Origin of the sequence: Paenirhodobacter populi, from assembly GCF_004022215.1 — a bacterium.
Taxonomy (GTDB): Bacteria; Pseudomonadota; Alphaproteobacteria; order Rhodobacterales; family Rhodobacteraceae; genus Rhodobacter; species Rhodobacter populi.
On the sequence record NZ_SAUZ01000014.1, the window covers coordinates 56,106 to 157,645 of the forward strand.

General features: G+C 67.3%; 92 protein-coding genes, 1 tRNA gene and 1 pseudogene (1 of these 94 only partly in view). 46 read left to right on the top strand and 48 right to left on the bottom strand.

What is annotated here, in order from left to right:
- Both modB and modC read left to right on the top strand, forming a co-directional pair.
- Positions 1–304: the 3' end of a molybdate ABC transporter permease subunit gene (gene modB / locus D2T30_RS12715; RefSeq protein WP_128180563.1), read on the top strand. 395 nt of this gene lie to the left of the window's left edge; 304 of the gene's 699 nt are visible here — the last part of the coding sequence; its start codon lies off the left edge, out of view; it ends in the stop codon at positions 302–304.
- Positions 304–1,380 (top strand): molybdenum ABC transporter ATP-binding protein, encoded by a 1,077-nt coding sequence (modC, locus tag D2T30_RS12720; protein WP_128209167.1) that lies wholly within the window; start codon positions 304–306, stop codon positions 1,378–1,380. Before modB ends, modC begins: the two co-directional genes overlap by 1 nt.
- A gap of 56 nt (positions 1,381–1,436) precedes the next feature.
- Here the strand turns inward: modC and D2T30_RS12725 are convergent, their stop codons facing one another.
- On the bottom strand, positions 1,437–1,940 hold the full coding sequence (locus D2T30_RS12725) for an Hsp20 family protein (RefSeq protein ID WP_128180559.1): 504 nt from the start codon (positions 1,938–1,940) through the stop codon (positions 1,437–1,439).
- Between the two features lie 224 nt (positions 1,941–2,164).
- Between D2T30_RS12725 and D2T30_RS12730 the strand changes: the two genes are divergently transcribed.
- Positions 2,165–2,872: a DUF599 domain-containing protein gene (locus tag D2T30_RS12730; protein ID WP_128209168.1), complete on the top strand. Its 708-nt coding sequence runs from the start codon at positions 2,165–2,167 to the stop codon at positions 2,870–2,872.
- A 155-nt stretch (positions 2,873–3,027) separates the two neighbouring features.
- Here the strand turns inward: D2T30_RS12730 and D2T30_RS12735 are convergent, their stop codons facing one another.
- The 4 genes from D2T30_RS12735 to D2T30_RS12750 are packed head-to-tail and all read right to left on the bottom strand — an operon-like array spanning position 3,028 to position 9,759.
- Positions 3,028–5,121, bottom strand: a complete 2,094-nt coding sequence (locus D2T30_RS12735) for a hypothetical protein (RefSeq protein ID WP_128209169.1) — start codon at positions 5,119–5,121, stop codon at positions 3,028–3,030.
- Positions 5,118–7,856: a DUF4159 domain-containing protein gene (locus D2T30_RS12740; RefSeq protein WP_128209170.1), complete on the bottom strand. Its 2,739-nt coding sequence runs from the start codon at positions 7,854–7,856 to the stop codon at positions 5,118–5,120. Before D2T30_RS12740 ends, D2T30_RS12735 begins: the two co-directional genes overlap by 4 nt.
- Positions 7,856–8,749 carry a DUF58 domain-containing protein gene (locus tag D2T30_RS12745; RefSeq protein WP_241651265.1) on the bottom strand — a complete coding sequence of 298 codons (894 nt, stop codon included), beginning with the start codon at positions 8,747–8,749 and terminating at the stop codon, positions 7,856–7,858. The genes D2T30_RS12740 and D2T30_RS12745 overlap by 1 nt, the downstream gene beginning before the upstream one ends.
- The gene (locus tag D2T30_RS12750; protein WP_128180551.1) at positions 8,746–9,759 is read right to left on the bottom strand and encodes an AAA family ATPase; all 1,014 of its coding nucleotides are present in this window, start codon (positions 9,757–9,759) and stop codon (positions 8,746–8,748) included. Before D2T30_RS12750 ends, D2T30_RS12745 begins: the two co-directional genes overlap by 4 nt.
- 71 nt (positions 9,760–9,830) lie before the next feature.
- On the opposite strand from D2T30_RS12750, the gene D2T30_RS12755 reads away from it, so the two are divergent.
- Positions 9,831–10,427, top strand: a complete 597-nt coding sequence (locus D2T30_RS12755) for a DUF1285 domain-containing protein (RefSeq protein ID WP_128209171.1) — start codon at positions 9,831–9,833, stop codon at positions 10,425–10,427.
- A gap of 167 nt (positions 10,428–10,594) precedes the next feature.
- Complete coding sequence (locus D2T30_RS12760; protein WP_128209172.1) at positions 10,595–11,398, top strand: glycosyl transferase; 804 nt, start codon at positions 10,595–10,597, stop codon at positions 11,396–11,398.
- Between the two features lie 84 nt (positions 11,399–11,482).
- Here the strand turns inward: D2T30_RS12760 and polA are convergent, their stop codons facing one another.
- The 4 genes from polA to D2T30_RS12780 all read right to left on the bottom strand — a co-directional run bounded on the left by polA (position 11,483) and on the right by D2T30_RS12780 (position 16,816).
- Positions 11,483–14,344, bottom strand: coding sequence for a DNA polymerase I (gene polA / locus D2T30_RS12765; protein ID WP_128209173.1), 2,862 nt, complete (start codon positions 14,342–14,344; stop codon positions 11,483–11,485).
- Positions 14,345–14,612: 268 nt separating this feature from the next.
- Positions 14,613–14,807, bottom strand: a complete 195-nt coding sequence (locus D2T30_RS12770; protein ID WP_128180543.1) for a zinc-finger domain-containing protein — start codon at positions 14,805–14,807, stop codon at positions 14,613–14,615.
- Positions 14,808–14,853: 46 nt separating this feature from the next.
- Positions 14,854–15,231: an HIT domain-containing protein gene (locus D2T30_RS12775; protein ID WP_128209174.1), complete on the bottom strand. Its 378-nt coding sequence runs from the start codon at positions 15,229–15,231 to the stop codon at positions 14,854–14,856.
- Between the two features lie 10 nt (positions 15,232–15,241).
- Complete coding sequence (locus D2T30_RS12780; RefSeq protein ID WP_128209175.1) at positions 15,242–16,816, bottom strand: DUF5928 domain-containing protein; 1,575 nt, start codon at positions 16,814–16,816, stop codon at positions 15,242–15,244.
- Between the two features lie 133 nt (positions 16,817–16,949).
- On the opposite strand from D2T30_RS12780, the gene D2T30_RS12785 reads away from it, so the two are divergent.
- Positions 16,950–17,768: a sulfotransferase family protein gene (locus D2T30_RS12785; protein WP_128209176.1), complete on the top strand. Its 819-nt coding sequence runs from the start codon at positions 16,950–16,952 to the stop codon at positions 17,766–17,768.
- A gap of 174 nt (positions 17,769–17,942) precedes the next feature.
- Here D2T30_RS12785 and D2T30_RS12790 read toward each other — a convergent pair whose 3' ends face one another.
- Both D2T30_RS12790 and D2T30_RS12795 read right to left on the bottom strand, forming a co-directional pair.
- A complete protein-coding gene (locus D2T30_RS12790) occupies positions 17,943–18,602 on the bottom strand; it encodes an OmpA family protein (protein ID WP_128209177.1) in 660 nt (219 codons plus the stop codon).
- A gap of 107 nt (positions 18,603–18,709) precedes the next feature.
- Entirely contained in the window at positions 18,710–19,633 is a 924-nt protein-coding gene (locus tag D2T30_RS12795) for a methylated-DNA--[protein]-cysteine S-methyltransferase (protein WP_164884301.1), read from the bottom strand.
- A gap of 240 nt (positions 19,634–19,873) precedes the next feature.
- Between D2T30_RS12795 and nth the strand changes: the two genes are divergently transcribed.
- Both nth and D2T30_RS12805 read left to right on the top strand, forming a co-directional pair.
- Complete coding sequence (nth, locus tag D2T30_RS12800) at positions 19,874–20,518, top strand: endonuclease III (RefSeq protein WP_128180531.1); 645 nt, start codon at positions 19,874–19,876, stop codon at positions 20,516–20,518.
- Entirely contained in the window at positions 20,515–21,501 is a 987-nt protein-coding gene (locus D2T30_RS12805; RefSeq protein WP_128209179.1) for an adenosine kinase, read from the top strand. The genes nth and D2T30_RS12805 overlap by 4 nt, the downstream gene beginning before the upstream one ends.
- Before the next feature lie 112 nt (positions 21,502–21,613).
- Here D2T30_RS12805 and D2T30_RS12810 read toward each other — a convergent pair whose 3' ends face one another.
- From D2T30_RS12810 to D2T30_RS12825, 4 genes are all read right to left on the bottom strand, one after another.
- Positions 21,614–22,546 carry a class I SAM-dependent DNA methyltransferase gene (locus D2T30_RS12810; protein ID WP_128209180.1) on the bottom strand — a complete coding sequence of 311 codons (933 nt, stop codon included), beginning with the start codon at positions 22,544–22,546 and terminating at the stop codon, positions 21,614–21,616.
- Positions 22,547–22,661: 115 nt separating this feature from the next.
- Entirely contained in the window at positions 22,662–24,503 is a 1,842-nt protein-coding gene (locus D2T30_RS12815) for an acyl-CoA synthetase (RefSeq protein ID WP_128209181.1), read from the bottom strand.
- A 103-nt stretch (positions 24,504–24,606) separates the two neighbouring features.
- Positions 24,607–25,050 carry a peptidoglycan-binding protein LysM gene (lysM, locus tag D2T30_RS12820; protein WP_128180523.1) on the bottom strand — a complete coding sequence of 148 codons (444 nt, stop codon included), beginning with the start codon at positions 25,048–25,050 and terminating at the stop codon, positions 24,607–24,609.
- A 186-nt stretch (positions 25,051–25,236) separates the two neighbouring features.
- Positions 25,237–27,021: an ABC transporter transmembrane domain-containing protein gene (locus D2T30_RS12825; protein ID WP_128209182.1), complete on the bottom strand. Its 1,785-nt coding sequence runs from the start codon at positions 27,019–27,021 to the stop codon at positions 25,237–25,239.
- Positions 27,022–27,155: 134 nt separating this feature from the next.
- On the opposite strand from D2T30_RS12825, the gene D2T30_RS12830 reads away from it, so the two are divergent.
- The gene (locus D2T30_RS12830) at positions 27,156–27,659 is read left to right on the top strand and encodes a GNAT family N-acetyltransferase (protein WP_128209183.1); all 504 of its coding nucleotides are present in this window, start codon (positions 27,156–27,158) and stop codon (positions 27,657–27,659) included.
- Positions 27,660–27,797: 138 nt separating this feature from the next.
- Here the strand turns inward: D2T30_RS12830 and recO are convergent, their stop codons facing one another.
- The 11 genes and pseudogenes from recO to folK form a co-directional block, all read right to left on the bottom strand.
- Positions 27,798–28,517: a DNA repair protein RecO gene (gene recO / locus D2T30_RS12835; protein ID WP_128209184.1), complete on the bottom strand. Its 720-nt coding sequence runs from the start codon at positions 28,515–28,517 to the stop codon at positions 27,798–27,800.
- 76 nt (positions 28,518–28,593) lie between these two features.
- The gene (locus D2T30_RS12840; protein WP_128209185.1) at positions 28,594–28,929 is read right to left on the bottom strand and encodes a DUF1491 family protein; all 336 of its coding nucleotides are present in this window, start codon (positions 28,927–28,929) and stop codon (positions 28,594–28,596) included.
- Positions 28,929–29,858 carry a GTPase Era gene (gene era / locus D2T30_RS12845; protein WP_128209186.1) on the bottom strand — a complete coding sequence of 310 codons (930 nt, stop codon included), beginning with the start codon at positions 29,856–29,858 and terminating at the stop codon, positions 28,929–28,931. The genes D2T30_RS12840 and era overlap by 1 nt, the downstream gene beginning before the upstream one ends.
- A pseudogene (gene rnc, locus D2T30_RS12850) lies at positions 29,854–30,541 on the bottom strand (ribonuclease III); the annotation flags it as partial. The pseudogene rnc and the gene era, both read right to left, overlap by 5 nt.
- 10 nt (positions 30,542–30,551) lie before the next feature.
- Positions 30,552–31,379 (bottom strand): signal peptidase I, encoded by an 828-nt coding sequence (gene lepB / locus D2T30_RS12855; protein ID WP_128180509.1) that lies wholly within the window; start codon positions 31,377–31,379, stop codon positions 30,552–30,554.
- A gap of 52 nt (positions 31,380–31,431) precedes the next feature.
- Positions 31,432–31,833 carry a holo-ACP synthase gene (gene acpS, locus D2T30_RS12860; protein ID WP_128180507.1) on the bottom strand — a complete coding sequence of 134 codons (402 nt, stop codon included), beginning with the start codon at positions 31,831–31,833 and terminating at the stop codon, positions 31,432–31,434.
- Complete coding sequence (locus tag D2T30_RS12865; protein WP_128209187.1) at positions 31,833–32,579, bottom strand: pyridoxine 5'-phosphate synthase; 747 nt, start codon at positions 32,577–32,579, stop codon at positions 31,833–31,835. Before D2T30_RS12865 ends, acpS begins: the two co-directional genes overlap by 1 nt.
- Positions 32,580–32,600: 21 nt before the next feature.
- Positions 32,601–33,257 carry a DUF2062 domain-containing protein gene (locus D2T30_RS12870; RefSeq protein WP_128209188.1) on the bottom strand — a complete coding sequence of 219 codons (657 nt, stop codon included), beginning with the start codon at positions 33,255–33,257 and terminating at the stop codon, positions 32,601–32,603.
- An 81-nt stretch (positions 33,258–33,338) separates the two neighbouring features.
- Positions 33,339–35,462, bottom strand: coding sequence for a RelA/SpoT family protein (locus D2T30_RS12875; protein ID WP_128180501.1), 2,124 nt, complete (start codon positions 35,460–35,462; stop codon positions 33,339–33,341).
- 25 nt (positions 35,463–35,487) lie between these two features.
- Positions 35,488–35,844, bottom strand: coding sequence for a DNA-directed RNA polymerase subunit omega (gene rpoZ, locus D2T30_RS12880; RefSeq protein ID WP_128180499.1), 357 nt, complete (start codon positions 35,842–35,844; stop codon positions 35,488–35,490).
- Positions 35,845–35,912: 68 nt separating this feature from the next.
- Complete coding sequence (folK, locus tag D2T30_RS12885; protein WP_241651266.1) at positions 35,913–36,491, bottom strand: 2-amino-4-hydroxy-6-hydroxymethyldihydropteridine diphosphokinase; 579 nt, start codon at positions 36,489–36,491, stop codon at positions 35,913–35,915.
- 166 nt (positions 36,492–36,657) lie between these two features.
- Between folK and D2T30_RS12890 the strand changes: the two genes are divergently transcribed.
- The 8 genes from D2T30_RS12890 (at position 36,658) to D2T30_RS12925 (ending at position 44,051) form a co-directional block, all read left to right on the top strand.
- Complete coding sequence (locus tag D2T30_RS12890; protein WP_128209190.1) at positions 36,658–37,224, top strand: LabA-like NYN domain-containing protein; 567 nt, start codon at positions 36,658–36,660, stop codon at positions 37,222–37,224.
- A gap of 110 nt (positions 37,225–37,334) precedes the next feature.
- Positions 37,335–38,474, top strand: coding sequence for a succinyl-diaminopimelate desuccinylase (gene dapE, locus D2T30_RS12895; protein ID WP_128209191.1), 1,140 nt, complete (start codon positions 37,335–37,337; stop codon positions 38,472–38,474).
- Positions 38,471–38,884: a GNAT family N-acetyltransferase gene (locus D2T30_RS12900; RefSeq protein ID WP_128209192.1), complete on the top strand. Its 414-nt coding sequence runs from the start codon at positions 38,471–38,473 to the stop codon at positions 38,882–38,884. The genes dapE and D2T30_RS12900 overlap by 4 nt, the downstream gene beginning before the upstream one ends.
- Before the next feature lie 19 nt (positions 38,885–38,903).
- On the top strand, positions 38,904–41,174 hold the full coding sequence (gene rnr / locus D2T30_RS12905) for a ribonuclease R (RefSeq protein WP_128209193.1): 2,271 nt from the start codon (positions 38,904–38,906) through the stop codon (positions 41,172–41,174).
- 207 nt (positions 41,175–41,381) lie between these two features.
- Positions 41,382–42,329, top strand: coding sequence for a 4-hydroxy-3-methylbut-2-enyl diphosphate reductase (gene ispH / locus D2T30_RS12910; RefSeq protein ID WP_128180487.1), 948 nt, complete (start codon positions 41,382–41,384; stop codon positions 42,327–42,329).
- A 6-nt stretch (positions 42,330–42,335) separates the two neighbouring features.
- Entirely contained in the window at positions 42,336–42,941 is a 606-nt protein-coding gene (locus tag D2T30_RS12915) for a glutathione S-transferase family protein (protein WP_128209194.1), read from the top strand.
- Positions 42,934–43,395: a ribonuclease HI gene (gene rnhA / locus D2T30_RS12920; protein ID WP_128180483.1), complete on the top strand. Its 462-nt coding sequence runs from the start codon at positions 42,934–42,936 to the stop codon at positions 43,393–43,395. The genes D2T30_RS12915 and rnhA overlap by 8 nt, the downstream gene beginning before the upstream one ends.
- Before the next feature lie 23 nt (positions 43,396–43,418).
- Entirely contained in the window at positions 43,419–44,051 is a 633-nt protein-coding gene (locus D2T30_RS12925; protein WP_128209232.1) for a trimeric intracellular cation channel family protein, read from the top strand.
- Between the two features lie 259 nt (positions 44,052–44,310).
- On the opposite strand, the gene D2T30_RS12930 is transcribed toward D2T30_RS12925, so the two are convergent.
- Both D2T30_RS12930 and D2T30_RS12935 read right to left on the bottom strand, forming a co-directional pair.
- On the bottom strand, positions 44,311–45,039 hold the full coding sequence (locus D2T30_RS12930) for an LrgB family protein (RefSeq protein ID WP_241565154.1): 729 nt from the start codon (positions 45,037–45,039) through the stop codon (positions 44,311–44,313).
- On the bottom strand, positions 45,032–45,391 hold the full coding sequence (locus tag D2T30_RS12935; protein WP_128209195.1) for a CidA/LrgA family protein: 360 nt from the start codon (positions 45,389–45,391) through the stop codon (positions 45,032–45,034). Before D2T30_RS12935 ends, D2T30_RS12930 begins: the two co-directional genes overlap by 8 nt.
- A gap of 188 nt (positions 45,392–45,579) precedes the next feature.
- Here D2T30_RS12935 and D2T30_RS12940 point away from each other — a divergent pair, with 188 nt between their 5' ends.
- From D2T30_RS12940 to D2T30_RS12955, 4 genes are read left to right on the top strand one after another with little or no spacing between them, the layout of a single operon-like run.
- Positions 45,580–49,032: a chromosome segregation SMC family protein gene (locus D2T30_RS12940; RefSeq protein WP_128209196.1), complete on the top strand. Its 3,453-nt coding sequence runs from the start codon at positions 45,580–45,582 to the stop codon at positions 49,030–49,032.
- Positions 49,033–49,090: 58 nt separating this feature from the next.
- Positions 49,091–49,549 carry a RidA family protein gene (locus tag D2T30_RS12945; RefSeq protein WP_128209197.1) on the top strand — a complete coding sequence of 153 codons (459 nt, stop codon included), beginning with the start codon at positions 49,091–49,093 and terminating at the stop codon, positions 49,547–49,549.
- A complete protein-coding gene (locus D2T30_RS12950) occupies positions 49,546–50,301 on the top strand; it encodes a glycerophosphodiester phosphodiesterase family protein (protein ID WP_128209198.1) in 756 nt (251 codons plus the stop codon). Before D2T30_RS12945 ends, D2T30_RS12950 begins: the two co-directional genes overlap by 4 nt.
- A gap of 43 nt (positions 50,302–50,344) precedes the next feature.
- Entirely contained in the window at positions 50,345–51,514 is a 1,170-nt protein-coding gene (locus tag D2T30_RS12955; protein ID WP_128209199.1) for a GNAT family N-acetyltransferase, read from the top strand.
- A gap of 220 nt (positions 51,515–51,734) precedes the next feature.
- Here the strand turns inward: D2T30_RS12955 and D2T30_RS12960 are convergent, their stop codons facing one another.
- On the bottom strand, positions 51,735–52,223 hold the full coding sequence (locus tag D2T30_RS12960; RefSeq protein WP_128180471.1) for a peroxiredoxin: 489 nt from the start codon (positions 52,221–52,223) through the stop codon (positions 51,735–51,737).
- 74 nt (positions 52,224–52,297) lie between these two features.
- Here D2T30_RS12960 and D2T30_RS12965 point away from each other — a divergent pair, with 74 nt between their 5' ends.
- From D2T30_RS12965 to D2T30_RS12975, 3 genes are read left to right on the top strand one after another with little or no spacing between them, the layout of a single operon-like run.
- Positions 52,298–53,509, top strand: coding sequence for an NAD(P)/FAD-dependent oxidoreductase (locus tag D2T30_RS12965; protein ID WP_128209200.1), 1,212 nt, complete (start codon positions 52,298–52,300; stop codon positions 53,507–53,509).
- Complete coding sequence (gene rsmD, locus D2T30_RS12970; RefSeq protein ID WP_128209201.1) at positions 53,506–54,069, top strand: 16S rRNA (guanine(966)-N(2))-methyltransferase RsmD; 564 nt, start codon at positions 53,506–53,508, stop codon at positions 54,067–54,069. The genes D2T30_RS12965 and rsmD overlap by 4 nt, the downstream gene beginning before the upstream one ends.
- A complete protein-coding gene (locus tag D2T30_RS12975) occupies positions 54,066–54,713 on the top strand; it encodes an HAD family hydrolase (protein ID WP_128209202.1) in 648 nt (215 codons plus the stop codon). Before rsmD ends, D2T30_RS12975 begins: the two co-directional genes overlap by 4 nt.
- Before the next feature lie 149 nt (positions 54,714–54,862).
- Here the strand turns inward: D2T30_RS12975 and map are convergent, their stop codons facing one another.
- Positions 54,863–55,675, bottom strand: a complete 813-nt coding sequence (gene map / locus D2T30_RS12980) for a type I methionyl aminopeptidase (protein ID WP_128209203.1) — start codon at positions 55,673–55,675, stop codon at positions 54,863–54,865.
- A 115-nt stretch (positions 55,676–55,790) separates the two neighbouring features.
- Between map and D2T30_RS12985 the strand changes: the two genes are divergently transcribed.
- The 4 genes from D2T30_RS12985 (at position 55,791) to D2T30_RS13000 (ending at position 59,187) form a co-directional block, all read left to right on the top strand.
- On the top strand, positions 55,791–56,519 hold the full coding sequence (locus D2T30_RS12985; protein ID WP_128209204.1) for a competence/damage-inducible protein A: 729 nt from the start codon (positions 55,791–55,793) through the stop codon (positions 56,517–56,519).
- Positions 56,516–57,244 (top strand): GNAT family N-acetyltransferase, encoded by a 729-nt coding sequence (locus D2T30_RS12990; protein WP_128209205.1) that lies wholly within the window; start codon positions 56,516–56,518, stop codon positions 57,242–57,244. Before D2T30_RS12985 ends, D2T30_RS12990 begins: the two co-directional genes overlap by 4 nt.
- Positions 57,241–58,164, top strand: coding sequence for an OmpA family protein (locus tag D2T30_RS12995; RefSeq protein WP_128209206.1), 924 nt, complete (start codon positions 57,241–57,243; stop codon positions 58,162–58,164). Before D2T30_RS12990 ends, D2T30_RS12995 begins: the two co-directional genes overlap by 4 nt.
- A gap of 108 nt (positions 58,165–58,272) precedes the next feature.
- A complete protein-coding gene (locus D2T30_RS13000; protein ID WP_128209207.1) occupies positions 58,273–59,187 on the top strand; it encodes a LysR family transcriptional regulator in 915 nt (304 codons plus the stop codon).
- Positions 59,188–59,338: 151 nt separating this feature from the next.
- Here D2T30_RS13000 and D2T30_RS13005 read toward each other — a convergent pair whose 3' ends face one another.
- On the bottom strand, positions 59,339–59,803 hold the full coding sequence (locus D2T30_RS13005) for a hypothetical protein (protein ID WP_128209208.1): 465 nt from the start codon (positions 59,801–59,803) through the stop codon (positions 59,339–59,341).
- 563 nt (positions 59,804–60,366) lie between these two features.
- Positions 60,367–60,451: transfer RNA gene (locus D2T30_RS13010), tRNA-Leu, on the bottom strand.
- A gap of 247 nt (positions 60,452–60,698) precedes the next feature.
- Between D2T30_RS13010 and D2T30_RS13015 the strand changes: the two genes are divergently transcribed.
- From D2T30_RS13015 to mtgA, 6 genes are all read left to right on the top strand, one after another.
- Positions 60,699–61,685, top strand: coding sequence for a complex I NDUFA9 subunit family protein (locus D2T30_RS13015; protein WP_128209209.1), 987 nt, complete (start codon positions 60,699–60,701; stop codon positions 61,683–61,685).
- 2 nt (positions 61,686–61,687) lie between these two features.
- Positions 61,688–62,488 carry an undecaprenyl-diphosphate phosphatase gene (locus D2T30_RS13020; RefSeq protein WP_128180449.1) on the top strand — a complete coding sequence of 267 codons (801 nt, stop codon included), beginning with the start codon at positions 61,688–61,690 and terminating at the stop codon, positions 62,486–62,488.
- Between the two features lie 162 nt (positions 62,489–62,650).
- A complete protein-coding gene (locus D2T30_RS13025; RefSeq protein ID WP_128180447.1) occupies positions 62,651–64,084 on the top strand; it encodes an NAD(P)-dependent oxidoreductase in 1,434 nt (477 codons plus the stop codon).
- 106 nt (positions 64,085–64,190) lie between these two features.
- Positions 64,191–64,913: a hypothetical protein gene (locus D2T30_RS13030; protein WP_241560673.1), complete on the top strand. Its 723-nt coding sequence runs from the start codon at positions 64,191–64,193 to the stop codon at positions 64,911–64,913.
- A 12-nt stretch (positions 64,914–64,925) separates the two neighbouring features.
- Positions 64,926–69,464, top strand: coding sequence for a glutamate synthase large subunit (gltB, locus tag D2T30_RS13035; RefSeq protein WP_128180445.1), 4,539 nt, complete (start codon positions 64,926–64,928; stop codon positions 69,462–69,464).
- A 240-nt stretch (positions 69,465–69,704) separates the two neighbouring features.
- Entirely contained in the window at positions 69,705–70,466 is a 762-nt protein-coding gene (gene mtgA / locus D2T30_RS13040) for a monofunctional biosynthetic peptidoglycan transglycosylase (RefSeq protein WP_128209210.1), read from the top strand.
- A 3-nt stretch (positions 70,467–70,469) separates the two neighbouring features.
- On the opposite strand, the gene D2T30_RS23930 is transcribed toward mtgA, so the two are convergent.
- Positions 70,470–73,568 carry a calcium-binding protein gene (locus D2T30_RS23930; protein WP_128209211.1) on the bottom strand — a complete coding sequence of 1,033 codons (3,099 nt, stop codon included), beginning with the start codon at positions 73,566–73,568 and terminating at the stop codon, positions 70,470–70,472.
- 114 nt (positions 73,569–73,682) lie between these two features.
- Positions 73,683–74,411: a lipase family alpha/beta hydrolase gene (locus tag D2T30_RS13050; RefSeq protein WP_380729615.1), complete on the bottom strand. Its 729-nt coding sequence runs from the start codon at positions 74,409–74,411 to the stop codon at positions 73,683–73,685.
- Between the two features lie 372 nt (positions 74,412–74,783).
- Between D2T30_RS13050 and D2T30_RS13055 the strand changes: the two genes are divergently transcribed.
- From D2T30_RS13055 to D2T30_RS13075, 5 genes are read left to right on the top strand one after another with little or no spacing between them, the layout of a single operon-like run.
- Positions 74,784–76,082: an ABC transporter substrate-binding protein gene (locus D2T30_RS13055; RefSeq protein WP_128209212.1), complete on the top strand. Its 1,299-nt coding sequence runs from the start codon at positions 74,784–74,786 to the stop codon at positions 76,080–76,082.
- A 3-nt stretch (positions 76,083–76,085) separates the two neighbouring features.
- Positions 76,086–76,970, top strand: coding sequence for a branched-chain amino acid ABC transporter permease (locus D2T30_RS13060; RefSeq protein WP_128180437.1), 885 nt, complete (start codon positions 76,086–76,088; stop codon positions 76,968–76,970).
- On the top strand, positions 76,967–77,920 hold the full coding sequence (locus tag D2T30_RS13065) for a branched-chain amino acid ABC transporter permease (RefSeq protein ID WP_128209213.1): 954 nt from the start codon (positions 76,967–76,969) through the stop codon (positions 77,918–77,920). The genes D2T30_RS13060 and D2T30_RS13065 overlap by 4 nt, the downstream gene beginning before the upstream one ends.
- Entirely contained in the window at positions 77,917–78,630 is a 714-nt protein-coding gene (locus D2T30_RS13070; RefSeq protein WP_206612951.1) for an ABC transporter ATP-binding protein, read from the top strand. Before D2T30_RS13065 ends, D2T30_RS13070 begins: the two co-directional genes overlap by 4 nt.
- A gap of 2 nt (positions 78,631–78,632) precedes the next feature.
- The gene (locus tag D2T30_RS13075; protein ID WP_206612953.1) at positions 78,633–79,325 is read left to right on the top strand and encodes an ABC transporter ATP-binding protein; all 693 of its coding nucleotides are present in this window, start codon (positions 78,633–78,635) and stop codon (positions 79,323–79,325) included.
- Position 79,326: 1 nt separating this feature from the next.
- Here D2T30_RS13075 and D2T30_RS13080 read toward each other — a convergent pair whose 3' ends face one another.
- The 4 genes from D2T30_RS13080 to D2T30_RS13095 form a co-directional block, all read right to left on the bottom strand.
- Complete coding sequence (locus D2T30_RS13080) at positions 79,327–80,538, bottom strand: hypothetical protein (protein ID WP_128209216.1); 1,212 nt, start codon at positions 80,536–80,538, stop codon at positions 79,327–79,329.
- A gap of 69 nt (positions 80,539–80,607) precedes the next feature.
- A complete protein-coding gene (locus D2T30_RS13085) occupies positions 80,608–82,383 on the bottom strand; it encodes a sensor histidine kinase (protein WP_128209217.1) in 1,776 nt (591 codons plus the stop codon).
- On the bottom strand, positions 82,380–82,982 hold the full coding sequence (locus D2T30_RS13090; protein WP_128180425.1) for an RNA polymerase sigma factor: 603 nt from the start codon (positions 82,980–82,982) through the stop codon (positions 82,380–82,382). The genes D2T30_RS13085 and D2T30_RS13090 overlap by 4 nt, the downstream gene beginning before the upstream one ends.
- The gene (locus D2T30_RS13095) at positions 82,979–83,137 is read right to left on the bottom strand and encodes a NepR family anti-sigma factor (protein ID WP_128180423.1); all 159 of its coding nucleotides are present in this window, start codon (positions 83,135–83,137) and stop codon (positions 82,979–82,981) included. The genes D2T30_RS13090 and D2T30_RS13095 overlap by 4 nt, the downstream gene beginning before the upstream one ends.
- 114 nt (positions 83,138–83,251) lie before the next feature.
- Here D2T30_RS13095 and D2T30_RS13100 point away from each other — a divergent pair, with 114 nt between their 5' ends.
- Positions 83,252–84,064, top strand: coding sequence for a response regulator (locus D2T30_RS13100; RefSeq protein ID WP_128209236.1), 813 nt, complete (start codon positions 83,252–83,254; stop codon positions 84,062–84,064).
- Positions 84,065–84,237: 173 nt separating this feature from the next.
- On the top strand, positions 84,238–84,729 hold the full coding sequence (locus tag D2T30_RS13105) for a hypothetical protein (RefSeq protein ID WP_128209218.1): 492 nt from the start codon (positions 84,238–84,240) through the stop codon (positions 84,727–84,729).
- A gap of 42 nt (positions 84,730–84,771) precedes the next feature.
- Here the strand turns inward: D2T30_RS13105 and D2T30_RS13110 are convergent, their stop codons facing one another.
- Positions 84,772–85,608 carry a universal stress protein gene (locus D2T30_RS13110; RefSeq protein ID WP_128209219.1) on the bottom strand — a complete coding sequence of 279 codons (837 nt, stop codon included), beginning with the start codon at positions 85,606–85,608 and terminating at the stop codon, positions 84,772–84,774.
- Between the two features lie 160 nt (positions 85,609–85,768).
- Here D2T30_RS13110 and D2T30_RS13115 point away from each other — a divergent pair, with 160 nt between their 5' ends.
- Positions 85,769–86,593 carry a YihY/virulence factor BrkB family protein gene (locus D2T30_RS13115; protein ID WP_164881704.1) on the top strand — a complete coding sequence of 275 codons (825 nt, stop codon included), beginning with the start codon at positions 85,769–85,771 and terminating at the stop codon, positions 86,591–86,593.
- On the opposite strand, the gene D2T30_RS13120 is transcribed toward D2T30_RS13115, so the two are convergent.
- From D2T30_RS13120 to D2T30_RS13145, 6 genes are all read right to left on the bottom strand, one after another.
- Positions 86,578–87,789, bottom strand: coding sequence for an acyl-CoA dehydrogenase (locus D2T30_RS13120; protein ID WP_128209220.1), 1,212 nt, complete (start codon positions 87,787–87,789; stop codon positions 86,578–86,580). The genes D2T30_RS13115 and D2T30_RS13120 overlap by 16 nt on opposite strands.
- A gap of 42 nt (positions 87,790–87,831) precedes the next feature.
- Positions 87,832–91,416: a translocation/assembly module TamB domain-containing protein gene (locus tag D2T30_RS13125; RefSeq protein ID WP_128209221.1), complete on the bottom strand. Its 3,585-nt coding sequence runs from the start codon at positions 91,414–91,416 to the stop codon at positions 87,832–87,834.
- Positions 91,416–93,122: an autotransporter assembly complex protein TamA gene (locus tag D2T30_RS13130; RefSeq protein ID WP_241651267.1), complete on the bottom strand. Its 1,707-nt coding sequence runs from the start codon at positions 93,120–93,122 to the stop codon at positions 91,416–91,418. The genes D2T30_RS13125 and D2T30_RS13130 overlap by 1 nt, the downstream gene beginning before the upstream one ends.
- 395 nt (positions 93,123–93,517) lie before the next feature.
- Positions 93,518–94,051 (bottom strand): isopentenyl-diphosphate Delta-isomerase, encoded by a 534-nt coding sequence (gene idi, locus D2T30_RS13135; protein WP_128209223.1) that lies wholly within the window; start codon positions 94,049–94,051, stop codon positions 93,518–93,520.
- A 107-nt stretch (positions 94,052–94,158) separates the two neighbouring features.
- Entirely contained in the window at positions 94,159–94,665 is a 507-nt protein-coding gene (gene secB, locus D2T30_RS13140; protein ID WP_128180407.1) for a protein-export chaperone SecB, read from the bottom strand.
- A 73-nt stretch (positions 94,666–94,738) separates the two neighbouring features.
- A complete protein-coding gene (locus D2T30_RS13145) occupies positions 94,739–95,227 on the bottom strand; it encodes an FxsA family protein (RefSeq protein WP_128209224.1) in 489 nt (162 codons plus the stop codon).
- 105 nt (positions 95,228–95,332) lie between these two features.
- On the opposite strand from D2T30_RS13145, the gene D2T30_RS13150 reads away from it, so the two are divergent.
- From D2T30_RS13150 to D2T30_RS13160, 3 genes are all read left to right on the top strand, one after another.
- Positions 95,333–95,989, top strand: a complete 657-nt coding sequence (locus D2T30_RS13150; RefSeq protein WP_128209225.1) for a Tim44/TimA family putative adaptor protein — start codon at positions 95,333–95,335, stop codon at positions 95,987–95,989.
- Positions 95,990–96,103: 114 nt separating this feature from the next.
- Positions 96,104–96,862: a murein transglycosylase A gene (gene mltA / locus D2T30_RS13155; RefSeq protein WP_128209226.1), complete on the top strand. Its 759-nt coding sequence runs from the start codon at positions 96,104–96,106 to the stop codon at positions 96,860–96,862.
- Positions 96,859–97,449, top strand: coding sequence for a Smr/MutS family protein (locus D2T30_RS13160; protein WP_128209227.1), 591 nt, complete (start codon positions 96,859–96,861; stop codon positions 97,447–97,449). Before mltA ends, D2T30_RS13160 begins: the two co-directional genes overlap by 4 nt.
- On the opposite strand, the gene D2T30_RS13165 is transcribed toward D2T30_RS13160, so the two are convergent.
- The 3 genes from D2T30_RS13165 to hslV are packed head-to-tail and all read right to left on the bottom strand — an operon-like array spanning position 97,450 to position 100,447.
- The gene (locus D2T30_RS13165; RefSeq protein ID WP_128209228.1) at positions 97,450–98,550 is read right to left on the bottom strand and encodes an alpha/beta hydrolase; all 1,101 of its coding nucleotides are present in this window, start codon (positions 98,548–98,550) and stop codon (positions 97,450–97,452) included.
- Positions 98,551–98,591: 41 nt separating this feature from the next.
- The gene (gene hslU, locus D2T30_RS13170) at positions 98,592–99,893 is read right to left on the bottom strand and encodes an ATP-dependent protease ATPase subunit HslU (RefSeq protein ID WP_128180395.1); all 1,302 of its coding nucleotides are present in this window, start codon (positions 99,891–99,893) and stop codon (positions 98,592–98,594) included.
- Positions 99,890–100,447 carry an ATP-dependent protease subunit HslV gene (gene hslV / locus D2T30_RS13175; RefSeq protein WP_128180393.1) on the bottom strand — a complete coding sequence of 186 codons (558 nt, stop codon included), beginning with the start codon at positions 100,445–100,447 and terminating at the stop codon, positions 99,890–99,892. The genes hslU and hslV overlap by 4 nt, the downstream gene beginning before the upstream one ends.
- A 96-nt stretch (positions 100,448–100,543) precedes the next feature.
- Here hslV and D2T30_RS13180 point away from each other — a divergent pair, with 96 nt between their 5' ends.
- Positions 100,544–101,446 carry a hypothetical protein gene (locus tag D2T30_RS13180; RefSeq protein WP_128209229.1) on the top strand — a complete coding sequence of 301 codons (903 nt, stop codon included), beginning with the start codon at positions 100,544–100,546 and terminating at the stop codon, positions 101,444–101,446.
- Positions 101,447–101,540 lie beyond the last annotated feature (94 nt).

The window sequence follows — 101,540 nt, forward strand, 5'->3', positions numbered from 1 at the left end:
CGCCTCGCGGATCGAGGTGTTCTTCACCGTGACGCTACCCCTGATCCTGCCCGGGGTCATCGCCGGGATGATCCTTGCCTTCGCCAAGGCGATGGGGGAATTCGGCGCGACGATCACCTTCGTCTCGAACATCCCGGGGCGGACGCAGACGCTGCCCTCCGCGATCTATTCGTTCCTGCAGGTGCCGGGGGCCGAGCTGCAGGCCGCCCGCCTTGCCGGGATTTCCGTCGTGGTGGCGGTGGGGGCGCTTGTCATCTCGGAATTCGTCGCACGGCGGGTGGCGAAGCGGATCGGGGGCGCGTGATGCTCGAAGTCTCGCTGCGCCACGATTTCGGCAGCTTTTCCGTCGATGTCGATTTCACCGCGCCCAAGGGGGTGACGGCACTGTTCGGCGCCTCGGGCGCGGGGAAGACCACGGTCGTCAACGCCGTCGCCGGGCTGTTCCGCCCCGCGCAAGGCCGCATCACCGCCGAGGGTGTCACGCTGTTCGACACCGACAAACACATCAACCTGCCGCCGCGCAAGCGCCGCGTGGGCTATGTGTTTCAGGAGCCCCGGTTGTTTCCGCATATGTCGGTGCGGTCGAACCTGCTCTATGGCGCGCGGTTCGCGCCGCGCGATGCGACGGGGCCGGATTTCGACGCGGTGATCGGCATGCTGGGCATCGGCGCGCTGCTCGACCGACGGCCGGGGGCGCTGTCGGGCGGGGAAAAGTCGCGCGTCTCGCTTGGCCGGGCGCTGCTGTCGAAACCGCGGATGCTCTTGATGGACGAACCGCTTGCGGCGCTCGATGCGCCGCGGCGGGAGGAGATCCTGCCCTTCCTCGAATCCCTGCGCGATGCCGGAATGCCGGTGCTGCTGGTCAGCCATTCGATCGCCGAGGTGGCGCGGCTCGCCTCGACCGTGGTGCTGCTGTCGAAGGGGCGCGTCATCGCCTCGGGTCCGACGGGGGAAATCCTGTCCGATCCGGCGCTGGCGCCGCGCTTCGGCGCGGGCGAGGCGGGGGCGATCATCACCGCGCACACCGCCGGGCGCGATGCCGACGGGCTCATCCGGTTGGAAACGGCGGGCGGTCCGGTCTGGGTGACCGACGCGCCCGAGGCGGCCCATCTGCGCCTGCGGATCCAGGCCTCGGACGTGATCCTGTCGCGCGAGGCGCCGGCGGGCCTTTCCGCGCTGAACGTGCTCACCGGCACCATCCGCCGGATCGAGGAAGAGGCCGACGGCCGGGCCTTCGTCCAGATCGCCATCGGCGATGAGGCGATCCTGTCGCGCGTCACCCTGCGATCCGTGCGGGCGCTTGGCCTTGCGCCGGGCGTCGCCTGCCATGCCATCGTGAAATCGGTGGCGGTCAGCCGCGACGATCTGGCGGAAATCTGACACGAAAAAGGGCGCGGGAAATCCCGCGCCCGGCACCATTTACTTCAGACCAACACTCAGGCCTGAACAGGTTCGGCGGCCTCGGCCGGCTTCGCCTCGACGGATTTGGCCTCGACGGGTTGGGCTTCGACAGCCTTGCCCCCGGAGATCTCGATCCGGCGCGGTTTCAGCGCCTCGGGCACTTCGCGGACAAGGTCGATATTCAGCATACCGTCCTCATGCGAGGCCCCCGTGACCTTCATGTGATCGGCGAGCGCGAACCGGCGTTCAAACGCACGGGTGGCGATGCCGCGATGCAGGAAGGTCTTGTCCTCGACCTCTTCGGTCTTGCGACCTGTCACGATCAGCGCACCGTCCTTCAGATCGACCGACAGTTCATCCGAGCCGAAGCCCGCAACGGCGATCGAAATGCGATAGCCGTTTTCCGCTGTCTTCTCGATGTTGTAGGGCGGATAGGTGGGTTGCGCGAGGTCCGCGGACAGGGCACGATCCATCAGGTCGGCGACACGGTCAAAGCCGACGGTAGCGCGATAAAGCGGCGAGAAATCAAAAGTACGCATGGTTTTCATCCTCTTGGAGCGATGACATTGCGCCCTCCCCATCCGGGGCAGGGCATGGTTTCCACCGGGACCCGTAGCGGCATCCCGATGACTGGAATCTGGGAAGCACCGGGCCTGCTTTCAAGATATTCGCAAGGGAGGATGCGAAATTTCGGATCTTCTCGCAGCCGGTTCCCGGCTGTATCAGGGGCGAAACCGCCGCCCTCCCCCAATCCGGTTCCGTGATGACCTATCTGACCTCTTTCCACCTCGGCCCGCTGGGGCCTGCCGATCTTGGGGCGCTCATCGCGCTCGTCTCCGCCTGGCTCTGGATCGGCTGGCTGACGGAGCATCCGCCCAAGCACCGCAACTCCGTCGGCAAGCTGATGGAGGCCTATCGCCGCGAATGGATGCGCCAATTGGTCACCCGGCAGCCGCGGCTGTTCGACGGGCAGATGGTGGACGGGTTGCGGCAGTCGACGACCTTCTTCGCCTCGACCGCGCTGATCGCCATCGGCGGCGGGCTGGCGCTGATCGGCAATCCCGAGCAGATCACCGATCTGGCGCAGGAATTCGCCATCGCCTCGGGGCCGAAGCTGTTGTGGGAAACGCGGATCCTGACGGCGGTGATGTTCGGCGCCAACGCCTTCCTGAAATTCGTCTGGTCGCACCGGCTGTTCAGCTATGCGGCGATCGTCATGGCTTCGGTGCCGAACGATGCGTCGGACCCGCTGGCCTATCCGCGCGCTGCCCAGGCCGCGCGGGTCAACATCAACGCCGCGAAAAGTTTCAACCGCGGGCTCCGGTCGGTCTATTTCGCGCTGGCCTCGCTCGCCTGGCTTCTGGGGCCGGAAATGCTGTTCGCGGCGACGGTCTTTACCACCGGGATGCTGTGGCGGCGCGAATTCGCCTCGGTCGCGCGGAGGGCGCTGCTGGACAATCCGCCGAAGTAGGGCCGGGCGGAGAGGGCGGCAGGGGGCCAGCCCCCTCGCCCGTTCCGGGCTCACCCCCGGGATATTTATGGAAACACGAAAGGGAGGGGCGTCGCGGGACGGCATGCGTTCCGCGCAAGAACAGACGCCGCAAAGCGATGTGTGTCGGTCCCCGGTCAGGCGCGGCGGCGGCCGCGCCCCTCGACCAGCCAGGCGCCGAGCGTCAGCCCCGCCGCAAGGATCAGCCAGGCCCAGGCCGGCAGCACCGGCACCACCCGCAGGTCGGTCACCGAGCTTGCGCCGCGCGGGGTGACGCCGATCCAGCCCGAGCCGGCGGCAAGGCGCCCCTCGCTCACCCGGCGCACGGCGGGGACGCCGTCTTCCAGATGCGCCACCCCGCCGTGCGAGGCCTGTATCGCCGCCCGCATCGGTTCGTCGCTGGCGATGGTGCGTTCGAATTCCCGCGGGCTTGCCGGGCCGAGCGCCACCACTCGTTCCAGATCGCCCTGCTTCAGCCGGTAGAGCCCGGCCTCGGGCGCCTGCCAATGGGCGGCAAACCGCCCCGGACCGGCGGGGGTGAGCGTGACCTCCTGCGTCGCGCCGTCGGGCAGGGTCACGGTCACCGGCGGGGTTTCGTCCGCCATCGTGCGGCGGATCACGTTGACCGTCAGGCTGCCGGGTTCGACCGTCGCCTGAAGGGCCTCTTCCTCCAGATCCGGCTCCTTCATTTCCCAATGCGCGATGCGGCGCAGCAGTTCGAGTTGCGGCCCGCCCTCGTCATAGCCCCGCGCCCAGAGCCACGGGTGATCCGAGGCCAAGAGCGCCACCCGCCCCTTGCCCGCGCGCGACAGCACCAGAAGGGGCGACTCGTCCACGCCCTTCATCACCACCTCGCCAGTGGCATCGGTCAGCTCGATCTGCCGGAGCCAGCGGCCCCAGTGCTTGTCGCCGGGATCGCCCTCGGGCGGCGGCGCGCCGTCGAGCCCCGCCGTCACCGGATGGCGCAGGCCAAGTTCCGTCGGGCGCGGCAGGAAGGATTCGGACAGCACCCGGCCCGTCGGCCGCGCGGGCATGATGTCGCCCAGAGGCGTCTGCCACAGGCTTTCGACCGTGGCGAATTCCGGCCCCGCCGAGACGAGGATCGCGCCCCCCCGTTCGACGTAATCTCGGATCGAGCGGAAGTAGGAGGCGGGCAGGATCCCCCGCTCGCCGTAGCGGTCAAAGATGATCAGGTCGAATTCGTCGATCTTGTCGATGAACAGCTCCTGCGTCGGGAAGGCGATCAGAGACAGTTCCGACACCGGCACGCCGTCCTGCTTCTCCGGCGGGCGGAGGATGGTGAAATGCACCAGATCCACCCCGGCATCGGATTTCAAGAGGTTGCGCCAGGTGCGTTCGCCGGCATGCGGCTCGCCCGAGACCAGCAGCACCCGCAGCCGGTCGCGCACGCCGTTGATCTGCACCACGGCAGTGTTGTTGCGGTCGGTCAGCTCGCCCTCGACCGGGGCCACGGAAAACTGCACGACATTCTGCCCGCCATGTTCCAGCTTCAGCGGCAGTTCCAGATCCTGTCCGACCTGCACGCGGTAGTCCTGCGCCGCGCCCCCGTCGATCGAGACGGTCAGATCCGCCGTCGTTCCGGCCGAGGCGGGGACCATGCCCTCGTCCTCGACATGCAGCTGGATCCGGGTTTCCTCGCCGATGATGCCGAAGGCGGGGGCGGTCTGGATCACCAGCCGCCGGTCCCAGTCCCGGCGATGGCCGGTCAGCACCATGTGCAGCGGCGCGGGCATGTCGGGGGTCAGTTCGGCGTCGTGGACCTGTCCGTCGCTGACCACGATGGCGCCCGCCACGCGGGATCGCGGCTCGGCCGCCAGCGCCTCGGCCAGCGCGGCGCCGATCTGCGTGCCGCCGTTCTGCGCGCCGTCATGCACGGTGACGCGGCGCAGTTCGGTATTCGGCAGCGCGGCGATTTCCGTGCTCAGCCGGTCCACCGCCGCATCGGTCTGGGCCGAACGGTCCGACAGGTCCTGCGAGGCCGTCCGGTCATCGACCAGCAGCACGATATCCGACAGGGGCTGGCGTTCCTCATTCTGCAACGAGGGCTGCGCCAGCGCCGCCAGCAGCGCCAGCGCCGCCAGCCCGCGAAGCGCCCAGCCCCGCAGCCCGCGCCACAGCGCAAGGGCCACGAGCAGCACCGCCACCCCGGCCCCCGCCGCGATCACCACCCATGGCAGCAGCGGCGCAAAGATCACGCTCATCCCGGTCATTGCCCCAGCCTTTCCAGAAGCGCGGGCACATGGACCTGATCGGATTTGTAGTTCCCGGTCAGCACATGCATCACCAGATTGACGCCGAAGCGGGCCGCGATCTCGCGCTGACGCTCACCGGCCTGACCGCGCCCGATCGGCAGCATGGGCGCGCCATTGCCGTTCACCGCCCAGGCCGAGGCCCAGTCGTTGCCGCCGATCACCACCGGCGTCACCCCGTCATTCAGGTTGCGGAAGGGCATCCCCTCGGCCTGTTCGGCATCGGGGGGCGGCGCCTCGACCCAGATCGTGCCGTCGAACCGGCCGGGGAAACTTTGCAGCAGGTAGAAGGTGCGGGTCAGCACATGATCGGGCGGGATCGGCGCAAGCGGCGGAATCTCCAGCGGCGCGGCGATGGTCTGCAACCGCCGCCCGGCATCCGTGGCCATCCCAACGCCCGACAGATCGGCGTCCCGCGTGTCGAAGACGATCATCCCACCGCCGCGCAGATAGCGGTTCAGCCGGGCATATTCCTCGGGCGTGGGGACCGGCGCATCGGCCACGATCGGCCAGTAGATCAGCGTGTAAAGCGCCAGATCGTCGGCGGCGAGGTCGATGCGCATCGGGTCCGAAGGCTCGACCGTGGTGCGCCGGGTCAGGATCTCGGACAGGCCGCGCATCCCCGCCTCGGACACGGCATCCACCTGCGTGTCGCCCGTGGGCATCCAGGCCAGCACGACGTTCGAGGCCGCCTCGATCGCCCGGTCCTCGGGCATGGTGTCCTGCGCGTGGCCCTGCGACGCCAGACCGAAGGCCAGAACCGCCACCACCGTCGCCGCCGCCCGCGCGCCGCGCAGCCGCCCCGAGACGGCGAGCGAGGCCAGAACGTCGATCAGCAGCGCCACCAGCGCCGCCCCCAGCAGCGCGCCTTTCAGCGGCATCTGCCGAGGCGCCTCGCCGCCTTCGATCGGCACGCTCGCGGGCCAGACGGCGGCTTGCAACACCCGGTCGCGCGGCAGCGCGTTCAGCGCGACGGAGCGATCCTCGGCCACGTAAAGACCGGGGCGCAGATCAGGCCCCGGCGGCTCGGTGGCCAGCCTCTCGCCCGGCACACCGGCCGAAGCCTCGGCCGTTTCCAGCCGCCCGAATCCATCGAGCAGCTTGACCGGCACCCATGTCTGCCCCGCCAGATCCTCGGCCGAGGGGGTTTCCGCCCGCGCCGAAACGGCCAACCGTTCCAGCATCTGCGGGAACAGCCCCGACAGCGGCAGGTTCGACCATTCGACATTCGCGGTGACATGGAACAGCACGACCGAGCCGGCGCCGAAATCCATCCGCGTCACCAGCGGCGTCCCATCCGCCAGCGCGGCGATGGTGCGGGAGGCAAGCTCCGGCCCCGGCTCCGCCAGAACCTGTTCCGTCACGCTGACCTCATCGGGCACGGTCAGCCCGGCAAAGGGCGACCCGGCCGGGAAAGGGGCCAGCCGGCGCGGCTCACCCCAGCTCATCGCGCCGCCGACAGACCGTTCGCCCTGCCGCAGGGTGACGGGCAGGAACTGCCGCGTGTTGTTTTCCGAGGCCATCGCCAGACGCGGCCCGGCAAAGCGGATCAGCAGCCCGCCCCTGTCGAGCCAGTCGGCCAGCCGGTCGGCATCCGGGATCTCGGCCACATCGGCGAGGATGATGACATCCGGGCTGGCGGTCAGCGCGTCCTCCAGCGTGCCCTCGATCAGGTCGGCCGTGGGCGCCAGTGCCTGCCGCAGGTAATGGGTGGGGACAAGCAGCTCCAGCCCCTCGCGCGCGGCGGAGCCGGAGATCAGCGCCACCTTGCGCCGCTTGACCGCATCGTCGGTCAGGCTGACAGTCCCGGCCGAACGGATACCCGGAATCTCGAACCGGGTCAGGCGGTTGCGCAGCTCGGGCGGCAGATCGAAAACCGCCTGCCCCTGCGTGTCATTGTCCAGATCGACCGTGGCCCGCGCCAGTTCGCGTTCCGCGCCCGAAGGATCGGGGCCGATGGCGGCGACATCGTAGCGCGTGGAAATGGGGGCCGAAGTGGTCAGCGGCAGGCTTACCTGCCCGTCGCGCACCGTCGCCGGGCCAAGCGCCGTGACCGGCAGCGCCGGTTGCCAGACGCGCAGGGGGCCGCGCGCCTCGACCGCCTGCCGCAGGGCATCGCGGCCCGGTCGGGCCAGCCCGTCGGACAGCCAGAGCGTCTCGAAATTCCCGGCGGGCAGGATCTGCGCGGGATCCGGGGCCGAAGGCTCCCATGCCCGGGGCGTCAGGCCCGGCAGCGATTGCGCAAGGCTCGCCGCATCGGCAAAGCCGGGCGGCGCGGGCGGCGGATCTGTCAGCATCAGCAGCGCGGCGGGCCGACCCGCCGTCCCCGCCTCGGCCAAAGCGCGTTCCATCCGTTCCACCCGGCGCGGCCAGTCGCGGGCCGAGGCCCAGCTGCCATCCTCGACGATCAGCAACGGCCCCTGACCCGGCGCGACAGGCTCGGGGTTCAGCACCGGCCCGGCGAAACCGATGATCGCCGCCGCCAGCGCCAGAAGCCGCAGGGCCATCAGCCACCAAGGCGTGCGCTCGGCCTGAATCTCGTCGTCCTTCAGCCCCAGCAGCAGCGCCACACCCGGGAAGCGGCGCCGGATCGGCGCGGGCGGCACGGCGCGCAGGATGAACCACAGAACCGGCAGCGCCAGCAGCCCCAGCAGCAGCCACGGCGCGGTGAACCCGATGGGACCGAGCATCGCCATCACCGCCCCCTTTCCAGCGAGGCCGTCAGCCACAGCAGCGCGCCCTGCGGCGAGGTATCGGTGCGGTGGGTGGCGAATTGCCAGCCCGCCTGCCGCGCCAGCTCCGTCAGCAGATGCCGCCGTTCGGCCAGCCGATCACGATAGCGCGTACGCAGGTCGCGCGCCTGCCGGGTTTCGTGGCGAAGCGCCCCGCCCATGGATTCAAAGATCGTGCGGCCGTCGAAGGGAAAATCCTCCTCCATCGGGTCCAGCACCTGCATCATCACCCCGCCGATGCCGCGGTCGGCAAGCTGCGCCACCGCCGTCCGCACCGCCGCCGGATCACCAAGGAAATCCGACAGAAAGGCGACGCGCGCCTGCGCCGCGATGCCGATCACCTCGGGCGCGCCGTAATCCTGCGCCGTGGCGTCATCGGACAGCACGGCGGCCAGCGTCATCAGCTGCCTCCGCCCGGGCCGCGCCGGGGCCAGCGGCCCGGTCAGGCCCACACGCTCCCCCGCGCGGATCGCCGCCACCGCCAGCGCCAGCGCCAGCAGGCGGGCGCGCGCGGCCTTTTCCGGCCGGGTCTTCGCCCCCGTGAACCGCATCGAGGCCGCGCCGTCCACCCAGAGGTTCAGCGATTGCGCCAGCTGCCATTCCCGGTCGCGGGTGAACTGCCCGTCCGAGCGGGCGGACCGCCGCCAGTCGATGAAGCGCGCCGAATCGCCCGCCTGCGCGGGACGGTATTGCCAGAATTCCTCACCCGTGCCGGCGCGCTTCCGGCCATGGCCGCCCATCTGCACTGTCGCCGCCAGCTGTTCCGCCGCAAGCAGCAGCGCGGGCAGCGCCGCCGCCTGCGCCTCGGCCCCGCGACGCAGCGCAAGTGCAGGATTATCCTGGGCGGAACCGTTCACGCAGCGGCCTCGATTCCGGGGCCAAGGATCTCGGTTGCCGCCCGCGCGATGACGCCGGACAGGGTTTCCCCCCTTGCCCGCGCGGCAAAGCTCAGCGCCATGCGGTGCGTCAGCACCGGCCGGGCCAGCGCCAGCACATCCTCGACCGAGGGCGCCAGCCGCCCGTGCAGCAGCGCCCGCGCCCGCGCCGTCAGCATCAGCGCCTGCGCGGCGCGCGGCCCCGGCCCCCAAGCCAGGGCCTCGCGCACCACGGGCAGGGCCTCGGGCTCGCCGGGGCGGCAGGCGCGCACGAGGTCGAGGATCGCCTCCACCACCGTTTCGCCGACCGGCATCCGCCGCACGATGGCCTGCGCGGCGATCAGCTCGTCGGCGGTGAAGACCGCCACGGCCTCGGCCTCTCCGGCGCCGGTGGTGGCGATCAGGATGTCGCGTTCCGTGTCGCGGTCGGGATATTCCACATCGACCTGCACGAGGAAACGGTCGAGCTGCGCCTCGGGCAGCGGATAGGTGCCCTCCTGCTCGATCGGGTTCTGCGTCGCCAGAACGTGGAACGGCGGGCCAAGGCGGCGATGCACGCCCGCCACCGTCACCTCGCGCTCCTGCATCGCCTGCAGCAGAGCGGATTGCGTACGCGGGCTGGCGCGGTTGATCTCATCCGCCATCAGAAGCTGGCAGAAGATCGGCCCTTCGAGAAAGCGGAACGCCCGTGTCCCGTCCGCCGCCGTTTCCAGCACTTCGGAGCCGAGGATATCGGCGGGCATCAGGTCCGGGGTGAACTGGATGCGGCTCGGCTTCAGCCCCATCACCGTGGACAGGGTATCGACCAGCATGGTCTTGCCCAGCCCCGGCAGCCCGACCAGCAGCGCATGCCCCCCCGACAACATCGCCGCCAGCACCAGCTCCACCACCTTCTCCTGCCCGATGAACCGGCGGTTCACCGATTCCCGCGCGGCCAGCAGTTTCGTGCCCAGTGCTTCGATATCGGCGACAAGATCGTTGGGGTCGGTCATGACAGGGGCTCCCTTCGCGCTATATGCTCATAGGAACAGATAACCGTCCCGGACCCAAACGCAAACCGCCCATGACCAGCCCACAAACGCCACAAAACCCCGTGAGTGCCGAAGGACTTGCCGCCGCGGCGACCAAAGCCGCGAAAAAAGGCCCGCCGCCGGTGCATCTGTGGAACCCGCCCTTCTGCGGCGATCTGGATATCGAGATCCGCCGCGACGGGACATGGTTCTACATGGGCACCCCCATCGGGCGCGAGGCGCTGGTGCGGCTCTTCGCCTCGATCCTCAAGCTGGAGGAGGGGAAATATTTCCTCGTCACACCGGCAGAGAAGGTCGGCATCCGCGTCGCGGACGCCCCCTTTGTGGCCGTGGACTGCGAGGCGGGGGATGGCGCGCTGACCTTCACCACCAATGTCGGCGACCGGGTGACGGCGGATGCGGATCACCCGATCCGCGTCGCCCGCGCGGCGGATGGCGAACCCGCGCCCTATGTCATGGTGCGCCGGGGGCTTGAGGCGCTGATCGACCGCAAGACCTTCTACCGCCTCGTCGACATCGCCACCCCCGGCAGGCACGACGGGGAGGACTGGCTCGGCCTGACCTCGCACGGGGTGTTCTTTCCGATCGTCCCGATGCGGGAACTGGACGGAACCGGCCCGGCGGGATAAGAGCGCGTGTCACAGGTCTTTCCCGGGAAATGACGCGGGGGCTGCATGGCGGGCGAAGCAGGGGGCCAGCCCCCTCGCCCGTTCCGGGCTCACCCCCGGGATATTTATGGAAAGATGAAGGGTAGAAGGGTCCCGGCGAGAGGCGGCCGGGACGAACGGAGAGGCGCGTGAAACAGGTCATCTGCATCAACTGGGGCACGAAATACGGCCCGCCGTTCATCAACCGGCTGTATGCGATGGTGGCGCGCAACATCACGCCGCCCTTCCGCTTCACCTGTTTCACCGACAATACTGCCGGCATCCGGGCCGAGGTCGATTGCCAGCCCCTGCCCGAGATCGCGGTGGAGATCCCGAAGACGAAGCGCGGGATCTGGCCCAAGGCGCGGCTCTGGGGGCCGCGGCTCGGCGATCTGACGGGGAATGTGCTGTTCCTCGATCTGGATCTGGTGGTCACCGGCCCGCTCGACGATCTTTTTACCTACGGCAATCCGGATCAGGTGATCCTGTCGCGCAACCCGGCGAAACCGTTCGAGCGGATCGGCCAGACCTCCTGCTTTCGCTTCCCGGTGGGCAAGCTGGCGCCGATGCAGGAAATCTTCATGGCCAATCCGCAGAAGGTGGCCGAGGAATATGTCTGGGAACAGCGTTTCGTCACCCGCAACGCGCCGGGGGGGATCGACCTGTTCCCGCGCGCCTGGGTGCGGCATTTCCGCTATCAGTGCCTGCCGACCTTCCCGCTGAACTGGTTCGTCGCTCCGCGCCTGCCGCGCGATACGCGGGTGGTGATCTTCCCGGGCGGCGTCTATCCCGAAGTGGCGATCAAGGGGGGCTGGGCCGGGCGCGAGGGGTTCAGCCTGGCCGACCACATCCGCAACATCCCGAACCGCCCGGCCGGGGAAGGCTCGCTCTGGCGCTATCTGCGCCATTACACGAAACCTTCGGACTGGGTGGCCAGGGCCTGGCGGGAATAACCCCGCCGGGTTTGCGCGCCGCCGGCGCAGCCGGCAGGGCCGAGGAGGCAGGGGGCTTTGCCCCCTCCGACGAGGCCCTTCCCCTCAATGCGCCTCGGCCCAGCTCGCGCCTTGCCCCGCATCGACGATAAGCGGCACCGACAGCTTCACCGCCGGATCCGCCGCGCCCTGCATTGTGGCGCGGGCCGCCGCAATCAGCGGATCGACATCCCTTTCCGCGACCTCGAAGATCAGTTCGTCATGCACCTGCAACAGCATCCTGGCGTCCAGCCCGGCGATGGCGGCGGGCATGCGGATCATCGCGCGGCGGATGATGTCCGCCGCAGCGCCCTGAATCGGGGCGTTGATCGCGGCGCGCCGGGCGAAACCGGCGCGCGGCCCCTTGTCACCGATCTCGGGCGTGTGGATCTTGCGGCCGAACAGGGTCTGAACGAAGCTATGTTCCTTTGCGAAGCCGATCGTCTGATCCATATAGGCCCGGATGCCGGGGAAGCGTTCAAAATAGCGGTCGATGAAGGCCTGCGCCTCGCCCCGCGGGATGCGCAGGTTCCGCGCAAGCCCAAAGGCGGAGATACCGTAGATCACCCCGAAGTTGATCGCCTTCGCCTGACGGCGGATCATCGGGTCCATCCCCTCGATCGGCACCCCGAACATTTCGGATGCGGTCATCGCGTGAATGTCGAGCCCCTTGTGGAACGCGTCCTTCAGCGCCGGAATGTCGGCCACATGGGCGAGGATACGCAGCTCGATCTGGCTGTAGTCGAGGCTGACGATCCGCCGCCCCTCGGGCGCCACGAAAGCCTCGCGGATGCGGCGGCCCTCGTCGGTGCGCACGGGGATGTTCTGCAGGTTCGGATCGGTCGAGGCGAGCCGCCCGGTATTCGCCCCCGCGATGGAATAGGAGGTATGGACGCGCCCGGTTTCCGGGTTCACATGGCCTTGCAGCGCATCCGTGTAGGTCGATTTCAGCTTGGCGATCTGGCGCCAGTCCAGCACCTTGGCGGCCAGCCGCGCGGCCTGCGGATGTTCGTCTTCCATCGTGGTGATGTCTTCGAGCACATCGGCGCCCGTCGCCCAGGCCCCGGTCTTGCCCCGCCCGCCGCCGGGCACGCCGAGCGTGTCGAACAGGATCTCGCCCAGCTGTTTCGGCGAACCGATGTTGAACGGCTGGCCGGCGATGGCGCGGATCTCATCCTCGAGCCCCGCCATGCGCTGCGCGAAGACGTTCGACATCCGCGCGAGGATGGAGGTATCGACCTTCACCCCCGCCATCTCCATCTCCGCCAGAATCGGAACAAGAGGCCGCTCCAGCGTTTCATAGACCGTCGTCACCCGTTCGCGGTGCAGCCGCGAGCGGAACTGGTCCCAGAGACGGAAGGTGATGTCGGCATCCTCGGCCGCATAGGCCACGGCCTTGTCGACCGGCACCTTGTCGAAGGTGACCTGTGCCTTGCCCGAGCCGATCAGCTCCTTGATCGGGATCGGCACGTGATGGAGGTATTCCTCGCTCAGCGCATCCATGCCGTGGCCATGGAGGCCCGAGAACATCGCGTAGCTCATCAGCATCGTGTCATCGAGCGGATGGATGCGGATGCCGTGGCGGGCGAAGATCTTCCAGTCGTATTTCATGTTCTGACCGATCTTGAGGATCGCTTCGTCCTCAAGCACCGGCTTCAGCGCCGCCAGCGCCACGTCAAGCGGCATCTGCCCCTCGGCCCGCACGGTGCCACCGAAAAGATCGTCCGATCCGGTGACATGGCCCACGGGAATGTAGGCCGCCTTGCCCGTCGCCGAACTGATCGAGATGCCGACGAGATCAGCGACCATTTCGTCAAGAGACGTGGTTTCCGTATCCACCGCGATCCAGCCCACCGCGCGGGCCGCGTCCAGCCATTGCGCCAGCACCTCGGCGTCGGTGATACGGGTATAGGCCGCGGTATCGAAGGGCAGCAGAGGGGGGGCCTCGGCGGAGGGGGCTTCACCCCCTGCCTTCTCGGCCCCGCCGGCTGCGCCGGCCTGCGCCGCCTGCACCGGCACGGATACCGGCACCGGCTGTTCCAGGCCGAACTTCTCGGACACCCGCTTCGTCAACGTGCGGAATTCCATCTGATGCAGGAACTCCATCAGCACCTTCGGATCGGGATCCCGCACCTCCAGATCATCCAGCGTGAAATCGAGCGGCGCCTGATCGTCCAGCGTGACGAGCCGTTTCGAGACCCGGATCTGGTCGGCGAAATTGATCAGCGTCTCGCGCCGCTTCGGCTGCTTGATCTCCCCCGCGCGCGCGAGCAGCGTCTCGACATCGCCATACTCGTTGATCAGGCTCGCCGCCGTCTTGATGCCGATCCCCGGCGCGCCGGGAATGTTGTCGACCGAATCCCCGGCCAGCGCCTGCACGTCGATCACCCGATCCGGTCCGACACCGAATTTCGCCTCGACCTCCTCGGGTCCGATGCGCAGGTTCTTCATCGCGTCGAGCATGTCGACCCCGCCGCCGACCAACTGCATCAGATCCTTGTCCGAGGAGATGATCGTCACGCGCCCGCCCGCCTCGCGCGCCTGCCGCGACAGGGTGGCGATGATGTCGTCGGCCTCGAAACCATCGATCTCCTTGCAGGCGAGGTTGAAGGCCCGCGTCGCCTCACGCGTCAGGGGGAACTGCGGGCGCAGATCCTCGGGCGGCGGCGGGCGGTTTTCCTTGTAGGCCGGATAGATCGCGTTGCGGAAGGTCTTCGAGGAATAGTCGAAGATCACCGCCGCATGGGTCGGCGCATCGCCGTTTTTCGCATCCTCGATATAGCGGAAGACCATGTTGCAAAAGCCGGCGACGGCGCCGACCGGCAGGCCGTCCGATTTCCGCGTCAGCGGCGGCAGCGCGTGATAGGCGCGGAAGATGAAGGCCGAACCGTCGATCAGGTGAAGATGGCAGCCTTTGCCGAAAGCCATGGGGATTCCTCCGTGTTGGCCCCGTTCTGCCACAACGGCGCGTCCGCCGGAACCCGCGAATGAACCCGCCCCCGGTCTTGCGAAACGGCAGGGGCACGGCCCGCCGAAAGACCGCGCCTCCCGGCGTCACTTCCCCGGGCGAACCCCTGCCCGTCGTTTTTCCATAAATATCCCGGGGGTGAGCGGAGAAACCGCGAGGGGGCTGGCCCCCTGCTCCCCCATCCGCCCGCGCCACGCCCGGTGTCGAGGAAAGGCGCGGGCCCCGTGGTCAGTGATCGTCCCGCGCGTGTTCGCGGTCGATGACGAACCTTTTGTCGCAATATCCGCATTCGACCCAGCCCCTGTCGCGCGGGATCGACAACCAGACGCGCGGATGGCCAAGCGGCCCTTCCCCTCCGTCGCAGGCGACCTTCCATGTGGTGACGATCTGTTCTTCGGGCGGGGTCGGCGCGGGGGCTTTCATCTGCATCTCCGGTTGGCTGGCATTACTGTAGCGAAAGAGCAAAGGGCTATTCCAGCACCAAAGGCCCGATCGGACGGCCGGCAAGGATGTGCATGTGGAAATGCGGCACCTCCTGCATGCCGTCGGGACCGGCGTTGGTGATGGCGCGGAAGCCCCGGCCGCCGTCCTTCACCTCGATCCCCAGATCGCGGCAGACCCGGGCGACGGCGCGGGTGAAGTCGATCACCTCCGCGTCCGAGGCCTCGGCGCAGAAATGATCGTAGCTGACATATGGCCCCTTGGGGATCACCAGCACATGCACCGGGGCCTTCGGGAACACGTCGCGGAAGGCCAGGCTGTGCGCCGTTTCCAGCACGGTTTCATTCGGGATCTCGCCGCGCAGGATGCGGGCAAAGACATTGTTCGGATCATAGGTGTAGGGCACGGCAACCTCCTCAGTCGGCGAACAGATAATCCAGCGAAAGGACCCGGCGCGCAACCTCGGTATCGACCCCGAGGAAACGGGCCAGCGCGGCGGTGTTCCGCGCGGCGTCGGCCTGCTGGCTCATCCGCGCGAACATCGGGAAATCGGCATCGACCATCCGGTCGCTTTCGAACTTCAGATCGTAGCGGATTGTCGTCAGCAGGGGCCGCACCACGTCGTCGGGCGTATTCTCCGCCGCCAGCCCGATCCGCCGCGCATGGCCGATCAGATAGGCGTCGTCGAAATCGCATTCGATTTCCAGCACCCGGGTCACGGCCCTGTCCCCGGTGAAATCGCGCAGCAGCTCGAAATCGGCCGGATCGACGCAGATCAGCAGCCGGTCGCTGTCGAAATAGTCGAACAGCATCCGCAAGAGAGCCCGGCGATGGCGGTTGCGCTTGGCGACCGTGCGCTCGATCCCGCCGAGGTCCGGCATCGCGCTGTCCTCGCTGAACAGATATTCGACCGCCGGGATCGCCGTCTCGCTGCGGATCTGCGCCACCAGCCGCTTGGCCACATGCCATTTCTTGCACACCAGCACCATCAGCGTCCGGTCGCGGCCAAGGCTCGATTCGGTTTCCCAGAAACGCGGCGCGAAGCGGCGGCCGATTCGCCCCCGGCCGGTCAGGAAGTGGAACAGCGCCCGCCCCTCGTTCGAGATGCGGAACCCGACACCGGTCCGCGCCCACAGATCGAACAGGCGTTCCTTCATCACCGTGGCATCGGGGCTGATCTTGCGCGCGAACAGGTAGTTCTGCGACAGCAGCAGGTCGTAGTGGTCGTTGTAGAAGGTCACCGGCAGGCCGTAATCGGTGAACATCAGGAAGGTCAGCGTGCGGGTGCGGATCTGCGCATCCGGCGTGACATGGCGCACGATGGTCTGGAAAAACGTCTCGTCGGGAATCCAGGTGGTGCGGAAGAAGCGCATCACATCGGGCCGGTCGTGACAGAAGGCCAGCACCCGTTCCATCGTTTCGCGGCGCAGGCACCACCATTGCGACCCGATCATCACCCGCAGGCCCGGCGGCACCGGCCGCGACAGGCCCAGCCTCTGCTGCCAGCCGAGGCTGCGGTAGAACCATTTCTTCTGGGTCCGCTCGTTGAAGAAATGGCGGTAGTGGAGGCGTTCTTCCTTGATCCCGGTCTTGATCCAGTCCGACTCGAAGAAATCGAAGCTTTCGATGTAATCGACATCCTCGGCATCAAGGAAGCGATGCGCGAATTCCGCCGTCTTGATCTGCATGCAGTCGCCCGACAGCATGTAGAAATGCGTGGCGAGGGGGAATGCCCCGGCGGCGGCCTTCACCGCCTCCAGCGTCGCATCGACCAGCGACCATTCCCCCCAGCCGCATTTCCGCCGCCTGCGCGCGAAGGTGACCGAGGGATTGCCCGCCAGCGCCCGTTCGATCCGCGCGAAATCCGCCGCCTTCGCCCGCGCATCGAAATGGATGGAAACGAAATCACCCGTCGATGTCAGGGTCTCTGCCTGCCGGATAACCGCCTCCGGATCCTTGTGCGTCAGCAGAATGAAGGCAATTTTCGACATAGACCGTCTGAATGCGATAGCGAATGACGCATTGATAGCCGCAAAAGCAATTGAAACAACAGGGTTTGTTTGCTTTTACAGGTTATCTGGTCCGGCCGCGGGTGGCGGCAGGCGGGTGAAAGGGCAACGGCGCATGCAATTCCCGGGCACATGGATGACCGAAAGCGGCAGCATGGCCTATCGCGTCGTGCCGAAATGCGCCTGCTCGACCATCGGTCAGATCATGTTCTATTCCGATCACGGCGCTTTCTACGACGGCGACATCCACGACGCCGCCGAGGGCCTGCTGAAATGGCCGATCGAGGCGCATCGCCCCGCGATCGAAACCGCCATCGCCAGCCGCTCCACCTGCGTCTTCACCTGCGTGCGCAATCCCTATGCGCGGATCCTGTCGGCGTTCTTCGACAAGATCGCCGGGATCCAGCGCACCGGCAAACGCTATCGCGGGCTGATGGTGCCGCAGATCATGCAGCGATACGGGGTCGATGTCGGCTCTCCCGACAATGGATTCGACTTCGACCAGATCCGGTCGTTCCGCCGCTTCCTGCTGTTCGCGCGCGACACCATCCGCTTCAAGCGGCCTATGGAGCCGGATATCCACTGGATGGCGGCCACCGAATTCGTCACCACGGTGATCCACAACGGCGGGCGCTACGACGCCATCTTCCGGACCGAGGATTTCAATGCCGGCATGGGCAGGGTCATCGAACAGGCAAAACCGCCCGTCCCGGTGAATGTGGCCGAGATGCCGCGCTTCAACGAATCCGCCGCGCATGGACCAAAGCGTCTGCACCGGGTGTCGGAGTATTTCGACGATCTGTCACGCCATCTGATGTGGGAAATCTACCACCGCGATTTCAAACTGTTCCGCTACGATTTCGACGATCCGGACAATGGCGCGCCGACAGGGGAGATCGACCTGGACGAGGTGCACGACCGGCTTTCGTGGTGAAAGCGGATGGGGCGGCAGGGGGCCAGCCCCCTCGCCCGTTCCGGGCTCACCCCCGGGATATTTTCGGAAAGATGAAGGGAAGGGTCCGCCCGGGGCGGTCGCGTGGCACCTCCCTGACCAGCGGGCAAGGAAAACGGGCGGTGTCGCACCGCCCGTTCCATGAGATCCCGCCGCTCAGCGGTTCGGGGTGATGACGAATTCGACCCGGCGGTTCTTGGCGCGGCCATCGGCGGTCAGGTTCGAGGCGATCGGCTGATCCTCGCCCCGGCCGACGGTGACGATGCGCGAGGACGGCACACCCGCCGCGATCAGCACCTGCGCCACCGAAGAGGCACGGCGCTGCGACAGCCGCTGGTTGTAGTCGGCCGCGCCGGTGTTGTCGGTATGGCCGACGATCTGCACCGTGGTGTTCGGATAGCGGTTCAGGCTGCCCGCCAGCGTGTTCAGGTCGCGCTGCAGATCGGCGCGGACCACGTCGCTGTCGACGGCGAACAGCACATCCTGCGGCATGGTCACGACAAGCTGCGAGCCGGTGTTGACGACCGTGGCGCCGCTGGTGGTCAGATCGCGCGACAGCTCCCGCGCCTGATTGTCGAGCGCCGAGCCGATCGCGCCGCCGGCCAGACCGCCGACGATGGCGCCCGCCGCCGCCTTGGTGATCCGCTCGTCACCGCCGCTGGTCGCGCCAAGGACGCCACCCAGCATCGCGCCCACGACAGCGCCGGAATTGCGCTTGGCGTTCGGATCGGCGGGATCATAACTCGTCCCGTCGGCGCAGGCGCTCAGAACCATCAGACCGGCGGTCGCAACAAGGAAGGGAATGCTTTTCTTCATGACTCTGCTCTCGTCAAAGGACCCGCGCTGCGGGATATCCGCACCTTTCTACCCGAAAAGCCCCGCGCATATCCATCCATACCATGGTGCGAGCAGAAAATTGCCCATCACTTCGCCGGGATATTCCCCTGTCCCTGCGTCACCGGACCGATCAGCAAGCGCCGTTCGACGCAGCCCGCTTCGTGGCGGGCCGCTTCGCGCGCCAGCATCGCGCGCTTGACGCCCAGACCCCAGTGATAACCGCCAAGGCCGCCCGACTTGCGCAGGGCGCGATGGCAGGGGATCAGGTAGCTGACCGGATTGCGGCCGATGGCCGTGCCGACCGCGCGCACCGCCGCCGGATGGCCGATTTCCGCGGCGATGCGGGAATAGGTCGTGACCTCGCCCGAGGGGATGGCCAGCAGCGCCTCCCACACCTTGATCTGGAAGGGCGCGCCGATCAGGGTCAGGGGCGCCTCGCCCTGCCCGGTGAAGACCGCCTCGACCCAGGGGCGGATCTCTTCCGGCGCCTCGGCGAAGGTCGCGCGGGGCCAGCGGGCGGCCATGTCGGCGAAGGCCGCGTCAAAGCCGGTTTCGGCGTCGAAGGCGATGCCGCACAGCCCGCGATCCGTAGCAAAGGCGATCGCGCCGCCGAAGGGCGTGTCGAACCGGCCCCAGCGGATCCGCAGCCCCGCCGCGCCGGCGGCGAATTCGCCGGGCGTCATCGCCTCCCACCGCAGGATCAGGTCGTGCAGCCGCGACGCACCGGACAACCCCGCCCCCGCCGCCACCTGTTCCAGCGGCAGCCGCGCCGCGAGCATCTCGCGCGCGAAGCCAAGCGCCAGATATTGCTGATAGCGCTTCGGCGACACCCCGACCCAGGCGGAAAACACCCGCTGGAAATGCGCCTCGCTGAAGCCGAGCCGCGCGGCCAGATCGGCAAGCGGCACCTGCGCCGGACGCCCCGCGCGCGCGGCCTCGGCCTGCGCGGCGTCGATCTCGGCCAGCGCCCGGGCAATCACCCGGTAATGATAGGCGTCTTCGGTCTGCATCATCGTCATCGCATCTCTCCTCGCGCCGATCCTAGCAGCACGGCCCCACGCCGCGCGACCCGAAAGCTGCGCTTTCCCGCGTGGCGTGCCTCCTCTTTCTCCTTCATTCTTCCCTAAATATCCCGGGGGAATCCTTGCGGCTGTGCCGCAAGGATGGGGGCAGCGCCCCCTGCCGCGCCATCCACACAAAACCCGCTCTACCCTCTTGCCGCAGGGACAAAGGGCGGGCATAGCTCGGGCATGGCCCGCCAGTTCGAATATGCCCAGATGCAAGACGCCTTCCGCCGGTTTCAGGCCGCGGAGCCCCATCCGAAGGGGGAGCTTGAACATACCAACGCCTTCACCCTGCTGGTCGCGGTGGCGCTGTCGGCGCAGGCCACGGATGCGGGCGTGAACAAGGCCACGCGGTCGCTGTTCCCCATAGCCGACACGCCGGCGAAGATGCTGGCCCTCGGCGAGGAGGGGCTGGTCGAATACGTCAAGACCATCGGCCTCTACCGGCAGAAGGCCAAGAACGTCATCAAGCTGAGCCGGATCCTCGTCGACAAGTTCGGCGGCACGGTGCCCAGTTCGCGCGCCGCGCTGACCTCGCTCCCCGGGGTCGGGCGCAAGACGGCGAATGTCGTGCTGAACATCTGGTTCCACTATCCGGCACAGGCGGTGGACACCCATATCTTCCGCGTCGGCAACCGCACCGGGCTGGCCGTCGGGCGCGACGTGGATGCCGTCGAGCGCGCCATCGAGGACAACGTTCCCGTCGAGTTCCAGCAGAACGCCCACCACTGGCTGATCCTGCACGGCCGCTACATCTGCACCGCGCGCAAGCCCCGCTGCGTCGATTGCCTGATCCGCGACCTGTGCCAATACGAGGAGAAAACCGCGTGAAGACATATCAGGTCGTCGGCATCGGCAATGCCATCGTCGACGTGATCGCCCAGTGCGACGACAGCTTCCTCGACCATATGGGAATCGAGAAGGGCATCATGCAGCTGATCGAGCGCGACCGCGCCGAGACGCTTTATGCCGCGATGAAGGACCGCACGCAGGCACCCGGCGGATCGGTGGGCAACACCATCGCGGGGCTCGGCAACCTCGGGCTGAAGGCCGCCTTCATCGGGCGGGTGCGCGACGATGCGCTCGGCCGGTTCTATGAGGCCGCCCTGCATGGCGAGGGCACGGATTTCCCGAATGTCCCGGTCGCGGGGGCGGATCTGCCCACCTCGCGCTCGATGATCTTCGTCACGCCGGATGGCGAGCGGTCGATGAACACCTATCTGGGCATTTCGGCCGAGGTCTCGACCGGCGATGTCGCGCCCGAGGTGGTGGAGGAAGCCGGGATCCTGTTCCTCGAAGGCTATCTCTTCGACAAGGATCAGGGCAAGGCGGCGTTTCTTGCCGCCGCGCAGGCCTGTCACCGGGGCGGCGGGCGCGCGGGGATCGCGCTGTCCGATCCGTTCTGCGTGAACCGCCACCGCGACGATTTCCGCCGCCTCGTGCGCGAGGACATGGATTACGTCATCGGCAACCAGCACGAATGGGAGGCGCTGTATCAGACCGACCTCGACACCGCGCTGGATCAGGCGGCGGCGGAATGCGGGCTGGTGGTCTGCACACGGTCAGGCGCCGATGTGATCCTGCGCGCCGGAGCGGAGCGGGTCGAGGTGCCGGTCCACCGCGTCACCCCCGTCGATGCGACGGGCGCGGGCGACCAGTTCGCGGCGGGCTTCCTGTATGGCTATGCGACCGGGCGGGATCTGGCGACGGCGGGGCGGATGGGCTGCGTCGCCGCGGCCGAGGTCATCAGCCATTTCGGCGCCCGGCCCGAGGCGGATCTGAAGCTGGCCTTCCGCGAAGCCGGGCTGCTGTAGCGCGGAACGGGGAGGGGATCAGGGGGCCAGCCCCCTCGGCGCAAGCGCCTCACCCCCGGGATATTTATGGAAGAATGAAGGGTAAAGAGCGTCCGGGACATCGATCCGGGCTTCAGACCTGTGCGAGGTCGCCGTCGGGCGCGCGGTCGCCGACCTCGATGCGGCGGCGGGCGAAGACCACCAGCCCCTCGATCGGGGCGCCGCGGTCCATCCGCACCGTGTCGCGGCCGAAGCGCGCGGTGAAGCCCGCCTGATCCAGAAGGCCGCGCAGATAGGTTTCCGAATGGGCGTAGCGGCGGCTGCCTTGCAGGATGAAATCGTCGCCCGGGCAGGCTTCGGTGGTGAAGGCGAAGGTGCCGCCCGGCGCCAGCGCCAGCGCCACCCAGCCGACGACCCGTTCGAGCGCGCCGACATAGGCGAAGACATCCGCCGCCGTGATCAGGTCCCATTGCCGGTCCGCGCCCGCAAGCCGCGCCAGATCGACCTTTTCCAGCCGGTCGTAGATCCCCTTCGCCCCCGCCTCGCGCAGCATTTCGGCGGAAATGTCCCAGCCTTCCAGATTCCCGGCGATGGCGCGCAGTTCCGCCCCCATCAGCCCCGTCCCGCAGCCCAGATCCAGCGCCCGCGCATAGCGCCCCGCCAGCCCCGCGCGCAGCAGTTGCGGCGCGCGATAGCCGAGCGCGCCCACCAGCTTTTCGTCGAAATGACCGGCATATTGGTCGAAGAGCGCCTCGACGAAGGCCGAGGGCATGGTTTCCGCCCAGCGCGGATCGGCGATGAGGTCGAGCCGCAGCCGCGCGCCCAGCACGTCCGAAGGATCGAGCGCCAGCGCCCGTTCATACGCCGCCGCCGCATCGGGCAGGCGGTGCGCCTCGCGGATCTCGCCCAGGCGGAACCAGCCCGCCGTCCAGCCCGGCGCGATGTCGAGCGCCTGAAGATACAGATCGGCCGCGGCGGCGGCATCGCCCGCGGTCAGCAGCGCCTCGGCATAGTCGGCGCGGCGGTCGGCGATCAGATCGCCCGACGAAAAGGACATGGGGGTCATGGGAGGCTCCTGAACGAAAGGGAAGGTTCAGAAAGCGCGGGGCTACGACAGGGGCTGACGCATGATGGACCGGAGGGAAACGATCCGAGTCAGATGGCGCAGCCGGCGGGTTCCGTCAAGGCTCCCGTTGCGGCGCGGCCCGTTCCCACGGAACCGTGAAGGCGCCCATGACCCGGCGCAGGGCGGCGTCGTTGTCTTCCCCGGCGATGCGGGCGGTCAGGCCGCGCTTCGGATCCTCGACCACCTCGGTCACGCGGGCGGCCAGCCCCGCCTGCCGGAAGGCCGCGTCCAGCACGCGGGTGATGGCGCGGCGGCGCAGGTCGGGCTTGAACACCTTGCCCACCGCCGTTTTCGGCAATGAGGGCAGGATTTCCACATGTTTCGGCACCGCCGCCCGTTCCGGGATGCGCCGCACCGCATGGGCGAGCAGCTCGCCCTCGGTCGCGGTGGCGCCATCGAGCAGTTCCACATAGGCGCAGGGCAATTCCCCCGCCACGGCATCCGGCTGGCCGATCGCGCCGACACCCGCCACGGCCGGATGACCGGCCAGCGCCTCTTCGATCTGCGCCGGGTCGATGTTGTGGCCGCCGCGGATGATCAGGTCCTTGATCCGCCCGGTGATCCACAGATAGCCGTCGGCGTCGATCCGCCCCAGATCGCCGGTGCGCAGGAAGGGCTCCTCCGCCGTGCCGGGGGAGGACACGCAGATCTCGCCCACTTCGTCCACGCCGCACAGCCCGCCGCCCTCGCGCGCGATCAGAACCTTGCTGTAGGGCATCGGCAGGCCGACCGAGCCGACCTTCTTCGGCCCGTCCACCGGATTGACGGAGACGAGGCAGGTCGCCTCGGTCAGCCCGTAGCCCTCGGCGATCTCGACCCCGGTGGCGGCGCGGAATCGATTGTAAAGCTCGACCGGCAGGGCCGTCGAGCCGGAAATCACCATGCGGAGCGAGGAGATATCGGCATCCACCGGCCGCGTCATCAGCGCGGCGATGGCCGTCGGCACCGAGATGAGAAAGGACACCCGCCAACGCGCGATCAGTTTCCAGAAGTGGTCGAAGACCCCCTCGCCGCGATAGCCCGCGGGCGTGGGCATCACCACATGCGCGCCGGAATGGATCGCCGACATCAGCACCGGGCAGGCGGCAAAGACATGGAACAGCGGCAGCGGGCACAGGAGCACGTCGGTTTCCCGAAACAGCAGATACCCGCCCAGCCAGCCGTTGTAGATCATGCCGGAATGGCGCAGGCGGGCGAGCTTCGGCACCCCGGTGGTGCCGCCGGTGTGGAAACAGGCGGCGATGCGGTCATGCGGCGGATCGCGGAAGGTCAGCTGACCGGCCGGCATCCGCGCGCATTCGGCGTGGAAATCCAGAATGCGGGCGGTGCGGGGCGGCACTTTCGGGCGCAGGAAGGGCACGATCCAGCGTTTCGGCCCGGTCAGGGACTGGCGCAGGTCGACCTCGATCACATGCGTCACGCCGGGCACCTCGGCCAGCGCGCGGGCGACCTTTTGCGCGATGTCGGTTTTCGGAAAGGCGCGCAGGGTGACCACGACCTTGGCCCCGCTGCCGCGCAGGATCGCCGCGATCTGGCCGGGTTCGAGCAGCGGATTGACCGGATTCACCACCCCCGCCGTCGCCCCCGCCAGCAACACCACGGCGGCCTCAAGACAATTCGGCAGGATGAAGGCGACGGTATCCCCCTCCTCCACGCCAAGCGCGCGAAAGAGGTTCGCCGCCTGCGTGACGCGGGCGTGCAGATCATCCCATGTCAGCGTCAGGGCGGACGCATCGGGCGTGGAAAACATCTGGAACGACAGCGCCGGACGCGCCCCATGCGCCGCCTTCACGCGCGACAGGGCGTCATACAGCGTCACCGCCCGGTCGCGCGCGGCCCAGGGCATTTCCCCCTCGATCCGGTCGCGGTCGGCGGCACTTGCGAATGTCATGCTCATTCTTCCTCCCCGTGCCCTCCCCGACACGGGCTGCCCGGAACGCTCCGGGCAGCAGCATCATGGCGGACCCGCTGCCGGGTCAGCCCTCAAATCAGGCCCAGGATCAGGCCTTGCCGCCCGGAATGCGCAGCACCTGGCCCGGATAGATCTTGTCCGGGTGGGTCAGCATCGGCTTGTTCGCCTCGAAGATCTCCGGATAGCGGCTGGCATCGCCGAGCGTCTTTTTCGCGATGGCCGACAGGGTGTCGCCCTTCACCACGGTATGGAAGACCGCATCCTTGGTGTCGTCGTCCTGCTCGGTCTCGACATGCGAGACGCCGCCGACATTGCCCACCGCGAGGATGATCTTTTCCTTCGTCGCGGCATCGACCGCCTTGCCGGAGACGACGACCTTGTCGCCGTCGACCTTGAGGTCGATCCCGTCGGTGTTCAGGCCGAGGCCCTTCAGCTCGGACTTGAGGACATCTTCCTTGGGAGCCTCGGCGGCTTCGGCCTTGCCTCCGAACAGCGACTTGCCCGCGTCCTTGACGAAATTCCACAAACCCATGTCTCAACTCCTGTGGTTACGGGCCAAAATCAGTGGCCCGGACGCAGGATGCAACAGGCGCAGGGCCGGGAACAGGGGGAAATCGCCGCCCCGGCGGGTTTCTGCATCGACGGGGTCGGAGGGCGCTGCCCCTCGGGCCTTTGGCCCTCACCCCGGGATACTTATGGAAGAATGAAGGGGAAAGTATCAGGCAGCGCCATCTGTGAACTGCAACCGCGCGAGTTCGGCGTAAAGCCCGCCCTGCGCCACCAGTTCCTCATGCGTGCCCTGCGCGACGATGCGGCCGTGGTCGAAGACCACGATCCGGTCGGCGCGCTTCACCGTGGCCAGCCGGTGCGCCACGATCACCGTGGTGCGCCCGGCCGAAAGGCGTTCGACCGCCGCCTGCACCGCGCGCTCCGATGCGGCATCGAGCGCCGATGTCGCCTCGTCGAGCAACAGGATCGGCGCGTCGCGCAGGATGGCGCGGGCAATGGCGATGCGCTGCTTTTGCCCGCCCGACAGCATCACCCCGCGTTCGCCGACGTAAGTGTCATATCCCTCGGGCAGAGCCGACAGGAAATCGTCGGCATGGGCGGCGCGGGCGGCGGCCTCGACCTCGGCATCCGTGGCATCGGGGCGGCCGAAGCGGATGTTTTCCCGCGCCGTCGCGGCAAAGATCACCGGATCCTGCGGCACCAGCGCGAGGACGCGGCGGAAATCCGACCGCGCGAGGCTGCGCAGGTCATGCCCGTCGATCGAAACCGTGCCGGTCTCCGGGTCCCAGAACCGCTGGATCAGTTGCACCACCGTCGTCTTGCCCGCCCCCGAGGGACCGACCAGCGCCACCGTTTCCCCGGGCTGGATGGTCAGGTCGACATGATCGAGCGCCGAGGTATCGGGCCGCGACGGGTAGTGGAAGCTGACATCCTGAAACCGGATCGCGCCCTTTGCGGGCAAGGGCAGCGGCAGGGGATGGGGCGGGTCGAGCACGGTGTCGCGCGTGCCCAGAAGCTCGACCAGACGCTCGGTCGCGCCGGCGGCGCGCTGCAATTCGCCCCAGATCTCGGACAGGGCGCCGACGGATCCGGCCACCATGATCGCGTAGATCACGAACTGCACCAGTTCCCCCACCGTCATCGTGCCTTCGCGCACGTCGCGCGCGCCGACCCACAGGACGCCCACCACCCCGGCGAAGGCGAGGAAGATCACGATCATCGTCATGATCGCCCGGGTGGTGATGCGCTTTTGCGCGGCGTCGAAGCTTTTCTCCGTCACCTCGGCAAAGCTGCGGCGGGTGATCGCCTCATGGGTGAAGGCCTGCACCGTCTGGGCCGACAGCAGCGCCTCGGACGCCGCGCCGGATGAATCGGCGATCCAGTCCTGATTTTCGCGGCTGAGCACGCGCAGCCTCCGGCCCATGACCACGATCGGCACGATCACCACCGGCACCAGAAGCAACACCAGCCCGGTCAGCTTCGCCGCGGTGAACAGCAGCATCACCATGCCGCCGATCAGGATCAGCAGGTTGCGCAGCGCCACCGATACCGAGGAACCGATCACCGACAGGATCAGCGTGGTGTCCGTGGTGATGCGGGAAATGATCTCGCCCGTCAGGATGCGTTCGTAGAAGGCGGGCGACATCGAAATCACCCGGTCGAACACCGCCTTGCGGATATCGGCCACGACCCTTTCGCCAAAGCGCGTCACCAGCCAGTAGCGCGCGCCCGTGCCGATCGCCAGCAGCGCCGCGATGACCAGCGCCGCCTCGAAATACTGGTCCAGAAGCCCGGCGCCCTGCTGGAACCCGTCGACGACGCGGCGCACCGCGATGGGCAGGATCAGGCTGATCGAGGCGGTCAACACCAGCGCCACCAACGCCGCGGCCGCCATCCCGCGATAGGGGCGGATAAAGGGAGCGAGGCCGCGCAGCGCGCCGATGCGTTTCGTTTGCGGACGATCCTCGATCGGGGCTTGGGGTCTGCGGGCCATCGGCGCTCCTGTCTTTTGGTCCCCCGTTTAGGCCCCGGCCCGTCGGACGGCAAGCGCGGATCGGTTTCAGCGCCGGCGGATTCCCGTTGCGCGCCCCCGCGGGCTGCGGCACCTTCATCCCGAAGGAGACCGAGATGATCCGAAACGCCACCCCCGAAGACGCCGAAGCCATCGCCGCGATCTACAACGACGCGGTGCGCAACTCGACCGCGATCTGGAACGATGTCGTCGTCGACATCGCCAACCGGATCGACTGGATCGCGGCGCGCCAGAACGCCGGGCTGCCGGTTCTGGTGCTGGAGGAGGCCGGCACGGTCACGGGATACGCAAGCTACGGCCCCTTCCGCGCCTTCGACGGCTACCGGGAAACGGTCGAGCATTCGGTCTATGTCCGGCAGGACCACCGCGGCGGCGGGCGCGGCCGCGCGCTGATGGAGGCGCTGATCGCGCGCGCCCGCGCCGACAACCGGCACATCATGGTCGCGGCGATCGAGGCAGGCAACGCCCCCTCCATCGCGCTCCACGAAAAGCTCGGCTTCGTGGCGGTCGGAACGATGCCCGAGGTCGGGCAAAAGTTCGGGCGCTGGCTGGACTTGGCGCTACTGCAACTGAAACTCGACGAGCGCGCGCGGCCCTGAAGGGCCACCGCTTCAAAATCCCGCGCGCCCCTCCCTTCGTGTTTCCATAAATATCCCGGGGGTGAGCGCGGAACGCGCGAGGGGGCTGGCCCCCTGCTACCCCTCCGCTCGCGCCGCCAGTTCCAGTTCTGAAATCACTCAGCCCTGCCGGGCAAGGGCGGCGATCAGACGGTTGCGGGCCTCGGGCAGGCGGCGGTCGTGCCCGGCAAGCAGGCGGTCAAGGAAATGCCCCGTCAGCCGCAGGCCCTGGGTGATCTCCTCCCAAGTGGCGCCGCCCTGCCCCAGCAGGCAGGCGGGCAGCGGCAGGAGCTTCGCGGCCCAGTCCCCGGCGCCCGCACGGCTGACCGCCCGGCCGCTGCGGGGGGAGACATAAATCAGATCCTCGCGTCCGCCGGTCACGGCGCAGCGGCTCAGGTCCAGTCCGAAACCGAGTTCCTCAAGCAGCGCCATTTCCCAGCGGAGGTAGTCGAGCGGCCAGCCCTCGATCCCCTCCGCGATCACCGCCAGAAGCGGCTCGGTCATCGCATGCAGGCGCGGATGCGGTTCGCGTTCGGGTAGCGTTACCGTCAGCATGGCGCAGACCGCGCCCAGACCCAGCAGCGCCAACCGGTCCGACAGCGCCCCCGCGCGCGAGCTCAGGGGTTCCACCGTGAAGCTGCCGAGGTGATCTTCGAGCCGCGCCTGCCATTTCACCGCGACGCGGCTGCCGGGCTGCAGGGTGGCGGCCATCCGGCGCGAGGCCCCGCCCCGCACCACACCCGCGTGGCGGCCATGCGCCGCCGTGAAGACCTCGACGATCACCGATGTCTCGCCATGCGGGCGGGCGGAAAGGATCGTGCCCTGATCTTGCCAGTCCATCGTTGCACCGCCGTTGCGGCGGGGGCTGTCTGCCCCCGCACCCCCGAGGATATTTAGGGAAGAATGAAAGGGAAAGTCAGTCCGAAAGGCCCTCTTCATCCAGCAGGGTGCGGCCTTCGCGGGATTCGACCTCGATCACCCAGAGGTCGGGATCGAAGCCGCGCTGCCTGCGGATCGAGGCGTCGATCTCGGCCTCCGGCCCCTGCCTGAGCGCCATCCACCTCTGCGCGCCGGTTTCAAGATCGAAGCTGCGTTCCCACAGCGCCGCCTGCCCGTCGAGCGTCGCGCATTTCACCATCACCGCGCCGGCGTTGGCATCGCCGCGATAGGTGACATAGGCCGGGATATTCGCCAGTTCGAGCCGCTTCAGATAGGCGCGCACCCAGAGGTCGGCGACCAGCCGGGGCTGCATCAGTCGCCGTCCTTGAAGTCGAGCCCCATTTCCGAATAGCGCTCGGCCTCGTCGAGCCAGTTCGGCCGCACCTTGACCACGAGGAACAGATGCACCGGATGACCGAGGAATTCCGCCATCTCGGCGCGGGCGGCGGTGGAGACGGCCTTGATCGTCTCCCCCCCCTTGCCGAGCAGGATGCCCTTGTGGCCCTCGCGCGCGACATAGACGATCTGGTCGATGCGGGTGGAGCCGTCCTTGCGGTCCTCCCACTTCTCGGTCTCGACGGTGAGCTGGTAGGGCAGTTCCTCATGGAGCCGCAGGGTCAGCTTTTCGCGGGTGATTTCCGCCGCGATCTGGCGCATCGGCAGGTCGGCGATCTGGTCCTCGGGGTAGAACCACGGGCCTTCGGGCAGTTCGCCCGCCAGCCATGCGCGCAGGTCGGCGACGCCATAGCCCTTTTCCGCCGAGATCATGAAGGTCTTGGCGAAGGGATAGGCGGCGTTCGCTTCCTCGGCCAGCGCCAGCAGGGTTTCCGCCTTCACCCGGTCGATCTTGTTGATGGCCAGCGCGACGGGATGGGCTTCGCCCCGCTCCTTCAGCGCGGCGATGATCGCCTTGGCGCCTTCGGTCAGGCCGCGATGCGCCTCGATCAGCAGGACGACGATATCGGCGTCGGCGGCCCCGCCCCAAGCGGCGGTGACCATGGCGCGGTCGAGCCGGCGGCGCGGGCGGAAGATGCCGGGCGTGTCGACGAAGACGATCTGCGCCTGCCCCTCCATCGCCACGCCGCGGATGCGGGCGCGCGTCGTCTGCACCTTGTGCGTGACGATCGAGACCTTGGCCCCCACCATCGCGTTCAGCAGCGTGGATTTGCCGGCATTCGGTTCGCCGATCAGCGCGACGAACCCCGCGCGGGTGGGCGTGCCCGCCGTTTCGGGGGGGGTCATGTCGCGTTCTCCAGTCTGGTCAAAAGGGATCGGGCGGCGGCCTGTTCGGCCTGCCGCTTGGCGCCTGCGGTGGCGCGTTCCGCCTCGCCCGAGGCGAGCCGCACCTCGATGGTGAAGATCGGCGCGTGATCCGGGCCGTCGCGCTTCACCGTTTCATAGCCGGGCGGTGGCAGGCCGCGCGCCTGCGCCCATTCCTGAAGCGCGGTCTTGGCGTCGCGGGCGTCTTCCTCGACCTGATCGATCCGCTCACCCCAGAGCCGCAGCACCAGCGCCTTTGCCACCTCGAAGCCGGCATCGACATAGACGGCGGCGATCACCGATTCCATCGCGTCGCCCAGCAGCGCCTCTTTCCGGCGGCCGCCGGACATCATCTCCGACCGGCCGAGCTTGAGCACGTCGCCCAGCCCGATCTGCCGCGCCACATCGGCGCAGGTTTCCTTGCGCACCAGCGCGTTGAACCGCGGCGCAAGCTGCCCTTCGGAGGCGGCGCGATCGGCGAAGAACAACGCCTCGGCCATGGTGAGGCCCAGCACCCGGTCGCCCAGAAACTCCAGCCGCTGGTTGTCGGGCCGGGTGGCCGAACCGATCGAACTGTGCGTCAGCGCCCGAAGCAGAAGCTCGGGCTTCGCGAAGCGATGCCCGAGCCGGTCCATGAACGCCGTGATATCCGCGCCGAGTTTCACGCCACCCCCATCAGTCAACCGCCTTGAAGAACCTGTCCGCGCGCCAGGTCCAGAAATAGAACAGCGACCGGCCCGCCGAAGAGAAGATCACCCGGTCCGCCCGGCCGACCAGATATTCCTTGGGCACGAAGCCAAGCCCGCCCGCCGATTGCGGGAAGCGGCTGTCCTCGGAATCGTCGCGGTTGTCGCCCATGAAGAAATACTGGCCCTCAGGCACGGTGAAGACCGGCGTGTTGTCGACGATCCAGTTGTCCGAGATGTTCAGGATGTCGTGGCTGCGCCCCGGTTCGCCCGGCGCATTGCCCGGCAGCGTCTCGGTCTGGCGGCCCTTCAGGCAGATGCCGCCGAAGCCCACCGGATCGTTGGCGCAGCGCGGCGTCAGCCCCTGCGGGCCCTGCGGCTCCTTGACCTCCTCGAAAGGCGGCCGGTCCTGCAGCTGCACGGGTTCGCCGTTGATGTTCAGCACGCCGTTGATCATCTGGATCCGGTCGCCCGGCAGACCGATCAGCCGCTTGATGAAATCGACGTTCTGGGTCGGATGGCGGAACACCACCACGTCGCCGCGCTCCGGTTCCGACGAGAACAGCCGCCCCTCGATCGGGCAGGGGCTGAAGGTCGGCGAGGAGAACGGGCAGGAATAGCGCGAATAGCCATAGGCCATCTTGTTGACGAACAGGAAATCGCCGACCAGCAGCGTATCCTTCATCGAACCGGAGGGGATCCAGAACGGCTGGAAGAACAGGGTGCGGAACACGCCCGCGATGAGCAGCGCCCAGACGATCGTCTTGATCGTCTCGGTTATGCCGCCTTCGTTTTTCTTCGCCTTCGCTTTCGCCATGATCGCGCCTCTGCCTGGGTCCTGCCTTCCTTGGCGCGCCCGCCCGCGCAAGTCAAGGAAGGGGAACGGCCTCGATCACCACAAAGGCCTGTGCCCAGGGGTGATCGTCGGTCAAGGTGACGTGAACGACGGCCCGGTGTCCTGCAGGCGTCATCGCGGCCAGCCGTTCCGCGGCCCAGCCGGTCAGATGCATGACGGGCTGGCCGGTGGGCAGATTCGTCACCCCCATGTCCTTCCACGAAATCCCCATGCGCAGCCCGGTGCCCAGCGCCTTGGAACACGCCTCCTTCGCGGCCCAGCGCTTGGCATAGGTGCCCGGCGTATCGGCGCGGCGTTCCGCCTTGGCGATTTCGGTGTCGGTGAAGACGCGCTGGCGGAAGCGGTCGCCGAAACGATCGAGCGTCGCCGCGATCCGGTCGATGTTGCACAGGTCCGATCCGATGCCGAGGATCATCACAGCCCCCGCGCCGCATCCATCAGGGCGCGCATCTGCACGATGGCATCCCCAAGCCCCAGAAACACCGATTCCGCGATCAGGAAATGGCCGATGTTGAGTTCGCGGATCTCTGGGATCTCGGCGATGGGGGAAACGGTCTCGAACGTCAGGCCGTGGCCGGCGTGAACCTCAAGCCCGAGGGACGCGGCATAGGCCGCGCCGGCGCGCAGGGCCTCAAGCTCAAGATCGCGTTCGGCGAAACGGCCGGCGTAATGCAGATCGCAGAAATGGCCGGTGTGCAGCTCCACCACCTGCGCGCCGATGGTGCGGGCGGCCTCGATCTGATGCGGGTCGTGGCCGATGAACATCGACACGCGGATGCCGGTTGCCGCCAGCGTGCCGACGTAATCCGTCAGCCGCGCCAGATCGGCGGTGATGTCGAGGCCGCCTTCGGTCGTCACCTCCTCGCGCTTTTCCGGCACGAGGCAGCAGGCGTTCGGCGCGGTGGCGAGCGCGATTGCCTGCATCTCGTCCGTCGGCGCCATCTCGAAATTCAGCGGGATGGCCAGTTCGGCCTTCAGCTCGGCGATATCCGCGTCGCGGATATGGCGGCGGTCTTCGCGCAGATGGGCGGTGATGCCGTCGGCGCCCGCCGCCTCGGCCAGCTTCGCCGCGCGCAAGGGTTCCGGATAGCGGGTGCCGCGCGCGTTGCGCAGCGTCGCCACGTGGTCGATGTTCACCCCAAGGCGGAGCGGTTTCGGCATCGGTCTCTCCTTGCGCACGTCTCAGTTCTGGCTTCCGGTCACCGGCGTCTGCGCGGCGATCCGCGCCCGGATCTTTTCCAGCCGCTTGCGCAGCTTCGCCTGTCGGCGGGTTTGATAGGCGCGAACGAGCGACAGGGCAATGCCGTAGCAGATCACCCCCGCGATCGTGCCAAGGATCACCCCGCCCGTCAGATAGGGCAGGAAGATCGTATCCCAGAAATTCCGCAACCCGTCCCATTTCGTGGTGTCCTGGGTAAAAAGGGCAAGGACATTGTGGCGCAGGTCGTCGAAGGCATGGGCGAAGGTCGCGGCGATATGTTCATTGCCCACCGGCCGCGCGGCAAGCCCCAGCAGCCTGCGCCCCAGTTCGACCGAGCCGACGGCGATGATCGGGATGGTCACAGGGTTGCCGAAAAAGCTGCCGATGATCGCCGCCAGGATATTGCCCCGCATCGCCCAGGCGATGACGATGCACAGCCCCAGATGCAGCCCGAACAGCGGCGTGAAGGAAATGAACACCCCGGCAAAGATCCCGCGCGCGATCCGCTCGGGCCGGTCGGGCAGGCGGTTGAGCCGGTAGCGCATGTATTGCAGCCCGCGCCCCCAGCCGCCGCGCGGCCAGACCGACTCGCGCAGCCTTGTCGTCCATGTCTGCCTGTCGCGGCGCTTGAAGACCATCTCACCCTTCCGCCCCGGGGCCCGGTTGCGGCCGGTCGTCCGGATATTGCCGCGGGTCCCGCGCCCGCAACCGGCTATCGGTCAGGGCTTGCGCGAGATATCCCGCCAGCGTTCGACCTGCGCCACATCGGATTCGACTTCAAGCGCCGTCAGCAACGTGTGCAGGTGTTCGACGTCCCTTAGCTCGACTTCCACGACAAGCGAGTAAAAGTCGGGCTTCCGGTCCACGAACCGCAGATCCGATATGTTTGCCTTCTGGTGCCCGATCAAGGTGCAGATCCGCCCCAGCACGCCCGCATCATTGGAAATCGTCAGCTTGAGCGAGGCGGTATAGACCGGCGGGTGTTCCCCGGGCTGCCAGTGGAGGTCGACCCAGCGTTCCGGCTGGCTCTCGAACTCCTCCAGCGCGGGGCAGTCGATGGCGTGGATCACCACGCCCTGCCCGCGATAGGTGATGCCGACGATCCGTTCACCGGGCAGCGGCTGGCAGCAATTGGCGCGGCGGAAGCTCTGGTCCGCCTCCAGCCCCAGAACGGCGCGGTGCGGCTCGATCACGTCGAGGTCGAGCCCCGGTTTCGCCAGTTCCGGATAGAGCGCCGCCACCACCTCGCGCGCCGTCGTTTCGGCGGAGCCGAGCCGGGCCAGCAGTTCCGTCTCATCCGCGATGCCCATGGTCTTGGCCGCGGTGCGCAGGGCCTTGTCCGTCACCTTGCGTCCGACATGTTCGAAGGCCACGCGGGCGAGTTCGGCGCCCAGCTTGATGAAGCGGCTCCGGTCCTCTTCCCGCAGGGACTTGCGGATCGCCGCCTTGGCGCGGCCGGTCTGCACGATGTCGAGCCATGTCGCCTGCGGGCGCTGCCCGGCGGCGGTGATGATCTCGACCGACTGGCCGTTCTTCAGCCTCGTCCACAGCGGCACGCGGATGCCGTCCACCTTGGCGCCGACGCAGTTGTTGCCGATGCGCGAATGGATCGCATAGGCATAGTCGATCGGCGTCGCGCCCTTGGGCAGCTTGATCACGTCGCCCTTGGGGGTGAAGCAGAAGACCTGATCCGAATACATCTCGAGCTTGACGTTCTCGAGGAATTCGTCGTGGTTCCCTTCGGCGAAACGCTCGGTCAGCGAGGTCAGCCATTTCGCCGGATCGACGGCAAAGGGATTCTCGGCCGGCTCGCCGTCCTTGTAGGACCAGTGCGCGGCGACGCCCGCCTCCGCGACCTCGTGCATCTGCCGGGTGCGGATCTGGATTTCCACCCGCTTGCCGTCGCGCCCCGTGACCGTGGTGTGGATTGAGCGGTAGCCGTTGGTCTTCGGCTGGCTGATGTAGTCCTTGAACCGGCCCGGCACCGCGCGCCAGCGCCCGTGGACAAGACCCACGACCGCATAGCATTCCTCGACCGTTTCGGTGATGATGCGAAAGCCGTAGATGTCCGACAGACGGGAAAAGGCGAGCTGCTTTTCCTCCATCTTGCGCCAGATCGAATAGGGGCGCTTGGCGCGGCCAAAGACATCGGCGTCGATATTGGCCTTTTCCAGCAGCACCCGGATGTCGGTGGTGATCTTCGAGATCACATCCCCCGATTCCTTCTGCAGGCTGACGAAGCGGCGGATGATCGAGCTGCGCGCATCCGGGTTCAGCACCTTGAAGGCGAGGTCTTCCAGCTCCTCGCGCATCCACTGCATGCCCATGCGGCCGGCGAGGGGGGCGAAGATCTCCATCGTCTCGCGCGCCTTCTGCACCTGCTTTTCCGGGCGCATCGAGCGGATCGTGCGCATGTTGTGCAGCCGGTCGGCCAGCTTGACCAGCAGGACCCGCAGGTCCTTGGACATCGCCATCAGCAGCTTGCGGAAATTCTCCGCCTGTTTCGAGGCGGTGGAGGACAGTTGCAGGTTGGTCAGCTTGGTGACGCCATCGACCAGCTCGGCGACATCATGGCCGAACAGCGTCTCGACCTCGGCATAGGTCGAGCGGGTATCCTCGATCGTGTCGTGCAAAAGCGCCGTGACGATGGTGGCATCGTCCAGGCGCTGTTCGGTGAGGATCGCGGCGACCGCGACCGGATGGGTGAAATAAAGCTCGCCCGATTGCCGGAACTGGCCTTCGTGCATCTTCATGCCGTAGGCATAGGCCCGGCGGATCAGATCTGCATCCGTATGCGGGTTGTAGTTGCGGACAAGAGCGATCAGGTCATCGACATCGATCATCGGAGAGGTCCGCCCGGAACCCGGATCAGTCGCGGCCCTGCGCGTCCATCAGCGCGCGAAGCATGCGTTCCTCGTCCATCTCGTCGCTGCGCGGACGATCCGGCGTCTCGCCCGACATGAGCAGCGACATCGCGTCGTCTTCCGGCTCGTCGACCTCGATCTGGGTCTGGTTCGCCTCGATCAGCCGTTCGCGCAGATCGTCGGCGGACTGGGTTTCCTCGGCGATTTCGCGCAGGGCGACGACGGGGTTCTTGTCGTTGTCGCGGTCCACGGTCACGGCGCTGCCGGCGGCGATCTCGCGCGCACGATGCGCAGCCAGCATCACCAGCTCGAACCGGTTCGGAACCTTGTCAACGCAATCTTCTACCGTAACGCGAGCCATCGGCATCTCCAGTCAGACAGGGGAGGTGAGCCGCCTATGTATGCCTTCCGCCGGGGCTTGACAAGCGCTCAATCTTCACCAAACGGCGCGGAAAGAGGCGTGAGAGCGGCTTTTTCGTCCTCGGGCAGGGCATCGAGCATCTCCTGCACGGTTTTGCCGATGACGGGGTGACGCCAGTGCGGGGCGATCTCGGCCAGGGGAATCAGCACGAAGGCGCGGTCCTGCAAGCGGGGATGGGGAACGATCGGCATGGCCGGCACCTCGCGCATCTGCCGCGCCAGCGGCAGGTCGCGCCACGAACGGTGGGTTTCCGCATCGGGCAGCAGCGTGTCGCCCGCCGCGATCAGGTCCAGATCGATCCTGCGCGCCTGCCAGCGTTCCGTCCGCACCCGGCCCAGCCCGTCCTCGACCCGGTGCAGCGCCGCCAGAACCGTCTCCGGCGTCAGGCCGGGCGCCGCCTTCAGCGCCGCGCAGGCATTGACGTAATCCGGCCCCGATCCGGCCGGAAACGCGGGTGAACGGTAGAAGCGACTCACGGCGGAGAGGGTGAAACCGTCGTCATCCAGCCGCGACAGGGCGGCGGTCAGCGTCTGCGCGGGTGCCCCAGCGTCAGATGAAAGGTTGGCGCCCAATGCTATCAAAAACATGTTACAGTCACGAAACATCTTGTCATTGCCTCGCGCACCCCCCTGTTGCATCGACGACTTTACCGTTATTGGATCGGATGGCGTCATAGGTCATTTCAGGCCTTCGTCAACCACTCACACACCAATCATCGAAGGCAGCTCCACCCGCTGCTGAAAGGAACAACTGATGTTTTACAAGGACGAACGTCTCGCCTTGTTCATAGATGGATCGAACCTCTATGCGGCGGCCAAGGCGCTCGGATTCGACATCGACTACAAACTGTTGAGACAGGAATTCGAACGCCGCGGCAAGCTCGTGAGGGCCTTTTATTATACGGCCCTTCTTGAGAACGATGAATATTCGCCGATCCGCCCCCTTGTCGACTGGCTGCATTACAACGGCTATTCGATGGTGACCAAGCCCGCCAAGGAATTCACCGACGCAAGCGGCCGGCGCAAGATCAAGGGCAACATGGACATCGATCTGGCGGTGAACGCGATGGAGCTTGCGCCCCGGCTCGACCATGCGGTGCTGTTCTCCGGCGATGGCGATTTCCGTCCGCTGGTGGAGGCGCTGCAACGCATGGGCGTGCGGGTTTCGGTCGTGTCCTCGATCCGCACGCAGCCGGCGATGATCGCCGATGAACTGCGTCGTCAGGCGGACAATTTCATCGAACTCGACGCCCTGCGCGACGTGATCGGCCGTCCGCCCCGCGAAAACCGCGAAGCGAACGAGACGTCCGTTCAGGCCTGAGATCCGGGGCTGAGATCCGGGCCCGGGCGGCCCGGCCACACATTGTCTTGCCCGGGCGGGGTCGTTACTGTGTCATCCGTGACGATCCCCGCCTGACAAGGACAAGACGCATGACTACCGACCCGGTCGCGCTGGCCGCCGAACTGATCCGCTGCCCCTCGGTCACGCCGAACGAAGGCGGCGCGCTGGTGCTGCTTGAGGCGCGGCTCGGCGCGGCGGGGTTCACCTGCATCCGGGTGGATCGGGGCGGCATCCCCAACCTCTTCGCCCGCTGGGGGGCGAAGGGCGCGCGGACCTTCGGTTTCAACGGCCACACCGATGTCGTCCCGGTCGGAGATACCGCCGCATGGAGCCATGATCCCTTCGGCGGTGAGGTGATCGACGGCATCCTCTGGGGCCGCGGCGCCACCGACATGAAAACCGGCGTCGCCGCCTTCGCCGCCGCGGCAATCGACTTCGTGACCGATACCCCGCCCGACGGCGCCATCGTCCTCACCATCACCGGCGACGAGGAAGGCGCAGGCCGCGACGGCACCCGCGCGATCCTCGACTGGATGCAGGCGGAGGAGGAAGAAATGTCCGTTTGCCTCGTGGGCGAACCCACCTGCCCCGAACGGCTCGGCGAGATGATGAAGATCGGCCGACGCGGATCCATGACCTTCTTCATCGAGGCTTCGGGCGTTCAGGGCCATTCCGCCTATCCGCACCGGGCAAAAAACCCGCTGCACGCGCTGGTGACGCTGCTGGCGCGGATGACGGCGGAACCGCTCGACCACGGCACCGACCATTTCGAGCCGTCGACCGTGCAGATCACCACCATCGACTGCGGCAATCCGGCGAACAACGTGATCCCGGCCAAGGCGCGCGCGACCGTCAACATCCGCTTCAACGACGCCCATACCAGCGCCATTCTGGAAAGCTGGGGCAAGGCGCTGGCCCGCGCCGTGACCGAGGAAACCGGCGTCGCCTTCGCCCTGACGACCGAGGTTTCGGGCGAAAGCTTCATCACGCCGCCCGGTCCTTTCACCGATCTCGTCGCCCGCGCGGTCGAGGCGGAAACCGGGGTGAAGCCGGAACTTTCCACCTCGGGCGGCACCTCGGACGCGCGGTTCATCAAGGCGCATTGCCCGGTGCTGGAATTCGGCCTTGTCGGCAAGACCATGCATCAGGTCGACGAACGGGTGGAGACGGACCAGATCATCCGGCTCAAGGCGGTCTATGCCCGCATCCTGCGTGACTGGTTCGCATGAAGATCGTGGTTTCCGACGATCTGGCCGCCGCCCATGCACTGCGCCGCGCCGTCTTCATCGACGAACAGGGCTATACCGAGGCCGAGGAATGGGACGACCTCGACGGCGCAGCCATCCTGCTGCTGGCGCTTGACGGCGATACGCCTGTCGGCACCGCGCGCCTGTTCACCGAGGGCGATGCGGGCAAGATCGGCCGGATCTGCGTGCTGAAACCGCATCGCGGCACCGGGCTTGGTGCCGCCTTGGTGACCGAGGGTTGCCGCCGCCTGCGCGACGCGGGCTGCCGGGTCGTGCGGCTGAGCGCGCAGACCCATGCCCTGCCCTTCTACCAAAGGCTTGGCTTCACCGCCCATGGCGCGGAATATCCCGACGGCGCCATTCCCCACCGCGACATGGAAAAGCCGCTCTAACCGCCCGGAGGGCAAAGCCATGAACCAGATCCCCACCAAGGAACAGATCCTCGCCTGGCTTGCCGACCATCCCGGCGAGGGGGCGAAGCGCGACATCGCCCGCGCCTTCGGCATCAAGGGCGCCGCGAAAATCGAGTTGAAGCGCATCCTGCGCGAGATGGCGGAAGAGGGCACCGTGGCACGCCGCCGCCGCAGCTTCCGCGACAGCGCCAAGCTGCCGCCCGTCTCGGTGCTGCGGCTGACCGGGCCGGACGGCGCCGGTGACCAATGGGCCGAGGCCCCGGAATGGGAAGGCGAGGGCGACCCGCCGACGATCCTGTTCCTGCCGCGCAAGGGCGATCCGGCGCTGGCCGAGGGGGACCGCATCCTTGCCCGCATGACCGAGGCGACCGGACAGGGCTACGATTACGAGGCCCGGCTGATCCGTGTCATCGGTCAGGCGGCGCAGAAGATCGTCGGCATCTTCCGCAAGACGGCCGAGGGCGGCCGCATCGCCCCCATCGACAAGGGCGACAGCAAGGAATGGCTGGTGCCCCCCGGCGCCACGCTGGACGCCCGCGACGGCGAACTGGTCGAGGCGGAACAATCCGGCCCCAAGGCCCGCCTTGGCCTGCCGCGCGCCCGCGTGATCCAGCGCATCGGCGACCCGACGGCGCCGCGCGCCGTCTCGCTCATCGCGATCCACCAGCATGGCATCCCCGACGATTTCCCGAATGCGGTGATGGCCGAGGCCGATGCCGCGAAGCCCGCGCCGCTTGACGGGCGCGAGGATCTGACCGGCCTGCCCTTCGTCACCATCGACCCGGCCGATGCGCGCGACCACGACGACGCCTGCCTCGTCCTGCCCGACGACGACCCGGCGAACGAGGGCGGCTTTCTCCTCTGGGTCGCCATCGCCGATGTGGCGCATTACGTCACCCCCGGATCGGCGCTGGACCGCGAGGCACGCAAGCGCGGCAATTCCACCTATTTCCCCGATCGCGTGGTGCCGATGTTGCCCGACCGGCTGTCGGGCGATCTGTGCTCGCTGCACGAAGGCGTCACCCGCCCGGTGATCGCCGTGCGGATGAAGGTCGATTCCGCCGGCAACAAGCGCGCCCACCGTTTCACCCGTGCGATGATCCGCTCGGCCGGATCGCTGGAATATGCGCAGGTGCAGGACGCCCATGAAGGCCGCCCGGATGCGCAATGCGAACCCCTGCGCGACACGGTGATCGAGCCGCTTTACGGCTGCTACGAAGCACTTAAACGGTCCCGCGCGGCGCGCCAGCCGCTGGATCTGGACCTGCCCGAGCGGCAGATCGTCATCGACGATGCCGGCAAGGTTTCCTCGGTCCGGTTCAAGGAACGGCTCGACGCCCACCGGCTGATCGAGGAATTCATGGTGCTGGCGAATGTCGCCGCGGCCGAGGAACTCGAACGCCTGCGCCGCCCGCTGCTCTATCGTGTGCACGAGGAACCGGCCGCCGACAAGATCGAGGCCTTACGCGAGGTGGCGCAGGCCTCGGGCTTCACCCTCGCCAAGGGGCAGGTGCTGAAGACCGCGCATCTGAACCGGCTGCTGGCGCAGGCGGAGGGGTCGGAATTCGACGAACTGGTCAACCTGTCCACCCTGCGGGCGATGACGCAGGCCTATTACGCGCCGCAGAACCTTGGCCATTTCGGGCTGGCGCTGCGCTCCTACGCGCATTTCACCAGCCCGATCCGGCGCTATTCCGACCTGATCGTGCATCGCGCGCTGATCACCGCGCATCACTGGGGCAAGGACGGGTTGTCCGCCTTCGACATCGAGGTGCTGGAGGAAACCGCCAAGCTGATCTCCGAGGCCGAGCGCCGGTCGATGGCGGCCGAGCGCGACACGACGGACCGCTACCTTGCCGCCTATCTGGCCGACCGGGTGGGCAGCACCTTCAGCGGCCGCATCTCGGGCGTGCAGAAATTCGGCATCTTCGTCAAACTCGACGAGACCGGCGCGGACGGGCTGGTGCCCGTGCGCTCGATCGGGCGTGAGTTCTATCACTACGACCCGGACGCCCAGCAGCTGATCGGCGCCGACAGCGGCCTGACCATCGGCATCGGGCAGCGCGTGCTGGTGAAACTGGCCGAGGCGATCCCGGTCACCGGCGGGCTGGAGCTTGAACTGCTGGAGATCGACGGCAATGCCCTGCCCGCCCCCGGCAAGGGCAAGGGCGGACGCAAGCCCTTTACCCCCGGCCGCCGTATGGCCGCCGTCAAGGCGCGCGAACGCGGGCTGGCGCGCAAGGTGAAGCGCAGCCGCAAGAAGCCCTGAGGGGACGCAAAGGGATAGGGCGCAGGGGGCCAGCCCCCTCGCCCGTTCCGGGCTCACCCCCGGGATATTTATGGAAACACGAAAGGCAGAAGTCGGCGGGCTTCGGGATGCGCGCCGGAAGTGCCGGGAAAGGGCGCGCGCCCGGCCACGCCGGACTTTACCTGACGCCCCCGCCGCATTAGGTGGGAAAGGACCAAGGAGGCCGTGATGAACCCTGCCCTGACCCTCTACCTCGCAGCCCCGCGCGGCTTTTGCGCGGGTGTCGACCGCGCCATCAAGATCGTCGAGATGGCGCTGGAGAAATGGGGCGCCCCGGTCTATGTCCGCCACGAGATCGTCCACAACAAATTCGTCGTGGACGGGCTGCGCGCCAAGGGCGCGGTTTTTGTCGAGGAGCTGGACGACTGCCCCGACGACCGCCCGGTGATCTTTTCCGCCCATGGCGTGCCGAAGGCCGTGCCGAACGAGGCCGCGCGGCGCAACATGATTCAGGTGGACGCCACCTGCCCGCTGGTGACCAAGGTCCATAACGAGGCCGCGCGCCATTATGCCAATGGTTTGCAGATGGTGATGATCGGCCATGCGGGGCATCCGGAAACGCTTGGCACCATGGGCCAGTTGCCCGAGGGCGAGGTGCTGCTGGTCGAAACCGTCGCGGATGTGGCGACGCTGACCCCGCGCGATCCGGAAAAGCTTGCCTTCATCACCCAGACCACCCTGTCGGTGGATGATACGGCGGGGATCGTCGCGGCTTTGCGCGAACGCTTCCCCGCGATCACCGGGCCGGGCAAGGAAGACATCTGCTACGCCACCACCAACCGCCAGACCGCCGTCAAGGCCATCGCACCGAAGATCGATGCGCTTCTGGTGATCGGCGCGCCGAATTCCTCGAACTCGCGCCGTCTGGTCGAGGTGGGGCGCGCCGCGGGCTGCGCCTATTCGCAGCTGGTGGGCCGCGCCGATGAGATCGACTGGCGCGCGATCGAGGGCATCCGCGCCGTCGGCGTCACCGCCGGGGCCTCGGCCCCCGAAGTGCTGATCAACGAGGTGATCGACGCCTTCCGCGCCCGCTACGACGTCACCGTGGAGATGGTCGAGACCGCCCGCGAAGACATTGAATTCAAGGTCCCGCGTATCCTGCGCGAAGCCGTGTGAGGGAAGATGATACTGTATTCCATGCCGTCCTCCGGCAACAGCTACAAGGTGCGGCTGGCCTTGGCGCTGCTCGGCCGGTCCTGCGAAACCGTCGATGTCGAATACCAGACCGAGGCGCTGGATCAGGCGAAGGCCACCGGCGCGCTGCCCTTTGGCAAGGCGCCGGTGCTGCGGCTCGATGACGGGCGGCTTCTGCCCGAGAGCAACGCGATCCTGTTCTGGCTGGGCGAGGGCACGGATTTCATCTCCGCCGATCCCTATGAGCGGGCGCAGATGCTGTCGTGGATGTTCTGGGAACAGAACCAGCATGAAGGCACCGTGGCCGTGCGCGCCGCGCTGCTGAACTATCCGCACCGCAGGGCGCAGGCGACGCCCGAGCGGCTGGCCGAGTTGCTGGACAGCGGCCACGCCAATCTGGCGGTCATGGAGCGGCGGCTCGTGGATCACGACTGGCTGGTGGGCGGGGCCGTCAGCCTCGCCGATATCTGCCTTTATGGCTACACCCATACGGCGGGCACGCGCGGCGGGTTCGAGATGGACCGCTTCCCGGGGATCAACCGCTGGATCGGCCGGATCGCGGCGCTGCCGGGGTATGTTGGTCTCGATGGCTGAGCTTTACGCCTGGACGGACGGCGCCTGTTCCGGCAACCCCGGCCCCGGCGGCTGGGGCGTGCTGATGCGCGCGATGGAGGGCGATACCGTCCTGAAGGAGCGCGAGCTGAACGGCGGCGAGGCCGATACCACCAACAACCGGATGGAGCTGCTGGCCGCGATCGGCGCGCTCGAGGCCCTGACCCGCGGGACCGAGATCACCATCACCACCGATTCCGCCTATGTGAAGAACGGCGTGACCGGCTGGATCCACGGCTGGAAGAAGAACGGCTGGAAGACGGCGGACAGGAAGCCGGTGAAGAACGTCGATCTGTGGCAGCGGCTCGACGCCGCGCAGGCACGCCACAAGGTGACGTGGAAATGGATCAAGGGCCACGCCGGCCATCCCGAGAACGAACGCGCGGATGAGCTCGCCCGCGCGGGCATGGCGCCTTACAAAAGATCGCCGGCGTGACCGGGCTGATCGCCACCTTGCCGATGATTCCGGTCGCCACGGCGCTGGATTACGGATCGGTGGTGATCTTCGCGCTGACGGGGGCGCTGGCGGCCTCGCGCAGCCAACTCGACCTTGCGGGATTCGTCTTCGTCGCGGCGCTGACGGCGGTGGGCGGCGGCACGGTGCGCGATGTGCTTCTGGGCCGGCTGCCGGTGTTCTGGGTGCAGCGGCCGGAATACATGGTGCTGATCGCCATCGCCGCCGTCGCCGTCTTCTTCACCGCGCATCTGCTGGAAAGCCGCTACCGGGTGCTGCTGTGGCTTGATGCCTGCGCGCTGTCGGTGGCTGTGCCCGCGGGCGTCGCGGTGACACTGGCCACGGGGCATCCCGCCATCGTCGTGCTGATCATGGGGGTCGTCACCGGCACCGTCGGCGGGCTGATGCGCGACGTCCTGTGCAACGAGGTTCCGCTGACCCTGAAACAGGGCGAGCTTTACCTGTCCTGCGCCTTCGCCGGCGGGGCCATGGCATTGCTGGCCGGATGGGCCGGGTTCGGGCTGCCGACCGCACTTCTGGCCTGCGCGGGGATGACCTTCGCCCTGCGCGCGGGCTCGATCCTCTGGGGGTGGAAGCTGCCGGTCTACCGGCCCCACCCGCCGCGCGACCTGTCTTGACGCGAGCGCGGGGATCCCGAAACGGTCTTTCCCCTTCATTCTTCCATAAATATCCCGGGGGTGAGGCGCTTGCGCCGAGGGGGCTGGCCCCCTTTCTTCCTGCTGGCTCGCCCGACGTTGGCTTGCGGCGTATTTCCCGCAAGGCTTTCCGAGGCGGATGGGGAGCGAGGGGGCCAGCCCCCTCGCGCGTTCCGCGCTCACCCCCGGGATATTTATGGAAGAATGAAGAGGAAAAGGCACATCCGGGGCTGAGCCGATCCTAGAAGAACAGGTGCAGCACCAGCGGCGCCACGAAGGCCGTCAGCACCGCGTTCAGCCCCATGCCCGTCGAGGCGAAGACCCCCGCCGTATCGTTCACCTGAAAGGCGCGCGCCGTGCCGAAGCCGTGCGAGACGACGCCGACCGCAAAACCGCGGGCGCGCCAGTCCTTGACCCGCAGCAGGTTCAGCAGCGGCGTCACGCAGATCGCGCCGATCGTGCCGGTGATGATGACCAGAACGGCGGTCAGCGCGGTATCGCCGCCCATGCCCTCGGCGATGCCGATGGCGACGGGGGTGGTCACCGATTTCGGCGCGATGGTCGCCAGCAGGACCTGATCGGCGCCCAGAAGCTTTGCCACGCCAAGCGCCACGACGATCGAGGTCACCGACCCCACCACCAGCGCCGCCATGATCGGGATCAGCGCCTTGCGGATCGACAGCAGGTTCGCCTGCAACGGGATCGCCAGACAGACCGTCACCGGCCCGAGCATGAAGTGGACGAATTGCGCGCCGTCGAAATAGGTCTCGTAGCTCGTGCCGGTGATATGCAGCAGCACGCCCAGCAGGACGATCGCGATCAGCACCGCGTTGACCAGCGGGTTGCGCCCCGCCTTCACGAACAGGATTTCCCCGATCCAATAGGCGAACAGCGTCGCGCACAGCCACAAAAGCGGCTGCTGCGACATGTAGGACCAGATCTGGAAGGCATCGGCGATAGGCTCACTCATCGGCTTCGCCTCCGGTCAGACGCGCGACCCAGACGAAGGTCAGCGCGCCAAGCCCGATCGCCGCGATGGTCGACAAGAACAGCGAGGCCGAGATCGCCAGCCAGTGCGCCTCGATCGTCGACAGGCTCGAAACGATGCCCACGCCCACCGGCACGAACATCAGCGCCAGATAGCGCAGCAGCCCCTGCGCGACGGGGGTGACGATCTCGCCGAGCTTGGGGATCATGCTCAGCGCGACGACCATGCCGACCATGCCAAGGACAGGCCCCGGCAGCGGCAGATGCAGCGCGCGGGAAATCACCTCTCCGACAAGCTGGAACAACAGGATGATGGCAAAGGCCGGAACAAGCATGGCAGCCCCCTTGGCTTTCGTTCTGGACCCTCCCGTGGCGCGCAACATAGGCCAGCGTTTCGGAAAGGCCAATTCCCTCCGTCAGATATCTTGAGGATGTGTCGGATCAAGGCTGCGGGGCCGGGGCGCTTGGTTGACTTCGCCGGGGCAAACCACGAAACTGGCCCATCATCCCAGGGGGTTCCCGCTTGCGCTTCACCCGGCTGCGTCTGAACGGCTTCAAGAGCTTCGTCGATCCGACGGACCTGATCATCCACGACGGGCTGACCGGCGTCGTGGGGCCGAACGGCTGCGGCAAGTCGAACCTGCTGGAAGCCCTGCGGTGGGTGATGGGCGAAAACCGCCCCACCGCGATGCGCGGCGAGGGGATGGAGGACGTGATCTTCGCCGGCGCCGCCACCCGCCCGGCACGCCCTTTCGCCGAGGTCTGCCTGTCGATCGACAACAGCGACCGGCTGGCCCCCGCGGGCTTCAACGAAAGCGACAGTCTGGAAATCGTGCGCCGCATCACCCGCGATGCCGGATCGGCCTACAAGGTCAACACCCGCGACGTGCGGGCGCGCGACGTGCAGATGCTGTTCGCCGATGCCTCGACCGGGGCGCATTCGCCCGCGCTGGTCCGGCAGGGGCAGATCGCCGAGCTGATCAACGCCCGGCCCAAGGCGCGGCGGCGGATCCTTGAGGAAGCGGCGGGCATTTCCGGCCTGTATCAGCGCCGCCACGAGGCGGAACTGAAGCTGAACGGCGCCGAACAGAACCTGCTGCGCGTCGATGACGTGCTGGAAAACCTCAACGGCCAGCTGGCGACGCTGGCCCGGCAGGCACGGCAGGCGGCGCGCTATCGCGAGATCGGCACCGATCTGCGCCGGGCCGAGGGGATGCTGCTGTATCTGCGCTGGCACGAGGCCGATCTGGCCCGGGCCGAGGCCGAGGCGCAGCTGCGCGACCACCTTGCCCTTGCCGCGCGCACCGAAACCGCCGCGCGCGAGGCGGCCGAGGCGCGGGCCGCGCTGGACGACCGCCTGCCCCCCCTGCGCGAGGAAGAGGCGATCGCCGGCGCGATCCTGCAACGGCTGATGCTGCAACGCGAAACGCTGGACGATCAGGAACGGCAGGCGGCCGAGGCGATCGGCGCGCTCAAGGCCCGGATCGCGCAGCTCGACCATGACGCGGAACGCGAGGCCGGGCTGAACCGCGACGCGGGCGAAACCATCGCCCGGCTGGAATGGGAAATGGCGCAGCTTGCCAAGGCGGCCGAGGGGCATGACGAAAAGCTGGCGCTGGCCGCCGAAGCCGCCGCCGAGGCCTCGGCCCTGTTGCAGGAACGCGAGGCGCAACTGGCGGAGATGACCGAGGAGGTCGCCCGCCTTGCCGCCCGCCACGGCGCGGTGGCGCGGCAATTGTCGGACAGCCGGATGGCGCTCGAACGGTCCGAGGCGGAGGCGGAGGCCGCGCAGGAGGCCGTCGAAGAGGCCGCCGAAACGCTCGCCGCCGCCGGGGAGGCGTTCGAGGCCGCGCAGTCCGCGCAGGAAGAGGCGCAGGAGACCGCCGAGACCGCCGAAGAGGCGCTTGCCGCCGCCGAGGAAACCCGCGCCGACATCCTCGCCCGTGAAAGCGCCGCCCGCGCCGCGCGCAGCGAGGCCGAGGGCGAGGCCGGTGCGCTGCGGTCCGAGGTCACGGCGCTCGCCCGCCTGATCTCGCGCGAGGCGGGGGGCGACGATGCGCTGCTGAACCATGTCAGCGCCGCGCCGGGCTATGAAGCCGCGCTTGGCGCCGCGCTTGCCGATGACCTGAACGCCCCCGAGGCGGGCGAAGGGGCGACGGGCTGGGGCCTGCTGCCCGATTACCCCGCGCCGCAACCGCTGCCCGAAGGCGCAGCCCCGCTGGCCCCCCATGTCACCGTGCCGCCGGTTCTGGCGCGCCGGATCGGCCAGATCGGCGTGGTGCCCGATGCGGCGACGGGCCTGCGCCTGCAACCGGCGCTCGCCCCCGGCCAGCGGCTGGTGACGGCGGCGGGCGATCTGTGGCGGTGGGACGGGTTCCGCACAGCCGCCGGGGATGCGCCAAGCGCCGCCGCGCTGCGGCTGACGCAGATCAACCGTCTGGCCGGGCTTCAGGCCGACCTTGAAACCGCGGAAACCGCCGCCGCCGCCGCGCGCGACGGGCATGAGGCGCTGACCCGCGCGCTCGCCGATGCGACCGGCGCGGAAACCCGCGCGCGTGAGGCCCGCCGCGCCGCGGACCAGCGCCTGACTGATACCGGACGGGCCCTGTCGAAGGCCGAGGCGGAGCGGGCCCTGTCCTCGGGCAGGCTCGAATCCGCGCGGCTCGCCGTCGCGCGCCATGCCGAAGCCGCCCGCGCCGCCCGCGCCGCGCTGGATGAGGCAGAGGCGCAGGCCGCCGACCTGCCCGACATCGAGGGCGCGCGTTCCGAGGTGGATGCCGTCAAGATGACGGTCGAGGCCGCGCGGCTGACCATGCTGACCCGCCGCGCCAGCCATGACGACGTGCGCCGCGAGGGCGAGGCCCGCACCCGCCGCCGGCAGGAGGTGGTGAAGGAACTCTCGGGCTGGCGGCAACGGCTGGAAACGGCCGAACGTCGCGGCGCGGAACTCGCCGCCCGGCGCGAAGAGGCGCTGGCGGAGCTGGAAGACGCCGCCGCTCTGCCCGAGGAAATCGCCGAGCGGCGCGGCGATCTGGCCGAGCAGATCGACACCGCCCAGACCCGACGCGACGCCGCCACCGCCGCCCTGCGCGATGCGGAAAACGCCCTGCGCGCCGCGCAGACCGCCGAACGCGATTCCGAACGCGCCGCGGGCGACGCGCGCGAGGCCCGCGCCCGCACCGAAGCCCGCGTCGAAGCCTCGCGCGAGGCGCTGACGCTGGCGGCGGAGCGGATCGCCGAGGTGCTGGAAACCACGCCCGAGGCTCTGCATGCGAGCCTTGATCTCGACGGCGACCTGCCCCCGGCCGAGGTGCTCGAATCCGATGTCGCCCGGCTGAAACGCCAGCGCGAGGCGCTTGGCGCCGTCAACCTGCGCGCCGAGGAAGACGCGCAGGCGGTGCAGACCGAATTCGACACGCTGTCGCAGGAAAAGGCCGACCTTGAGGAAGCGATCCGCAAGCTGCGCGCCGGCATCGCCGGGCTGAACCGCGAGGGGCGCGAACGGCTGCTGGCCGCCTATGAACAGGTCAACGGCAATTTCAGCACGCTCTACACCCATCTGTTCGGCGGGGGCGAGGCGCGGCTGGTGCTGGTCGAATCCGACGATCCGCTGGAAGCGGGCCTTGAAATCATGTGCCAGCCGCCGGGCAAGAAGCTGTCCACCCTGTCGCTCCTGTCCGGGGGCGAACAGACGCTGACGGCTCTCGCCCTGATCTTCGCGGTGTTTCTGGCCAATCCCGCGCCCATCTGCGTGCTGGACGAGGTGGACGCGCCGCTCGACGACGCGAACGTCACGCGGTTCTGCGACATGATGGACGAGATGACCCGGCGCACCGATACGCGCTTCCTCGTCATCACCCACCATGCGGTGACGATGAGCCGGATGGACCGCCTGTTCGGCGTGACGATGCAGGAACAGGGCGTCAGCCAGCTGGTTTCCGTCGATCTGAAGCGCGCCGAGCAAATGGTCGCTTGAAGCCCCGCCCGGGCCGCCCTACCGTCCGGGCAAACTGGTCACATCCCGGAGAGACATCATGAGCAAGATCGACGCACGCCTTCAGGAACTGGGAATCGAACTGCCCGCCGCGCCCGCGCCGGCGGCGAATTATGTGCCCTATGTGCTGTCGGGCGGCCAGCTTTTCGTCTCGGGTCAGGTTTCGGCGGGGCCGGACGGGCTGATCCTCGGCAAGCTGGGCGACGGTTTGACGGTCGAGGATGGCGCCGCCGCCGCGCGCCGCTGCGGGCTGTCGCTGATCGCGCAGGCGAAGGCCGCGCTTGGCGATCTGGACCGCGTGGCGCGGGTGGTGAAGCTGGTGGGCTTCGTCAATTCCACCGCCGGTTTCGGCGATCAGCCGAAGGTGGTGAACGGCTGTTCCGACCTGATGGTCGAGGTCTTCGGCGATGCCGGGCGGCATGCGCGCTCGGCGGTGTCGGCGGCCTCGCTGCCTTTCGGCGTCGCGGTGGAGATCGAGGCGATCTTCGAGGTGAAATGATGCTGGACCCGGATTTCCTGCGCCTGCCCTTTGCGCATCGCGGCTATCACGATGCGGAACGGCCGGAAAACAGCCTGTCGGCGGCGCGGGCGGCGATCGCGGCGGGCTACGGGATCGAATGCGACCTGCAACTGTCCTCGGATGGCGTGCCGGTGGTGTTCCACGACTACGACCTGCGCCGCCTGACCGGCCGCGCGGGCCGGGTGCAGATGCAGACCGCCGACGAACTGGCCGCCACGCGGCTTTCGGGCAGCGACGACACCATCCCGACGCTGACGGAATTTCTGGCCGAGGTCGCGGGCCGGGCGCCGCTCCTGGTCGAGATCAAGGACCAGGATGGCGGCATGGGGCCGACGGACGGGCGGCTCGAAGCCGCCGCCGCGCAGCTTTTGCGCGACTACGCGGGTCCCTTGGCGGTGATGTCCTTCAATCCCCATGCGATCGAGGCTTTTCGGCGCACCGCCCCCGGCATCGCGGTGGGGCTGACGACCTCGGCCTATGGACCCGACTGGACGCTGCTGCCGCCCGCGACGCGCGACCGCCTGCGGGCGATCCCGGACTATGACAGGCTGGGCTGCGATTTCATCTCGCACGAGGCGTCGGACCTGAACAATCCGCGCGTGGCGGAGCTGAAGGCCGCGGGCGCGCGCATCCTGTGCTGGACGATCCGTTCGCCCGAGGCCGAGGAAAAGGCGCGCAGGGTCGCCCACAACATCACCTTCGAGAACTATCCGGCCCCGATCCCCGCTTGACGCGGCGGCAACCGGCATCATCCTTGGGCGGAGAGGAACAGGGATGACCGACGCGATCGAGATCACGCTGGCCCCCGGGGTGCAGGCGATCCCCGAGGCCGACTGGAACGCCTGCGCCTGCCCCGAGGCGGCGCAGGGCGGGCGCCCGCTGGACCCGTTCACCACCCATGCCTTCCTGTCGGCGCTGGAAAGCTCGGGTTCCGTCGGGGACGGCACCGGCTGGCTGCCGCGCCCGATGGTCGCGCGACAGGGCGGGCGGGTGATCGCGGTGGCGGCGCTTTACCTGAAATCCCATTCGCAGGGCGAATATGTCTTCGATCACGGCTGGGCCGATGCCTATGAACGCGCGGGCGGCAGCTATTATCCCAAGCTGCAATGTTCCGTCCCGTTTTCGCCGGTCAACGGCCGGCGCCTGCTGACCCGCCCCGGATTCGAGGCCGAGGGCCGCGCCGCGCTGCTGCAGGGCATGGAAACGGTGGCGACGCAGGCGGACCTGTCCTCGGCCCACATCACCTTCTGCCCGCCGGAGGAGGTGACCGCCGCCACCGATCGCGGCTGGCTGCTACGCGAGGGCGAACAGTTCCACTGGTTCAATCGCGGCTATCGCAGCTTTGACGATTTCCTCGCCGCGCTCGCCTCGCGCAAGCGCAAGGCGATCCGCAAGGAACGCGAACGGGCGCAGGCCTTTGGCGGCACGATCCGGGCGCTGACCGGCGACGACATCCTGCCCGCGCATTGGGACGCGATGTGGGACTTCTATCAGGACACCGGCAGCCGCAAATGGGGGCGCCCCTACCTGACGCGCGCATTCTTTGACGCGCTGCACGGGATGCGGCGCGATGTGCTGCTGATTCTGGCGGAGCGCGACGGAGAGCCGGTGGCCGGGGCGCTGAACCTGATCGGGCGCGACACGCTGTTCGGCCGCTACTGGGGCTGCACCGAGGATCACGCCTTCCTGCATTTCGAGCTGTGCTACCATCAGGCCACCGAATGGGCCATTGCGCAGGGGCTGAGCCGGGTCGAGGCAGGCGCGCAGGGGGAACACAAGCTCGCGCGTGGCTACCTGCCCGTGGCGACCCATTCCGTCCACTGGATCGCGCATCCCGGCCTGCGCCGCGCGGTGGCGGCCTTTCTGGATGACGAACGCGCGGCGGTCAGCGCGGATATCTCGGCGCTCAGCGATCTGGGACCCTATCGGAAGGACGGGGACTGAACCGATTTCGGCTCATCCGGTTTGCGCCGTTTCGGAATCGGTGAGGGCGCAGGGGGCGCTGCCCCCTCGCGGCTTCACCGCTCACCCCCGGGATATTTATGGAAGAATGAAGGCAGGAGGCCATTCAGGCGGCGTGGGGCGCGTTTCGGGGCGAACAGGGAAAGCCTTAGCCGGGAGGGGGCGGGCCTCCTCCCGGCGGATTTCAGGGATGGGCCCCGGATTACACGACTTCGAGGATCGCCTCGCCGCCCGAGACTTCGCAGACGCCGGGGGTTTCTTCCTGATTCAGGACCTTGACCACGCCGTCCTCGACCACCATCGCATAGCGCAGCGAGCGGTTGATCAGCCCGGCCGGCGGGGCCGAGAAATTCATCCCGATCGCGGTGGTGAAGGCGCTTTCGGCATCGGCCAGCATGGTGATGCCCGCCGCCGTCGCGCCGGTCGATTCGCCCCAGGCCTTCAGCACGAAGGGGTCGTTGACGGAGATGCAGATCACCTCCTCGACGCCCTTTTCCTTCAGCGCGTCGATGACGCGGATGAAGCTCGGCACATGGGCGGTGGTGCAGACGCCGGTGAAGGCGCCCGGCACGGCGAAGATCACGATCTTGCGGCCCTTCATCTTTTCGCCGAGGCTGACCGTTTCCGGCCCGGCGTCGCCAAGCCGCAGAAGCGTCGCGCCCGGCAGAACCTCACCCTTTTCAATGCTCATCTTGTCCCTCTCGCGTTGCACAGGATCAGGGGGAGGATATAGGGTCACGCCGCAGGACGACCAGAGGGAATGTGATGGGACAGGAAGGTGCGGGGATCGTCGTCGTGGGCGGCGGGCAGGCGGCGGCCTCGATCGCGGCGAAGCTGCGCGGGCTGGGCTATGTCGGCGCGGTGACGGTGATCGGCGCGGAGCCGGTGCCCCCCTATCAGCGCCCCCCCCTGTCGAAAGGCTACCTGCTGGGAGAGATGCCGCTGGACCGGCTGACGCTGCGTGGCGACGACTGGTGGGCGGCGAACGGCGTCACCCTGCGGATGGGCACGCGCGTCACGGGCATCGACCGCGCCGCCAAGACCGTGCAGACGGAGGCCGGCGTGATCGGCTATGAACAGCTCGCGCTCTGCACCGGGGCCAGCCCGCGCCGCCTGCCCGCCACCATCGGCGGCGATCTGCCCGGCGTCTTCACCGTGCGCAATCTGGCCGATGTCGATGCGATGGCGCCCGAGTTCCGGCCCGGACGGCGGCTGGTGGTGATCGGCGGCGGCTATATCGGGCTGGAGGCGGCGGCGGTGGCGCGCAAGCTCGGCCTGACCGTCACGCTGGTCGAGGCGGCGGCGCGCATCCTTGGCCGTGTCGCCTGCGCCGAAACCGCCGATGCGATCCGCGCGCTGCACCGCGCCCACGGGGTGGAGATCATCGAGGGCACCGGGCTGAAGCGCCTGACGGGCGACAGCCACGTCACCGGGGCCGAGCTGACGGACGGGCGCCTCATCCCCGCCGATTTTGTCATCACCGGCATCGGCGTGACGCCGGATGCGGCGCTGGCGCAGGCCGCGGGGCTGACCGTGGCGAATGGCATCGCGGTGGATGAATATTGCCGCACCGCCGATCCGGCGATCTGGGCGGCGGGGGATTGCGCCTCCTTCCCCCATGCGGGCGAGAGGCTGCGGCTGGAAAGCGTCGGCAACGCCATCGACATGGGCGAGACGGTGGCGGCGAACATGCTGGGCGCGAACCGGCCCTATCTGCCGAAACCGTGGTTCTGGTCGGATCAGTTCGACGCGAAACTGCAGATCGCCGGGCTGAACACCGGCCATGACCGGGTGGTGACGCGGCACGCGGAGGGCGGCCTGTCCAACTGGTATTTCCGCGGGGACCGGCTGCTCGCCGTCGATGCGCTGAACGACCCGCGCGCCTTTATGGTCGGCAAGCGCCTGATCGAGGGGGCCAAACCCGTCACCCCCGCACAGATCGAAACCGCCCCCGATCTGAAGGTGCTGCTGAAATGAGGATCATCGGCGGAGACAGGCGCGGACTGAAACTGGCCGATGTCGGCGAAGGCGACGCCCCGGCGCATCTGCGGCCGACAACGGACCGGGTGCGGGAATCGATCTTCAACCTGCTCATCAACGGCACGCATGGCAATCCGCTGCCGGGGGCGCGGGTGCTCGACCTCTTCGCCGGGACGGGGGCATTGGGGCTCGAGGCGCTGTCGCGCGGCGCGGCGCGGGTGGCCTTCGTCGATGACGGGGCTGCGGCGCGCGCGCTCCTGCGCCGCAACATAGATCTGATGCGGGCGATGGGCGTGACCGATGTCTGGCGCCGGGACGCGACGAACATGGGGCCGTGCCGGGGGGCGGGATATGACCTGATCTTCCTCGACCCGCCCTACGGGATGGGTCTGGGCGAAAAGGCGGTGGCCTCCTGCCTCGCGAACGGCTGGTTCGCCCCCGGTGCCATGCTGGTGTGGGAGGAAAGCGCCCCGCCCACGGTGCCCGCGCCCCTTGAACAGATCGACCAGCGCCGCTACGGCGATACCCTCATCACCCTTGCAAGGATGCCGTCATGAAGCCTCAGGCCGTTCTGTTCGATTGCGATGGCGTCCTCGTGGACAGCGAGCCGGTGACCTTCGCCCTGATCCAAGAGGATTTCGCCGCCCACGGGCTGCACATGACCATCCCGGAACTGGAACCCCTGTTCATCGGCCATACGATCGAGGAAACCGGCCGTTACGCCCGTGCCCACGGCGCCGATCTGCCCGCCGGCTGGGCCGACGGCTTCTACGACCGGATGTGCGAACGTCTGGCGCAGGGCACCGCGCTGATGCCCGGCGTGCCGGAACTGCTCGACGCGCTCGACCGGGCAGGCGTCCCCTATGCCGTCGGCTCGAACGGCCGGATGCAGAAGATGCGCGCGACCCTTGGCCAGCATCCCGCGATCTGGGCAAAGCTCAAGGACCGGCTGTTTTCCGGGCAGGATCTGGGCTGCCCGAAACCCGCGCCGGACCTCTATCTGACGGCGGCGCGCGCGCTGAACGCCGATCCCGCGCATTGCGTCGTGATGGAGGATACGCCGACCGGCGCAAGGGCCGGCATCGCGGCGGGGATGCGCGTCCTCGGCTATGCGCCGCACGAGGTGAATCCGGATCTGCGCGCGGTAGGGGCGGAAATCGTCACCTCGATGTTCGAGGTGCCGAGGCTCCTGAACCTCTAGCCCGCCATCCGTCAGAGCGCATCGAAACCCGCCGCCCCCTGCCCTTCATCTTTCCAAAAATATCCCGGGGGTGAATTTGCGCGCATGCGCAAAGAGGGGGCTGGCCCCCTGCGCCCTGTCCACAACCGCACCGGATCAGGAAATCGCGCTCATTCCCAGGTCTTGTGGAACCTGTTCGCGGGCGAGAGGGTAAAGATCTCGCAGCCGTCCGCCGTCACGCCCACGCAATGCTCGTATTGCGCCGAGAGCGACTTGTCGCGGGTCACGGCGGTCCAGTCATCGGCCAGCACCTTGGTGTCGGGGCGGCCAAGGTTCACCATCGGCTCGATGGTGAAGATCATGCCTTCCTCCAGCACCGCGCCGGTGCCCGGGCGGCCGTAATGCAGCACGTTCGGCGGGGCATGGAACACGCGCCCGACGCCGTGGCCGCAGAAGTCGCGCACCACGCTCATCCGGTTCGATTCCACATATTGCTGGATCGCATGGCCGATGTCGCCGAAGGTATTGCCGGGCCGCACCTGCGCGATGCCCAGCATCAGCGATTCATAGGTCACCTCGATCAGCCGTTCCGCCTTGCGCGACAGGTTCCCCGCCACATACATGCGCGAGCTGTCCCCGAACCAGCCATCGAGGATCACGGTGATGTCGATGTTCAGGATGTCGCCGTCATGGATGATCTTCGGCCCCGGAATCCCGTGGCAGACCACATGGTTGATCGAGATGCACGACGCATGCTTGTAGCCCCGGTAGCCGATCGTCGCCGATGTGGCGCCAAGCTCGGTGATCCGGTTCCGGATGAAATCGTCAAGCTCGGCGGTGGTCACGCCGGGCTGCACCAGCGGCGCCACCTCGTCAAGGATCTGCGCCGTGATGCGGCAGGAGGCGCGGATCCCGTCGAAATCGCTGGTGGTGTTGTAGATGCGAATCCCGTCCTTGGTGACGCGGCCCCGACTCTCTTCCACTTGTCTTCTCCTGAAATTGTCGGTCCTCTAAATAGTCACAAAGCGGCGGTTTGACCAGTGCCGGGCTTTCCGCGACGGGGGCCGCGTCCTATACATTGCGTCAAAGGAGGCCCGCATGCCCAATCCGACAGCCGCGATCCTGATCATCGGCGATGAAATCCTGACCGGCCGCACCCGCGAGGGCAACGCCTGGCATCTGGCCGGCGAGCTGACCAAGGCCGGGATCGACCTCGTGCAGATCCGCGTGATCGGCGACGACCATGCCACCATCACCGCCGCCGTGCGCGAGCTTTCGGGCGCGGTCGACCACCTGTTCACCTCGGGCGGCATCGGGCCGACGCATGACGACATCACCGCCGATGCGGTGGCCGCGGCCTTCGGGCGCGCGATCGGCGTGCGCGAGGATGCGCGCGCCCTGCTCGCCGCGCATTACGCCCTGCGCGGGCAGGACCTGACCGAGGCCCGCCTGCGCATGGCCCGCATCCCGGATGGCGCGACGCTGATCGACAATCCGGCCTCGACCGCGCCGGGCTTCACCATCGGCAACTGCCATGTGATGGCCGGGGTGCCCGAAGTGTTCAAGGCGATGGTCGCCTCCGTCCTGCCGACGCTGCGCGGAGGGCGGCCCCTGCTGTCGCGCAGCCTGCTGATGGAGGCGCCGGAATCGACCGTGGCCGATGCCCTGCGGACGGTGGCCGAGGCGCATCCGGACGTGTCCTTCGGCTCCTATCCCTTCACGCGGGACGGCCGTTTCGGCACCAATCTGGTGGCCCGTTCGACCGATCCCGAGGCGCTGGACGCCGCCTGGGCCGCGCTGAAGGCGGCCTTCCCGGAGGGGCAATGAAAGACGCCGCCGCGCCCGATCTTTTCGCGGTGATCGACGCCACATGGCCCGCCGCCGATACCACGATGGCGGGCGGGTTCCGCATCCGCGAAGGCCGGGGCGGCGGATCGCGGGTGAGCTGCGCGAGCCTTGAAGCCCCCTTCGCCGAGGCCGACATCGACGCCGCCATCGCCGCCCATCGCGGCTGGGGCCAGACACCGCGCTTCATCATCCGCCCCGGAGAGGAGGCGCTGGACGCCACCCTCGCCGCGCGCGGCTACGAAGCCTACGACCCCGTCGTGATCTACGAAACCCCGGTCCGTGACCTGCCCGCCAGCGGGGCGGAGATGATCGAGGTCCCGCCCCACTGGCCGCCGCTTGCCGTCCTGCGCGAGATCTGGGCCGCGGGCGACATCGGGCCGGCCCGGCTTGCGGTGATGGAACGCGCGGCAGGGCCGAAGGCCGCCGTGCTCGGACGGGCCGGGGACCGGGCGGCGGGGGTGGCCTTTGTCGCGCTCCACGCGGGCACGGCGATGCTGCATGCGCTGTTCGTGCCGCCCGCCTTCCGCCGCCGCGGACTGGCGCAGGAGATCATGAGGGAATCCCTGCGCTGGTCCGCCGCGCAGGGCGCCGAGCGTTTCACCCTTGTCGTGACCCGCGCCAACACCCCCGCGCGCGCGGTCTATGAACGCATGGGGATGCAGGCGACGATCGGCTATCATTACCGCCGCGAGGCGGCGAAATGACCCGCGCGGCGGTCCTGCTGCTGTGCCTGCTGCCGCTGCCCGCGCTGGCGGACGGGGTGGAGCTGACACTGCCCGATACCGCCTCGGTCACGGCGGAGCGGACCTCGCCCGCCACCGGCTATGCGGTGCTGACCGGGCGCTGGACCGGGGATGGCGGGCCCTCGACGCAGCTGGAAGGCGCGCGCAGCGACAAGGCCTGGCGGCTGCGGTCCGACCAGAGCACGACCTTGCAGATCCTCGCCCCCCTGCGCGCCGGGATCGAGGCGGCGGGCTATTCTCCGGTCTACGAATGCGACACCGATGCCTGCGGCGGCTTCGATTTCCGCTATGCGCTGGACCTGTTGCCGGAACCGCAGATGCATGTGGATCTGGGCGATTTCCGCTATTTCGCGGCGCGCAAGGGCAACGAATGGCTGGTGCTGACCGTCTCGCGCAGTTCTGAATCGGGCTTCGTGCAGCTGACCTCGCTGACACAGGGCGCGGCCCCGGCGCCCGCCGCCGTGACCCCCGCCACGCCGCCCCCCGCCGCCCCGGCGCAAAGCGATTTCGCCACGCGGCTGGAGGCGACGGGGGCGGTCGCGCTGGATGATCTGATCTTTGAAAGCGGCGCCACCACACTGGGCGATCAGGACTTCCCCTCGCTCCGCGCCGTGGCGGATTATCTGGCGACGCGGCCAAAGGCGCGGATCGCGCTGGTCGGCCATACCGACACCACCGGCACGCTCGACGCCAATATCGCCGTGTCGCAAAAACGCGCCGATGCGGTGCGCGACCGGCTGATCAACGCCTACGGCCTGCGCGCAGATCAGTTGCGCGCCGAGGGGGCGGGATGGCTGGCCCCGCGCGCCAGCAACCGCACCGCCGAGGGACAGGACCGCAACCGCCGGGTCGAGGCCTTGCTGCTGCCGGACGCCCCCTGAACCGGCGCGATCGTTTCCAAAAAACATTCTTTTAGCCACAGCCCGCCCGATTTCGGCCGGAATCCCCTGCGACTGGTCATGCGTTGAAATCAACCATGGATATTCCGCATGGACCGCCTGACTGAAATGGAAGCCTTTATCGCCGTCGTGGATCAGGGCGGTTTCACCGGAGCCGCGCGACGGATGGAGGTGTCGAAATCGGCGATCTCGAAATACGTCGCCGCGCTGGAACAACGGCTGGGGACGCGGCTGCTGGAACGCACGACGCGGCGCGTCGAACCGACCGAGATCGGCATCGCCTATTACCGCCGGGCGCGCCGGATCGTGCATGACGCGCAAGAGGCCGATGCCATGGCCGGAAGCACACGGATGCCGCCCACGGGGCGGCTGCGCGTCTCGGTCCCCGCCGAATTCGGGGTGACCCGTTTCGTCCCGGTTCTGGGCGGACTGCTGATGGACTATCCGGGACTGAGCATCCATACCGACCTGCGGCAGCGCAACGCGGCGCCGGTCGCCTCGGCGGAGCATGACCTGACGCTGAGCATCGACCCCGAGATGTCGCGCCCCGCCGGCAGCCGCCTGCTAGCCCGCAGCGCGCACCATCTTGTCGCCGCGCCGGAATATGTCGCCCGTCACGGCGCCCCCGCGCGGATCGAGGAACTGACGGAACATGTGCTGCTGCATCAGGCGCTGGATACGGCGCCCGAGACCAACCTGTGGCATCTGATCTCCGCCTCCGGCGAAAGCCGCACGGTGCGGTGCAACGGGCCCCTGACCGCCAATGACGATCTGGCGCTGCTGGAAGCCTGTCTGAACGGCTATGGAATCGCCTGCCTTCCCGGCTATCTAACCGGCGAACGGCTGCGCGACGGACAACTGGTCCCGATCATCCCGACCCTTGCGGGGCAGGCGCTGTCGATCAGCATCCTCTCCCCCGAATCGGAATTCACCCCGCCGAAGGTGACGACGCTGATCGACTATCTGTCCAGCGCATACGGGACGCAATCGGCGGACTGGCAATAGGGATCAGGGCCCGATCCTCGACCGCCAACCGCGGAGACCTGAAAGGGCGGATGTTCCAGCCCTTCATTCTTCCATAAATATCCCGGGGGTGAGCGGCAAGGCCGCGAGGGGGCAGCGCCCCCTGCCGCCCTGTCCGCCACTCGGGGGGGGATCATTTATGGCTTCGCGCATAATTCGCGCATTCGTCGATCTTGGTCATGCAATAGGCCTGCTGCTCGCCCATCAACCGGGTCAGGCCGCTTGGATAGGCCTCCACCACCCGGCCATCCACAAACCGGAACTGGGTCGAGCAACTGGTGCTGTTGTTCAGGCTGACATTCCCCGTCGCGGCGCCCAGCACGGGAATCGGAATACCCAGGCTCAGGTCCCGGCGGGGGATGCTGGTCTGGTAGAACCAGATCTCCTCATCCTCGCCGGTAATGGTGATGGCCGAGGGCATGCCGGCGCACATGCGGACATTGGAGCTGTCAAGCCCGACCACCGCGACAACATCCCTGTCCAGATGCAGATTGGTCGTATCCTGCGAACCGGCGCAGGCACCAAGAACCACCGCAAAGGATATCGCAGGGGGTATGCCCCGACCTAATCGAGACAGGATTGATCCAGCTATCACCATCCGAACGTCACTTGCTTCCGTCTTGAGGTTCGCAGGGAAAACTCATTCCGGGGTAGCCGGGGTTCCTCTTGCAGCGAAGGTTTTCTTCGCATGCGCAGAATGCAGCCGATCAATGCGCATATAATCCGGTCAGGTCTGCCTGATATTGCCTGCTTTTGTCAGAAAAATCCAACCCGCCGCAGGCAGCCCCAAGTCCCGCCGCGCTGCGGCATCCGCCCGTGCCCCGGCCTTACCGCGGCGCCATCGAGAAGATCGCGACCATCACGACCAGCACAATGGCAACCAGATAGATTCCATACTTCCGACGTGGTGACATGATGGCTCTCCTTTCCCTGAATGGGTCGGGGAGACAACACCCGAACACGCCATCGGGTTTCATCGGGTCACAAGTCCCGGCGACTATCCGCCGCGCCGGGCAGGTGGACGGCCCGGATACGCCCCGGAATCGTCTGCCCCGAACCATCACGGCGCAGGGGCCGGATTCCGCGCCGAAGCGGTCATGCGCCTGCCGGAAAAGACGAAAGCCGCGCAATCCGAAGATTGCGCGGCTTTCCGCGAAGTATTGGTGCCCAGAAGAGGACTCGAACCTCCACGCCTTGCGGCACACGGACCTGAACCGTGCGCGTCTACCAATTCCGCCATCTGGGCCGATGTCGTGGGGCGGGATTTATAAGGACCTCCCGGGAGTGTCAACGGGGGAAAACGGTTTTCTTTCACTCCGCGCATTTTCTTTGTGCAAGCCGTCGCCGGGGACGCCGTGCCGGGCGCATGGTCCGGGCACCGAAACCCCGCCGAAAACCGCGCGACCGACGGATGCGACGCCATTTCCCTTGTTCGCAGAGGGCCTTGACGCTAATCAATGAACGATCGCATCGACGACTTGGGAGATCGCACCATGTCCAGACTTGTCACGATCTATGGCGGCTCCGGCTTCGTTGGCCGCTATGTCGCGCAGCGGCTGGCGAAGGAAGGCTGGCGCATCCGGATCGCCTGCCGCCGCCCGAACGAGGCGCTGTTCATCTGCCCCTACGGCACCGTCGGGCAGATCGAGCCGGTCCTGTGCAACATCCGCAACGAGGCGAGCGTCCGCGCCGCCATGCGGGGCGCCGACGCGGTGGTGAACTGCGTGGGCATTCTGGCGAACCGGGGGCCGAACCGCTTCGATTCCGTCCATGTGGAGGGGGCGGGAATCGTCGCGCGCTGCGCCGCCGCGCTTGGGGTGCGGCGGCTCGTGCATATCTCGGCGCTTGGGGCCGACAGCGGCTCGAAAAGCGGCTATGCCCGCAGCAAGGCGGCGGGCGAGGCCGCGGTTCTGGCGGCTTTCCCCGAAGCGATGATCCTGCGCCCCGCGGTGATCTTCGGCCCCGAGGATCAGTTCTTCAACAAATTCGCCGGCATGAGCGTGATGAGCCCGATCCTCGCCATCGCCGGGGGCGAGACGAAATTCCAGCCGGTCTATGTCGACGATGTCGCCAAGGCGGCGGTGATGGGCGTCGACGGCGCGGCGAAGGGCATCTACGAACTCGGCGGCCCGGATGTGGAAACGCTGCGCGAACTGATGCAGCGCCTGCTCAGGGTGATCGACCGCAAGCGGCCCGTCGTGAACCTGCCCTGGTTCCTCGCCGCACCCGTCGCGGCCCTTGCCGATGCCGCGCAGGCGGTGACCTTCGGGCTGTTCACCAACCGGCTGCTGACCCGCGATCAGCTCCGCAATCTCTACACCGACAATGTGGTTTCGCCCGGCGCGGGGGATTTCGCGGCGCTCGGCATCACTCCCACCCCCATGTCCGCAATCATGGCGGATTACCTATGGCGTTTCCGTCCGAACGGACAATATGACGCGATCCAGGCATCCGCGAAAAACCTCCGCAAGGCATCCTGAACATGAATGATACCATCGTCGCGGGGATCCTCGGTCTGCTGGAAGGCCTGACCGAGTTCCTCCCCGTTTCCTCGACCGGCCACATCCTGCTGGCCGGTCATTTTCTTGGCTTCCATTCGACCGGCAAGGCTTTCGAGGTGGTGATCCAGCTCGGCGCCATCCTTGCGATCCTGTGGGTCTACGGGGCCAGGCTGATTCATGTCTTTGCCTCCGCGCCGCAAGATCCCGCCGCGCGCCGCTTCATCACCGCGGTTCTGGTGGCCTTCCTGCCCGCCGTGGTGATCGGGGTGCTGGCGCATGACTTCATCAAGACGGTGCTGTTCGAAACGCCGAAGCTGATCGCGATCATGCTGATCGTCGGCGGGGTCATCCTGCTGTTCGTCGACCACATGAAGCTGAAGGTGAAATACGACGACGCGATGGGCCTGCCGGTGGCGACGGCGCTGAAGATCGGGTTCATCCAGTGCCTTGCGATGATCCCCGGGGTGTCGCGCTCGGGTTCCACCATCGTCGGCGCCATGCTTTTGGGCGTTTCCAAACGCGCCGCCGCGGAATTCAGCTTTTTCCTGTCGATTCCGACGATGACCGGCGCTTTCGCCTATGATCTCTACAAAAACCGTGATGCGCTGAGTTCGGATGACCTCGGCCTGATCGTCGTGGGCTTCATCGCGGCCTTCATCGCGGCGGTTGCCGTGGTCCACTGGCTGCTCGGCTATGTCAGCCGTCACGGCTATGCACTGTTCGGCTGGTGGCGAATCATCGTCGGCACGGTCGCCTTGATCGCTCTTATGCTTGGCCACTGACCGATAGGTCAACAAAACTGCCCTTATTTCGGGGCATGTCGCGCCCGGCAGGCCCGGGCGAGACAAAAAATATGACATATAGGTCAGCTACACTGACTTTTAATCCCGAAACAACCAGTGTAGATCAGGTCGCACCCACAAGGCACATTGGGAGGCGCAGCCATGGCCAAGCAACGCATGCTCAAATTCGTCCATACGGAAAAAGAGACGCCCGAGAAGCGTGATCCGACCGTGCGCGCGCATGATTTCAACGAAATCTACCGCGAATACGCCGATCAGAAGGCGGCCGAACAGGCCAGTCGCTGCAGTCAGTGCGGCGTGCCCTTCTGTCACTCGCATTGTCCGCTTCACAACAACATCCCCGACTGGCTGCGCCTGACGGCCGAAGGCCGGCTGGAAGAAGCCTATGCGATCAGCCAGGCGACCAACACCTTCCCGGAAATCTGCGGCCGCATCTGCCCGCAGGACCGCCTGTGCGAAGGCAACTGCGTGATCGAGCAATCCGGTCACGGCACGGTCACCATCGGCGCGATCGAGAAATACATCACCGACACCGCATGGGACATGGGCTGGGTCAAGCCGATCCGGCCGATGGTCGAGCGGTCCGAAAGCGTCGGCATCATCGGCAGCGGCCCGGGCGGCCTTGCGGCGGCGGACATGCTGCGCCGCGCCGGCGTGCAGGTCACGGTCTACGAACGGTCGGACCGCGCGGGCGGGCTGATGACCTACGGCATCCCCGGCTTCAAGCTGGAAAAGGACATCGTCATGCAGCGCGTCAAGCAGCTGGAGGACGGCGGCGTCGCCTTCGTGCTGAACTGCGACGTGGGCAAGGACCTGTCCTTCGACGCGATCCGCGGCAAGCATGACGCGGTGCTGATCGCCACCGGGGTCTACAAGACGCGCGAACTGCGCGATCCGGGCGCCGATGCGGCGGGGATCGTGCGGTCGATCGACTTCCTCACCGCCTCGAACAAGAAGAGCTTCGGCGACGACGTGCCGGAATTCGAGGACGGCACCCTGAACGCCGAAGGCAAGCGCGTGCTTGTCATCGGCGGCGGCGACACGGCGATGGACTGCGTGCGCACGGCGATCCGGCAGGGCGCCACCTCGGTCAAATGCGTCTACCGCCGCGACCGGGCGAACATGCCCGGCTCGCAGCGCGAGGTGCACAACGCCGAGGAAGAAGGCGTCGAATTCGTCTGGCTGGCCGCGCCCCGGGCCTTTGCCGGCAATCCGGTGCAGAAGGTGACGATCCAGAAGATGAAGCTGGGCGCGCCGGATGCGACGGGCCGTCAGGTGCCCGAACCGATCGAGGGCGGCCTTTACGACGAAGAGGCCGATCTGGTCATCAAGGCGCTTGGCTTCGAGCCCGAGGACCTGCCCAAGCTCTGGGGCGTCGATACGCTGGAAACCACCCGCTGGGGCACGGTGAAGGCGGATTTCGGCACCCATGCCACCTCGCTGCCCGGCGTCTATGCGGTGGGCGACATCGTGCGGGGCGCCTCGCTCGTCGTCTGGGCGATCCGCGACGGGCGCGAGGCCGCGGCCGAGATGGTCAAGTATCTGGACGGGGCGGGCCGCGTCGCGGCGGAATGATGACAGATGCCTGTGCGGGCGGTATCCTGCACAGGTCTTCGCAGGCGGCTGAGCGCCGCCGAAAGGTCAGTCAGGTTGACCTGACAGGTTTCGGAGGATGAAGACGGTGCGCTGGTTCGTGGCCCAATTCGCAACGCTCGGGGTGCTGCTGATGCCCCTGCCCGCTGCCGCGGCCGGTCCCGTCTATCAACCGCCGCGGGGCTGCACGCTCGACATGACGGTGCAGCTGCACAACTGTCAGGTCGCCAACCATTTCCGCTGCGCGGATGATCCTGCGGGCGACCGCTGGGTGTCCTATGCGGATGGCGGCGGGGAATATTTCCTGTCCCATATCGACCGCGAAACCCGCTGGGTCGAAAGCATTTCCCGCACCGACGGCACGATCGACCGGCTGGACGAAAGCGGATCGGCGGATCACGCCTCCTTCTCCACGCTGCTGTCGACGGGGCGGGACGATTTCGACTTCGTCACCGTTTCCAGCCTTGGCGAAGTGCGCCGCTACATCGGCTTCGATGAACTGACCGGCACCACCGTCACCATCTCGGGCGTGACGCTGGAACGCACCCGGTTCGAGCTGCGCATCGAGGATGCGGCAGGCAACTTCATCGCCCGGCGCAAGGGCAACCAGTTCATCAACCGCGACATGCGGCTGTTCTTTTCCGATGCCGAAACCGTCGAGAATGCCTTCGGCGACCGGGCATCCAGCTATGAGGCGCCGGCCGCCTTCGCCTTTCCGGGCGACAAGGGCTTTGGCGCCACGAAACCCGAATTCGACTGCGACATGATGATGACCAATCTGCCGCCCGTCGACATCAAACCCACTCTCTGAGGAGGCACTGACATGACGCAATACGATGAGGCCTGGGTCGCCGCAGAGGAAGCCAAGCGCAAATGGATGGCCGAAAATGGGCTCTACCGCGAGGATGACGAACATTCCTCCTGCGGGGTGGGTCTGGTCGTCGCGCTCGACGGCAAGGCGAGCCGCAAGGTCGTCGGCGCGGGGATCGAGGCGCTGAAGGCGATCTGGCACCGTGGCGCCGTCGATGCCGACGGCAAGACCGGCGACGGCGCGGGCATCCATGTGCAGATCCCGGTGCCCTTCTTCTACGATCAGGTCCGCCGCACCGGCCATGAACCCGATCTGGACAAGCTGATCGCGGTCGGTCAGGTCTTCCTGCCGCGCACCGATTTCGGCGCGCAGGAACGCTGCCGCACGATCGTCGAAACCGAAGTGCTGCGCATGGGCCACTACATCTACGGCTGGCGCCACGTTCCGGTGCATACCGACGTTCTGGGCGAAAAGGCCAATGCGACGCGCCCGGAAATCGAACAGATCCTGATCCGCTGCGAAAAGGACATCGACCCCGAGGCCTTCGAGCGCGAGCTTTACGTCATCCGCCGCCGGATCGAGAAGGCGGCCATCGCCGCGCAGATCTCGGGGCTGTATATCTGTTCGCTGTCCTGCCGGTCGGTGATCTACAAGGGGATGATGCTGGCGGAACATGTGTCCGAGTTCTACCCGGACCTGAAGGACGAACGCTTCGAATCCGCCTTCGCGATCTACCACCAGCGCTATTCGACCAACACCTTCCCGCAATGGTGGCTGGCGCAGCCGTTCCGCATGCTCGCCCACAACGGCGAGATCAACACGCTCCGCGGCAACGTCAACTGGATGAAATCGCACGAAATCCGCATGGCGTCGAAGGCCTTCGGCGACATGGCCGAGGACATCAAGCCGATCATCCCCTCGGGCACGTCGGACACCGGCGCGCTCGACGCGGTGTTCGAGGTGATGGTGCGCGGCGGCCGCTCGGCGCCGATGACCAAGACAATGCTGGTGCCCGAGGCATGGTCCAAGGCCACCACCGACATGCCGAAGGCGTGGCAGGACATGTATGCCTATTGCAACTCGGTGATGGAGCCGTGGGACGGCCCCGCCGCCCTTGCCATGACCGACGGCCGCTGGGTCTGCGGCGGGCTCGACCGCAACGGCCTGCGCCCGATGCGCTACACGATCACGCTCGACGGTCTGCTGATCGCCGGGTCCGAGGCCGGCATGGTCCCGGTCGATGAAATGAACGTGCGCGAAAAGGGCGCGCTCGGGCCGGGGCAGATGATCGCCGTCGACATGCGCGAGGGCAAGCTCTACCACGACCGCGAGATCAAGGACCGTCTGGCCAACAGCCAGCCCTTCGGCGAATGGATCGAGAAGGTCGTGGACCTCAGCGCGATCATGCACGACATCCCGGAAAAGCAGCTTTTCTCCGGGGCGGAACTGCGCAAGCGCCAGATCGCGGCGGGCTATTCGGTCGAGGAACTGGAACAGATCCTTGCGCCGATGGCCGAGGACGGGAAAGAGGCCATCGCCTCGATGGGCGACGATACGCCCCCCGCGGTGCTGTCCAAGCAATACCGCCCGCTGAGCCACTTCTTCCGGCAGAACTTCAGCCAGGTCACCAACCCGCCGATCGACTCCCTGCGCGAAAGCCGGGTGATGTCGCTCAAGACGCGCTTCGGCAACCTGAAGAACGTGCTTGATGAAGACAGCAGCCAGACCGAGATCCTGATCCTCGAATCGCCCTTCATCGCCAATGCCGAATACGAGCAGATGATGAAGCAGTTCGGCGATTCCGTGACCGTGATCGACTGCACCTTCGCCACCGGCTCGGATCAGGAAACGCTGCATGTCGGGCTGGAGCGCGTCCGCGCCGAGGCCGAGGATGCCGTCCGTTCCGGCGCGCTGCATATCGTCCTGACGGACGAGGCGCAGGGGCCTGACCGCGTGGCGATGCCGATGATCCTTGCGACCTCGGCCGTGCATTCGTGGCTGACGCGCAAGGGGCTGCGGACCTTCTGCTCGATCAACGTGCGGTCGGCGGAATGCATCGACAGCCATTACTTCGCGGTGCTGATCGGCTCCGGCGCGACGACGGTGAACCCCTACCTCGCGCAGGATTCGATCGCCGACCGGATCGAGCGCGGGCTGCTGACGGGCTCGCTCGTCGACAACATGCGCCGCTACCGCGATGCGATCGACGCGGGCCTGCTGAAGATCATGGCGAAGATGGGGATCTCGATCATCTCCTCCTACCGCGGCGGGCTGAACTTCGAGGCCGTCGGCCTCAGCCGTGCCATGGTCGCCGAATATTTCCCCGGCATGCATTCGCGCATCTCGGGCATCGGCCTGCACGGCATCCAGCACAAGCTGGAAGAGGTCCATGCGAAGGGCTGGCTTGGCGGTCAGGACGTGCTGCCGATCGGTGGCTTCTACAAGGCGCGCCGCACCGGCGAAAAGCACGCCTGGGAAGCGCAGACCATGCACCTGTTGCAGGCCGCCTGCGACCGGGCGAATTACGACGTGTGGAAGCAGTATTCCGCGATGATGCGGGCCAATCCGCCCATCCATCTGCGCGACCTGCTGGACATCAAGCCGCTTGGCAAGCCGGTGCCGATCGAAGAGGTGGAATCCATCACCTCGATCCGCAAGCGGTTCATCACGCCCGGCATGTCGCTCGGCGCGCTGTCGCCCGAGGCGCACAAGACCCTGAACGTCGCCATGAACCGCATCGGCGCGAAATCCGACAGCGGCGAGGGCGGCGAGGATCCGGCGCATTTCGTGCCCGAACCGAACGGCGACAATCCGTCCGCCAAGATCAAGCAGGTGGCTTCGGGTCGGTTCGGCGTGACCGCCGAATACCTGAACCATTGCGAAGAGCTTGAAATCAAGGTGGCGCAGGGCGCGAAGCCCGGCGAGGGCGGCCAGCTTCCGGGCATGAAGGTGACGGAGCTGATCGCGCGGCTGCGGCACTCGACCAAGGGCGTCACGCTGATCTCGCCGCCGCCGCACCACGACATCTATTCGATCGAGGATCTGGCGCAGCTCATCTACGACCTCAAGCAGATCAACCCGCGCGCCAAGGTGACGGTGAAGCTGGTATCCTCCTCGGGCGTCGGCACGATCGCGGCCGGGGTGGCGAAGGCCAAGGCCGACACGATCCTGATCTCGGGCCACAACGGTGGCACCGGGGCAAGCCCCGCGACCTCGATCAAATATGCCGGCCTGCCGTGGGAAATGGGCCTGACCGAGGCGCATCAGGTCCTTGCCATGAACAAGCTGCGCGAACGGGTCACGCTGCGGACCGATGGCGGCCTGCGGACCGGGCGCGACGTGGTGATGGCGGCGATGATGGGGGCCGAGGAATACGGCATCGGCACCGCCGCGCTGATCGCGATGGGCTGCATCATGGTGCGCCAGTGCCAGTCGAACACCTGCCCGGTGGGCGTCTGCGTGCAGGACCCGCTCCTGCGCGCGAAGTTCCGCGGCACGGCGGACAAGGTGGTGAACCTCATCACCTTCTACGCGCAGGAGGTGCGGGAAATCCTCGCCTCGATCGGGGCGCGCTCGATGGACGAGATCATCGGCCGGGCCGACCTGCTGACGCAGGTCAGCCGCGGGTCCGCGCATCTGGATGACCTCGACCTGAACCCGCTGCTGATCACCGTCGATGGCTGGGACAAGATCGTCTACGACCGTTCCAAGCCGCGCAACTTCGTGCCCGACACGCTGGACGCCGAAATCATCAAGGACGGCCAGCGCTTCTTCGAGGATGGCGAAAAGATGCAGCTGTCCTACGCGGTGCGCAACACCCTGCGCACCATCGGCACCCGCGCGTCGAGCCATATCGTCAAGAACTTCGGCATGCGCAACGCGCTGCAGCCGGATCACCTGACGCTGAAGCTGACCGGCTCGGCGGGGCAGTCGCTTGGCGCCTTCGCGGCGCCGGGGCTGAAGATCGAGGTGTCGGGCGATGCCAACGACTATGTCGGCAAGGGCCTGTCGGGCGGCACCATCGTCGTCCGCCCGCCGATGTCGACGCCGCTTGTCGCCGCCGACAACACGATCATCGGCAATACGGTGCTGTATGGCGCGACGGACGGCTACCTGTTCGCGGCGGGCCGCGCGGGCGAACGCTTCGCGGTGCGGAACTCGGGCGCCAAGGTGGTGATCGAGGGCTGCGGCACCAACGGCTGCGAATACATGACCGGCGGCGTCGCGGTGATCCTTGGCCGGATCGGCGCGAACTTCGGCGCGGGCATGACCGGTGGCATGGCCTATGTCTATGATCCCGAAGGCGTGGCGGAAGATTACATCAACCCCGAAAGCCTGGTGATCTGCGGCCTCGGCCACCCGCATTGGGAAACGCAGCTCAGGGAACTGGTGGAACGCCATGCGCGGGAAACCGGGTCGCGCAAGGCCGAGGAGATCCTGCACAACTGGGAGGCCGAGCGGCTGAACTTCCTGCAGGTCTGCCCGCGGGAGATGCTGATCCACCTGCCCTTCCCGCTGACCGACGAACCGCAGGCCATGCCCGCCGAATAGGCGCGCATTCCACCGGAGCAAGGCGCGAGCGGACAGGGAAGAGGGGGCGCTGCCCCCTCGGCTTTCAGCCTCACCCCCGGGATATTTATGGAAACACGACAGGGAAAAGGTTCGCGCGGAGAATTGGACGTGCTTCGGGGTGGGTCGGCCAGACATCCGGGCGGGGCTTGCAGGTCCCGCCCGTCTTCATTTCCCGCCTGACCGCTTGACCTGACCCCCGCCCCCATGACTTATGACCGCATGGCAGCACGGCAGAAATCTTCGGCGAAAGGCACATCCTCGCGCACGGTGGCGACCGGGCGCGCGGCGGCGCGCGGTGCGCTGGCGCCGATGAGCTGGTTTCTGCGCAAGCTCGGCCGGTTCTGCCTGATCCTTGCGGCCGTGGTTCTGGCGCTGGTGGTGCTGTATCGCTTCATCAACCCGCCGACGACCTTCACCATGTGGTCCGAGGGCCGCCGCCTCGGCGCGCCGGTGGACCAGACCTGGACCGCGATTTCCGACATCGCCCCGGTGATGGCGCGCTCCGTCGTCGCGGCGGAGGATGCGAATTTCTGCCGCCACTGGGGCTTCGACATGGTGGCGATCCGGCAGGCGATGGAACGCGGGGGGGAGCGCGGCGCCTCGACCATCAGCCAGCAGGTGGTGAAGAACGTCTTCCTGTGGCAGGGGCGCAGTTGGCCGCGCAAGGCGATCGAGGCGGCGCTGACCCCGGCGGTCGAATTCATCTGGTCGAAGGAACGGATCCTCGAGGTCTATCTGAACATCGCGGAATTCGGCGAGGGTGTATTCGGGGTGAATGCCGCAGCCTTCCATTATTTCCGCACCACGCCCGATGCGCTGACCGCGCGGCAGGCGGCGCTTCTGGCCGCTGTCCTGCCCGATCCCAAGCGCCGGTCCCCCGCCAAGCCGTCGAATTTCGTCGACCGGCGTGCGCGGTCGATCCAGGATGGGGCGGCGACGATCCGCGCCGATGGCCGAGCCGCCTGTTTCGCGCCGAGGTAGCCCTCAGAACAGGAAATCCGAGGCCGTCAGCGCCCCCGTATTGACGCCCCACAGCGTCATCGTATTGCCCTGCGCATCGGTGATCAGCACATCCGCCCCCCGCTGCACCATGTGCGAGCCCCACAGATCGGCGGCATCGGTGATCCCCACCGCCGCGCCAAGCCAGATCCTGTCGCCCTCCGAGGCGCGGAAATCGGTGACGATCGTGGTGCCGGCCGACATTGCGAACGTATCCGCCCCCGTGCCGCCGGTCAGGTAATCCACCCCCGCGCCGCCATCCAGCCAATCGTTTCCCGCCTCGCCATAGAGCGTATCGTTCCCCGCCCCGCCCAGCAGCGTATCGTTGCCGGACCAGCCGAACAGCAGGTCGTTTCCGTCACCGCCATCGACGATGTCGTTGCCCGCGTCACCATAGAGAACGTCATCGCCCTGCTCCCCAAGCAGCGTGTCATTGCCGTCTCCGCCCCAGAGCGTGTCCTTCCCCAGCCAGCCGAACAGCGCGTCGTTGCCGTCGCCGCCGAACAGCAGGTCATCCCCCGCATCGCCGAACAGGAAATCGTCGCCCTGTTCCCCATACAGCGTGTCGTTGCCGTTCCCGCCCCAGAGCGTGTCCTTCCCCAGCCAGCCGAACAGCGCATCGTTGCCATCGCCGCCGAACAGCAGATCATCCCCCGCATCGCCAAAGAGAAGATCGTCGTCCTGTTCCCCGAACAGCGTGTCGTTGCCGTCCCCGCCCCAGAGCGTGTCCCGGCCCCACCAGCCGAACAGCGCATCGTTGCCATCGCCCCCGTAGAGCAGATCGTCCCCCACATCGCCATAAAGGAAGTCATCGTCCTGCTCCCCATACAGCGTGTCGTTGCCGTCTCCGCCCCAAAGCGTATCCCGGCCCCACCAGCCGAACAGCGCATCGTTGCCGTCTCCGCCGAGCAGCAGGTCATCCCCCGCATCGCCATAGAGGAAATCGTCGTCCTGCTCCCCGAGCAGCGTGTCGTTTCCGTCGCCGCCCCAGAGCGTGTCCTTCCCGAGCCAGCCGAACAGCGCGTCGTTGCCGTCTCCGCCGAGCAGCAGATCGTCGCCCGCGTCGCCAAACAGGAAATCGTCATCCTGTTCCCCGAACAGCGTGTCGTTGCCGTTGCCGCCCCAGAGCGTGTCCTTCCCCAGCCAGCCGAACAGCGCATCGTTGCCATCCTCGCCGAAGATCAGATCGTCACCCTCGTCCCCGAACAGGAAATCGTCATCCGGCCCGCCCCAGAGCGTATCGTTCCCCGCGCCGCCCCACAAAGTGTCCCGCCCGGTCCAGCCCAGAAGCAGATCGTTGCCGGATCCGCCATAGAGCAGATCGTCCCCCGTCCCGCCCTCCAGCGTGTCGTTCCCGGCATCGCCCCACAGCGTATCCTTTCCGTCGCCGCCCAGAAGCAGATCATTCCCCATACCACCCATCAGCAGATCGTTGCCCGCCAGCCCGGACAGGGTGTCGTTCCCGGCGGCACCGCGCAGATCGTCGTCCCCCGACGTGCCGTCGATGGCGCGCGCCGTGTTCTGATCCTCGGCGAAATCCTCGCCCGCGTCGTTCAGCAGCAGCAGCCTGTCGGGCGTGCCCAGATCGTATGCGTCGGGCCAGATGTCCTCGATCGTCAGTTTGCCTCCACCGGCACGGTATATGGCGACCTGCGTGCTGACCGAGGTCATGACATCGAAATAGCCCAGCACCAGCGCGTCGCCATCATAGCTGACCGAAAGCTGGCTCCGGTTGCGCAGGAAGAACAGCTCGCTCATGTCCAGCCGGTCCACGCCCGGCTGGAAATCCAGAATGACATGGCGCCGGGAGGAGGTGCGGATGACGAACAGATCGGCCCCGCTTCCCCCGGTCATGGTGGTTCCGCCGAAACCGGAGACGAGGATATCGTCCCCCGCGCCGCCGTTGATCGTATCCGCCCCGCGGCTGTTCGAGACCAGCAGATCGTCCTTCGCCGTGCCGGTCAGGCCCGAGCCCCCCTGCACCGTCACGCCAAGACCGGACAGCGGGATTTCAAGGACCGAGAAACCTTCCGCGCTTTGCGAGGCGACGAAGATCTGCAGGCTGTTGCCCACGACCGCCGCCTGCAGCGCCACGATGTTTTCCAGCCCGTTGGTGAAATCGTATGTCAGGCTTTGCAGATAGACGAGCCGCCCGGTCGGCAGCAGGGTGAACAGGCTCAGCCCGTCATCCGCCCCGCCGGTGACGATGAACACCCGGTCGCCCACCGTGGCGGTGGCGATGGCGGCGATCCCCTCGAACCGCGTGGTGCCGGTGTCGTAGATATGATCGGTCGCCGTCAGCGCGCCGGTCGAATCGATGCGCATCACGCTCAGCGAATTGCTGCCATAGCCGCCGACCAGAACCCACGTGCCCCCCCAGACGGAAACCACCTCCATCACCGAGGGCTGCCAGAGGCCGAGCCCGTCTTCCGACCCGATCTGGCCGGTCAGGCGCAGCGAGCCATTGGCGGCGATCCGGTAGCTGCTGACGGTATCGCCGTCACCAAGCGACGCCGCCGTCAGCAGATATTGCACTGAGCCGATCTGCACGGTGGTCAGCAGCGCGCTCCCCTCGGCCGGGGCTACCCCGGCGACCGAGGCGCCGGAGATCTGTGTCACCGCCGTGCCGCTGACGCTGAAACCGTTCAACTGCCCCGACAGCCGGTCGATCGTGTAGAATGTGCCGGCGGTGGCCTGAACGAAGCCGCTTTGCAGCCCCGCGGCCACCGTGGCGGGCAGGTCGATTTCCCAGACATAGCCGATCGCCCCGTTCGCGTTCAGCGCATAGGCAAGGAGATCGCCATTCTCGCGCGAGGCGAAGGCGAGGAACGACCGCCCGACATAGGTGATGACCTGCGGCCCGAAGATGTCGATGTTGCGGTAATATTCGGCCAGCGTGTTGCTGGACGCGGTGGTCCAGCCCGTCCCGCTTTCGGTCAGACGATAGGAGGACAACCCACCGTTGTGGCCGGTCATCACATAGAGCCATGTCCCCGCCGCATCGCTCATGACGGCGAAACCGCGCAAATCGCGATCAAGCGTGGTTTGCCCGGTCAGCACCCGCCTCACGAACTGCAACTGCATGGATCTTCTGCTCCACCTTTTTCAGGTGGTCAGGCTGGCGAAACGGCGGGGCCGATTCCCGGCAGGATTGTGGCGAAGATGTGCCCAATCCTTCGGAATGTGGCGATCCGGGCCCTAGCGGATCAGCCGCTCGAACAGGCCGGTCATGGTCAGGTCGTGGTCGAAATGCCCTTCGCGCAGGAATTCCAGCACCTGCGCGATGACCAGCGGATTGTTCATGATGAAGGTATGGCTCGTATGGATGGTGATGTGATCCGCCATCCCGTCGAGCCTTGTGCTGTCGACCGACACCTTGCCGTCGTTCGGCCCGTCGAAGGCCGAGGACAGGATCGGGTTGAAGGAGGTATCCCCGGCGATGATGCCGACCTCGAAATCCGCCTTCGGCAGGCGGTTCGGCAGGCTGGCGGCGCCGGTGCCCAGCTCCGCCCCCGCCGGGCCGTTGACCAGCTCGAACAGCCGCCAGCTGCCGAAACGGTCCACCACCTCGGATCCGTGATTGGGCGGCGCGAGCATAACCACCCGGCCCAGATTGGGCGGATGCCCCTGTTGCAGCCAGGCGCGGACAAGGATCCCGCCCATCGAATGGGTGACGAAATTCAGCCGGTCGGTGCCGCATTGCGCGGCGGCATGGCGGACATTGCCGATCAGCGCCTCGATCGGCCGGTCGGTCGAGGGATAGCTTTCCGCGACGACCCGGTAGCCTTCGCGTTCCAGCACCTGTTCCAGCACGAAGAAGGAATCGTCCGACCGCGCCAGCCCGTGCAGCAGCACCACGCACTCCGCCGCCCGCACCGGCATGGCGGAGAAGATCAGGCACAGGACAAAGGCGGCAAACGGGCGCAAGGGACCTCCGGGCAGGCGATTCCGTTTCAGCATGCCCAGAAGCGACAGGCAAGCATCCGGCAGCGACGATTGCCCATCAGGACGGCAACATGACCGCTTTTTTGTCCTCTTCGCAGCAAGGGGCGCAGGCAATGATTGAAAACGATTCGCCCACAGGTTACGCCAATGCCGGGGGGAGAGGTCCGCAAGGACCGACGGCCCCATGCTGCACCTGATCGGGAGTCCGTTGCGCATGTGCCGACGACCAGCCTCGACCCACGGCAACGGCCGCGCGCAATCCGCGCGTGGCATGGCGGCTGCTTCGACGCGCCGCATCTCCGGCCCTGTCAAGACATCGGCCACCCTTTCCAGAACGTGACACGGGGACATCGAATGGATCTGAACACTCCGGCCACCCGCGCGGCGCTGCTGCCGCGCCGTTCCCTCCTGCAAGGCATCGCCGCCGGCGGCGCCCTGCTGACCGCGCCCGGCCTGATCGGCCGCGCGCAGGCACAGGCGGGCGATGCGATCCGCCTTGGCGCGCCGTTCCACCGCACGGGGATCGGCGCCTCCTACGGGCGCTGGTACGAACGCACGGCCAATGCCGCGCTGAAGATCGTCAACGAACAGGGCGGGATCAATGGCCTGCCGGTGCAGATGATCGTCGAGGATGACGGCACCGACCCGAAACGCGGCGTCGAGGTGATCGAGAAATTCGCCACGGAACACAAGGTCGACGCGGTCTTCGGCCATCTGTTTTCCCATGTCGTCGCGGCCTGCGCGCCGCGCGCGGGGGAACTGAAGATGCCCTATTTCCTGTGCTCCGAGGGGCACGCGCTGGCCGCCGGGCAGTTCAACCGCTACGTCTTCCAGCCCTCGATCACCGATGTCAAAAGCCAGATCTCCTCGATGGGGCCGTGGATCGCGGACAATCTGGGCAAGAAGGTCGCGCTGATCTATCCCGACTACGCCTTCGGCTACGACCACCGCGACAACATGACGGCGGCGATTCAGGCGCAGGGCGGCACCATCACCGCCTCGATCGCCATTCCGCCCACGGAAACCTCGTTCACCCGCTACCTGCCGCGCATCCCCTTCGACACCGAGGTGATCTATCACGTCATGGTCGGCCCTGCCGTGCTGACCTTCGTCAAGGAACTGGGCGAACATCTCGGCTCCCGCCGGCCCGAGATCTTCGGCTTCATCGACAGCCTCGAAGCAGTGCCGCTGAACCAGCCGCAGCTCGCCTTCCTTGAAAACACCTATTTCTGGGAAGCGCAGCCGCGCTATGCCCAGCCCGACCAGACCGAGTTCGACAAGTTCTACCGCGCGGCGGTGGGCGTCGACGACAGCGGCGCGACGATCGGCAATCCGCAGGATGTCGCGACCTTCTCGCACATGTTCTCGGTGTGGGAGACGCTGTTCGCGATCAAGCGCGCGATGGAGATGGCGGATTACCGCGGACCCGCGCAGAAGATCGCGATGCTGGAGGCGATGGAATCCATCCCCGGTTTCGACGCCTCGAACGAATTCCCGCAGGGCGACAAGATCTTCAACGGCAAGACCCACCAGTCCTTCGGCCACCAGCATATCTCGAAATTCGAGGGCGGGCGGCTGAACGTGGTCCACAGCACGACGATCGAGGACACCTTCTACCCCGACGAGACCGATTACACCAAGATGTCGTTCTGACGGATGAACCTCGCCCCCTATCTTCTGCTCGCCACGCTCGAAGGGCTGGTGCAGGCCTCGGTCTTTGCGCTGACGGCGCTTGGCCTGTCGCTGGTCTTCGGCGTGATGCGGGTGGTGAATGTCGCGCATGGGGAATTCTTCACCCTCGGCGCGGTGGGGGCGTGGCTTTGCGCGATGCTGCTGCCCGGTCATCCGGCGATCAGCTTTGCCGCCGCGCTGGTGGCCGCGCCGCTGGCGGTGGGCGCGCTGGCATGGGCGGCGGACCGGCTGATCCTGAAGCGCATCGACTACGACCCCGAGGCGACGATCGTGTCCACCATCGGGCTGATGTATGTGATCCAGCAGGTCGTGCTGATGACCTTCGGCCCCGATGCAAGGGCCGTCGATGCGCCGTTCTGGTATACGATCCGCTTTCCGTGGTTCGGCTGGTCCGGCTACAAGGTCTTCATCATCGTCGTGGCGGTGGCTCTGGTGGGCGGGTTGTGGCTGGCGATGCGGCACACGCGCTTTGGCCTGATCATGCGCGCGACGCAATACGACCGGGAAACGGCGCAGAATTTCGGCATTCCGGTGGACCGGGTCTATGCCGCGGTCTTCGCCCTTGGCGCGATGTTCGCCGCCGTGGCCGGGGTTCTGGTCGTGCCGAACAGTCAGGCGCATTACCTGATGGGGCATGACCCGCTGCTGATGTCCTTCGTGGTGGTGATCGTCGGCGGGCTCGGCTCGCTGCCCGGCACGGTCGCGGCGGCGGTGCTGATCGGCATGGCGGATGGCTGGCTCTCGGTCTTCTTCTCGCCGACGCTGGCCAAGATCTTCTCGACGCTGCTGGTCGCTTTGGTGCTGGTCTTCCGCCCCGCGGGCCTGTTCGGAAAGGCCGTCCGCGCATGAGGAACCTGCGCCTTTTCGCCCTGACCATCGCCGTTCTGGCGGGCCTGTTCGGGGTGCAGTTCGTGATCTCGGGATATCCGGTGCTGGCGCTGACGCGGATCCTGATCCTTGCCGTCTTTGCCATGGGTTACAACGTGCTGATGGGCTACACGGGGCTGGTGAGCCTTGGCCATGCGCTGTTCTTTGCGGCGGGGCTTTATGGCGCGGGGCTCGCCGCCTATTACGGCGGGGTCGCGCTGCCCATCGCCTTTGCCGCCGGGATCGCGGCGGCGGCGGTGCTGTCGCTGGTCGTCGGGCTGCTGGCGCTGCGCACGCAGACGGTTTCGTTCATGATCGTCACGCTGATGTTCGCGCAGGCGGGCTATCTGGCGACGCTGCATTTCTCGGCGATCACCGGCGGCGATCAGGGGCTGAGCCTGCCCGCCCATGCCCGCAGCTTCAGCCTGCTGGGGCAGGAGATCGCGCTGACCTCGGCCACCGCGCGCTACAATATCGCGCTCGCCGTCTTTGCCGTGGTGCTGCTGGCGCTCTATGCGCTGACACAGGGGCCGCGCGGGCGGCTGTTCGCCGCGGTGCGCGAAAACCCGGAGCGGACCCGGATGCTGGGCTATGACGTGGGGCGGATCCGGCTGCTGGCCTTTACCGTCTCGGGCACGATATCGGGGGTGGCGGGGGCGCTTTACGGGCTGATGTTCGGCTTCATCGGCTCGTCCTTCGCGGAATTCCGCAGCTCGGTCGAGGTGCTGCTGTTCACCCTTGTCGGCGGGCCGGGCACGCTGTTCGGGCCGCTTGTCGGGACCACGGTGATGACGCTGCTGATCGACCGGCTGTCGGGGCTGACCTCGGCCTATCTGATCGCGGTGGGGGTGCTGCTGATCGTGCTGACGCTGTGGTTTCCCAAAGGCATCCTCGGCACGATCCGCGACAGGTGGGCGCCATGGCTGAGGTGACGCTGTTGCAGACCCGCGGCCTGACGCGCCGCTTCGGCGGGCTGACCGCCGTGGACAGGGTGGACTTTACCCTGATGCAGGGGGAAATCCGCGCGATCATCGGGCCGAACGGGGCGGGGAAATCGACCTTCGTCGGCCTCCTGTCCGGCCGCATCGCGCCCGATGCGGGGACCGTGCTGTTCGATGGGCAGGACATCACCCGCCTGCCCGCGCATCGCCGGGTGCGCCTTGGCATCGCCTACACATTCCAGATCACCAACATCTATCCGGCGATGACGGTGCGGGAAAACCTTGCCGTCGCCGCCCAGAGCCGCCTTGCGCACGAGGCCGAGATCGCCGCCGCCGCGCAGGAGGCCGCCATTGCCGTCGGGCTGGAAGACCGCCTGCCCGACCGGGCGGGCGCGCTGTCCTACGGGCATCAGCGGCTCCTGGAGGTGGCGATGGGCCTTGCGCTGCATCCCAAACTCCTGATCCTCGACGAACCGACGCAGGGCCTCTCGGATGACGAGATCGACAATTTCCTGACGGTGGTGCGGCGCGTCGCGCAAACCGCCACGGTGCTGCTGATCGAGCACAACATGGATGTGGTGATGGCGCTGGCGACCGCGATCACCGTGCTCGACCGCGGCCGGATCCTTGCCGAAGGCCCGCCCGAGGCCATCGCCCGCGACCCGGCCGTGCAGGACGCCTATCTGGGGAGCGCCACATGACCCTGCTGCGGATCGAGGCGCTCGACGTCTTTCACGGCGCGTCGCAGGTGCTGCGGGGGCTGGACCTTGCCGTCGCCGGGGGCGAGATCCTGTGCCTGATGGGGCGCAACGGCGCGGGCAAGACCAGCCTGATGCGGGCGATCATGGGCACGCTGCCGCGCCGCGCCGGGCGGGTGCTGCTGGACGGTACCGACATATCCGCCCTGCCCGCGCATCTGGTGCCGCGCTACGGCATCGCCCATGTGCCGCAGGGACGGCGGCTGTTCGCCGAACTGACCGTGGCCGAGAACCTCGAGATCGGCGAGATGGTCCGTCACGCCGGGCAGCGCGACTTCGCGCTGTCGCTGTTTCCGGTGCTGGGCGACAGGCTCGGCCAGCAGGCGGGCACGCTGTCGGGCGGGGAACAGACGATGCTCGCCATCGCGCGGGCGATCTGCGCGGGGCCGCGGGTGATGCTGCTCGACGAACCGACCGAGGGGCTGATGCCCTCGGCCATCGCGACGATCAGGAGCGCGCTGATCCGGCTGCGGGCCGAGGGGGTCGCGGTGCTTCTGGTCGAACAGCGGGCCGAGGCGGTGCTGGCCATGGCCGACCGCGTCGCCTTCATCGCGCAGGGCCGGATCCTCGCCGAAACTCCGGCCGAGGCGCTGCGCGCCGACCGCGCGCTGATCCGTCGTTACGTGGGACTGGGCTGAGTCACAGCTGCGGCAGCAGCACGCCCGGGCCGGAGCGCCCGGCCTCGCGGTTGCTTGCGGCGACGGCGTGCCAATAGGCCACCCCTTCGGGTTGCGCCGCCTGATCGTCGCCCTCCCCCGCCGGATCGCCCAGCCAATGGCGCGACAGGCGCCGGTGCAGCGCCTCGACCCCATCGCTGGGGCGCAGGTAGATCGCGGCATGGGTATCGTAGCCAAGGGCGCGGCGGCTCAGATCCGCGGACCCCGCGATCGCCATGTCATTGTCGAAGACGGAGACATTCGTGACGCCCCCTTCCGCCCGGCCGATGAAGATGCGCCGGCCAAAGGCATCGCGCAGCAGATGCAGGCATTGCGCCTCGGGCGTGCGTTTCGCGCCGGCGGGATGCGCGGGCAGTATCAGCACCAGTTGCAGATCCGGTGCGGATTTCGCCCGCAGCGCCAGATGCCGCGCCAGCGCCGGGCTGTCGAATTCCTGCGTCTCGATGTAGATCGTCCGGCTGGCGCGCCGGATCAGCATGTGATGGGCCGATTCCACCTCGTTCGCGATGGTCTGCGCGCCGAGGATGCGCCGCATCCCGCGCCCCGGCCGGGAAAAGGTGCGCAGCAGCCGCCGCGCCGGTCCGGGTTCCGCCGTCCCCGCCGTGACATCGACGAACGACGCCATCAGCGCCGAGGCCTCGGCCACCACCGGGCCGCGCGCGATGACCGCCAGATCGCGGCGCGGATCGCGCACCGCCGCCGCCGACAGGCCAAGCCGCGACAGGAACATCGTCTTGCCATCCACCACCGCGAAGTTCAGCCGGTGCGTCACCGGGACCTGCGCCAGACTGGCCAGCTCCCGATGTCCCTGCGCGGGATGCGCCAGCGCCGTCAGGTCCAGAACGCCACGCCGGCGGCCCGGCTTCGTCGCGGCCTCGATCTGCTTGCGCAACGCCTCGATCCGCGCCTCGGACAGGCTGGTCCGCTCGAACGTCAGGGACAGGTTCACCCCCCGCGTCAGGGCCTGCGCCAGCAGGTCGCCCCAGGTCGCCCCGGCCAGAAGTGCGCGCGTCGTCTGCACCGGAGCCGCGGCGTCGAAACCGTCGAAAACGGCCACGACCTCGCTGCGCGCGTCAAGAACGACCGTCTCGAACGCGGCCCAGGCCTCGGCCGTGGTCAGGTAATATTCGACACGGCCCCGGGCGTGCACCCCTGCCTTCTTCAAGCGTTCCATGACTGTCTGTGGCTGCTCCTCGCCGGTTGCGGTCCCGGCCCGCCGCCCGGCCCGGAATCTTCAGGTTTCCTACAGGCTGACGGCAGCCTCTTCATGCCTCATTTCCGCCTCGTTCAGAGGGCGGATGCGAAATTTCACGCGCTGGATGTAGAACCCCTCCGGGCTTTCGGTCTCCAGCTGACCGGCCAGTTGCTGGACGAAGGCGCCGACAAGCTGCAATCCAAGACCCGATCCCGTCATCTCATCGTGTTCTTCGCGTTCCGGGCCGGAGGCCGCGACGGTGTTCCGGATTTCCAAACAGGCCATGTCCTCTTCCAGACGATGCAACGTCACGCGCAACCCCGGGGTTCCGCCATCGGCCGAAGCATATTTGATGGCGTTCGTCATCACCTCGGTCAGCAGCAGCGACAGCGGCACCGCCTGATCGGGCGTCAGGCGGATCGGTTCCAGATCCGTGCCCAGCGTCAGCTGCCGGTCCGCCCCGGTCCCGGCGCGGATCAGCTGCCGCACGATGTCGGAGATCAGTTCCTTGGCGTCGATGTCGGTCAGCCCGCTGGTCATGTAAAGCCCGCGGTGAACGGTGGCGAGGCTGAGCACCCGTTCCTGCAACCCCCGCATCATCGCCTTGACCTCGGGCGTGCGGCCGCGCCGGATCTGCATGTTGATGATCGAGGCGATCAGCTGCAGGTTGTTCTTCACCCGGTGGTGGACCTCGCGCAGCAGGACCTCCTTGTGGTGGATCGTATCCTCAAGCTCGGCCTCGTCGCGCAGGATGGTATCGGTCATCCGTTGGTATTCCTGCGCAAGCTCGCGGATTTCAAGCGGCGCGCCCTCAAAATCCGCATCATCGACGATCCGGTTGCCGGATGCGAATTTCTTGAGCGCCTTGCCCAGACGTTGCACATGGCCGATCACCATCCGCTGCATGGAGACATAGACGATCAGCAGCGAGGCGAACCACATCAGCACCGGCACCAGCGTCGGCGGAAACGGACTGCCCAGCCCGATCCCGTCGCGCACATTCGCGGGCCAGCTGCCCAATGCGTAAAGCTGCCCGGGGATCAGGCTGACCAGCGAATAGACCCGCTGCTCGCCCAGCCGGGACATGGCGGAAAAGGTGCTCGCCTGCCGTTCGCTCAGCCTCATCAGCAGCGGGTTGACCGGGAGCTGCCCGCTGGCGTTTTCCAGCCCGTTCGAGGCGGTCAGGATCTGCCCCTCGGAATCGACGGTCATGATGATCAGCGGCTTGTCGCTGTCATCCATGTAAAGCCGCGATCCGCCGTCAAGCGCCGCCAGCTCGCTGTGCGGCAGCGCGATGCTGATGATCCCGATCCGCGCGCCCGAGGCGTCGCGCACCGGATAGCCGATGTTCAGCACCGATGCACCCGACACGATGCCGCGTTCGACCACCGTGTAGGATATCTCGTCCGAGGCGGCCATCGCCTGAAACCGCGGGCTTTCGCGCACGTCGAAAATCCGCCCGTCCGAGGAACAGCGCATCATCCCGTCCAGCGGCACATAGGCGATCAGCGTCGCGCTTGGCGTCACCGTCGCGGCCTCGCGCATCAGATTGATGCAGGCCGCGTCGTCACCGATCACCGGCAGCACCAGCGTCGACAGCAGGCGCGCTTCGGCGGCGGCTTCCTGGATCCGGCGGTTGTTGTCGGAAACCGCCCGCAGGGTTTCGCCCATCAGCGCCGCCTCCGACCGCGCCTGCGCCGTGCGTTCCATGGATTGCGACTGGATCGAGGCCAGCACCAGCAGCGGAAACAGCGCAAAGGCCAGCAGCAGCACCAGCCGCACGCCGAGCCGGTCGAAAACCCGAAACGGGCCTTGCATGATCATGCTGCCGCGATCCCGGACTGCCCCATCACCGCAAGTGCCGTCGCATCGTCATCGAACAGGCCTTCGGCGCCGCCGTCCAGATGCATCAGTTCCGCCAGCCGCGCCCGCGCCCGGTTGGCCCGGCTTTTCACCGTGCCGACGGCGACACCCATCATCTGGGCGGCCTCTTCGTAGGCAAAGCCCGACGCGCCGACAAGGATCAGCACCTCGCGATGTTCGGGGGAAAGCTGGTCGAAGGCATGCAGGAAGTCCGTCATCGCCAGCCGACCGTCATGCGCCGGCTTGTCATAGAGCGTGGCGGCATGGACACCTTCGGGATCGGGCACCTCGCGCTTGCGCTTGCGCTGATCGGAATAAAAGGTGTTGCGCAGGATGGTGAACAGCCAGGCACGCAGGTTGGTGCCACGCTGAAAACGGTCGATATGCGTCCAGGCCTTGACGATCGTATCCTGCACGAGATCATCCGCCGCCGCCGGATTGCGGGTCAGCGACATCGCGAAGGCGCGCAGGGCGCCCAGATGCTCGGGCAGTTCGTCGCGCGGATCGCGGCCTGCCTCCACCTGATCCGGCTTGCGATCTTCGTCGCCGCGCGCGATCATGAATTCGATTCCTTCGCCTTGAGCTGCTGGAGCAGGATCTTGAACCTGTCCGGGATCTCTTCCTTCAGCGCATCCTCGTAGACGCGCTTCAGGTTCTCATTGATCTGCTCGCGAAGTCTCGCTTTTGACGTATTGCCCTGGGAGTCTTCGAACATCTGCCTGATCCTGTTCTTTCGTTTGGAACCAAACTCGGACAAGGGCGTTCGGTTCCAGTAAAAGTTGCAATCCGGACTGAAAAATAGCTGGAAAACCGAATGACCGAGGGAAAAATGACCAAAGAAATGGTGGATTCCGATAACGCTTCTTCCGTCGGCGCGAACCTGCCCTACCTGCGCCGCTATGCGCGGGCGCTGACGGGGAATCAGGAATCGGGCGACCGCTTCGCCCTCGCGACACTGGAAGCGATCCTTGCCGAAGACGCGGGCTTTGCCGGGGGAATGTCCCCCAAGGTGGCTTTGTTCCATGCCTTCCATCTGGTGTGGACCTCGGCGGGGGCGCCGCTCGGCAATCCGGATTCCAGCCTGTCGGCCCGCGCTCAGGCGCATATGCGCGCGCTGACCGCCAATTCGCGCGAGGCGCTGCTGCTCTACACGATCGAGGGTTTCACCTATGAGGAAATCGCCCAGATCATCGGCGGCACCCAGTCCGAGGCCGATGAACTGGTCGAGATCGCCCTGCGCGAGATGGAAAATTCCGTCGCCGGCAAGGTCATGGTGATCGAGGACGAGGCGATCATCGCGCTCGACATTTCCTCGATCGTGTCGGACATGGGCCACCACGTGACCGGCATCGCCCGCACCCGGGACGAGGCCGTGGCGCTTGCCGCGCGCGAAAAGCCGGACCTGATCCTTGCGGATATCCAGTTGGCCGACAACTCCTCGGGCATCGACGCGGTGAACGACATCCTCGAACAGTTCGAGGACCTGCCCGTCGTCTTCATCACCGCCTTCCCGGAGCGGCTGCTGACCGGCGAACAGCCGGAACCCGCCTTCCTGATCACCAAGCCCTATGCGGAAAATCAGGTCCAGTCGGCGGTCAGTCAGGCGATGTTCTTCGCCTCGACCGAAACGCTGGTCGCCTGAACCGCCGCACATGACGGTATCGGCCCGGTCCCGCAGGGGCCGGGCCTTTCACATTCAAAACAAAAGTTTTTCAATAAGTTACCTCCTCCGAGGGAACCTTTTGGGCCGCCCGGGGTTGAACCGCGGAGGCCCGGGAAACCGCGCCGATCGCTTTTAACCAGTAGGAGGAAACCATGATTCGCAACATCCTGCTCGCCGGTGCATCCGTCATCGGGCTGACCGCGGCCGCCTGGGCGGCAGACACGCCTGTTCAGGAAATCGACGTCGAGGTCGACCTGACGGCGATCCAGAACCCCGAAGCCGCGCAGATCTTCACCAACCTGTCCGACGATCTGAAAAACGCCATCGCGGCGCGCCTTGCGCCCGACCGGCTGGTCGACACCGGCGGATCCAAGATCGACATCAACATCGATGAGGTCGAGCTGTCCAGCACCTGGGCCAATCTCGCCGACCTGTCGCAGTCGAAGCTGAAGGGCCTCGTCAACATCAGTTCGGATACGGACGGCCTGAAGTTCGACAATTACACGCTGACCGTCGCCTATCCGGAAGCCACGGCCTTCATTCCCGAAGGCGCGAATCCCGATACGCTGACGCAGGACGCCGGCATCTATTACACGGCGCTGATCAACGCCTTCGCCGATCAGGTCGTGGCGAACCTGAAATAACCGGCGCAAGATCCTCCGCCCCGGGGCTTCGGTCCCGGGACCTCAGCGCAGCAGCAGCACCGGCACCCTGCAGGCGTGGATCATCGCCGCGGTAGTGGATCCGATCAGCAGCGACCGGATGCGCGAATGGCCGAACACCCCCATCACCAGCATGTCGAACGCCTCGTCCCGGACAAGATGGGCCAGCGTCACCTGCGGCTCTCCGGGCAGGACGCGCAGATCCGCCGCGATCCCGCCGGCGCGCAGGATCGACTGCGCATCCGACAGCCGCCGCCGGATTTCCGTCGAGCCGGTTCCCACATGCGCAAGCGTCACCGACAGCCCCGCGAACAGCGGCGAGCGCGCGATGTGATCTGCGATCTTCAACCCCACCGGGCTGCCGTCGAGCGCGACCAGCACCTTGCCCACCGGCCGGAACGCCTGCGATGCGACCAGCAGCGGGCGCGTCGCCGTCCGCGCGATCCGCTCCAGATTGGATCCCAGATGGCCGGTCGCGTAATCCGCCGCCTCGCCGCGCTTGCCGATCAGCAGCAGCCCGGCCCCCGCCTCGCGCGACGACAGCTCGGCCAGCAGGTCGCCGTGAACCAGATCGGCCGATATGTCGGTGATCCCCGCCGCGCGCAGCAGTTCCTCGGCGTCCTCGAGGATCGCGAAACCGCGGCTGTCCTCCAGTCGCGCGCGCTGCGCGTCAAGCGCGGCAAGCTCGGCCTGCAATGCGGATCTGGCCCCCAGTCCCAGCCCGCGCGTCGCGCGCCGCCGGCCGACCACATGCAGCACGTCCACCCCCGCCCCCAGCCGCGTCGCGGCCCAGCCGGCATGGGCGCAGACGCTCGCCGAATAGAACGAGCCGTCGACGAAGGCGATGATCCGTCCGGTCATTGCGGCCTCCCTGGCGATCCGGCGGCGCTCCGCGGATCTCTTTCCTATCGCTAACCCGTTCCCGTGCCCGGGAAAAGGCCGATCAGGAAAAGAGGACCGCGGAGGTTGCGCATTCCCGCCGCATCGGCGATGCTCTGCCGATCCAACCATGGCCTTGCATATGTTATCTTTTCTGCGCCGATACGGCGCGCGGCTCGAGACCACGAATATCATGCTGATCTCCGCCGGAGTGGCGTTCTATGCCATGCTGGCGGTGTTTCCCGGGCTGACGGCGACCATCGCGATCTGGAGCACTTTCGCCGATCCCGGCGTGATCCATTCCTACATGGAAGTCGCCCATACCTTCATCCCGCCCGAGGCCTTCGCGCTCCTGAACAATCAGGTGACGGAACTGCTGTCGGGGCCGCGCGGGGTGATCGGCCTGCCGGCGATCATCTCGGTTCTGGTGACGTTGTGGTCCGCCCGCGCGGGCGTCGGCGCGCTGATCGAGGGGATCAACCTGATCCACGGCACCAAGCCGCGCAACACGATCTTCGGCTTCTTCTTCGGCTATCTGCTGACCATCGCGCTGGTGGGGGTGATGCTGATCGCGCTGGCCACGATCGTCATCGTGCCGCTGGCGGTAACCTTCCTGCCGTTCGAGGCGCCCGCCGCCTGGCTAACCTCGGATCTGCCGTGGGTCGCCATGCTGATGCTGATGCTGACGGCGCTTGGCATCCTCTATCGCTACGGACCGAACGACCCGGCGGCGCGCGATCCGATGTTCAGCTTTGGCGCGATTCTGGCGGCGCTCGTGTGGGGGGCGGCCTCGCTCGGCCTGACGTTCTACCTGACGAATTTCGGCAATTACAACCGGATCTACGGCTCCATCGGGGCGGTGATCGCGCTGATGATGTGGCTCTACGTCAGCGCGATCTCGGTGCTGCTGGGCGCGGCGCTGAACGCCGAGATCGCCGCCACCCGGCAGGGTCAGAAGAACGCCTGAAGCCCGGTGATCGCCCGGCCAAGGATCAGCGCGTGCACGTCATGCGTGCCTTCGTAGGTGTTGACGGTTTCAAGGTTCACCATGTGCCGGATCACCTGAAAATCCTCGCTGATGCCGTTGCCACCGTGCATGTCCCGCGCCAGCCGCGCCGCCGTCAGCGCCTTGCCGCAGTTGTTGCGCTTGATGAGCGAGATCATCTCGGGCGCGGCATTGGCCTCGTCCATCAGCCGCCCGACGCGCAGCGCGGCCTGCGTGCCCAAGGCGATCTCCGTCAGCATGTCGGCCAGCTTGAGCTGATACAGCTGCGTCTGCGCAAGCGGCTTGCCGAATTGCCTGCGGTCGAGCCCGTATTGCCGCGCCGCCTGAAGGCAGAATTCGGCCGCCCCCATCACCCCCCAGGCAATGCCGTAGCGCGCCCGGTTGAGGCAACCGAAGGGACCCTTCAGCCCCTCGACATCTGGCAACAGCGCCTCTTCGCCCACCTCGACATCGCGAAGCACGATTTCCCCGGTGACCGAGGTGCGCAGGCTCAGCTTGCCGCCGATCTTCGGCGTGCTCAGGCCGGGCGTGTTCCGGTCAAGGACAAAGCCGCGGATCTTGCCGCCATGCGCCTCGGATTTCGCCCAGATGACGAAGACATCGGCGATCGGCGCGTTGGAAATCCATGTCTTCGCGCCGTTCAGCACATAGCCGCCGCCATCGAGCCGCCGCGCCGTGGTTTTCATCCCCGCGGGGTCCGACCCGGCATCGGGTTCGGTCAGGCCGAAACAGCCGATCCATTCACCGGAGGCGAGCTTGGGCAGATAGATGCGCCGCTGCGCCTCGGACCCGTAGGCGTAGATCGGATACATCACCAACGACGACTGCACCGACATCATCGACCGGAACCCGGAATCCACCCGCTCGATTTCCCGCGCGACAAGGCCGTAGGCAACGTAAGATGCGCCGATACCGCCGTATTCCTCGGGGATGGTGACGCCCAGCAGGCCCATCTCCCCCATCTCGCGGAAGATCGCGGGGTCGGTGCTGTCCTCGGCAAAGGCGCGGATCACCCGGGGTTGCAGCTTTTCCTGCGCATAGGCATGGGCGGCATCGCGCAGCATCCGTTCCTCACCGGTCAGCTGCTGCTCCAGCCGGAAGGGATCCTCCCGGTCGAACCGGGACAGGTCCGGCGCGTCTTTCGGTTTCAGGGCCATGCGCATTCCTCCTCTGCCAATGACCGGACCCGCCGCGGCGGATCAGTAATCCTTCTCGAAGAACAGGCCGATGCCGCTATCCCCCGCCGAGCCGACCGAGCCGCGCGCCGTGATGTTCGAGGTCACGTCGAGGTTCAGGTTCAGCGTGGTTTCCCCAGTGCCGTCGATCGCCACATCGGTATAGACGTTGTCGGACAGGTATTTCCCCGCCTTCACCGTGGCGTTGCCGGCGTCATCGGTGCCGACGTCGAGGTCATCCAGCCCGAAACTCTCGCGCAGCCGCGACATGATCCCCGCGCCGCCCTTGCCCGCCAGCGAGGCGACCGAGGATGCAAGCTGCGCCGCCTGAAGCGCGGACAGGTTGCTCAACCCCTTGTTGAACAGCAGCCGCGCCAGAACCTCTTCCTCCGGCAGTTCGGGGGAGGAGGTGATGGACAGCGTCGGTTCCGTCGCCTCGCCCTCCAGCGTCAGGGTGATCGACACGTCGTCCTGCGTGGTCGTCGCGGCGAACTGGATCCATGGCACCATCGCGCCTTGCAGGGCGACATTCCCCTCGGTCAGGTCGAACCGCTTCGCCAGAATGTCGAGCCGCCCGCGCACCAGCCCGAAATGCCCGATCGGGATGATGTTGTTCGTCGTGCCCGTCAGCCGGATCGAGCCGCCCAGTTCCGCATCCAGCCCGCGCCCGCGCACAAAGATCGCCCGCGGCGCATCGACCGTCACGTTCAGCCGGTAGCCCACGCCGCCGCCGCCCGAGGACTGCGTGTCGCCGCCCACCAGCCCCGCCCGCGTCCGGGTGACAAGCGATGTCCGCCCCTCGTGCACATGGGTGATGTCGGGGATTTCCGCGGTGCCGCCCATGCCGCCCGAGGGCACGCGGATTTCCGTCTCGTCCAGCGTCAGCCCCCCGGCGATCAGCGCCCCGCCGGTCAGCGGCCCGGAGACCGTCAGCGCACCCGAGATCCGGGTGTCATACAGCGACGGATCGCGCAGATGCGCGCCGTTCAGCACCACCCGCAGATCGGCGGGATAGGCGCCCGACAGGGTGATCGGCCCGTTGACGGTGATCGTGCCGCCGTCGCGCAGCGCGAGGCTGCCGCCCAGCTGCGCCCGACCCTGCGCCAGATCCGCGCCGATGTTGATGTTCTGCATCACGATGCCGACCGAGGGGATCACCATCCGCGCATTCTGCGTCGCCACCCGGCCCGACAGCGCATTCAGCCCCGGCGCGCCGTTCAGCCGCAGATCGAAGGTCAGCGGCCCCTCGATCGACTGCGGCGCGATGAAGGCATTGGCCAGCGCCGTTTCCGTGCGCCCCGCGATCGCCAGATTGGCGGTCGAGCCATCGGCCGCCACCGTGCCCGAAACCGTGGCCTGCGTGCCGCCCGGCCCCGCGCCGCGCAGATCGACGGCGTAATTGTTGCCGCTCTGGTTGACCGTGCCGTTGACCGTGACCGGACCCGACAGGTTCGGCGCGAACATCGCGGCATTGGCGAGCCGCGCGGAGACCGTCAGGTTCTGCCCCGTGCCGCCGTCCTGACCCTGCGCCGACACCTGCACCTGCGGGTTCTGCACCGACAGGTTGCGCAGGCGGAAGATGTCGCCCTGCTGCGCGGCCTCGACCGCCAGCGTCGAGGTTCCGGCCAGCAGCTGGTCCACCGTCGCATTGCCGATCGCCACATTCGCCGCGGTGCCGTTTGCGGCATAGACACGCTGGTCGCCCTGATCCTTCATGCTGGCGGTCAGGTTCGCGGTGCCGCGATAGCCGCCGCCCAGCACCGACATGTCGGAAATGGCGACCCGTGCGGTCAGATCGCTCGCCCCCGTCGCCAGCAGGCCCGAGGCCTCGGCGCTCAGGGTGCGGGCATTGGCGGTCAGCGACCGGATCGTCAGCCCCTTTTCGTCACGCAGGACCGAGCCGTCGATCCGCGCCGTTCCGGCAAGGATGTTGTCCACCTGCGCCTGACCGATCTTGATATCCTGCCCGGTCAGATGCGCCGCCATGTCGAAGGCCCCGGTCAGCAGCGTCGCCGTGCCGTCGATCCGCCCCGCCACCGCGCCCGACAGCGGCATCCCGGAAATCCTTGCGTAGTTCGACAGGTTGCGGGCGTTCAGGTCCAGCCCCGCCGTCAGGTCGATCCCCTCGGACAGGTTGTCAAAGCTCAGATCGCCCGCAAGCGTCAGGTCCTTGCCGGTCAGGTCGAGCCCGGTGAACCGCAAGGGGGCGCCCTTGCTCCAGCTGAACCCGGTCGCGCCGGAAACCGCCGTGCCCACCGCATCGGCAAGCGCCGGATCCGTCAGCGCGATCCCCTGCCCGGCGAAACGCACGTTGCCGTCGACGGCCGGGGCGTCGGGGTTCTGGCTGATCGTGCCCGATCCGCTCAGCACCACCTGACCCAGCCGCATTTCCGTCCGCGCGATGTCGTTCACCGTGCCGTCGAGCGTCCAGCGATCCGATTGCGCGCGGTCGTAGGTCAGCGCGACATTGCCGTCCTGCACCCAGGTCTGCTCGCCCGAGAGGGGCAGCAGCACCGGCTCGCCCGAGGCGAGGCCAAGCCGCGTCGTCAGGTCGAACTTCTCCGGCAGGCCCGAGGCCTGCAGATCCAGCGCGCCCTTCAGCGAAAAGGCCGCCGCATCGACGGAAAGATCGCTCAGGCTGATGGCGCCATCGGCGCTGCGCGCGCCGTTCGCCACAAAGGTCGCCGCATTGCCGAAGAAGGCGCGATATTCCTCGGGCAGCATCGGGGTGACGTCGCCCGCCAGATCGGCGGCGAATGTGTTGTCGGGGGCGGCGCCTTCAAGCTGCGCAGGCCGCGTGCCAAGCGTGACCTTGCCGCTCAGCCGCGGCTGGCCATCCGTGCTCAGCACGATATCCGAGGAGAAATCGTCCAGCTGCCCCGAGCCCGCCACCGCCAGCGTCAGCGCCGGATTGCCGGGCAGGCCGATCTTCTTCGACACGATCCCGCCCGCGCCTTCGTCCACCAGCAGGTCGAGCGTCAGCTGCCGCGTGTCATTGATGAAATCCCCGGTGAAGGAGAAATCGCCCTTGGTGCCGTCGATGCGGTTGACCTTGATATCGGCCTTGCCCTCGCCGCCCGCCAGCGACATGGACCCGTCGAGGCTGAAGGCCAGATCCTCGCCCAGAACGGGCGCGCCGATCGCCAGCCGGTCGGCCTTGATCGTGCCGATATTCACCGAAACCGGCAGTTCGGGCAGGGAAAAGGGCGTCGCCTCCGGGCTGGGCGCGGCGTCGGCCTCGTCCGCGACCGGCAGGCGGGCTAGGTCGATCTCGGCGGCCGACAGCTCGCGGATCTCGATCCGGCCGGTCAGGATGGCGGCGCGGCTCCAGGCCATGGCGCCGTTGCGGATCGTCAGCCAGACGCCCTGATCGTCGGCGATGGTCAGCTGGTCGAAGGTCGCACGCGACGACAGCGCGCCCCTGAACCCGTCGAGCCGGATGGTGCGCCCCTTCGAGGACAGGTTGTCCTCGATCAGCCCGGTCAGGTAGGACCGGTCACGGCTGGTTTCGTCCTCCTGCGCCTGCTGGGTCTGCGGCGGGGTGGTGGTGTCCTGCGCGGCCACCGGCAGCGGCAGCAGAAGCATCGCGATGAGAGCCAGTTTCCGCATCAGAAGGCCTGCCCGATTCCAAGATAGATCTGCGCGCCGTCGCCGGTCGAGCCGCTGACCGGCCCGGCAAGATCGAGCCGGATCGGCCCGATGGGCGTCGCGTAGCGCAGCCCGACCCCCGCGCCCGACTGCCATTCGCCCGAGTCGTTGAAATAGTCGTCGGTGCCGACATAGCCCGCGTCGTAGAAGGCGACGACGCCGATGCTTTCGGTCAGACCCGCCCGGAATTCGCCCGAGAAGGCCGCGAAGCGCCCGCCCCCGGTTTTCAGCGTGCCGTTTTCCAGCACCCGAACGCCAAGCGACTGGTAGGGCTGGCCGCGCACCGTGCCGCCGCCGCCCGAATAGAACAGGTAGTCGCGCGGGGTCTTTTCAAGGCTCGGCCCGAACACGCCGCCGATCTGCGCCCGCCCCGCCAGAACGAAGCGCCCCTCCGCGCCGAAGGCCTTGTAGGCGCGCAGGTCCGAGGTGAGCTGCATCCCCGATCCGGTGCTGTCGCCCAGCCCGTAGAAGGGCGTCGCGCCGACCCGGCCGTAATAGCCGCGCTTGGCGTCGAACACGTTGTCGCGGTTGTCCCACAGCAGGAACGACGGCCACGAGATCTGCCGGTAGATCGTGTCGCCGGAATCGTCCGTCACCTTCTGCCAGTCGTATTGGATGGCGACCTGCCCACTGAGCCGTTCGTTGAAGATATGCGCAAGGCCGACCCCCACCGAATAGGCGTCCTGCGTGTAATCCTCTTCATGCGTGCGGGCGACGGTCGAGGTGACGAAGGCCGAAGTGTCCGGCGAAAAGGTCGCCGGCCGGTCGAGCCGCACGCCGAGCGAATAATCCGTGCCCCCCGTGGTGCCGCCGATGCCCGAGATTTCGGCGTCCCACCGCAGCCTTTCGCCGCCGCCCAGAAGGTTGCGGTGCAGCCAGTAGGCCGACAGCGTCAGCCCCTCGGACGAGCCGTATTCGATCCCCGCGCCCATGCGGCGGCGGCGTTCCTCGACCACGGTCAGATCGCCGTCGAGCAGGTCGCCGTCGCGCAGCTTGTCCGCCTCGACCAAGGTGACCGAACTGAAGATGCCGGTGCGGCGCAGGCGGGCGCGGACTTCCTCGATCCGCTCGGGGGTGTAGCGCCGGCCGGTCGGATAGCCGGCGATTTCCAGCAGGCGTTCGGTGCGCAGGCGCTGATTGCCGCGCGCATGCAGGATGCCGAAATGCGCCTCCGGCCCGGGGTCGAGCACGATGTCCGACGAGACCGTTTCGGTGCGGTGATTGGCGGTGATCTGCTGCTGGCGGACGGCGGCCTTGGCGTGGCCATCCTCGCGCCAGGCATCGACCCCGGCCCTTGCCGCCGCGATGATCGTGCCCGATCCCGCCGTTTCGCCCTGCCGATAGCCCGAGGGCAGCTGCGTCCCCCCGGCAAGCGGCCCGATCGCGGCGCGGGCAAAGGTGAAACGCGGGCCGGGCAACACGCGGATGTCGATACGGCCGATGGCCTGCGGCGCGTCCATCGGCTCAATCCCCGCCGCCTCGCGCCCATCGAGCAGGATCGAGATCGACCCGGCGTAATAGCCGCGCGCGTAAAGCACGCCGATGATGCGTTCGTAATCCGCCCGGGCCGAGGCGAACAGGTCCTGCGCCCCGGTTTCCTCGTCGCTGCGCATCGCGTCGCGCGTCAGCGACGCGCCCTTGATCGCATCGGCGATGTCGTCCGACACGCCCGGCACTTCGAAACTATATGCAGGTTTCGCCTCCGCCGAGAGAGCGAATGTCAGGGCGAAGAGCCCGGCAGACAGAAATACGGCAGAACGAAACACCTGCGCCCCCATGTTCTTTTTCCAACAAGATGCAGCTTTGCCGCGGGATTGCCAGAGCCGCCGGCACAGGATCGCGCATTTTTCCGGCGAAGGGGGTAAAACCCGCGGCATGTATCGGGAAACGGAGGGCGCGGAGGGGGCCAGCCCCCTCTTGGCCTGCGGCCAATTCACCCCCGGGATATTTATGGAAAAACGACGACAGGAAGTCTTCCCTGATGAACGCGGACCCGTTCGTGCAGCACGCCCGGAACCACCGGAAACGGCCTCCCGTCCGAGGGCGGGAATTTCGGGAGCTGTCAGCCGCGCGGCAGGGGGTGGAAGATACGGTCCATATGCTCGTTAAGGTAGATCGACAGCCACGGGGTGAAGCGCGCGGGGTGGCGGCGGACCTCGGCCACCAGATCGTAAAGCCCGATCCAGCGGGTTTCGGACACTTCGGCGGGATCGGGGGTGATGGTCATGCCGCGGGGCGCGTCGGCGAGGAAAATGTCAACCACCTCGTGTTCGGTCAGCCCGTCGCCCACATCGGCGCGATATTCGACCTGCCCCGACTGCACGGGACAGAGCCCGGTGATCCCCAGTTCCTCGCGCAGGCGGCGGGTCGCGCAATCCCGGGGTGCCTCGTCCCAATGCGGGTGGGTGCAGCAGGTGTTCGCCCAAAGACCGGCGGAATGGTATTTCCCCGCCGCCCGGCGTTGCAGCAGCACCTTGTCGCCGTCCATCACGAAGACCGAAACCGCCTTGTGCCGCAGCCCGCGCCGATGGACGGACAGCTTTTCCACCGGCGTCAGAACGCCATCGACCCAAGCGGGGATCAGATCCTCGGTCATTCTCCGGTCCGCCCTGAAAGCACCACCGCCGCAGGATGCCCGCGGCGGCGGGATCCGTCACCCGGTCAGCATGTCGCAGGACGCCGCCCGCGACCGCCGGACCGCGATCACGAAACGCTGGTCGGCTGTTGCTGCTGCGCCTGCGCGCGGCGGGCCAGTTCGTTGCGATACAGGCCGACGAAGTCGATCGGCTCGATGTTGAACGACGGGAAGCCGCCGTCGCGGGTCACGTCGGACACGATCCGGCGCACGAAGGGGAACAGCTGGCGCGGGCATTCGATCAGCAGGAAGGGGTGAAGCTGTTCTTCGGGAATCCCCTCGATATGGAAGACCCCGCCATATTCGACCTCGAGGATATACAGCGTGGCCTTGTCCGCCTTGTTCGAGGCGGTGACCTTCAGCTTGATGATCACGTCATACTGGTTTTCGACGGGACGCTTGCGCGCATCGAGGTTGACGGCCAGCGCCATTTCCGGCTGCACGTCGGTCGCCTGCACGCCCTTGATCGCGACGGCGTTTTCAAACGACATGTCGCGCACGTATTGCGCCAGGATCTGCATCCTGACCTGGGTCATGCCCGGTGCGGGGGCGCCATTCGGAACTTGTTCGGTCATCGGTCTCTCCTGAATACTTGGGCGGGGGTGTAGCACCGCGACCGCGATGCCTCAATCGTTCAGTGCCGGGCATTCAGTGTCGGGTCCAGCCCGAAGGCCCGCGGGGCGGCAGGCTGTCGGGCTCGATCTCATGAAAGTCGCCGTCGATGACACCCGGCCCCTCGGCCCGCGAATCAAAGCCGTTGCCGCGGGCGGCGCGGTAGCCGAAGCCCTGCACCTGCACCCTTTTGCCGATCATCCGGCGCACCAGCGCCCGCACCGGCGGCAAAAGCAGCAAGATCCCGCAGGCGTCGGTGAAAAACCCCGGCAGGATCAACAGCATCCCGGCCAGAACCGTCATCGCGCCATTCGCCAGCGGCCCGGTCGGATCGCGCAATTCCTCGGTCGCCTGGCGCAATTCGTTCACGGCGCGCAGGCCCTGCGCCCGAATCAGCAGCCATCCGGCCACCGCCGTCAGCACGACCCAGCCAAGCGTCGCCCACAGGCCAATCCGCGAACCGATCACCACAAACAGGGCGATCTCGATGAGAGGGAGGGCAAGAATGCCCGGAACGAACCACATATCAGCCTTTCCGGGCGCTGGTGGACTTGATTGCGCCCTTCGCATACATAGGTGGAGAGAAAGCTCGAAATTACCAGAGATTCAGTCAGGAACCGCGCAAAAGTCATGTCAAGTGCCGTAATCCAGCTCATCGTCCTTGCCGCGATCGCGATCTTCCTGATTCTGCGTCTGAAGAACATTCTGGGCACCCGCGACGGATTTGAAAAGCCGATCACCATGGACCGGCCCGATCCGGTGCGCCCCGTCGCCGACGACATCATCGAACACGGGCCGGACCGCGACATCGTGGATCACGTGCCCGAAGGCTCGGATTCCGCGCTGGCACTGGCCGCGATGAAGCGCGAGGAACCCGATTTCAGCGTCGGCGATTTCCTGCAAGGCGCGCGCTCGGCCTATGAAATGATCCTGATGGCCTTTGAAACCGGCGATCTGGAAAAGATCCGGCCGTTCCTGTCCCCCGATGTCTACGCGGCCTTTGAAGGCGCCGTGGAGGCGCGCAAGGCCCGCGGACTGGCGGTGCATGCGGAATTCCTTGGCCTGCGGGAGCTGGTGTTGCAGAACGCCACCTTCGATCCGGCGACGAAAGAGGCCGAGCTGACCATCCGTTTCGGCGGGGAACTGCTGTCCTCGGCCAAGGATGCGGAGGGCAATGTGGTCGAAGGCGATGCCCGCACGCCGCGCAAGCAACGCGACATCTGGACCTTCGCGCGCAAGATGGGCAGCGCCGATCCGAACTGGCAGCTCGTCGCCACTGGCGGCTGAGCCGTGCGACGGCTTGGCTTTCATGAAATCCCGTTTTGGGACGAAGACGACCACGCCGCCGCATGGGCGGCGTTTGCCGTTGATGCGCCGCGGCTGACGGCGAAGGGGGCGAAGATGGCCTTCGAGATCGGTTTCGAGCCGGTCGAGGTCACCGAGCCCGGCGCCGCCCGCTTCACCGGCTATTACGAACCGGAGCTGGCGGCGTCGCCGGTCCGCTCGGCGGCCTTTCCCGCCCCGCTCTATGCCATGCCCGAGGGCCTGCCCACGCCATGGCACACGCGGGCGGAGATCGTTGCGGGCGACCTGCTGGCCGGGCGGGAAATCGCCTTTGTCGAAAGCGCGATCGAGGCGTTTCTGGCGCAGGTCCAAGGCTCGGTCCGGCTGCGGATGCCCGATGGCGCGGTGCTGCGGCTGGGATATGCGGGCAAGAACGGCCATCCCTACGCCTCGATCGGGCGCGAACTGGTGCGGCGCGGCGTGGGTCCGGCCGAACGGATGACGCCCGATGCGATCCGCGACTGGTGCGCCGCCAACCCGGATCAGGTCGCGGACCTGCTGAACACCAACCCCTCTTTCGTCTTCTTCCGCATCCTCGACCTGCCGCCCGAAACGGGGCCGATCGGGTCGATGGGCCTGCCGGTCACGCCGGGGCGCAGTCTGGCGGTGGACCCCGAGGTGATCCCGCTGGGTGCGCCCGTCTGGATCGACTGCCCGGGCTTCGGCGCGCGGCTGATGGTGGCGCAGGATACCGGATCGGCGATCCGGGGGGCGGGACGGGGCGATATCTTCATCGGCTCGGGGAGCGAGGCCGGGCGGATCGCCGGCGCGATCAACACGCCGGGCCGGATGATCTGGCTCAGGAGGCGGGGATGAAACGCCGCCGCGGCCTGTCCGAGGAGGATCGCGAACTCTGGTCGCGGGTCGCCGCCTCGACCCATGCGATGCATCCGAAACAACCCGATGCGCCTGCGCCCGCGAAGGGCAACCTCATGCCGCCGCCCAAGGCGCCGAACCCCGCATTGCGCCCCTTTCGCCCCGGCGAGAACGCCCCTACGCCCAAGACGACGCATGACCTCGTCCCGCCGATCGGCGAGGATCTGGCCCGCCAGCCGGTGGCGATGGACAGAAAGGCGCACCGGGCCATGACCCGCGGCAAGCTGGAACCCGAGGCACGGCTGGACCTGCACGGCATGACACTGGCCGAGGCGCACCCGCGCCTGATCCGTTTTGTCCTGTCGTCGCAGGACCGGGGGCACCGGCTGATCCTGATCATCACCGGCAAGGGCAAGCGCGCGCAGGACGACGGGCCGATCCCGGTGCGCACCGGCATCCTGCGCCATCAGGTGCCGCAATGGCTGCGTCTGCCGCCGCTCGCCTCGGTCGTGCTGCAGGTGACCGAGGCGCATCTGAAGCACGGCGGCTCGGGCGCCTATTACATCTATCTGCGCCGGCTGCGCTGATCAGTTGATCGCATCGCCGATCGCCTCCAACGGCTGCAGGACGATCTGCGTCGCATTGCGCACGGTCAGCGCGGCGCGGGCGAAGGGATCGTGGTGGCGCGACTGATCGCGTTCCAGCGTCTTCGCCAACCCCTGCGAGCCGCGCAGAAGCCGGATCAGCGCCGGCGAATTGCCGATGTTGAAATGCCCGCCCCGCGTGTCATAGGCCGCCGTGTCGATCATCATCACCCGCAGGTCGGCCACCGGGTTGATGTCATGCAGGTTGCCAAGCCGCGTATCCTCGCCCGCGACCCGCGCCGAAAGGCCCAGCGCCCGGTCCCGCTGCGAGGTGAAGACGATGAAAGGCTGCGGCAGCGCGCCGATGTCGCGCGCCTGCGAACGGAACACCCCCACATCGATATCGGGCGAGATCAGAACCACCCCCGCGATCCGGCCAAGCGTCGCGCGGTCGCCCTGCAACGCCAGTTGCCGCAGCGCCTCCATCGTCAGGAAGCCACCCATCGAATGGCCGACGAGGATGATCCGCTTCGCCCCGGCGGCGCGGACCTCATGCAGCAGATCGGTCAGCCCGTCGCGGGAAAACAGCACGGAATCGTGATCGTAGGCATAGCCCATCACCTGCGCGCGCGACGGCCATGCGTAATGGACCAGCGCGCCTTCCAGATCGAAATCCGCCGCAAGCTGGGTGAAGCGGAACAGCCCCTCGGCGAAATTGGTGTTGTAGCCGTGGACGAAGACCACCGCCTCGCCGCCCGAGCGGGCAAGCTGCCGGCGCAGGTCGGCGCGGAAGGCGGCATCGGTGCGGAACTGTTCCGAGCGCGCCACAAGGAAGTCGCGGCGCGGGTCGATGCTGCGCCGCGGATTGGGAATCTCCAGCGTGCCGGGCTGATGGTCGGGCGGCACCGCCACGTCGAAGCGCGCCAGCCGCAGCGCCTCGGACCGCTTCCAGTCGAAGCTGGCCGGATCGCCCGCCGCCGGCGCGCGGGTGGAGCCCACGAACACCGGCAGGGTGCGCGCCTCGGGCAAAGGCCCATAGGCCAACTCCCCACGCGGCGAACAGCCGGCCAGGACGACCGCGATCACAAGGACGAAACTGCGCAATGCCGGGGCCTCCCTGGGACAGCGAGCCGCGCGCCCCGCGATCAGAGCACGTAACGGCTCAGATCCGCAGAGGCGGCGAGATCCCCCAGATGCTTATCGACGAAAGCCGCATCTATCGTGACAGTCTGGCCCGGACGGTCGGGGGCGGTGAAGGACAGTTCCTCGAACACCCGTTCCATCACCGTGTAAAGCCTGCGCGCCCCGATATCCTCGACCGAGCGGTTCACCTCGGCCGCGATGCGGGCCAGCGCGGCGATGCCGTCCGGGGTGAAGGTCACGGTGACCTCTTCCGTCGCCATCAGCGCGACATACTGACGGGTCAGCGCATTGTCCGTTTCCGTCAGGATGCGGGTGAAGTCGTTCTCGGTCAGCGGTTGCAGCTCGACCCGGATCGGCAGGCGGCCCTGAAGTTCGGGCAGCAGGTCCGAGGGCTTGGCGATGTGGAACGCGCCCGAGGCGATGAACAGGATGTGATCGGTCTTCACCGCGCCGTATTTCGTGGAAACCGTCGTGCCCTCGATCAAGGGCAGCAGGTCGCGCTGCACCCCTTCGCGGCTGACATCGCCGCCGCGCACATCGGCGCGGGCGCAGACCTTGTCGATCTCGTCGATGAAGACGATGCCGGATTGCTGCACGGCTTCCAGCGCCGCGGCCTTCACCGCCTCGTCGTCCAGAAGCTTGTCGGCCTCTTCGGAAATCAGCAGATCGTAGCTTTCGGCCACGGTCATCTTGCGCCGCACCCGGCGCGCGCCGCCGAAGGCCTTGAACAGGTCCTGAATGCCCTGCATCTGCATTTCCATGCCCGGCGGGGCAAAGACCCCGGCCTGCGGGCCGGATGTGTCGGCGACCTCAAGCTCGATCACCTTGCCGTCCAGCTCGCCGGATTTCAGCTTGGCGCGGAACAGCTCGCGCGTGCTTTCGCGCGCGTCAGGGCCAGCGATCGCCGCAAGCACCCGTTCCTCGGCGGCCGCATGGGCGCGGGCCTTGACCTCCTCGCGCATCCGGGCGCGGGTCTCGATCACCGCGGCATCGGCGAGGTCGCGGATGATCTGCTCGACATCGCGGCCGACATAGCCCACCTCGGTGAACTTCGTCGCCTCGACCTTGAGGAAGGGCGCCTTCGCCAGCTTTGCCAGACGGCGCGAGATTTCGGTCTTGCCCACCCCGGTCGGCCCGATCATCAGGATGTTCTTGGGATAGACCTCCTCGCGCATCTCGGGCGCAAGCTGCTGGCGCCGCCAGCGGTTGCGCAGGGCCACGGCGACGGCACGCTTGGCATCCGCCTGCCCGATGATGAAACGGTCGAGTTCGGAAACGATTTCGCGGGGGGTCAGATTGGTCATTTGGCGATGCTTTCGACGGTGACGTTGCCGTTGGTGTAGACGCAGATCTCGGCGGCGATGGACATCGCCTTTCGGGCGATCGCCTCGGCGTCCAGATCGCTGTCGATCAGCGCGCGGGCGGCGGCGAGCGCATAGTTTCCGCCCGATCCGATCGCCGCGATGTCATGTTCGGGTTCCAGCACGTCGCCCGCGCCGGTCAGGACGAACAGCGCATCGCCATCCGTCACGATCAGCATGGCTTCCAGATTGCGCAGGTATTTGTCGGTGCGCCAGTCCTTGGCCAGTTCGACGCAGGCGCGGGCCAGTTGCCCCGGCGCGGCCTCGAGCTTCTTTTCCAGCCGTTCGAGCAGGGTGAACGCATCCGCCGTGGACCCGGCAAAGCCCACCACCACGTCGCGCCCGCCGGGGGCAAGGCGGCGCACCTTGCGCGCCGTGCCCTTGATGACCGTCTGGCCCAGGCTCACCTGCCCGTCGCCCGCAACCACCACGCGCCCGCCCTTGCGCACGCCGATGATCGTCGTGCCATGCCAACCGGGAAATCTGTCTTCCGCCATTCGAACCTCCGTTTGCGGCAGATATGAGCGTCCGTCGCCGCGGGTGCAACCCTGCCCCCCTTGCCTGATCCCCGCGCAGGCGCATAACCTCCGGCCATGACGACACGTGAAACCCTGACGATCTATCTGGACCCGGCGACGCTCCGCCGGGCGGAGCGGGGCGAGCACAATTTCTTCGCCCGCCTGCGCGGCGCGGTCGAGGGGCGGGGCTGGCGGGTGATCTTCGCCGAAAACACGCTTGCCAACCGGCTCGCCGCGCCGGGGCGGCCGGGATATGCCCTTTGGCACATGGAAGAGCCCACCCATGACCGCGCGCTGACCTGCCGGCGGCGCTATCTGGGCGCCTTCTGGAACATCGAGGCGGTGGCCGCCCGCTGGGACTGGCCGATCGTGGCCGAGCCCTTCGACCCGGATACGGTCCCCGATACGGCCGGGTCCTTCGTCGCCGGCTGGCGCAGGCGGCTCTGGCCCGAGGGGATCGAGACGCGCGACGACGGCCATATCTTCATGCCGCTGCAGGGCCGGCTGCTGGACCATCGCGGCTTTCAGTCGATGAGCCCGCTCGGCATGATCCGCCAGACGCTTGCGCACAGCGGGCGGCCGGTCATCGCCACGCTCCATCCGAACGAGGATTATTCCGCCGATGAAATCGCGGCACTGGAAACCCTCGCGGCGGCGCATTCCCGGCTGACGGTGCGGCGGGACGGGTCGATGGAGGCGCTGGCCACCTGCAACCGGGTGGTGACGCAGAACAGCGCGCTGGCGCTGCACGGATATTTCCTGCGCAAGCCCGCCGTGCTTTTCGCCCGGATCGACTTTCACCACATCGCCGGCAGCGTGCCCCGCGACGGGCTCGACGCCGCCTTCGCGCCCCGCCCCGCGCCGGCGTTCGACCGATACCTGTATTGGTTCCTGCAAATGCGCTCGATCAACGCCGGGCGGCCGGAATGCGAAGACCAGATCCTTGCCACCCTGCGCGGACATGACTGGCCACTCTGAAGCACGCGCGTGCCGTAACGATCTTCCTGCCGTCGTTTTTCCATAAATATCCCGGGGGTGAATTGGCCGAAGGCCAAGAGGGGGCTGGCCCCCT

Bases quoted from the DNA above. Each gene is read 5' to 3' on its own strand.
- modC (WP_128209167.1), top strand. From the start codon at position 304: ATGCTCGAAGTCTCGCTGCGCCACGATTTCGGCAGCTTTTCCGTCGAT.
- D2T30_RS12725 (WP_128180559.1), bottom strand. From the start codon at position 1,940: ATGCGTACTTTTGATTTCTCGCCGCTTTATCGCGCTACCGTCGGCTTT.
- D2T30_RS12730 (WP_128209168.1), top strand. From the start codon at position 2,165: ATGACCTATCTGACCTCTTTCCACCTCGGCCCGCTGGGGCCTGCCGAT.
- D2T30_RS12735 (WP_128209169.1), bottom strand. From the start codon at position 5,121: ATGACCGGGATGAGCGTGATCTTTGCGCCGCTGCTGCCATGGGTGGTG.
- D2T30_RS12740 (WP_128209170.1), bottom strand. From the start codon at position 7,856: ATGGCGATGCTCGGTCCCATCGGGTTCACCGCGCCGTGGCTGCTGCTG.
- D2T30_RS12750 (WP_128180551.1), bottom strand. From the start codon at position 9,759: ATGACCGACCCCAACGATCTTGTCGCCGATATCGAAGCACTGGGCACG.
- D2T30_RS12755 (WP_128209171.1), top strand. From the start codon at position 9,831: ATGACCAGCCCACAAACGCCACAAAACCCCGTGAGTGCCGAAGGACTT.
- polA (WP_128209173.1), bottom strand. From the start codon at position 14,344: ATGGCTTTCGGCAAAGGCTGCCATCTTCACCTGATCGACGGTTCGGCC.
- D2T30_RS12770 (WP_128180543.1), bottom strand. From the start codon at position 14,807: ATGAAAGCCCCCGCGCCGACCCCGCCCGAAGAACAGATCGTCACCACA.
- D2T30_RS12780 (WP_128209175.1), bottom strand. From the start codon at position 16,816: ATGTCGAAAATTGCCTTCATTCTGCTGACGCACAAGGATCCGGAGGCG.
- D2T30_RS12785 (WP_128209176.1), top strand. From the start codon at position 16,950: ATGCAATTCCCGGGCACATGGATGACCGAAAGCGGCAGCATGGCCTAT.
- D2T30_RS12790 (WP_128209177.1), bottom strand. From the start codon at position 18,602: ATGAAGAAAAGCATTCCCTTCCTTGTTGCGACCGCCGGTCTGATGGTT.
- D2T30_RS12795 (WP_164884301.1), bottom strand. From the start codon at position 19,633: ATGCAGACCGAAGACGCCTATCATTACCGGGTGATTGCCCGGGCGCTG.
- nth (WP_128180531.1), top strand. From the start codon at position 19,874: ATGGCCCGCCAGTTCGAATATGCCCAGATGCAAGACGCCTTCCGCCGG.
- D2T30_RS12810 (WP_128209180.1), bottom strand. From the start codon at position 22,546: ATGACCCCCATGTCCTTTTCGTCGGGCGATCTGATCGCCGACCGCCGC.
- D2T30_RS12815 (WP_128209181.1), bottom strand. From the start codon at position 24,503: ATGAGCATGACATTCGCAAGTGCCGCCGACCGCGACCGGATCGAGGGG.
- lysM (WP_128180523.1), bottom strand. From the start codon at position 25,050: ATGGGTTTGTGGAATTTCGTCAAGGACGCGGGCAAGTCGCTGTTCGGA.
- D2T30_RS12825 (WP_128209182.1), bottom strand. From the start codon at position 27,021: ATGGCCCGCAGACCCCAAGCCCCGATCGAGGATCGTCCGCAAACGAAA.
- D2T30_RS12830 (WP_128209183.1), top strand. From the start codon at position 27,156: ATGATCCGAAACGCCACCCCCGAAGACGCCGAAGCCATCGCCGCGATC.
- recO (WP_128209184.1), bottom strand. From the start codon at position 28,517: ATGGACTGGCAAGATCAGGGCACGATCCTTTCCGCCCGCCCGCATGGC.
- D2T30_RS12840 (WP_128209185.1), bottom strand. From the start codon at position 28,929: ATGCAGCCCCGGCTGGTCGCCGACCTCTGGGTGCGCGCCTATCTGAAG.
- era (WP_128209186.1), bottom strand. From the start codon at position 29,858: ATGACCCCCCCCGAAACGGCGGGCACGCCCACCCGCGCGGGGTTCGTC.
- lepB (WP_128180509.1), bottom strand. From the start codon at position 31,379: ATGGCGAAAGCGAAGGCGAAGAAAAACGAAGGCGGCATAACCGAGACG.
- acpS (WP_128180507.1), bottom strand. From the start codon at position 31,833: ATGATCCTCGGCATCGGATCGGACCTGTGCAACATCGACCGGATCGCG.
- D2T30_RS12865 (WP_128209187.1), bottom strand. From the start codon at position 32,579: ATGCCGAAACCGCTCCGCCTTGGGGTGAACATCGACCACGTGGCGACG.
- D2T30_RS12870 (WP_128209188.1), bottom strand. From the start codon at position 33,257: ATGGTCTTCAAGCGCCGCGACAGGCAGACATGGACGACAAGGCTGCGC.
- D2T30_RS12875 (WP_128180501.1), bottom strand. From the start codon at position 35,462: ATGATCGATGTCGATGACCTGATCGCTCTTGTCCGCAACTACAACCCG.
- rpoZ (WP_128180499.1), bottom strand. From the start codon at position 35,844: ATGGCTCGCGTTACGGTAGAAGATTGCGTTGACAAGGTTCCGAACCGG.
- folK (WP_241651266.1), bottom strand. From the start codon at position 36,491: ATGTTTTTGATAGCATTGGGCGCCAACCTTTCATCTGACGCTGGGGCA.
- D2T30_RS12890 (WP_128209190.1), top strand. From the start codon at position 36,658: ATGTTTTACAAGGACGAACGTCTCGCCTTGTTCATAGATGGATCGAAC.
- dapE (WP_128209191.1), top strand. From the start codon at position 37,335: ATGACTACCGACCCGGTCGCGCTGGCCGCCGAACTGATCCGCTGCCCC.
- D2T30_RS12900 (WP_128209192.1), top strand. From the start codon at position 38,471: ATGAAGATCGTGGTTTCCGACGATCTGGCCGCCGCCCATGCACTGCGC.
- rnr (WP_128209193.1), top strand. From the start codon at position 38,904: ATGAACCAGATCCCCACCAAGGAACAGATCCTCGCCTGGCTTGCCGAC.
- ispH (WP_128180487.1), top strand. From the start codon at position 41,382: ATGAACCCTGCCCTGACCCTCTACCTCGCAGCCCCGCGCGGCTTTTGC.
- D2T30_RS12915 (WP_128209194.1), top strand. From the start codon at position 42,336: ATGATACTGTATTCCATGCCGTCCTCCGGCAACAGCTACAAGGTGCGG.
- rnhA (WP_128180483.1), top strand. From the start codon at position 42,934: ATGGCTGAGCTTTACGCCTGGACGGACGGCGCCTGTTCCGGCAACCCC.
- D2T30_RS12925 (WP_128209232.1), top strand. From the start codon at position 43,419: ATGATTCCGGTCGCCACGGCGCTGGATTACGGATCGGTGGTGATCTTC.
- D2T30_RS12930 (WP_241565154.1), bottom strand. From the start codon at position 45,039: ATGAGTGAGCCTATCGCCGATGCCTTCCAGATCTGGTCCTACATGTCG.
- D2T30_RS12935 (WP_128209195.1), bottom strand. From the start codon at position 45,391: ATGCTTGTTCCGGCCTTTGCCATCATCCTGTTGTTCCAGCTTGTCGGA.
- D2T30_RS12945 (WP_128209197.1), top strand. From the start codon at position 49,091: ATGAGCAAGATCGACGCACGCCTTCAGGAACTGGGAATCGAACTGCCC.
- D2T30_RS12950 (WP_128209198.1), top strand. From the start codon at position 49,546: ATGATGCTGGACCCGGATTTCCTGCGCCTGCCCTTTGCGCATCGCGGC.
- D2T30_RS12955 (WP_128209199.1), top strand. From the start codon at position 50,345: ATGACCGACGCGATCGAGATCACGCTGGCCCCCGGGGTGCAGGCGATC.
- D2T30_RS12960 (WP_128180471.1), bottom strand. From the start codon at position 52,223: ATGAGCATTGAAAAGGGTGAGGTTCTGCCGGGCGCGACGCTTCTGCGG.
- D2T30_RS12965 (WP_128209200.1), top strand. From the start codon at position 52,298: ATGGGACAGGAAGGTGCGGGGATCGTCGTCGTGGGCGGCGGGCAGGCG.
- rsmD (WP_128209201.1), top strand. From the start codon at position 53,506: ATGAGGATCATCGGCGGAGACAGGCGCGGACTGAAACTGGCCGATGTC.
- D2T30_RS12975 (WP_128209202.1), top strand. From the start codon at position 54,066: ATGAAGCCTCAGGCCGTTCTGTTCGATTGCGATGGCGTCCTCGTGGAC.
- D2T30_RS12985 (WP_128209204.1), top strand. From the start codon at position 55,791: ATGCCCAATCCGACAGCCGCGATCCTGATCATCGGCGATGAAATCCTG.
- D2T30_RS12990 (WP_128209205.1), top strand. From the start codon at position 56,516: ATGAAAGACGCCGCCGCGCCCGATCTTTTCGCGGTGATCGACGCCACA.
- D2T30_RS12995 (WP_128209206.1), top strand. From the start codon at position 57,241: ATGACCCGCGCGGCGGTCCTGCTGCTGTGCCTGCTGCCGCTGCCCGCG.
- D2T30_RS13000 (WP_128209207.1), top strand. From the start codon at position 58,273: ATGGACCGCCTGACTGAAATGGAAGCCTTTATCGCCGTCGTGGATCAG.
- D2T30_RS13005 (WP_128209208.1), bottom strand. From the start codon at position 59,803: ATGGTGATAGCTGGATCAATCCTGTCTCGATTAGGTCGGGGCATACCC.
- D2T30_RS13015 (WP_128209209.1), top strand. From the start codon at position 60,699: ATGTCCAGACTTGTCACGATCTATGGCGGCTCCGGCTTCGTTGGCCGC.
- D2T30_RS13020 (WP_128180449.1), top strand. From the start codon at position 61,688: ATGAATGATACCATCGTCGCGGGGATCCTCGGTCTGCTGGAAGGCCTG.
- D2T30_RS13025 (WP_128180447.1), top strand. From the start codon at position 62,651: ATGGCCAAGCAACGCATGCTCAAATTCGTCCATACGGAAAAAGAGACG.
- gltB (WP_128180445.1), top strand. From the start codon at position 64,926: ATGACGCAATACGATGAGGCCTGGGTCGCCGCAGAGGAAGCCAAGCGC.
- mtgA (WP_128209210.1), top strand. From the start codon at position 69,705: ATGGCAGCACGGCAGAAATCTTCGGCGAAAGGCACATCCTCGCGCACG.
- D2T30_RS23930 (WP_128209211.1), bottom strand. From the start codon at position 73,568: ATGCAGTTGCAGTTCGTGAGGCGGGTGCTGACCGGGCAAACCACGCTT.
- D2T30_RS13055 (WP_128209212.1), top strand. From the start codon at position 74,784: ATGGATCTGAACACTCCGGCCACCCGCGCGGCGCTGCTGCCGCGCCGT.
- D2T30_RS13060 (WP_128180437.1), top strand. From the start codon at position 76,086: ATGAACCTCGCCCCCTATCTTCTGCTCGCCACGCTCGAAGGGCTGGTG.
- D2T30_RS13065 (WP_128209213.1), top strand. From the start codon at position 76,967: ATGAGGAACCTGCGCCTTTTCGCCCTGACCATCGCCGTTCTGGCGGGC.
- D2T30_RS13080 (WP_128209216.1), bottom strand. From the start codon at position 80,538: ATGGAACGCTTGAAGAAGGCAGGGGTGCACGCCCGGGGCCGTGTCGAA.
- D2T30_RS13085 (WP_128209217.1), bottom strand. From the start codon at position 82,383: ATGATCATGCAAGGCCCGTTTCGGGTTTTCGACCGGCTCGGCGTGCGG.
- D2T30_RS13090 (WP_128180425.1), bottom strand. From the start codon at position 82,982: ATGATCGCGCGCGGCGACGAAGATCGCAAGCCGGATCAGGTGGAGGCA.
- D2T30_RS13095 (WP_128180423.1), bottom strand. From the start codon at position 83,137: ATGTTCGAAGACTCCCAGGGCAATACGTCAAAAGCGAGACTTCGCGAG.
- D2T30_RS13100 (WP_128209236.1), top strand. From the start codon at position 83,252: ATGACCAAAGAAATGGTGGATTCCGATAACGCTTCTTCCGTCGGCGCG.
- D2T30_RS13105 (WP_128209218.1), top strand. From the start codon at position 84,238: ATGATTCGCAACATCCTGCTCGCCGGTGCATCCGTCATCGGGCTGACC.
- D2T30_RS13110 (WP_128209219.1), bottom strand. From the start codon at position 85,608: ATGACCGGACGGATCATCGCCTTCGTCGACGGCTCGTTCTATTCGGCG.
- D2T30_RS13115 (WP_164881704.1), top strand. From the start codon at position 85,769: ATGTTATCTTTTCTGCGCCGATACGGCGCGCGGCTCGAGACCACGAAT.
- D2T30_RS13120 (WP_128209220.1), bottom strand. From the start codon at position 87,789: ATGGCCCTGAAACCGAAAGACGCGCCGGACCTGTCCCGGTTCGACCGG.
- D2T30_RS13125 (WP_128209221.1), bottom strand. From the start codon at position 91,416: ATGCGGAAACTGGCTCTCATCGCGATGCTTCTGCTGCCGCTGCCGGTG.
- idi (WP_128209223.1), bottom strand. From the start codon at position 94,051: ATGACCGAGGATCTGATCCCCGCTTGGGTCGATGGCGTTCTGACGCCG.
- secB (WP_128180407.1), bottom strand. From the start codon at position 94,665: ATGACCGAACAAGTTCCGAATGGCGCCCCCGCACCGGGCATGACCCAG.
- D2T30_RS13145 (WP_128209224.1), bottom strand. From the start codon at position 95,227: ATGTGGTTCGTTCCGGGCATTCTTGCCCTCCCTCTCATCGAGATCGCC.
- D2T30_RS13150 (WP_128209225.1), top strand. From the start codon at position 95,333: ATGTCAAGTGCCGTAATCCAGCTCATCGTCCTTGCCGCGATCGCGATC.
- mltA (WP_128209226.1), top strand. From the start codon at position 96,104: ATGGCCTTCGAGATCGGTTTCGAGCCGGTCGAGGTCACCGAGCCCGGC.
- D2T30_RS13160 (WP_128209227.1), top strand. From the start codon at position 96,859: ATGAAACGCCGCCGCGGCCTGTCCGAGGAGGATCGCGAACTCTGGTCG.
- hslU (WP_128180395.1), bottom strand. From the start codon at position 99,893: ATGACCAATCTGACCCCCCGCGAAATCGTTTCCGAACTCGACCGTTTC.
- hslV (WP_128180393.1), bottom strand. From the start codon at position 100,447: ATGGCGGAAGACAGATTTCCCGGTTGGCATGGCACGACGATCATCGGC.
- D2T30_RS13180 (WP_128209229.1), top strand. From the start codon at position 100,544: ATGACGACACGTGAAACCCTGACGATCTATCTGGACCCGGCGACGCTC.